Annotated in this window: 117 protein-coding genes and 1 pseudogene (2 of these 118 cut by a window edge); 33 read left to right on the top strand and 85 right to left on the bottom strand. The window is 37.1% G+C overall.

Annotated features, from left to right (window positions below):
• From NP781_RS01860 to NP781_RS01730, 27 genes are all read right to left on the bottom strand, one after another.
• Positions 1-548: the 5' portion of a YggS family pyridoxal phosphate-dependent enzyme gene (locus tag NP781_RS01860; protein ID WP_306829647.1), read on the bottom strand. The gene continues 157 nt to the left of window position 1, outside the view; 548 of the gene's 705 nt are visible here — the first part of the coding sequence; the start codon lies at positions 546-548; its stop codon lies beyond the left edge, outside the window.
• A gap of 118 nt (positions 549-666) precedes the next feature.
• A complete protein-coding gene (locus tag NP781_RS01855) occupies positions 667-909 on the bottom strand; it encodes a PRC-barrel domain-containing protein (RefSeq protein WP_225340754.1) in 243 nt (80 codons plus the stop codon).
• A 131-nt stretch (positions 910-1040) separates the two neighbouring features.
• Positions 1041-1814, bottom strand: a complete 774-nt coding sequence (gene sigG / locus NP781_RS01850; protein WP_004227313.1) for an RNA polymerase sporulation sigma factor SigG — start codon at positions 1812-1814, stop codon at positions 1041-1043.
• A gap of 114 nt (positions 1815-1928) precedes the next feature.
• Positions 1929-2636, bottom strand: coding sequence for an RNA polymerase sporulation sigma factor SigE (gene sigE, locus NP781_RS01845; protein ID WP_009373518.1), 708 nt, complete (start codon positions 2634-2636; stop codon positions 1929-1931).
• A gap of 13 nt (positions 2637-2649) precedes the next feature.
• Entirely contained in the window at positions 2650-3483 is an 834-nt protein-coding gene (locus NP781_RS01840) for a sigma-E processing peptidase SpoIIGA (protein ID WP_221679751.1), read from the bottom strand.
• A gap of 182 nt (positions 3484-3665) precedes the next feature.
• Positions 3666-4823: a cell division protein FtsZ gene (gene ftsZ / locus NP781_RS01835; RefSeq protein ID WP_221679749.1), complete on the bottom strand. Its 1158-nt coding sequence runs from the start codon at positions 4821-4823 to the stop codon at positions 3666-3668.
• Positions 4824-4876: 53 nt separating this feature from the next.
• Positions 4877-6160, bottom strand: coding sequence for a cell division protein FtsA (ftsA, locus tag NP781_RS01830; RefSeq protein WP_221679748.1), 1284 nt, complete (start codon positions 6158-6160; stop codon positions 4877-4879).
• Between the two features lie 95 nt (positions 6161-6255).
• Positions 6256-6627 (bottom strand): small basic family protein, encoded by a 372-nt coding sequence (locus NP781_RS01825; protein ID WP_004224852.1) that lies wholly within the window; start codon positions 6625-6627, stop codon positions 6256-6258.
• 3 nt (positions 6628-6630) lie between these two features.
• Positions 6631-7350: a DUF881 domain-containing protein gene (locus NP781_RS01820; RefSeq protein WP_004224851.1), complete on the bottom strand. Its 720-nt coding sequence runs from the start codon at positions 7348-7350 to the stop codon at positions 6631-6633.
• Between the two features lie 123 nt (positions 7351-7473).
• Positions 7474-8202: a DUF881 domain-containing protein gene (locus tag NP781_RS01815; RefSeq protein ID WP_221679746.1), complete on the bottom strand. Its 729-nt coding sequence runs from the start codon at positions 8200-8202 to the stop codon at positions 7474-7476.
• A complete protein-coding gene (locus NP781_RS01810; RefSeq protein ID WP_257521276.1) occupies positions 8180-9013 on the bottom strand; it encodes a cell division protein FtsQ/DivIB in 834 nt (277 codons plus the stop codon). Before NP781_RS01810 ends, NP781_RS01815 begins: the two co-directional genes overlap by 23 nt.
• Before the next feature lie 21 nt (positions 9014-9034).
• On the bottom strand, positions 9035-10114 hold the full coding sequence (gene ftsW / locus NP781_RS01805) for a putative lipid II flippase FtsW (RefSeq protein WP_257521275.1): 1080 nt from the start codon (positions 10112-10114) through the stop codon (positions 9035-9037).
• A 40-nt stretch (positions 10115-10154) separates the two neighbouring features.
• Positions 10155-11504, bottom strand: coding sequence for a UDP-N-acetylmuramoyl-L-alanine--D-glutamate ligase (murD, locus tag NP781_RS01800; RefSeq protein WP_257521274.1), 1350 nt, complete (start codon positions 11502-11504; stop codon positions 10155-10157).
• The gene (gene mraY, locus NP781_RS01795) at positions 11504-12475 is read right to left on the bottom strand and encodes a phospho-N-acetylmuramoyl-pentapeptide-transferase (protein WP_221679737.1); all 972 of its coding nucleotides are present in this window, start codon (positions 12473-12475) and stop codon (positions 11504-11506) included. Before mraY ends, murD begins: the two co-directional genes overlap by 1 nt.
• Before the next feature lie 125 nt (positions 12476-12600).
• Positions 12601-14517 (bottom strand): stage V sporulation protein D, encoded by a 1917-nt coding sequence (locus NP781_RS01790; RefSeq protein WP_221679735.1) that lies wholly within the window; start codon positions 14515-14517, stop codon positions 12601-12603.
• A gap of 57 nt (positions 14518-14574) precedes the next feature.
• Entirely contained in the window at positions 14575-16797 is a 2223-nt protein-coding gene (locus NP781_RS01785; RefSeq protein ID WP_221679732.1) for a penicillin-binding protein, read from the bottom strand.
• Positions 16794-17165 (bottom strand): cell division protein FtsL, encoded by a 372-nt coding sequence (ftsL, locus tag NP781_RS01780; RefSeq protein ID WP_004224836.1) that lies wholly within the window; start codon positions 17163-17165, stop codon positions 16794-16796. The genes NP781_RS01785 and ftsL overlap by 4 nt, the downstream gene beginning before the upstream one ends.
• A complete protein-coding gene (rsmH, locus tag NP781_RS01775; RefSeq protein WP_257521273.1) occupies positions 17166-18116 on the bottom strand; it encodes a 16S rRNA (cytosine(1402)-N(4))-methyltransferase RsmH in 951 nt (316 codons plus the stop codon).
• A gap of 62 nt (positions 18117-18178) precedes the next feature.
• Positions 18179-18610, bottom strand: a complete 432-nt coding sequence (gene mraZ, locus NP781_RS01770) for a division/cell wall cluster transcriptional repressor MraZ (RefSeq protein ID WP_048394670.1) — start codon at positions 18608-18610, stop codon at positions 18179-18181.
• Positions 18611-18864: 254 nt separating this feature from the next.
• Positions 18865-20481 carry a bacillithiol biosynthesis cysteine-adding enzyme BshC gene (bshC, locus tag NP781_RS01765; RefSeq protein ID WP_257521272.1) on the bottom strand — a complete coding sequence of 539 codons (1617 nt, stop codon included), beginning with the start codon at positions 20479-20481 and terminating at the stop codon, positions 18865-18867.
• A gap of 395 nt (positions 20482-20876) precedes the next feature.
• Complete coding sequence (locus NP781_RS01760; protein ID WP_221679721.1) at positions 20877-21272, bottom strand: DUF3397 domain-containing protein; 396 nt, start codon at positions 21270-21272, stop codon at positions 20877-20879.
• On the bottom strand, positions 21269-22171 hold the full coding sequence (locus NP781_RS01755) for a ketopantoate reductase family protein (RefSeq protein ID WP_221679719.1): 903 nt from the start codon (positions 22169-22171) through the stop codon (positions 21269-21271). The genes NP781_RS01760 and NP781_RS01755 overlap by 4 nt, the downstream gene beginning before the upstream one ends.
• 120 nt (positions 22172-22291) lie before the next feature.
• Positions 22292-22417 carry a hypothetical protein gene (locus tag NP781_RS01750; protein ID WP_255600467.1) on the bottom strand — a complete coding sequence of 42 codons (126 nt, stop codon included), beginning with the start codon at positions 22415-22417 and terminating at the stop codon, positions 22292-22294.
• Positions 22418-22548: 131 nt separating this feature from the next.
• Positions 22549-22926 carry a transcriptional regulator gene (locus NP781_RS01745; RefSeq protein ID WP_004224822.1) on the bottom strand — a complete coding sequence of 126 codons (378 nt, stop codon included), beginning with the start codon at positions 22924-22926 and terminating at the stop codon, positions 22549-22551.
• 111 nt (positions 22927-23037) lie between these two features.
• Complete coding sequence (locus NP781_RS01740; protein ID WP_221679716.1) at positions 23038-23805, bottom strand: enoyl-CoA hydratase/isomerase family protein; 768 nt, start codon at positions 23803-23805, stop codon at positions 23038-23040.
• A gap of 162 nt (positions 23806-23967) precedes the next feature.
• Positions 23968-24141, bottom strand: coding sequence for a 50S ribosomal protein L32 (rpmF, locus tag NP781_RS01735; protein WP_004224819.1), 174 nt, complete (start codon positions 24139-24141; stop codon positions 23968-23970).
• A gap of 24 nt (positions 24142-24165) precedes the next feature.
• Positions 24166-24699 (bottom strand): YceD family protein, encoded by a 534-nt coding sequence (locus NP781_RS01730; RefSeq protein ID WP_004224818.1) that lies wholly within the window; start codon positions 24697-24699, stop codon positions 24166-24168.
• 166 nt (positions 24700-24865) lie between these two features.
• Between NP781_RS01730 and NP781_RS01725 the strand changes: the two genes are divergently transcribed.
• Complete coding sequence (locus NP781_RS01725; RefSeq protein ID WP_257521271.1) at positions 24866-26077, top strand: nucleotidyltransferase; 1212 nt, start codon at positions 24866-24868, stop codon at positions 26075-26077.
• Between the two features lie 44 nt (positions 26078-26121).
• Here the strand turns inward: NP781_RS01725 and NP781_RS01720 are convergent.
• Positions 26122-27166 (bottom strand): annotated as a pseudogene (locus tag NP781_RS01720) (SepM family pheromone-processing serine protease).
• A 119-nt stretch (positions 27167-27285) separates the two neighbouring features.
• Here NP781_RS01720 and NP781_RS01715 point away from each other — a divergent pair.
• Complete coding sequence (locus tag NP781_RS01715) at positions 27286-28185, top strand: hypothetical protein (protein WP_255600463.1); 900 nt, start codon at positions 27286-27288, stop codon at positions 28183-28185.
• Positions 28186-28243: 58 nt separating this feature from the next.
• Here the strand turns inward: NP781_RS01715 and coaD are convergent, their stop codons facing one another.
• The 3 genes from coaD to NP781_RS01700 form a co-directional block, all read right to left on the bottom strand.
• The gene (gene coaD, locus NP781_RS01710; RefSeq protein ID WP_004224812.1) at positions 28244-28735 is read right to left on the bottom strand and encodes a pantetheine-phosphate adenylyltransferase; all 492 of its coding nucleotides are present in this window, start codon (positions 28733-28735) and stop codon (positions 28244-28246) included.
• Position 28736: 1 nt separating this feature from the next.
• Entirely contained in the window at positions 28737-29303 is a 567-nt protein-coding gene (gene rsmD, locus NP781_RS01705) for a 16S rRNA (guanine(966)-N(2))-methyltransferase RsmD (protein WP_221679710.1), read from the bottom strand.
• A 71-nt stretch (positions 29304-29374) separates the two neighbouring features.
• Entirely contained in the window at positions 29375-30796 is a 1422-nt protein-coding gene (locus tag NP781_RS01700) for an RNA polymerase II (RefSeq protein WP_257521270.1), read from the bottom strand.
• A gap of 56 nt (positions 30797-30852) precedes the next feature.
• Here NP781_RS01700 and NP781_RS01695 point away from each other — a divergent pair, with 56 nt between their 5' ends.
• Positions 30853-31242, top strand: a complete 390-nt coding sequence (locus NP781_RS01695) for a DUF7147 family protein (protein ID WP_036077099.1) — start codon at positions 30853-30855, stop codon at positions 31240-31242.
• A 2-nt stretch (positions 31243-31244) separates the two neighbouring features.
• Here NP781_RS01695 and NP781_RS01690 read toward each other — a convergent pair whose 3' ends face one another.
• The gene (locus tag NP781_RS01690) at positions 31245-31517 is read right to left on the bottom strand and encodes a YlbG family protein (RefSeq protein WP_004224806.1); all 273 of its coding nucleotides are present in this window, start codon (positions 31515-31517) and stop codon (positions 31245-31247) included.
• 377 nt (positions 31518-31894) lie between these two features.
• On the opposite strand from NP781_RS01690, the gene NP781_RS01685 reads away from it, so the two are divergent.
• Positions 31895-32806 (top strand): glycerophosphodiester phosphodiesterase family protein, encoded by a 912-nt coding sequence (locus NP781_RS01685; RefSeq protein WP_221679704.1) that lies wholly within the window; start codon positions 31895-31897, stop codon positions 32804-32806.
• Positions 32807-32896: 90 nt separating this feature from the next.
• On the opposite strand, the gene NP781_RS01680 is transcribed toward NP781_RS01685, so the two are convergent.
• Complete coding sequence (locus tag NP781_RS01680) at positions 32897-33949, bottom strand: tartrate dehydrogenase (RefSeq protein WP_257521269.1); 1053 nt, start codon at positions 33947-33949, stop codon at positions 32897-32899.
• A gap of 109 nt (positions 33950-34058) precedes the next feature.
• Positions 34059-34505 (bottom strand): YlbF/YmcA family competence regulator, encoded by a 447-nt coding sequence (locus NP781_RS01675; RefSeq protein ID WP_004224800.1) that lies wholly within the window; start codon positions 34503-34505, stop codon positions 34059-34061.
• 87 nt (positions 34506-34592) lie between these two features.
• Here NP781_RS01675 and NP781_RS01670 point away from each other — a divergent pair, with 87 nt between their 5' ends.
• Positions 34593-35093 carry a PaaI family thioesterase gene (locus NP781_RS01670; RefSeq protein WP_221679699.1) on the top strand — a complete coding sequence of 167 codons (501 nt, stop codon included), beginning with the start codon at positions 34593-34595 and terminating at the stop codon, positions 35091-35093.
• Here the strand turns inward: NP781_RS01670 and NP781_RS01665 are convergent.
• Together NP781_RS01665 and NP781_RS01660 are read right to left on the bottom strand one after the other, a co-directional pair.
• A complete protein-coding gene (locus NP781_RS01665) occupies positions 35074-36546 on the bottom strand; it encodes a UDP-N-acetylmuramoyl-L-alanyl-D-glutamate--2,6-diaminopimelate ligase (protein WP_257521268.1) in 1473 nt (490 codons plus the stop codon). The two genes, NP781_RS01670 and NP781_RS01665, sit on opposite strands and share 20 nt — an antisense overlap.
• 151 nt (positions 36547-36697) lie before the next feature.
• Positions 36698-37852 carry a CAP domain-containing protein gene (locus NP781_RS01660; protein WP_257521267.1) on the bottom strand — a complete coding sequence of 385 codons (1155 nt, stop codon included), beginning with the start codon at positions 37850-37852 and terminating at the stop codon, positions 36698-36700.
• 147 nt (positions 37853-37999) lie between these two features.
• Here NP781_RS01660 and NP781_RS01655 point away from each other — a divergent pair, with 147 nt between their 5' ends.
• On the top strand, positions 38000-38401 hold the full coding sequence (locus NP781_RS01655; RefSeq protein ID WP_004224795.1) for a YugN family protein: 402 nt from the start codon (positions 38000-38002) through the stop codon (positions 38399-38401).
• 146 nt (positions 38402-38547) lie between these two features.
• Complete coding sequence (gene ytvI / locus NP781_RS01650; protein WP_257521266.1) at positions 38548-39609, top strand: sporulation integral membrane protein YtvI; 1062 nt, start codon at positions 38548-38550, stop codon at positions 39607-39609.
• A gap of 14 nt (positions 39610-39623) precedes the next feature.
• Here ytvI and NP781_RS01645 read toward each other — a convergent pair whose 3' ends face one another.
• The 7 genes from NP781_RS01645 to cyoE form a co-directional block, all read right to left on the bottom strand.
• Positions 39624-40085: a DUF420 domain-containing protein gene (locus NP781_RS01645; protein WP_016992774.1), complete on the bottom strand. Its 462-nt coding sequence runs from the start codon at positions 40083-40085 to the stop codon at positions 39624-39626.
• Positions 40086-40125: 40 nt separating this feature from the next.
• A complete protein-coding gene (ctaG, locus tag NP781_RS01640; RefSeq protein ID WP_004224790.1) occupies positions 40126-41049 on the bottom strand; it encodes a cytochrome c oxidase assembly factor CtaG in 924 nt (307 codons plus the stop codon).
• Between the two features lie 180 nt (positions 41050-41229).
• Positions 41230-41574, bottom strand: coding sequence for a cytochrome C oxidase subunit IV family protein (locus NP781_RS01635; protein WP_004224789.1), 345 nt, complete (start codon positions 41572-41574; stop codon positions 41230-41232).
• Positions 41574-42200: a cytochrome c oxidase subunit 3 gene (locus tag NP781_RS01630; protein WP_257521265.1), complete on the bottom strand. Its 627-nt coding sequence runs from the start codon at positions 42198-42200 to the stop codon at positions 41574-41576. The genes NP781_RS01635 and NP781_RS01630 overlap by 1 nt, the downstream gene beginning before the upstream one ends.
• Positions 42200-44083, bottom strand: coding sequence for a cytochrome c oxidase subunit I (ctaD, locus tag NP781_RS01625; protein WP_004224787.1), 1884 nt, complete (start codon positions 44081-44083; stop codon positions 42200-42202). Before ctaD ends, NP781_RS01630 begins: the two co-directional genes overlap by 1 nt.
• Positions 44084-44123: 40 nt before the next feature.
• The gene (gene coxB, locus NP781_RS01620; RefSeq protein WP_016992772.1) at positions 44124-45212 is read right to left on the bottom strand and encodes a cytochrome c oxidase subunit II; all 1089 of its coding nucleotides are present in this window, start codon (positions 45210-45212) and stop codon (positions 44124-44126) included.
• A gap of 99 nt (positions 45213-45311) precedes the next feature.
• Positions 45312-46229 (bottom strand): heme o synthase, encoded by a 918-nt coding sequence (gene cyoE, locus NP781_RS01615; RefSeq protein WP_004224785.1) that lies wholly within the window; start codon positions 46227-46229, stop codon positions 45312-45314.
• A 336-nt stretch (positions 46230-46565) separates the two neighbouring features.
• Here cyoE and NP781_RS01610 point away from each other — a divergent pair, with 336 nt between their 5' ends.
• Positions 46566-47489, top strand: coding sequence for a COX15/CtaA family protein (locus tag NP781_RS01610; protein WP_004224784.1), 924 nt, complete (start codon positions 46566-46568; stop codon positions 47487-47489).
• A 50-nt stretch (positions 47490-47539) separates the two neighbouring features.
• Here NP781_RS01610 and NP781_RS01605 read toward each other — a convergent pair whose 3' ends face one another.
• From NP781_RS01605 to NP781_RS01575, 7 genes are all read right to left on the bottom strand, one after another.
• Positions 47540-47728 (bottom strand): hypothetical protein, encoded by a 189-nt coding sequence (locus NP781_RS01605; RefSeq protein WP_004224783.1) that lies wholly within the window; start codon positions 47726-47728, stop codon positions 47540-47542.
• Positions 47721-47921 carry a hypothetical protein gene (locus NP781_RS01600; RefSeq protein WP_255600451.1) on the bottom strand — a complete coding sequence of 67 codons (201 nt, stop codon included), beginning with the start codon at positions 47919-47921 and terminating at the stop codon, positions 47721-47723. The genes NP781_RS01605 and NP781_RS01600 overlap by 8 nt, the downstream gene beginning before the upstream one ends.
• Complete coding sequence (locus NP781_RS01595; protein ID WP_255600449.1) at positions 47918-48115, bottom strand: hypothetical protein; 198 nt, start codon at positions 48113-48115, stop codon at positions 47918-47920. Before NP781_RS01595 ends, NP781_RS01600 begins: the two co-directional genes overlap by 4 nt.
• Before the next feature lie 19 nt (positions 48116-48134).
• On the bottom strand, positions 48135-48341 hold the full coding sequence (locus NP781_RS01590) for a hypothetical protein (RefSeq protein ID WP_257521264.1): 207 nt from the start codon (positions 48339-48341) through the stop codon (positions 48135-48137).
• A gap of 134 nt (positions 48342-48475) precedes the next feature.
• Positions 48476-51910, bottom strand: coding sequence for a pyruvate carboxylase (pyc, locus tag NP781_RS01585; RefSeq protein ID WP_257521263.1), 3435 nt, complete (start codon positions 51908-51910; stop codon positions 48476-48478).
• 12 nt (positions 51911-51922) lie between these two features.
• Positions 51923-53104 carry an FtsW/RodA/SpoVE family cell cycle protein gene (locus tag NP781_RS01580; RefSeq protein WP_004224780.1) on the bottom strand — a complete coding sequence of 394 codons (1182 nt, stop codon included), beginning with the start codon at positions 53102-53104 and terminating at the stop codon, positions 51923-51925.
• A gap of 60 nt (positions 53105-53164) precedes the next feature.
• Positions 53165-53446, bottom strand: coding sequence for an Fpa/YlaN family protein (locus NP781_RS01575; protein ID WP_004224778.1), 282 nt, complete (start codon positions 53444-53446; stop codon positions 53165-53167).
• A 182-nt stretch (positions 53447-53628) separates the two neighbouring features.
• Here NP781_RS01575 and NP781_RS01570 point away from each other — a divergent pair, with 182 nt between their 5' ends.
• Together NP781_RS01570 and NP781_RS01565 are read left to right on the top strand one after the other, a co-directional pair.
• Positions 53629-54129 (top strand): molybdopterin-binding protein, encoded by a 501-nt coding sequence (locus NP781_RS01570; protein WP_036077076.1) that lies wholly within the window; start codon positions 53629-53631, stop codon positions 54127-54129.
• 11 nt (positions 54130-54140) lie between these two features.
• Positions 54141-54344, top strand: coding sequence for a YlaI family protein (locus NP781_RS01565; protein WP_048394712.1), 204 nt, complete (start codon positions 54141-54143; stop codon positions 54342-54344).
• Positions 54345-54398: 54 nt separating this feature from the next.
• Here NP781_RS01565 and NP781_RS01560 read toward each other — a convergent pair whose 3' ends face one another.
• The 5 genes from NP781_RS01560 to typA all read right to left on the bottom strand — a co-directional run bounded on the left by NP781_RS01560 (position 54399) and on the right by typA (position 59438).
• Positions 54399-55193 (bottom strand): ABC transporter permease, encoded by a 795-nt coding sequence (locus tag NP781_RS01560; RefSeq protein WP_221679684.1) that lies wholly within the window; start codon positions 55191-55193, stop codon positions 54399-54401.
• A complete protein-coding gene (locus NP781_RS01555) occupies positions 55186-55953 on the bottom strand; it encodes an ABC transporter ATP-binding protein (RefSeq protein WP_221679682.1) in 768 nt (255 codons plus the stop codon). The genes NP781_RS01560 and NP781_RS01555 overlap by 8 nt, the downstream gene beginning before the upstream one ends.
• A gap of 1 nt (position 55954) precedes the next feature.
• Complete coding sequence (locus NP781_RS01550; RefSeq protein WP_257521262.1) at positions 55955-56947, bottom strand: ABC transporter substrate-binding protein; 993 nt, start codon at positions 56945-56947, stop codon at positions 55955-55957.
• A 217-nt stretch (positions 56948-57164) separates the two neighbouring features.
• A complete protein-coding gene (locus NP781_RS01545; RefSeq protein ID WP_004224772.1) occupies positions 57165-57563 on the bottom strand; it encodes a YlaH-like family protein in 399 nt (132 codons plus the stop codon).
• A 30-nt stretch (positions 57564-57593) separates the two neighbouring features.
• Positions 57594-59438 carry a translational GTPase TypA gene (gene typA / locus NP781_RS01540; RefSeq protein ID WP_221679680.1) on the bottom strand — a complete coding sequence of 615 codons (1845 nt, stop codon included), beginning with the start codon at positions 59436-59438 and terminating at the stop codon, positions 57594-57596.
• A gap of 138 nt (positions 59439-59576) precedes the next feature.
• Between typA and NP781_RS01535 the strand changes: the two genes are divergently transcribed.
• Positions 59577-59762, top strand: a complete 186-nt coding sequence (locus tag NP781_RS01535; protein WP_004224770.1) for a DUF5325 family protein — start codon at positions 59577-59579, stop codon at positions 59760-59762.
• Between the two features lie 42 nt (positions 59763-59804).
• Here the strand turns inward: NP781_RS01535 and NP781_RS01530 are convergent, their stop codons facing one another.
• Positions 59805-60599, bottom strand: coding sequence for an inositol monophosphatase family protein (locus tag NP781_RS01530; protein ID WP_221679679.1), 795 nt, complete (start codon positions 60597-60599; stop codon positions 59805-59807).
• A gap of 212 nt (positions 60600-60811) precedes the next feature.
• Positions 60812-61009 (bottom strand): hypothetical protein, encoded by a 198-nt coding sequence (locus NP781_RS01525; protein ID WP_026023402.1) that lies wholly within the window; start codon positions 61007-61009, stop codon positions 60812-60814.
• 126 nt (positions 61010-61135) lie between these two features.
• On the opposite strand from NP781_RS01525, the gene NP781_RS01520 reads away from it, so the two are divergent.
• On the top strand, positions 61136-61762 hold the full coding sequence (locus tag NP781_RS01520) for a YktB family protein (protein WP_221679677.1): 627 nt from the start codon (positions 61136-61138) through the stop codon (positions 61760-61762).
• A gap of 102 nt (positions 61763-61864) precedes the next feature.
• On the opposite strand, the gene NP781_RS01515 is transcribed toward NP781_RS01520, so the two are convergent.
• Both NP781_RS01515 and NP781_RS01510 read right to left on the bottom strand, forming a co-directional pair.
• Positions 61865-62152 (bottom strand): UPF0223 family protein, encoded by a 288-nt coding sequence (locus tag NP781_RS01515; protein ID WP_257521261.1) that lies wholly within the window; start codon positions 62150-62152, stop codon positions 61865-61867.
• 20 nt (positions 62153-62172) lie between these two features.
• Complete coding sequence (locus NP781_RS01510) at positions 62173-63132, bottom strand: NAD(P)H-dependent flavin oxidoreductase (RefSeq protein ID WP_221679673.1); 960 nt, start codon at positions 63130-63132, stop codon at positions 62173-62175.
• Between the two features lie 145 nt (positions 63133-63277).
• Between NP781_RS01510 and NP781_RS01505 the strand changes: the two genes are divergently transcribed.
• Complete coding sequence (locus NP781_RS01505) at positions 63278-64747, top strand: aminotransferase class I/II-fold pyridoxal phosphate-dependent enzyme (protein ID WP_004224764.1); 1470 nt, start codon at positions 63278-63280, stop codon at positions 64745-64747.
• Positions 64748-64983: 236 nt separating this feature from the next.
• On the opposite strand, the gene NP781_RS01500 is transcribed toward NP781_RS01505, so the two are convergent.
• Both NP781_RS01500 and NP781_RS01495 read right to left on the bottom strand, forming a co-directional pair.
• Positions 64984-65661 carry an LrgB family protein gene (locus NP781_RS01500; RefSeq protein WP_257521260.1) on the bottom strand — a complete coding sequence of 226 codons (678 nt, stop codon included), beginning with the start codon at positions 65659-65661 and terminating at the stop codon, positions 64984-64986.
• A complete protein-coding gene (locus NP781_RS01495; RefSeq protein ID WP_257521259.1) occupies positions 65654-66100 on the bottom strand; it encodes a CidA/LrgA family protein in 447 nt (148 codons plus the stop codon). The genes NP781_RS01500 and NP781_RS01495 overlap by 8 nt, the downstream gene beginning before the upstream one ends.
• A 290-nt stretch (positions 66101-66390) precedes the next feature.
• Between NP781_RS01495 and NP781_RS01490 the strand changes: the two genes are divergently transcribed.
• The 5 genes from NP781_RS01490 to NP781_RS01470 all read left to right on the top strand — a co-directional run bounded on the left by NP781_RS01490 (position 66391) and on the right by NP781_RS01470 (position 71980).
• The gene (locus NP781_RS01490; protein ID WP_255600437.1) at positions 66391-68049 is read left to right on the top strand and encodes an ATP-binding protein; all 1659 of its coding nucleotides are present in this window, start codon (positions 66391-66393) and stop codon (positions 68047-68049) included.
• Positions 68036-68725, top strand: a complete 690-nt coding sequence (locus NP781_RS01485; RefSeq protein WP_257521258.1) for a response regulator — start codon at positions 68036-68038, stop codon at positions 68723-68725. The genes NP781_RS01490 and NP781_RS01485 overlap by 14 nt, the downstream gene beginning before the upstream one ends.
• 125 nt (positions 68726-68850) lie before the next feature.
• The gene (locus tag NP781_RS01480; protein WP_257521257.1) at positions 68851-69870 is read left to right on the top strand and encodes a Bug family tripartite tricarboxylate transporter substrate binding protein; all 1020 of its coding nucleotides are present in this window, start codon (positions 68851-68853) and stop codon (positions 69868-69870) included.
• Between the two features lie 91 nt (positions 69871-69961).
• A complete protein-coding gene (locus tag NP781_RS01475; protein ID WP_257521256.1) occupies positions 69962-70438 on the top strand; it encodes a tripartite tricarboxylate transporter TctB family protein in 477 nt (158 codons plus the stop codon).
• A 15-nt stretch (positions 70439-70453) separates the two neighbouring features.
• Positions 70454-71980: a tripartite tricarboxylate transporter permease gene (locus NP781_RS01470; protein WP_221679665.1), complete on the top strand. Its 1527-nt coding sequence runs from the start codon at positions 70454-70456 to the stop codon at positions 71978-71980.
• Positions 71981-72032: 52 nt separating this feature from the next.
• Here NP781_RS01470 and NP781_RS01465 read toward each other — a convergent pair whose 3' ends face one another.
• The 5 genes from NP781_RS01465 to pdhA all read right to left on the bottom strand — a co-directional run bounded on the left by NP781_RS01465 (position 72033) and on the right by pdhA (position 78002).
• Complete coding sequence (locus tag NP781_RS01465) at positions 72033-72815, bottom strand: SDR family NAD(P)-dependent oxidoreductase (protein ID WP_221679664.1); 783 nt, start codon at positions 72813-72815, stop codon at positions 72033-72035.
• Positions 72816-73087: 272 nt separating this feature from the next.
• Positions 73088-74503 (bottom strand): dihydrolipoyl dehydrogenase, encoded by a 1416-nt coding sequence (lpdA, locus tag NP781_RS01460; RefSeq protein ID WP_221679661.1) that lies wholly within the window; start codon positions 74501-74503, stop codon positions 73088-73090.
• A gap of 5 nt (positions 74504-74508) precedes the next feature.
• A complete protein-coding gene (locus NP781_RS01455; RefSeq protein ID WP_257521255.1) occupies positions 74509-75858 on the bottom strand; it encodes a dihydrolipoamide acetyltransferase family protein in 1350 nt (449 codons plus the stop codon).
• A gap of 47 nt (positions 75859-75905) precedes the next feature.
• Positions 75906-76883 carry an alpha-ketoacid dehydrogenase subunit beta gene (locus tag NP781_RS01450; protein ID WP_004224734.1) on the bottom strand — a complete coding sequence of 326 codons (978 nt, stop codon included), beginning with the start codon at positions 76881-76883 and terminating at the stop codon, positions 75906-75908.
• Between the two features lie 3 nt (positions 76884-76886).
• On the bottom strand, positions 76887-78002 hold the full coding sequence (pdhA, locus tag NP781_RS01445; RefSeq protein ID WP_004224731.1) for a pyruvate dehydrogenase (acetyl-transferring) E1 component subunit alpha: 1116 nt from the start codon (positions 78000-78002) through the stop codon (positions 76887-76889).
• Between the two features lie 394 nt (positions 78003-78396).
• Here pdhA and def point away from each other — a divergent pair, with 394 nt between their 5' ends.
• Positions 78397-78954: a peptide deformylase gene (gene def, locus NP781_RS01440; protein ID WP_221679657.1), complete on the top strand. Its 558-nt coding sequence runs from the start codon at positions 78397-78399 to the stop codon at positions 78952-78954.
• Between the two features lie 41 nt (positions 78955-78995).
• Here def and phnX read toward each other — a convergent pair whose 3' ends face one another.
• From phnX to NP781_RS01415, 5 genes are read right to left on the bottom strand one after another with little or no spacing between them, the layout of a single operon-like run.
• Complete coding sequence (gene phnX, locus NP781_RS01435) at positions 78996-79808, bottom strand: phosphonoacetaldehyde hydrolase (RefSeq protein ID WP_257521254.1); 813 nt, start codon at positions 79806-79808, stop codon at positions 78996-78998.
• Positions 79798-80898: a 2-aminoethylphosphonate--pyruvate transaminase gene (phnW, locus tag NP781_RS01430; protein ID WP_221679654.1), complete on the bottom strand. Its 1101-nt coding sequence runs from the start codon at positions 80896-80898 to the stop codon at positions 79798-79800. Before phnW ends, phnX begins: the two co-directional genes overlap by 11 nt.
• A gap of 13 nt (positions 80899-80911) precedes the next feature.
• A complete protein-coding gene (locus NP781_RS01425; protein WP_221679652.1) occupies positions 80912-81898 on the bottom strand; it encodes an extracellular solute-binding protein in 987 nt (328 codons plus the stop codon).
• Positions 81895-83526 (bottom strand): ABC transporter permease subunit, encoded by a 1632-nt coding sequence (locus NP781_RS01420; protein ID WP_257521253.1) that lies wholly within the window; start codon positions 83524-83526, stop codon positions 81895-81897. Before NP781_RS01420 ends, NP781_RS01425 begins: the two co-directional genes overlap by 4 nt.
• Positions 83519-84271 carry an ABC transporter ATP-binding protein gene (locus tag NP781_RS01415; RefSeq protein ID WP_221679646.1) on the bottom strand — a complete coding sequence of 251 codons (753 nt, stop codon included), beginning with the start codon at positions 84269-84271 and terminating at the stop codon, positions 83519-83521. The genes NP781_RS01420 and NP781_RS01415 overlap by 8 nt, the downstream gene beginning before the upstream one ends.
• A gap of 145 nt (positions 84272-84416) precedes the next feature.
• On the opposite strand from NP781_RS01415, the gene NP781_RS01410 reads away from it, so the two are divergent.
• Positions 84417-85178: a DeoR/GlpR family DNA-binding transcription regulator gene (locus tag NP781_RS01410; RefSeq protein WP_257521252.1), complete on the top strand. Its 762-nt coding sequence runs from the start codon at positions 84417-84419 to the stop codon at positions 85176-85178.
• 54 nt (positions 85179-85232) lie between these two features.
• Here NP781_RS01410 and NP781_RS01405 read toward each other — a convergent pair whose 3' ends face one another.
• The gene (locus tag NP781_RS01405) at positions 85233-86003 is read right to left on the bottom strand and encodes a Cof-type HAD-IIB family hydrolase (RefSeq protein ID WP_257521251.1); all 771 of its coding nucleotides are present in this window, start codon (positions 86001-86003) and stop codon (positions 85233-85235) included.
• 436 nt (positions 86004-86439) lie between these two features.
• Between NP781_RS01405 and NP781_RS01400 the strand changes: the two genes are divergently transcribed.
• The 3 genes from NP781_RS01400 to NP781_RS01390 all read left to right on the top strand — a co-directional run bounded on the left by NP781_RS01400 (position 86440) and on the right by NP781_RS01390 (position 89405).
• Positions 86440-86649 (top strand): DNA-dependent RNA polymerase subunit epsilon, encoded by a 210-nt coding sequence (locus NP781_RS01400; RefSeq protein ID WP_004224712.1) that lies wholly within the window; start codon positions 86440-86442, stop codon positions 86647-86649.
• 5 nt (positions 86650-86654) lie between these two features.
• Positions 86655-88322 carry a ribonuclease J1 gene (gene rnjA / locus NP781_RS01395; RefSeq protein WP_036077035.1) on the top strand — a complete coding sequence of 556 codons (1668 nt, stop codon included), beginning with the start codon at positions 86655-86657 and terminating at the stop codon, positions 88320-88322.
• A gap of 288 nt (positions 88323-88610) precedes the next feature.
• A complete protein-coding gene (locus NP781_RS01390; RefSeq protein ID WP_257521250.1) occupies positions 88611-89405 on the top strand; it encodes a protein kinase domain-containing protein in 795 nt (264 codons plus the stop codon).
• Between the two features lie 40 nt (positions 89406-89445).
• Here NP781_RS01390 and NP781_RS01385 read toward each other — a convergent pair whose 3' ends face one another.
• Positions 89446-90279 carry a TetR/AcrR family transcriptional regulator gene (locus tag NP781_RS01385; protein ID WP_257521249.1) on the bottom strand — a complete coding sequence of 278 codons (834 nt, stop codon included), beginning with the start codon at positions 90277-90279 and terminating at the stop codon, positions 89446-89448.
• 99 nt (positions 90280-90378) lie between these two features.
• Between NP781_RS01385 and NP781_RS01380 the strand changes: the two genes are divergently transcribed.
• Entirely contained in the window at positions 90379-93468 is a 3090-nt protein-coding gene (locus NP781_RS01380) for an efflux RND transporter permease subunit (RefSeq protein ID WP_221679636.1), read from the top strand.
• Between the two features lie 59 nt (positions 93469-93527).
• On the opposite strand, the gene NP781_RS01375 is transcribed toward NP781_RS01380, so the two are convergent.
• The gene (locus NP781_RS01375) at positions 93528-95096 is read right to left on the bottom strand and encodes a glycoside hydrolase family 10-like protein (RefSeq protein ID WP_257521248.1); all 1569 of its coding nucleotides are present in this window, start codon (positions 95094-95096) and stop codon (positions 93528-93530) included.
• A 507-nt stretch (positions 95097-95603) separates the two neighbouring features.
• Between NP781_RS01375 and NP781_RS01370 the strand changes: the two genes are divergently transcribed.
• Positions 95604-96857 (top strand): MFS transporter, encoded by a 1254-nt coding sequence (locus NP781_RS01370; RefSeq protein ID WP_221679633.1) that lies wholly within the window; start codon positions 95604-95606, stop codon positions 96855-96857.
• 182 nt (positions 96858-97039) lie between these two features.
• Here NP781_RS01370 and mprF read toward each other — a convergent pair whose 3' ends face one another.
• The 3 genes from mprF to NP781_RS01355 form a co-directional block, all read right to left on the bottom strand.
• Positions 97040-99565: a bifunctional lysylphosphatidylglycerol flippase/synthetase MprF gene (gene mprF, locus NP781_RS01365; RefSeq protein ID WP_221679632.1), complete on the bottom strand. Its 2526-nt coding sequence runs from the start codon at positions 99563-99565 to the stop codon at positions 97040-97042.
• Positions 99566-99997: 432 nt separating this feature from the next.
• Positions 99998-100705, bottom strand: a complete 708-nt coding sequence (locus tag NP781_RS01360) for a response regulator (protein WP_257521247.1) — start codon at positions 100703-100705, stop codon at positions 99998-100000.
• Complete coding sequence (locus NP781_RS01355; RefSeq protein WP_257521246.1) at positions 100706-102307, bottom strand: ATP-binding protein; 1602 nt, start codon at positions 102305-102307, stop codon at positions 100706-100708. It abuts the gene before it with no gap.
• Positions 102308-102702: 395 nt separating this feature from the next.
• Here NP781_RS01355 and NP781_RS01350 point away from each other — a divergent pair, with 395 nt between their 5' ends.
• From NP781_RS01350 to NP781_RS01340, 3 genes are all read left to right on the top strand, one after another.
• Positions 102703-103965: a dicarboxylate/amino acid:cation symporter gene (locus tag NP781_RS01350; protein ID WP_257521245.1), complete on the top strand. Its 1263-nt coding sequence runs from the start codon at positions 102703-102705 to the stop codon at positions 103963-103965.
• Positions 103966-104141: 176 nt separating this feature from the next.
• Positions 104142-104345: a hypothetical protein gene (locus NP781_RS01345; RefSeq protein WP_221679630.1), complete on the top strand. Its 204-nt coding sequence runs from the start codon at positions 104142-104144 to the stop codon at positions 104343-104345.
• A gap of 114 nt (positions 104346-104459) precedes the next feature.
• Positions 104460-105002, top strand: a complete 543-nt coding sequence (locus NP781_RS01340) for a GNAT family N-acetyltransferase (RefSeq protein WP_257521244.1) — start codon at positions 104460-104462, stop codon at positions 105000-105002.
• Positions 105003-105039: 37 nt separating this feature from the next.
• On the opposite strand, the gene NP781_RS01335 is transcribed toward NP781_RS01340, so the two are convergent.
• From NP781_RS01335 to NP781_RS01300, 8 genes are all read right to left on the bottom strand, one after another.
• A complete protein-coding gene (locus NP781_RS01335) occupies positions 105040-106020 on the bottom strand; it encodes a S66 family peptidase (RefSeq protein WP_257521243.1) in 981 nt (326 codons plus the stop codon).
• The gene (locus NP781_RS01330; RefSeq protein ID WP_257521242.1) at positions 106017-106532 is read right to left on the bottom strand and encodes a GNAT family N-acetyltransferase; all 516 of its coding nucleotides are present in this window, start codon (positions 106530-106532) and stop codon (positions 106017-106019) included. Before NP781_RS01330 ends, NP781_RS01335 begins: the two co-directional genes overlap by 4 nt.
• Positions 106533-106550: 18 nt before the next feature.
• Positions 106551-107516 (bottom strand): S66 family peptidase, encoded by a 966-nt coding sequence (locus NP781_RS01325; protein ID WP_221679625.1) that lies wholly within the window; start codon positions 107514-107516, stop codon positions 106551-106553.
• A 16-nt stretch (positions 107517-107532) separates the two neighbouring features.
• A complete protein-coding gene (locus tag NP781_RS01320; protein ID WP_257521241.1) occupies positions 107533-108636 on the bottom strand; it encodes a GNAT family N-acetyltransferase in 1104 nt (367 codons plus the stop codon).
• Positions 108637-108768: 132 nt separating this feature from the next.
• Positions 108769-109248, bottom strand: a complete 480-nt coding sequence (locus tag NP781_RS01315; protein ID WP_257521240.1) for a hypothetical protein — start codon at positions 109246-109248, stop codon at positions 108769-108771.
• Between the two features lie 6 nt (positions 109249-109254).
• Entirely contained in the window at positions 109255-109917 is a 663-nt protein-coding gene (locus NP781_RS01310; protein ID WP_004224679.1) for a potassium channel family protein, read from the bottom strand.
• Positions 109918-110058: 141 nt separating this feature from the next.
• Positions 110059-110514 carry a TlpA family protein disulfide reductase gene (locus NP781_RS01305; protein ID WP_004224678.1) on the bottom strand — a complete coding sequence of 152 codons (456 nt, stop codon included), beginning with the start codon at positions 110512-110514 and terminating at the stop codon, positions 110059-110061.
• 147 nt (positions 110515-110661) lie between these two features.
• Complete coding sequence (locus NP781_RS01300; RefSeq protein ID WP_004224676.1) at positions 110662-111204, bottom strand: peroxiredoxin; 543 nt, start codon at positions 111202-111204, stop codon at positions 110662-110664.
• A gap of 406 nt (positions 111205-111610) precedes the next feature.
• Between NP781_RS01300 and NP781_RS01295 the strand changes: the two genes are divergently transcribed.
• The 5 genes in view from NP781_RS01295 to NP781_RS01275 are tightly spaced (at most 17 nt apart) and all read left to right on the top strand, a layout consistent with a single transcriptional unit that may run on beyond the window.
• Entirely contained in the window at positions 111611-112153 is a 543-nt protein-coding gene (locus tag NP781_RS01295; RefSeq protein ID WP_004224674.1) for a helix-turn-helix domain-containing protein, read from the top strand.
• A gap of 17 nt (positions 112154-112170) precedes the next feature.
• Complete coding sequence (locus NP781_RS01290) at positions 112171-113277, top strand: ABC transporter ATP-binding protein (RefSeq protein WP_004224673.1); 1107 nt, start codon at positions 112171-112173, stop codon at positions 113275-113277.
• A complete protein-coding gene (locus tag NP781_RS01285; RefSeq protein WP_257521239.1) occupies positions 113267-114076 on the top strand; it encodes an ABC transporter permease in 810 nt (269 codons plus the stop codon). Before NP781_RS01290 ends, NP781_RS01285 begins: the two co-directional genes overlap by 11 nt.
• Entirely contained in the window at positions 114073-114870 is a 798-nt protein-coding gene (locus NP781_RS01280; protein WP_257521238.1) for an ABC transporter permease, read from the top strand. Before NP781_RS01285 ends, NP781_RS01280 begins: the two co-directional genes overlap by 4 nt.
• On the top strand, positions 114867-115343 hold the 5' end (the start) of the coding sequence (locus NP781_RS01275) for an ABC transporter substrate-binding protein (RefSeq protein WP_221679615.1). The gene runs 597 nt beyond the window's last position; only the first 477 of its 1074 coding nucleotides appear in the window; the start codon lies at positions 114867-114869; the stop codon falls past the right edge of the window. The genes NP781_RS01280 and NP781_RS01275 overlap by 4 nt, the downstream gene beginning before the upstream one ends.

The following is a 115343-nucleotide window of genomic DNA, read 5'->3' as shown; positions in this document are numbered from 1 at the left end:
ATTTGCTGTTGACATTGTTTTAATTGCTTGAAAACAGAGCGAATAATTGCTTCGTTTTCGGTGTTTGGTGCCATAGTCATTAAACCTACAACTTGAATCTTCGTAAAACCTTTTAATGCTTCTACAAAAGGCAAGACTTCTTCGATGGTTAAACCATGTTTTGATTCTTCACCAGAAACATTTACTTGTACAAAACATTTAACAGGTTGTTCTGCTCTTTTTTCAATTTCTTCTGCTAAACTCAAACGATCTAAGGAGTGTAAATAATCAATGCTGTTAATCACTTGTTTTACTTTACGTGTTTGAAGCGACCCAATGTAATGCCAATGAACATCAGCATGAATCTCAGTAATTTTACGATGTAAGCCCTCAGGTCTGTTTTCTCCTAAATGAGTGAGCCCTGCTTCAATTGCTTCTTGTGTTCTTTCAACAGAAACTTCCTTCGTCACGGCAATTATTTGGACTTTTTCGCCCTCACGATTCCCTTTTTTTTCTGCTGCTGTTATTAAATCATTTAGTTTGTTTAAATTTGTTAAGATTTTTGTCACTGTTTTTCCCAACTTTACAACAATAGTTTCTTTTATTGTAACAAGCAATGCTTGATTTATCAATGAATAGCCTGACCTATGTCAGCATACAATTTCACAATTTTAATGAGCTGATGTCTTAAGAAAGGGCTTTGACTAAAATGACATCCTTACCAACAACAAGCACATCCTTCATATACACTTTTCTCACAGACTCTTCACCTTTAAAAAAACCAAGATATTTGCGAGGCTCTGCAATCAAAAATGCTGTCACATAGCCTGTTTCTTTTGATACTTCAGCATCTATTACAAAGCCTATAAATCGTCCATTTCCTGCTTCTATGACTTCTTTTTGTTGTAACATCGAAAAACGCAATGACATACCTCCTCTATTGTTTACTTTCGTATAATCATTTCTACTACCATCAAACTTTGCTGTTACTTTATATTTATGTATCATTTGTTCATTGAATGAAGATAAAATGCGCACCGAATTATACGATGCGCATTTTTTTATTTGTAATCTTTTTGCATTGTTTCAATTGCATTTTTTTCAAGACGTGAAATTTGTGCTTGAGAAATCCCAAGTTCTTTGGCAATTTCAGTTTGGGTCTCTCCATAATAAAATCGTTTGGCAACGATCATTTGCTGACGTTCATCTAGCTTTTGCAAGCTTTCCTTTACCGACACATAGGCAACCCATTGATCCTCTGATACATCATCATCACGTAATTGGTCCATCATATAAACAGCATCTCCGCCATCTGAATAAATGGGTTCCTGTAACGAAACTGGATCTTGAATGGCATCCAAAGCAAATAAAACGTCTTCCTTTTTCATGTCAATCATCTCAGCAATTTCTTCAATCGTTGGTTCTCGCAAATTATCGGTTATCCATTGTTCTTTTGCCTGCATTGCCTTATAAGCTATATCTCTTAGAGAGCGAGATACACGTAATGCATGATGATCACGCAGATGGCGACGAATTTCACCAATAATCATTGGTACAGCATATGTCGAAAATCGTACATTATGCTTTAAATCAAAATGATCAATGGCTTTCATGAGGCCAATACAGCCTACTTGAAATAAATCATCTGCCTGTTCACCTCTATAGGCAAATCTACCGACAATACTAAGCACTAACCTTAAATTGCACATCACAAGCTCTTCTCTAATCTCTGTTTCTCCAGCTTGTAATCGGATGAAGAGTTCCTTCATTTCCTCGTGCTTTAGAATTGGCAAAGTCGATGTATCTAAGCCGCAAAGATCTACTTTTGTTCGCATATTCGATTCCTCCGGATGTTATTCTCTGACTAAACCGTGACATCAGTTTGTCCGAGAGAAACAAGAATATGCACAAAAGCTGCGACCAATTTTAGGTAGGATAAATTTCCCTTTCTAAGAAATTGGTTGATTTAAATTTTCACGTAAATCTTGAATAATTTTCTTTTCTAAACGGGAAATATATGATTGCGATATGCCTAAATGATCTGCAACTTCTTTTTGTGTCATTTCAACTTTTCCATTGAGACCAAAGCGACATTCCATAATATAACGTTCACGCGCACCTAGTAAATTAATAGCGTGGAACATATGCTGACGTTCAATTTTTTTCTCCACATTATCTAAAATAATGTGCTCTTCTGTTCCTAAAATATCTGACAGTAATAATTCATTTCCATCTGCATCAGAATTTAGTGGCTCATCTAAGGATACTTCACCCTTCATACGACTTGTTTTTCGTAAATGCATTAAAATTTCATTTTCAATACAGCGTGATGCGTATGTTGCAAGCTTAATATTTTTATCCGTATTGAACGTCTCAATTGCCTTTATTAAACCAATGGAGCCAATACTGATTAAGTCTTCGATTGGCGTTCCAGTATTATCAAAACGTCTAGCAATATAAACAACAAGACGTAAATTACGTTCAATTAGTGTGTCTCTAGCTCGTAAATCACCATTCATAAAGGATGCAATGACTGTAACTTCTTCTTCTCGACTTAATGGCACTGGCAATGAATCATTTCCCCCTATATAGTACGTTTCACGACTCCGAAACTTACTCCATAATTTTTTCAAGCTAGCAAGTAGCCTAAGAAGCAATAGTTCTCCCCCTCTATGAGTTATTTGAAAGCGCTGAAAAATGTAAAATTGCTGCTGTGCTATGTGGAAAATTTTTAGCTTTTTTTGTTAATACGATATATTCATTCATTTTCACTTGCGAAGGCTCCCCCTTTATATGCCACTCATCAAAGCGAAAACCAAGGACAACGGTTTGCTGTTGTACTGTATTGACATGAATAAATCGTATATAACGCTGATAATCTTCTGAAAACATAGATACATTGTACGGATCTGTTTCTTGCCATTCCATTAATGCTTCCCGGAACGCTGAAGGTAAATGTGGTCTCAAAGCAGTATAGGAAACAAAATGAACCGGCTTTCCTGATAATGGCTCAATAGCTTGATTTCCAGTATCTACAAAGGCAGAAAGTGGTATCTTTGCCCCAAAGATTGTTAAAGTTGTATCAAATACAAATTGACCACTTAAGCGTTCTAACTTTACAAAACCCCATTGCTTATAAAATGCAATAAGATTTAAAACTGCAAGCAAAAAGCAAATCATAATGAAATGGGTGGCAGAAAGATTTTTTAAAAAAGGTTGTAGTGCTGTTAACAATCCGCCAATAACGATCGTTGCTGTTAACACAATAGGTCCTTGCTTCTGAAAGCTTCGAATCTTAAAGTGAAACGCTATACCAATTAACAATATAAAACTAAGAATTGTCGTCCACAGCATTTGACCGCCAATGACAGCTACAAAACTACTACAAATAGAACTCATTAATAATCTTGAATTTTTTACAAGGACTCCTGTTACTCTTGCCGTAAACGTGAGTATCGCTAGATTAAAAAGCGTATTAATGAGCACCAGCCATTCTCCATACATAACAGCCGCCTCCTACTTACAAAGTTAGCACGTTACTCCCACAAATATTGTCAAACAATCGCATCATTTCCTAAAAATGTTTTGACAAAAAACATGGTTTCCTTACACATTTGAACATTATGGCAGTCAATATAAAAAGCTCGTATTTTACATATGTAAAATACGAGCTTTTTAGAAGTTAATTAACCACGATTTTTGCGGTTACGTAAAAATGCCGGAACCTCAAGCATGTCATCCTGTGCATAATTTTGCTGATTTTGACGTGGCTGCTCATGTTGAACATGCATTTCTTGTCGTTGTTCACGAATAGGTGCTTGTTGCTGTGGAGCAGATTGTCTGTTCATATTCAGTGTCTGTTTTGCTGTAGGTCGTTGTTGTTGTAAAGCTTCCTCGGTGAAGCCTGTCGCAATAACTGTAACAATGATTTCATCTTTAAGATTTTCATTAATTACAGAACCGAAAATCATATTTACCTCTTCATCTGATGCAGAAGCTACGATATCTGCTGCTTCTTGTACTTCAAATAAGCTAAGATTTGAACCACCTGTAATGTTCATAAGGACACCTTTAGCACCATCAATGGATGATTCAAGCAATGGACTTGAAATAGCTTTCTTTGCAGCCTCAGAAGCTCTGTTTTCACCTGTTGCAATACCAATTCCCATTAAAGCTGAACCTTTGTTGGACATAATCGTTTTCACGTCTGCAAAGTCTAAGTTAATAAGACCAGGCGTAGCAATTAAATCTGAAATACCTTGTACACCTTGACGTAATACATTATCGGCTTCTCTAAAGGCTTCTAACATTGGTGTTGATTTATCAACTATTTGTAGTAGCTTGTCGTTTGGTATTACAATCAGTGTATCTACTGCTTCTTTCATACCGCCAATGCCACCGATTGCTTGGGTTTGACGTTTACGACCTTCAAAAGTAAATGGACGTGTGACAACACCTACTGTTAGGGCTCCCAATTCACGCGCAATTTGTGCAATCACTGGAGCTGCACCAGTACCCGTTCCGCCGCCCATACCAGCAGTCACGAATACCATATCGGCGCCTCGTAAAACCTCTTCTAGCTGTTCTCTGCTCTCTTCAGCAGCTTTTTTTCCTACTTCTGGATTTGCACCTGCACCTAATCCACGCGTTAATTTAGCCCCAATTTGTAGCCTTACTTCCGCTTTGGATAGATTTAATGCCTGTGCGTCCGTGTTAACTGCGATAAAGTCAACACCCTGTACACCATGTTCTATCATTCGATTGACAGCGTTGTTACCGCCGCCACCAACACCTATGACCTTTATTACTGCAAGTTCATCAACACTTGTATCAAATTCTAACATCTCTTTTTCCTCCCACGGTAACTCGACTCTGTATCATTCATTACGCATTCTAGTTAATCAAAAAACTTATCAAATAATTTTTTTGCTCTCCCAATTACGCTTTCTTTTGGTTCTGAAGGTGCAGAATACTCTTGCTTTTTGCTTATAGCTGGTTGAGCCCCTACAACTGCATATTCAACAGGCTGCGTATTCGTACTTTTACCGTAAAAATCATCTTCTAAATGGGCGTAACGAATAAGTCCAACTGCCGTCGCAAATGAAGGCTCTCTAACACCGATATAATCAGGTGTATAGATTCTAACACGCGTTTGTAGAATTTGACGTGCTAATTGGGCAATCCCCTCAAGCTTTGCAACACCACCAGTTAAAACTACACCGCCTGGTAAATCTCTAACACCTAAACGTGCTAATTCATCTATAACTAACTCTAGTAATTCTTCTAATCTAGCACCAATAATCTCCGATATAAATCGTTGGCTGTACTGATCAGTAGAATCTGTACCCACGACAGGCACTTCAAAGAGTTCGTCATCTGATGCGTCATCATAAAAGGCATGTCCAAACTGGTGTTTAATTTGTTCTGCTTGTTCTGTTGGTGTTTTTAAAACGATTGAAATATCTTTCGTTATATGATCACCACCAACTGGTATGACACCCGTATGCGTTAATAATCCCTCTTCAAAAACTGCAATTGTTGTAGATCCGCCACCTAAGTCAATAAAGGCAGTTCCTTGGTTTTTTTCATCTTCTGTTAATGCAAAGTAGCCTGATGCTAATGGCTGCAAATATATTTCTCGTATACTTAAACCCGCTCGCTCAACACAGCGAAGAACATTGTGTAAAAGCGTTTTGGATGTCGTTATCATTGTTGCATCCATTTCAAGACGGATGCCAATCATACCACGAGGATCTTTAATTTCATCAAGGTTGTCCACAATAAACTGTCTTGGAATGATGTTAACTAATTCACGTTCAGGAGGTATTGACATGACTTGTGCAGATTCTACCACTCTGTCTAAATCATCATCTGTAATTTCTCTATTTTCACTATTTACAGCGACAACACCTTTAACTAGCTGTAACATCGTCTGGTTAGCTGGAACGCCTAAAACGACTTCATGGATTTGATAACCAGTCATTCGTTCGGCCTGTTCTATTGCTTTTCGAATAGATTGTACTGTTGCATCAATATCAACAATTGCACCTTTTCGAACTCCATTCGACTTTACATTTCCGACGCCAATTACATGTAATTGCCCGTCACTCATTTCACCTATTAATACCTTGACAGAGGAGGACCCAATATCAAGGGAAATGTATAAATCTTGCTGATTCAATTCGCTGCACCTCCTTGAAAAATGCTCTTGTTTTCATTCTATTGTAAATTTGGCATAATGTCTAAGCAAATCGAGTATTTTGGTCAATTTTTCTCTCATTCTATGGAAGTTTTTTTCCGCTTGTGACGTTTCTCATCTAACCGAGTTAGTAATATACGCCTAATAATTGCTATATTTTGGAATAAACGTACTCCAAAAGCGAAAATCGCTGCTAAATACAAATCTATCCCCAAATTCACTCCTATAAAAGCTAATCCTGCTGCTAGAACTATATTAAAAAAGAATCCTGATACAAAAACTTTATCATCGTAAACTTGCTGTAATTGAGCACGAATACCTCCAAATAATGTATCTAAAGCTGCTAAAACAGCTATTGACAGATAATTTTCATACATAGAGGGGATTTGTATATTTGTTAACAAGCCAAGGGCAAGTCCAAATATCAAACCTAAAAATGGTAGCCACATATATTAATCTCCTTTTTTTACCTCTGCTAAATAATCATTTGTCAACGGCTGATCAAATGCTGGAAGTTGTAACTGTTCAATTGGTTCTTCAATTACTAAATTAAAATTGTCTAAATAAAATGAGTCTATAAATGTTGAGGCCTGCAAGGAATTATACATTTTTTGCGCTGCTTTATAATCGCTTGTCCCAACAAATATCTCAAATGAAGGCGAAGACAGTGGTATACTGTTTACTGTCGTCTTACCATTGATATCCCGTATGGCTGTTGTTTGTACTACACGGTTACCATCAATTGAGACATTAGTAGCATTGTTCTTAAAAAGGGTATTCAATAATTGAGTTAACAAATCGGGTGAAATCTCTTTAATTTCATAGCCCATTTCTATCAGTTCAGGTGCAGGTTCAACTCGAAGTACAACACCTGGCCCTATAACTTCTGTTAATCCTGCTTGTAGCTTTAAACGATTTAATGTTTCATTTAAGGCTGCTTGCTGATTTACTTTTTCAGATTGCTCATAGCGATCCACTACTTCATGAAGTGAGCGAATTTCTGCCAGTAGTGCGGAATGTCTTTGTTTTTCTTGTGCCAATTCCTCTCTTATTGCCCAAATATCTCGTGTATCTCGCTCAGCTGGTTTTTGTATGGTATTGTATTGTACCGCTATCATCAAACCGATAATAAATAGCACGATCGTTATTCGGGTGTACATATTTCTTTTCAAAATAGCCCCTCCTAGACGTATCGTATGCCCCTCAGAATACGACTTTGAATTGTATAATTTTCTACAATCGACTATATAACTGGAGGCTAAATTAAACATGAAGTTTAAAGTATAGAACTTGTCCTAACTTTCTATTTTTACTTTTGGCATGGTAAGCTTCTGATTTTCTTCAAGGGACACCACAATATTGTCATTTAATAATTGATCTACAACGCCCCCGTTTAAGTTTAAAGAAGCTATTAATGTATCTGAATCACCAACCGCTTCGATCACAAACGGAGCTGGATGTTGTGTACCATCAATTGTTATTACTGGGCCATTACAGCGAATATAAGAACTCGCTAATACACGTTGTCCATTAATAGCAATAGCTTGCGCGCCTGAAATTTTTAGTTCATTTAACAATTTAAATACATGACTTTCATGAACAATATAGTCATTTGGATTTAAGGATTTTGGATCATAGTCTCCATCTTGAAGGGTTATGCGTATGCCCTTCCCCTCACTCTTTAGTTCACCGAGTAAAAGCCGTAAATCTTCTGCTTGCTCAACAAGCTTCTTATAGTCCTTTTCGTTTGATGCAAAGGATTTTTCATACTTTCGAATTTGTTCTTGTAAATTATTTACTTCTTCCGTGAGTTCTTTATTGCGCTCTTGTTGAGTGATTAACTCCTCACGATAAGAATCTTCTTGCTCAAAAAGCTCAGAATTAATAGTGCCTGCCTCTCGATTATCTTTCGCCTGGTTGTATGAATAGCCGATGATAAATCCTGTTGTTATACAAACAATTAGTAATTCGAATTGTTTTCTAGTAAAAAAACTACCTTTGCTATTCGTCTTCTTGTTGTTCATCTTCTGTCACTTCCTGGTTAACCATTTCACCATCTGCATTTGCTTCCATGTCAATACTAATCTTGTTGTATTCCTCGTTAAAAGGACGATAGTATGAACCAACCTCTAAATCAATCACACCTTTTTCTAAGTTAGCAATTTGTGCGACAATAGAGGGGTAGTAATTTAACTTTTCCGCTAGTGTCTGAATAACAGCACGTACTTCGTAGCCATCATTCATATAAAGCTTGACTGCATTTGGATTTGCTTCATTACTATTCGTGTTAACCTGAGAAATTAAAGCTAATACTTCGGGCTTTAATTGTGCTAGCTGCTCAACAAGCTTATTAATTGTCTTTTCACCGGTTATCCCGATAAAAACAGGTGCATCAATGGGTGTATCATTTCCCTTTTGTTCAAAGCGCTTACCGTTTTCTAGCAAAGGATAATAAGTCCCGTCCCCAGCTAAGTACGCAACTTTTTTCCATTCTTTAATATCAATTGTTACGCCTTGTAACCAGTTACGGTTAACATGTACTTCTTTTACCCATTTATCCTTTAATAAAATCTGCTCAATATCTTCCACTTTGAAACTCCACATTGATTTTCCTGGTGCAAGAGTACTTGCCTCCAAATAATATTGGTCATTCGCTAGCTTAGCACCATTGACTGTGATTTTATTGATGCTACTGTATGGAGATTGAAAATAAAGGAGTACTGCTAACACAATAAAGAAAAGTAATATTAGTACTATAAATTTCCGGTTTGTACGCTTTTTTCGTCGCTTTTTTAGCGTAGGTATGCGTTCTTCTATATCAATTACTTTCTCCACAAAAGTACTCCTCCTTTATATTTATTTCGCTAATTGATAAATAATACCTATTATTAACCACATTGTTACTAAAGATGTTCCACCATAGCTAATAAAAGGTAATGTAACACCCGTTACTGGCACTAAACCTATTACTACAGCTATATTTAGAAAAGCTTGCACCATAAGCATTGTGACTAGCCCAATAATCGCATAATAGGACGTTCGGTTTTTAGCCTGTACAGCAAATCGATAGCCTGCATAGATCGTTAGTATAAAAAGCGCTAAAATAACGAGGCCACCAATCAATCCGACTTCTTCTAAAATAATGGCGTAAATAAAGTCATTTTGAGGCTCTGGTAAATACAGAAACTTTTGTCGGCTTTGTCCAAAGCCATGCCCAAAAATCCCTGCTGGACCGATAGCCATTAAAGATTGCACTGCTTGGAACCCACTAACCAAGGGATCAGCCCATGGATCAAGAAATGCTTCTATACGCTTTAGACGATATGGTGCTGTCGCTATGAGACCTACTAATCCCCCGACACCAGCTAGCATAATCATGGCGTATAGTTTTAGAGGATAGCCAGCGACAAAAAACAATAAAAACACAGATACAACGAGAATAAATACTGAGCCAAAATCCGGCTGCAACATGATAAGAACAACAGGTAGTAACAGGATAAAACCATGTCGCCAGTTAACAACAGGAGTGCCCGTTTTATGTTGGGCTAATATATGGCTCAAGTACACAATGACGGTAATTTTCGTTAGCTCTGCTGGCTGTATTGTTAATGGACCTACACCAATCCAGCTTTGCGAACCATTTCGCACCAATCCTATACCAGGAATCAGTACGAGAACGAGTAAAATTAACGAAAATATATAGGCCATTTTCCAAAAGGACTGCTCTCTCAGAATATTTAATCGAATCGTGATTAAAAATACGACAATGGCTACCACAAAGTATACGCTTTGCTTCATATAAAACGGCATTTTTCCACTATAATGAACGGCACTCCAGTAGGTACCTGCAGAATAGACGAAAATAATGCCGATTATTGATAGCATCAAAGTTGTGACGAGCAATAAGTAGCTTTCTTTACCTCTCAGTAATGCCATCCTTCCAAGTCAAGTATATTCTAAAATAGTTACAGGCTCATTACAGCTTCATTACAGCATCAATAAAAACATCTCCACGTATTTCAAAGCTGTCATATTGATCCCAACTTGCACATGCTGGAGATAGTAAAATAACATCTCCTTCTGCAGACATCGGTGCTGCATATTGAACAGCGTCTTCTACATTTTGAGCAATGACGGTTTGTTGGACACCACACGATTTTGCAAATTCTACAAATCGTAAGCCAGTTTCTCCAAACGCAACAACACCCTTTACATGACTCATACAAGGGCGAAGTTCTTCGAAAGAATGTCCACGATCTAAGCCACCTGCGAGTAAAATGACAGGAGCTTGGAAAGCATCTAAAGCACTCTTTGTCGCTAAACAATTGGTTGCCTTAGAGTCGTTGTAAATCTTTCGACCGTTCCATTCACGTACGAATTGTGTACGGTGTCTAACTCCACCAAATGACGCTAAAACCTCTTCCATCTTCTCTTTGTCACAACCAACTAAAATACAGGCTGCCACGGCTGCTAAGATGTTTTCTAAATTATGCTTACCAGGCAAGGCAATGTTCGCGCGATCCATGTATGGTTCCCCTTGCCAATAAATTGTTGTATCATCTGCACTAATCCCATTTGCAGTACGCCCCTTCGAACTAAATGGAATCTGCTGTGCATGAGATTGTGCTGCATATCCAACCACAATCGGTTGGTCGGCATTATAAATAAAATAATCACTGTCATCTTGATTACGAGTTACGCCAAACTTCGCTTCAGCATAGTTATTAAATGTTCCATGATAATCTAAATGCGCATCATAAAGATTCGTCAAAATAGCAATTTTAGGCTTAAACGTTTTGATCCCCATCAATTGGAATGAAGACAGTTCTGTTACAATGATGTCATCTTGATTCGCTTCTTTTGCGACGCCACAAGCAACTGTTCCAATATTTCCAGCAATTAACGGATTTTTACTTCCTTTACTTAACATGTCGAATATTAAAGTTGTCGTCGTTGTTTTGCCATTTGAGCCTGTTATACCAATAAATGGTGCATCACTAATTAAAAAAGCTAGCTCAATCTCTGTCCAGACTGGAATCTCTCGACTAAGGGCATCAGCCACAATTCGATTGCTATAAGGTATACCTGGATTTTTCACCACTAACTCAAAGCCTTCATCAAGTAAATCTTCAGGATGGCGACCACAAATTACTGTAATCCCCTTCTGTAATAGCCCTTGTGCATCTGGACTTTCATCAAATGGTTTTGAATCATTTACTGTTACAAATGCACCAAGCTCATGTAAAATTTCAGCAGCGGCCACACCACTTTTTGCTAGACCTAACACAAGTACTTTTTTATGTTGTAAATCAGTATAGTTTTTCATTAGAACGCCTCCGATAAGACTGCAATTAATGCTACTGCTAAGGCAGTTGACCAGAAGACAAGCACTACTTTCCATTCTGACCAACCCGATAATTCAAAATGATGATGAATAGGGCTCATTTTAAAAATACGCTTTTTTCGAAGCTTAAAGCTACCTACCTGCAAAATAACGGAAAGTGTTTCGATAACAAACACTAAGCCAACTAGTAAAAGCAAGAATTCTTCTTTTACTAAGACAGATACCATAGCCAATGCTCCACCTAATGCTAATGACCCCGTATCCCCCATAAATACCTTTGCAGGATTTGCATTAAATAATAAAAAGCCTAATAAAGCACCTGTTACAGCAAACGAAAATAGTGCAATATCTGCCTGACTTTGGAATAGCGCAATAACACCAAATGCTGCAAAGGCAATGGAGGCAGTACCCGCCACTAGCCCGTCTAGTCCATCTGTCAAATTCACTGCATTGGAGAAGCCTACTAACCAAAAAATTAAAAAGGCTACATAGAATACGCCAAGATCAATTGTCCACTCCGTAAATGGAATAGCTAACGTTGTATCAAACGATCCTACATGTAGAAGAAAATACGCAAGAATAGCAATAACAATTTGACCAATCAATTTTTGAAGAGAGGTTAAACCTAAATTTCTTTTAAATACAACCTTTAAACCATCATCTAATAAACCTATTAAGCCGAATCCTGCTAATACTAATAAAAGTACTACGGTCTGTGTCGTTAATAAATCTAAAAAGCTACCTACACCAACAGTTGTTAGGACGATGGATATTAAGAAAATGATTCCTCCCATTGTTGGTGTACCAGCTTTTTTCATATGTGATTTTGGTCCCTCTTCTCGAATACTTTGCCCAAACTTTAGACGACGAAGAAGTGGAATACTAATTGGTGCCAGGATAACTGTTACTATAAAAGCAAGAGCTAAAATGGTAAGTGTTGTTGCGAGTTTCATTGAAAAATCTCCTTTAAATCTTGTTTCACTTTCTTCTTTAAGAAAAAAGCATTAACTTTCATTTTATTATTACTACCCTTCATAATAATAGTGGTTCTTTCCCATTTTTTAAAGGTAAAGTTATTTTAGTTCTCCAAATATAAATGAATGGTACCATCTTGTTTGATAACACTATCCACTTCAGGTAATTGATTACCAATTTTAGTCCCTTCTCCATGCCATTCAATACGGAATGGATAAAATTGCTTGGCAATATCATCCTTTGTTTGACCAATAAAATTCGGTACCTTCACAGTAATTGGGTCACCATAACGATAATCCTTTTCCAGTTGTTCCTTCGATTTTTCAATACCTACAAAAGGCGCAACATCCTCAATAATTTGCCCCACTATAGGTGCTGCTACAACACCACCAAACTGGGTTGTCTTTTTCGGATTGTCAACAGCTACATAGACAACAATTTGCGGATTGTCTGCTGGTGCAAAGCCAATAAAAGATACGATGTATTCTCCGCTTTTATAACGGCCATTTTCAACTTTTTGTGCTGTTCCAGTTTTGCCACCAATTCGCAGTCCATCTCGAAAGGCTTGTCGACCTGAACCATTCGCTACTACTGATTCCAAAGCACCTCGAACCTTAGCAGAGGTTTCTTCACGAATTACCTGATTTTTAACAACTGGTTGCGTTTCCTGTATGACTTCTCCTGTATTTGGATTAAATACCTTTTTCACAACATATGGCGTATAAAGCTTGCCTCCATTTATGGCAGCAGCTACTGCTTGAACTTGTTGAATAGGTGTCACGGCTACCCCTTGCCCGAATGAAGTCGTGGCCTGCTCAACAGGACCAAAGGCATCCTTAGAAAATAAAATACCAGATGCTTCACCAGCAATATTAGACCCTGTCTTTTGTCCAAAACCAAAGTCTTTAATATATTGTAGTAGTCGCTCATTGCCTAGACGCTGTCCTAATTCTATAAAGCCTGGGTTACAGGAGTTCTCAACCACCTCTAAAAATGTTTCATGCCCATGTCCTTCACGTTTCCAACAGCGAAGCTTTGCTCCCGCCACCATTGTATAACCTGGATCATAAAAGGTTTCATGCTCCAAATCCACTAGGTTTTCTTCCAACGCAGCACTAAGGGTAATAATTTTAAAAGTAGAACCTGGCTCATACGTCATCCATACAGGTAAATTTCGATTGTAGATGGCTGGCTCTACTAATTGATATTCAGCTGGATGAAAAGTAGGATAAGAGGCTAATGCCAAAATTTCGCCAGTGTTTGGATTCATCGCAATCGCTAGTGCTTGGTCAGCTTCATAGCGCTTCATTGCTTGCGATATTTCACGCTCTACGACTTGCTGTACATCAACGTCAATTGTTAGCTCGATCGTAGCCCCATCCTCTCCTGCTTTCCAAGCACTTGAAACATTAGGCAAATTATTACCTTTTGCATCTGTAAAGAGACGGATCGCAGAAGAATTAGCCTGCAGAAATTTATCATATTCATATTCAATTCCAGCTAATCCTTGGGCATCATACCCCGTAAAACCTAAAAATCGAGATAATAGCGTGCCGTAAGGATAATCCCTAGAATAATCAACACCACTATACAACCCTTCAATTTGCATACCTTGTAATTCTACTGCTTTTTCATAAGATATATTTTTGCCTTCAGGTGCTAGTTTCACTAAGTAAGCTTTTTTTTGCATTTTCTCTAATAGCTTCGCCTTATCCACTTCGAGAACCTGGGCAATTTTTTCAGCAGCTCCTTCAATATCATTACTTTGTGAAGGCATGAAATATAATGTAGGCGCTAGCTTATTAGTTACAATACTCTCTCCATCTCGATCTGTTATATGCCCTCGTTCATTCGCAAAGGGAATTTCCCTGTCCCAGTTCTCCTCTGCCTTGGTAGTCAATTCTTTTTGATCTAACACTTGCAAAAAGAACAACCTAACAACAATTGCCACTGCTACGAACATAAACAACACATATAAAATACGTAAACGCTTTTTAGAATGGATAGAAATCCACTTCATTCGACATCACACCTTGTTTTTTACAACGTATGAAATAAAGTGGACTTCTATTCAGTATTATTCATCCTCTACTTCTTCAACTTCACCCTCAGAGGCAGCTTCAACGTCTTGTACAAAGCTTTCAGCAGGTGTTTTGAGCTTGACAACAATGGGGGAACTATCAGTGATGACGGTTCCAGCTGAAACGCTTTGACTTGCTACAAAACCTTCACCGAATATTTCCATCTCTAGTCCAGTCATAGATTTAAAGACTAGTAAATTACGTAATGACCAATTCGTAAAGTCTGGCAATGTTACCTCGCCATCTGTCTTTAAAAATACAAAACTACCTTTTACCAGTTTTTGAGTGTTCGTTGGATATTGTTCAATAACTTTACCACCACTACCAACAACAATTGGTTGTAAACCATCATTGGCTAATTCTACTTCAACCGCTTCAGCACTTTGACCTGTAAAGTCCTGAATGCTGACTTTGTTAACATGTTGAACATCGTCTGGGTTGATATTAAGGTGCTTTAAGCTATTTAACATAACTGGATTAAAGACTTTTGATACTGGTACCGATCCAAGCTCATTGTTCAGCTTAGGTTTTTTCACTGAGACATATACAATTAGCTGTGGATCATCTACAGGAGCCAAGCCTAAAAATGAATAAAGGTATTGGTTTGAAAGATATCCACCACTAGCTTTTGGAATTTGGGCAGTCCCCGTTTTCCCTGCAACCTCATAATCCTCCAATATAAAATCTTTCGCTGTCCCATGTTTTGATGTTAATGTTGAGGCTAGGATTTCTCGTACTTGTTTCGCTGTATCAGCTTTAATTGGTTGACCTTTCTCAACAGGCTCATGATTTTGAATAATTTTCCCTGTAGAAGAATCAACAATACGGTCGATAACATATGGCTGCATCATCTTGCCATCGTTCGCAATAGCAGTCATTGCCTGGATTAACTGAATAGGTGTAACTGTTGAACCTTGGCCATAAGTTGTTGTTACTCGTTGAATAGGATACTTTGTTAAAATAGTACCCGCTGCTTCATTCGGTAAATCAATTCCCGTTTTGTGCCCAAAACCAAAGCGGTCCAGATAATCAATAAATACGTCATCGCCAATCTTAGTTAATAAATGGGCCATACCAGTATTGGCAGAGCGTTGAAAGCCTTCTAAATAAGTAATTGGACCCCAACCATATCTATTGTGATCTCGAATCGTACGGTCAAATACTGTATATGAACCTGACATAAATGAATCATTCGGTGTCCATTTTCCCGTATCGATAGCTGAAGCAAGCGTGAATGTTTTCATCGTTGAGCCAGGCTCAATTGTCTCCTCAATCACCTCGTTCAGCCACTTCATGTTTTGACTTTCACGTGTTTCTGGGTTAAATGTAGGACGCTGTGACATTGCTAAAATCTTTCCAGTCTTCGGATCTGCTACTACCGCGGTCATGGACTCAGGGTTATATTCCTGTTCAACCTTTGTCATTGCTTCCTCTAAGAAGCTTTGGATTGTTTTATCAAGTGTTAAATAAATGTCGTCCCCATTTTTTGCAGGTGTAATCATTTTCTCACTGTTTGGAAGCAAATAGCGGAAAGCATCTGTCTCATATTCTACTTTGCCATTAACGCCTGTTAATTCTTTATCATACGTATATTCTAGACCCATTTCCCCCTTGGTTGTAACCGTGCCATCTTCATTATCTTTTTTGAGAGCATAGCCAATTAAATGAGAGGCAAATACACCATTTGGATAATACCGTTTTAAGTCACTCACAAAGAGAATTCCTGGTAATTTTTCTTCCTTTATTTTACTCATGACCTCGTGACTAATGCCGCGGCCTGCACTACCAAACTCAACTTGATATAAAGGTTCACCATCACTTCTATATCGATTGTTCAATTTTTTAACAATCTCGTCTTCCTTTTCCTTCATCGCTGGAATATATTTCGCTAGTACTTTTGCCGTTTTCTCCGAATCCACTACATGTCGGGGATTCTTAGGATCTGTTGTAGCCTTTTCACTTACAATGGCAATCATGCGATAACTTAATGTATCTTCTGCAATTACTTGTCCATTTTGATCATAAATCTTTCCACGATTAGCTGTAATTACACTTTCCTTACCATACTTAGCTGCTGCTCTCGCTGCAAGCTCTTGTCCTTCCACTTCACCTGTAGCCTGTAATGTCACCATTCTTGTGAATAATAGAAAAAAGAGCCCTCCATAAAAAATTAATAATAGAAAGGCTCCCCATTGGAATCGAAATCTCTTTTTTTTCATTCTCCCGGCACTACCTTTACATTTTTCTCATTTTGAGTTAAACCGAGTTCTTTGGCTTTTTTCCATATGTTTTCGTATGTAGAAAGTTCACTTACACGAACCGTTAAGTCAACATTCTGTTTCGCAATCTCTTCTGCTTCTGATTCGATTTTTTGAATGTCTATACTTGTTGTTTGAATCGCTGCTTGTTTATTTAATACAAGTATTCCTAGTACAGCAATAATGCCAATTAAAACAATTAGCATTGTTTTTTCAAACTTCTGGTTCGTTTTTTTACGACGTATGATAGTGGGTTGTGGACTAGGTGGTGTTATCGGTTGTTGCACTTGTTGATGTTGGTGCTGTTGCCTTACACGAACTGCTGCCATTTACTCACGCCCTTTGTCGTTAATTTTCTCCACCACTCTAAGCTTCGCTGAACGCGCACGATTATTAACTGCCAATTCTTCATCAGAAGGAATAATAGGCTTTCGTGTAATAAGCTTTAAAGTTGGCTTCATGTCATCAGGAATTACAGGTAGATTTGGTGGTAATTCCGGTAATGATGACGCTTCCTTAAAGATTGTCTTGCATAGGCGGTCCTCCAATGAATGGAACGTAATGACACTAATGCGCCCCCCTACGTTAATCATATCAATCGCATCGACTAATGAATCCTCTGCTGCGCCTAGCTCATCATTAACAGCAATTCTTATTGCTTGGAAAATGCGCTTTGCCGGATGCCCACCTTTTCGGCGTGCCGCTGCTGGAATACCCTCTTTAATTAATTCTACAAGTTGACCAGTTGTTTCAATCGGTGCTGTTTTTCGAGCCTCTTCAATTTTACGGGCCACTTGTTTAGAAAACTTCTCTTCTCCATAACGGAAAAATATACGAACAAGATCTTCGTATGCCCATTGATTAACAACATCTGATGCTGTCAGTGTTGCAGTTTGATCCATACGCATATCAAGTGGTGCATCGTGGTGATAACTAAAGCCTCTCTCAGGTGTATCTAATTGTGGAGAAGATACGCCTAAGTCATATAAAATACCATCAACCTGCTTAATGCCATGAGCTACTAGTTCTTCTTTTAAGTAACGGAAATTCGAATGGATAAATGTAACACGCTCTATATAAGGTGCTAATCTAATTTTCGCATTTTCAATAGCCGTCATATCTTGATCAAAACAAATTAAGCGGCCTTTATCTGATAATTGTTGTACTAGATATTCACTGTGTCCCGCACCACCTAGTGTACAGTCCACATATACACCATCAGGATCTATGTTCAACCCATCAACAGTTTCTTTTAATAACACGGTTGTATGATCGAACATACCACTCGCTCCTCTCAGGCCTTAACCTCATTCAACTATCACGTTGTAATGCCTATTACAAGTTAAAAATCAAAGCCAATCATATTTTCTGCAATTTCATTAAAAGATTGTTCAGACTCACTGAAGTAAGCTTCCCAAGCATCCTTAGCCCAAATCTCGATTCGATTTGAAACCCCCAACACCACACATTCTTTTACTAGATGCGCATGTTGCATAAGAGTAGTTGGGATATTGATACGCCCCTGCTTGTCTATCTCTACCTCTGTTGCTCCAGAAAAGAAAAACCTCGCAAATGCTCGTGTATCTTTTTTGGTCATTGGTAAACCTTTTAATTTCTCTTCGAGTTTTCGCCATTCATTCATAGGATAGCCAAATAGACAGTTATCGAGACCTCTTGTGACAACAAACGTTTCGCCTAAAGCTTCACGAAATTTTGCCGGTACGATTAATCGCCCTTTCGCATCAACGGAGTGTTGATATTCTCCCATGAACATACTACTCACCCCACTTTATTAAATAATGTACCACATCCCCCCATTTTCCTCCACTTTTTTTAAAAAAAACTTGACATTTTATCGCTTAATATGCAATTAGACCTTTAGGAATTTTTTTGACATATGCTAAATGATATAAAAAAAGAGCAACCCCTAGTAGGATAGCTCTTTAAATACTATTTATCTCGACATTATTCATCAAATTCACAGGATATCAAATTACTACTTAGGTAAAAAGTATCTATTTATTAATTTTATAAATAAAGTAAATAGTGGTGTTTACCGATGCTATAATTTTGCTTCAACATTTCAGTAATTAACATAGGTCCAAACTCATTGAAATATTGATATGGATTAAAGGATCTCTCTTGGAAACCATCATTAGGATATAATTCATTTTGCAGTGTCATAAATTTACGAATCGTCGTTTCATGCTTACCTAATACAGTTTGTTCAATTTTTTGCTGTAAATAGTCAAATTGTTTCGCATGATTTTCTTGATTTTTCTCAAGAATCTTATCTAATTGCAGATGCTGTTTCTCTAAATAGGAGGCTAGCTCTTCATATTTTTCTACTAACAACTGCTGCATAGCTTGGATTTGACGTTTGGCTTCACTGTCCTGGACATCTGCAATAAAACGTTCTTTCAGGTGTAATGCTTTCCCTTCCCATACGTCAGTAACAGTTAGTTGATGCTCACGTAATAATTGCTCTACATGACGAGTGACAATAGTAATATGTAGGCGCGGAGCAAAAATCGGCATTTGTAAATCTAACACCGAAAATGCATTTTTCAGTGTCGCCCAATAAGCTAGCTCTCCTGGACCTCCAACAAACGCTAATACTGGTAATGTCATCTCCTGCATCAACGGGCGAGTTACTACGTTATTACTTAAACGTTCTGGATGATTATGCGCCACTTCTAATAGCTCTTCTTGTGTAAATTTAAGGTTTGCCGCTAAATTAACAAACAGATCATTTTTTCTTTCTAAAAGATGTCGCTCCCCATCTTCTACGTAAAATAAATTAGCGGCTTCATATGTTGCTAAAATAGGCTTACCATAGCCAGCACGTTCAAGCTCTTGCTCCTTTTCCGTTACTACTCTAGCAATTTCTTCATTGGATTGAATGATTTGAGCAAAATATTTATGTTCAAATTGACGGAATTGAAAGTTGGCGGCATCGATTAATAATAAACCTTCCTCTTTGAACAATTGATTCATTAGACAGGCAAAGAAATCTGTAAATGTTTCACTATTATTCAATGCGTCAACTAATTGCTTAATCAGCGTTTCTGTATACTCTGTTTCTCCAATATCACGAATAATTGTATTAATTAATTGCGTCATCGACTCTTTGTTTAGGGCTGTTGCAGAAGCCATCGTTTTACGTCTAGATCGCTCTCCATAAGCTCTTTTTTTCAGCAATTCCCCATGAACCGTATAGGTGTGATTAATTTCTTCTAAGTCATGATCTTCTCCAGCGATCCAGAAAACAGGAATAACAGGCTGTTGAAGCTTCGTACTTTGCTCTTTCGCTAATGCAATAACTGAAATAGCTTTATGAACGGAGTAAAGAGGGCCTGTTAAGATACCTGCTTGTTGTCCACCAACTATTACCATAGCTCCTTGCTCTAGTTGTTCTAAATGTTCATTCGCTTTTTTTGATAACCCCAGCGGCTCCATAAATTGACGGATGATTGTTGTTAATTCTTTTTGATCACGGGAATTTCGCCCTAAATGCTCCGCTCTTTTCTCAAAAGCTTGATCATTGTATTCATACTCAAAAAATTGATGAATGGCAGTATTTGGCGACCAGTAATCTGCTAGTACATGATTTTTTATAGGTACTTGGATTGACTCCAGTTTCATTTAACATAAACTCCTCTACTCACTAAATCATTTCCTTACTCATAACAAGAAATTGAATTTCATTCATACTATGCACATGAGGCTTTCAATGTCGCCTTGACATTCAAATTGCTCAAAAAAATCCGCGGCATCCATTAGCGGCTTTGAGGCAACAATGTTGCAGCAGACATTTCGATTTAAAAGCCATCGTTCTCCCTCAAGAAGGATTTTCTATACCTAACTTTGCTTTTGGTACAAAAAACACGTGCTGGTTCACTTCCTATGTCACTGAACTACGCTTCTAGTTACGAAGGTTTATGAATGCAATCAATATTCTCATCCCCATAGAATGATTTTTATAACTATTTTAATGCTATTATTTTAACGCTTAAAGCTTCAACATGAAAAGAAAATGCTTAGACAACCTGTAAATATTCCATAATGGATTGAATAACACCCACGATACATATCACTAGATAAGCTGTACTAAGTATTAAGAATAAAAAACGCCAAATTTTCTTTAATAACGGCTTTACTTCTATTTCCTTTTTAGTCCGCCAATCAATATATGTAAAAATCATGGCCATCATTATCGCGAGTATCACCAAAAGCGCCCCAACATTCACACGCCAAAGCACACCGATAGCTAACGGAACAGAAAAAAACAAGCACAATGTCGTAACATCAGAGGCTGCACCAAAAGCATGTGTGCCACGAATTTTAACTTTCCTGCCAACCAGATAAACAATTATGAAAAGAACAATTGGACAAAAAATAATGATACTAATAACTATATGTAAAAGGTCTTTCAACTTCTTTCACCGCTCTCCTCTATTGCAAGCACTTGATGATATAAAGTACGCAAAGTAGGTAAATTATGACCGTTTGCTAAAGCTTTATTTAGAATGACACCAACAATTGTTTCGATTTCACTTTTTCTCCCCTGCAGACGATCCGCTAGCATAGATGAAGTATTGTTGGCCGTTTTCCTACATAAGTCTATCACATCACTAAAAGATATGGTGAGTTCAATATCTTCAAAAGCTTCCGTAAGCTCTCGATAAATACTTTCTAGCAGTAAAAATGCTTGTTGATTAGCCACTAACTCTCCGTTCTTTACTTGCAAAACAGCTGTCAATGGATTAATTAAGCTATTAAGTACCGCTTTTGCAAAAAGCATTTGCTCTGCATTACTAGCCAATTCAATAGGAAATAAGGAATGTTGTAATTGTAGTAGCTGTTGAAAGGCCCGGTGTTCTCCTCGTTCTATCGCTATTTTACATAGCCCTACTCCTCTATGATGAACCGTTGATTGGTCCAACAATTGAGCTCCAAAGGTCACTGAACCAAAGGCGATATTTTTTTGCGGCAATAGTAGCGCCTCCTCAAAATGCGCTAAGCCGTTTTGCATAAAAAGCAACGGCATATCATTTGAGAATAAGGCTAATTGATTGTAGAGTTTTTGCAAATGTCCGTATTTAACAGCAATCACTAATAAATCTTGCTTTGGAAGATTAGTCAAATCTGTCGTAGCAACAATCCTTTGCACAGTTTTAGTTCCATCAACGTTGATACGTGTTAACTTTTTGGCATTTAGTTCATTTACTTGTTCCTGCCTTCTGGCAACCAACGTTACTGATACACCAGACTCCGCTAAAAAACTTGCTGTTAATTGACCTACCGCCCCTGCCCCAATTATCGCTACTTTCATTGTCTACACCCTTTCCATCTTTACTGATCAATGTTACCTCGACGTCATTACATCAAGATTGTTCCAAAAATCTAGAAACACTCTGTGATACCTCGGAGCTACACGATATTATTCACACCATCAAAGAGGGTGACGCACTTTTGGCACGCCTTCTAAATCAGCAGACTTTAAAACACCCATCTGATGCTTCACCTCTGAATAGCCTATATTCATAAAACTATAAGAATAAGGTGCCTTAGAATACATCTAAGGCACCTTCTACGCAGGTTCTTTTATTATACAGGATAGTCTGATTATTGACGATACACAGAAAGGGTTTTATGTCCATAAAAGAAAAGCAATGTAATTCATGTTCCAAAAGCCACGTAATCATAATTTTAATCTTTCATTAATGAATAACCTTGTTGAAGCCATTTCACTAGCTTCTCATGCTCATTTTGCAATTCACGATGCTTCATTTCAAGCGTTTGATAAGCCTCCGTTAATTCGTCAAAACTTGTCAACGCTAATTTCAAATGACTTCGCATAGATTGTTGGGGCTGATTTCGCACAGCTAATAGTGACTGACTATATTGACCACGCAATGTTTTATTCCAACGGAAACCACACGCTTGTTTTGTACGACCTAGTTCTATGGCCGCCATTTCAAAGGCCTCTAGCTGTGTTTTGCCATTTTGCACATTATGCAATACGATTTCTGCTAGTCTTTCATCATCTTCCTTTGTCCATTGATCTTTTCTTTTTTTCAATTCCATAATCTATCACCCTCGCATTTTTTACTACTATATGCAAAAGCAAGCAAAATAGAATCATTGCATGAAAAAAGACAGTGATGATGTTTTTACTCTCATCACTGTCTTTATACATTACTTATTATTCTTCTTTGTCAAGAAATTATTAACCGCTTGATGATGCGCTTCACTTTCCCACAACTTTGCACAGGTACGAACTTCTTCCATCACACGCTCATACATATTTCGTTCACGCCACTTTCGAAGCTCAATCTCCTTATAAGCTTTATGAACAGAAGGATGAATTTTTCGCATATGTTCAATAAAATCGTTCAAGGCATCTTCTTTTGAGCCTTCAAAAACACGCATAGCCCATCCTATCTCATATAATAATTGTGCAGGGTAAGGCTTCGCATCCACTAGCATCTTCATTGCACGATCATGACGCAAACCTCGTTCAAATAAATATGTACCACCACCCCAGCCACTTGTAATGGCTAGTGTTCCTTGAATAAATCCACATTTCGCATGGCTAGCTACTAAACGAAAATCACAAGCTGTTGCAATCTCACAGCCCCCTCCAACAGCAGTTCCATTTATAAGTGCTATAGTTGGTACAGGAAGCGTAGCAAGGTCATATAATATTTTCCCCATCTTACTTAACATACCAAATGCCTCATCCTCTGTTTCCAGTGAATGAAACTCAGATAAATCCCCTCCTGAGCAAAACGATTTATCGCCAGCACCAGTCACTACTAAGAAACGCACATCTTCATGCCCACGAATATACGTAATGACTTCTTGAAGACCGTTCATCACTTCATCATTGACAGCATTCCGTTTCTCTTCACGGTTAATGGTAAACGTCATAATGCCATCATGATTGCCAATCGTATAAGACATATTACTCCCCCTTTGTCGCAATGAATAAATTGTATCACACAATTATTTCACTATTGTAAAGAACTTCATAATCAACGCAATATTCCGTCTTTTTAAGCAAACAAAAAGGCTAGTAAAGAGCCATGGTCTCTCTACTAGCCTTTTAAGTGAGCAAACACTGTATTATTTGCTTACTACTTCTTTACCTTTGTATTGTCCGCAAGCTTTGCAAACACGGTGTGATAATTTAGCCTCACCACAGTTAGGGCAAGTTACCATACCAGGTACAGATAATTTGAAATGCGTACGACGCTTTCTTTTTGCAGTTTTAGAAGTTCTTCTAAATGGTACAGCCATTGATGGCACCTCCTTACAGATCGTCTATTCGTCTGTTTGATCAAAATACTTAGCTAAAGCAGCTAGTCTTGGATCCACTTTTTGTTCGTCAGCTTTTTTGTGTAGCTCTACGTCTTCATCTGTTGCATAAGACCAATTTTTACCACCATGCACTTGTCCTTCAGAATCTTCCTTGAACACTTGCATTGGTACCTCAAGCAAAACTAATTCCTCAAGAACCGGTTTCATGTCGATGACTTCACCGTCAATATAGTGAATGTCTCCGTCATCGTCTCCTCGTTTATCTTCGTCGATCCAGCTAAAAATTTCAACTGTCTCAACTTCAATTGGAAACTCAACATCCTCCCATGTGCGAGCACATGGTAGTGTTAACGTTGCTGTCACAGTTAACTGACATGTCATTTGCGATGCACCAAAAGTACATAGCCCTTTTACATGAACGGGCGAAATTGCTCGAATATCCTGGTTTCGCTCCATCACTTCGTCCAGTTGGACAAAGGCATCGATTGGCATCCCGTTTTGGCGGTATTTAGATAATTGATGAATTGACCATTTCATTCGTTTAATCACCTCGAGACAACAATGTTGATTATATAATGTGTAAAAATAGATGTCAAGATAATTTCTTGTCACCACTTTAAAACCCACCTATAATTATATACTATGAGAAGTGTATTTACTCCTAACAGTTTAAATAAAGACACAAATTATAAGGGGGAGAAGCATGCAAGCAGTTGGAATTGTTGTTGAATATAATCCTTTTCACAACGGACATGCTTATCATTTAGAACAGGCTAAAAAAGCAGCACAGGCAGATCTCGTAATCGCTGTTATGAGCGGCACATTTTTACAACGTGGAGAACCTGCCATGGTAGATAAATGGACACGTACTAAAATGGCGCTTTCTGGCGGTGTAGATATTGTTATTGAACTGCCTTATGTCTATAGTACAGCACCTGCCACAGATTTCGCAAAAGGAGCCATTTCCTTATTAAATGCTGTTGGTTGCAACTCTTTTGCCTTTGGAAGTGAAGACGGCTCTATACAGCCCTTTCTAAACACTTTCGAGCTGATTGACAGCCACCGTGCAGAATATGACCTGTTCATTAAAGACAGCCTTAAAACAGGTGCCAGCTACCCAAAAAGCCTACATTACGCCTATGAACAGCTTTCTCAGATGTACCCTGCTCCATACATCGATCTTGCACAACCAAATAATATACTGGGCTTTCATTATCTTGAAGCAACGAGGGCACTTAACAGCAACATTAAACCACTAACAATTCCTCGCGTTGCAGCAGGATATCATGATGCTTTAAAGGAAGATGCATCGATCGCCAGTGCCACTGGCATACGTAAAGCCCTTGCCTCTACAAATTCTTTACAAAGTGTACAAAATGTTGTTCCTACTGCTACTTTTGATTATTTAACTGACTGGCATACAAAGTATAACCAATTTGCAAGCTGGGAAACATTTTGGCCGTTATTACAGTTCACCATTATAAGACATACCCCTTCAGAACTTACTCGTTATGCAGAAGTAACAGAGGGCATAGAAAACGCAATTGTAAAAGCAGCCAAAACCAGCTCTACATTTTATAGCTTTATGGAAAAAATAAAATCTAAGCGTTATACTTGGACCCGCCTTCAACGGATGATAACACATATCTATACAGGGTTTACCAAAAAGCAGCTTCAAAGTTTTAACGTGCCCTCCTTTATTCGGCTATTGGGTATGAGTTCGATGGGACAAGCTTATTTAGGTCAGCAAAAAAAGAATATAGAATTACCCTTAATCAGTCGCGTTGCAGCTACAGATGATGCGATGTTAGCTATCGATATACATGCGGCAGAGCTTTATAATTTAAGTATCGAGCAAGGAACAAAGGATCTTACGCTGCCGAAGGATTATCAAACACCACCTATTCGTTACTAAAGACATTAAAAGGGATGCTAAAGTCCTCTTAGCATCCCTTTATATTATTTTGGTTGAAGTTGCTTTAAATAATTGATAGCATCGTCAACGCTCTTCACTGGAACGATTTTCATTTTTGTTTTAATCTCTTTTGCCGTTTTGACAGCCGTTGCATAATTCGATTCTAGCTCTGGATACTTCGCTTTCATTTCTCGAGAGATTTCATCATCTGGTGCAAAAGATTTCCATGCCGTCACGATCAGCGGCAATAACCTTATAGTCTATTCCACCAATTCTGCCAACGGTTCCATCTATTAGCATTTCACCTGTACCAGCAATTGCATAGCCTTTTGTTAAATCTTCATCAAGTAATTGGTCTAATATTTCAAGTGTAAACATCAGTCCAGCAGAAGGCCCCCCGATATCCTCTGTTTTCATCGTCACTTTCGGATTAGTTTCAATCGATTTGCTTTCAGTATAGGAAATACCTAAACCTGCTCTATGTTCTTGGGCATTAGGAATTTCCTTTAGTGTAATAGTCTCCTGATGTTGTTCTTCATTACGTATAAATTGAATGGTTACCTTATCGCCAAGCTGCTTAGGTTTTAATAGATCCACAAGCATTTGCTGGCTAGTTATTCTTTGACCATCAACCTCGACAATTTCATCACCAGCTTTTAAAATACCGTCCGAAGCTCCTCCGTCTAAAACATTTAATATGAATACACCATTAAAAAGAACCTTTGTCTCCAGCCCTGCTCTTTGGAAGGCTACATATTTGGCATTAAATTGTGAATCAGACATTAACTTTAACTGTCGGATATTATATTCCTCATCATCCTCTAAAGGATTTCGTACTTGTTCAATATCCATTAGCTTTTGATATTTTTGGACTTTCGCCCACAAATACGAAAATGGTGTGGCTTGCTGCATAGCAACTGTCATTAAACTTAAAGACCCCTCACTATCTGCCTCTTTACTATCCACAGTAACAAATTTACTGACATCATAGGCACTTCCAGGTTTCATAATATACGCGTCTAGTCGGTATAACATCATAAAACAAATCACGACTATCAACACTGCATAAATACTAATTTTTTTCTTCACTTGAAAACACCTCCTAGGACGCTTGCAAAACCATACGTTCATGTTTTTGCCTTTCTCACATATATTGATTTTAGCATTTGCCTATGTGAATGACAAAAAGTTGAAACGAGATGATTAACATGTTTGCTACAATTCAAATAGTGCTCTGCGTGATTCTAATTCTCTTACTCTTGTTATTCCCACAAACCGCTCACAGTGGTACAGATTTAGGCTTAAATCTTTTCATGGAAGCACTTTTCCCGTACTTATTGCCGTATCTTGTGTTAACACAATGGCTGCTGCGTTTAACAGCCCCTATGCGTACCAAAACAAAAAGGGCTTCTTTATACGTACAAGCCTACGTTATTAGTGCCCTTGGAGGCTATCCAACTGGCGCAACCACTATTGTTTATTTGAAAAATAGTGGTCAATTACACCCTAAAGAGGCAAATTTCTTGCTAGCTGTTTGTCATGCACCTAGTCCACTTTTTGTATTAGGTTTTGTAAGCCTTGATTTACTAAACAGTAATACGTTTGGATGGTTGTTTTTATGTTTACTACATACGTTTAATATTTGTTGCCTAGTAACTGGCTACTTTTTCTTTCGCAAAACTGATTCACCTAATATCTCCGTACACAACACACCACTCTATAGTGCTCCATTTTCGGAAAGTATTAAAGAAACAGCCCCAACTATTCTGCTAGTTGGTACAACCATTATCTTTTTCACAACGATTCAAACCATTGTACAACAAGGCTTAGATCAGCTGATACCAAAGCTTCCCTATACGATTGAGCTTTCCATAGCAGCTGTTCTGGAGGTAACGAACGGTCTTAAAATGACAGTTACAGCATTTCCAGATCTTCCGTATACCCATTTACTTGTTGTGATTTTGTTAACGATGCAAAGTATAAGTATTCACTTACAAATTTTTGTTATCGCCAAATCTGCGAAACTTTCTGTACGACCTTATATTAAATTCCGCCTCCTTAGCATAATCATCGTACCAACTATTTATGCTTTATTTTTTCTAAAATAACACTCGCTCTAAATATCAAAAAGAGGATGTCATCGTTCTCTTGACATCCTCTACATCCTTATTGTGTAAAACCATATTTTTCTTTTAAAGCCTTTACGACACATGTAGGGACTAGCTCGTTAACATCACTACCGTATTTCGCAACCTCTTTTACTATACTAGAACTTAGGAATGAATATTGATTTTTCGTCATGATGAAAAATGTTTCGATTGTTTCATCCAAGAAACGGTTCATAGAAGTAATTTGCATCTCATATTCGAAATCTGAAACTGCTCGTAAGCCACGGACAATTGCCTTCGCCTTTTTTTCCTTAGCATAATCAATCAATAAGCCTGAAGAACTCTCTATACGAACATTAGGTAAGGTTTTTGTCACTTCAGCCATCAAAGCCATACGTTCCTCTACAGAAAACAAAGGATTCTTTGCTGAATTGTTTAATACTGCTACATATACGATATCAAACACGTCGGCCGCACGTTTAATTATATCTAAATGGCCGAATGTTACAGGGTCAAAACTTCCAGGAACTACAGCAATTTTTTCAGACAACTTATTCTCCCTCTTCCTCTGTACAGCGATAAACAGAAATAATTGTTCCGCCATAGGTTTCTTGTCTTGTTAAAACAAACTCCCCAAAATTTTGAGGTAATCCTATCTCTTTTGCATGTTCACATAAAATAATACCATCTTGTTGTATTTTACTGTTATCGACCAAAATCTGTACGAGGTCATAATATTCCTGCTGATGGTAAGGTGGATCTAAAAATACGAGTTTAAATGTAATATCACGCTTTAATAGCGCTTTCACAGCGCGCTTTGCATCGATACGAAAAAGCTCTGTATATTCTTCATAACGGCATTTTTTTATATTTTCTTGTAGCACCTGGAATGCTTTAGGATCTTTCTCAATAAAAATAGCACGTTCTGCTCCTCTACTTAATGATTCAATCCCCAAACCACCGCTTCCAGCAAACAAATCTAGCGCCAAACCTCCTTCAAAAAATGGACCGATTATATTAAAAATGGATTCCTTTACTTTGTCAGTTGTAGGCCTTGTCGTATTTCCCGCTATTGCTTTAAGCGGCATTCCTTTGCGCTCTCCTGCTACAACTCTCATATCAGTATCTCACCGTACTTTCGTCTATATAAAGTATTTTGCAGCGAAAGGTTGGCCCTCCGCTGCAAAAGTTATTGTTGCTCTTGTTTTAATACTTGAATACGCTCATCCTTTTTTTGCAATTCAACTTGGAATAATCGCTGTAACCAAGCTTCTTCTACATAATAATGATCAGCAATCTTTATGATTGGTTCAGAGATTGATGAATACCTACGCTGGTTGAATACATAGAATCCAGGCTCTTTAGGGAAGCGGAATGTACGATGCTCGCTATTAACATAATAGCCATTTTTTCCTTCCTCAGCTGAGTAGCCAAGGTAAGGCAATAATGTATCTGCCGTATACAACACCTGTCCCTCATAAAGAATAACATGAACATCTTCCTTCAATGTATCATCCACATAGACATCACGTGGATCCTCAAATAAAAGTGGATAGGTTCCATTTTGCTGAGCTGCATTTAATGTAAAATAAGATGTCTTGGCATCTAATACCTGTGATAAATACTTGTCCATTGTATCTGGTGAAATTGATTCATCTCCAAGCTTTTTCAATGTTTCCTGCCAAGCTTGTTGTTGAGCATCTGTCATGTAATCATTTAATGTCTTGATGATTTTCTTTGTTTTTTCTCCACCAATTGGATCGCTTATTAAATAGGATGCCACAACCTCAGGCAACCATTCTGGGGAATCTACAAAATTATATTGTGATTTGATTTGTGATAAAATTACTTCTTGCTCTACAGCTTGTGCAGTAAGCGTTGGTAAAAATAACAATCTTTCGTCATGAACTGCTACTGGACTTTTTTCTTGAATAATTGCAATATGCTCATCACTTAGAAGCTGTAAATTTTCTAATGACTTTAGAAAATCATTAGGGACTTTTTGCTGGGCATAAATTGATAACACAGGTGTCTGTTCTTGCGCTTTAAGCTCCCCGGCTTGCCAATATAAATCTTGAACAGTACCGTTTCCTCTAAACATTGTGTAATTGACAAGTACAAGTTGTTGTTGACCTACTAGGGGTAAACCTGTAACCCATTGTCCTTTCACTTTACTGTCTGTAGAAATTGAAACAATCGAATACGATGCTTCACCATTTATTAGTGTAGCAAAAACATTTTGAAGGAGCATCTTATTTTTTAAGCCACCCTCAATTGGAATTATGTATGACACAGATTGTGATTTTGTCTCCCCTTTTGCAAAGTAAGAAACTTCATCTGATAAACGATCACAGCTTTTTTCATTTTCAATAAAGCAACTAGCATTTGTTGCTTTTTCAGGCCATTTAATTTTCACCTTTTGATTTGGTAGGTTTTTAAAATGTTGACGAATATCTAAGCTATTTTCGCGATAGACAATTTCTATTTCCTGAGAATAATGAAAATCTCCTATGCCTGTTTCTAAATCAGATGAATAAGCATGGTATTGGAAAAATACCGTTCCTGTAATGATTAGTGCTAAAATAGAAAAAAAGCTCAATGCAAATTTCATGTGCTTGACCTCCCGCAGCATGATACTATGAATATTGGAAAGGATGTGCAATTATTATGCCACAACAATTTATAGAATTAGGTGAAGGCTATGGTGATGTTTACGAGCTACTCGAAATTATTAAAACCAACCAGGAACGTTTTCATCAAGCCTTTTTACTAACATCTACAAAAGAAGACAAGAAGGTGATTTCTTTAGCTGTCGCCCTTAAACCAGTCGGCGAAAGTAAATTCATGCCTATTTATATTTGTCGAGAAGGCATCCCATACAATGAAGAACAGCCCACACAGCGACAAAAAATGTTTGAAGCACAAATAGAACAACTCGGTCGAAAAGCAGTAGTTGTAGAAATAAAGCACTCATCTATATTTTCGGAATCAAAACTATTTTATCAATACCTAATAGGTATATTAAGACTAAATAACTATATACCTGCATTGACATAAGTTTATAGACCTACTTTATAGTCATATTCCTTTGCTTTATCTGGTTTTGCATTTTCATATTCAGTTTTTACAAAAGGACGATAAGACGCCACAACGTCTTTCACAAATGGAAGGCGTTGTAGTTTTGTTGTCATCATGTCAATATCCTCACGATCGCAGTAAAGCACTACGTATTTTTGCCTTCTAGAAATATAAAGAACATGACCATATTTCCGAAGTGACTTCGCATGTTTTAATTGATGGACGTAAACGATTAGCCCTTGTCGTTCGTTCATAGTGGATTCCCTCATTTCTTACATAAAAGAATACCATAGACCAGAAAATGATAGCAACAGAGTTTAGCTGACAGAACGCTCAATTTTCCGTTATAATGGAAAAGCATGCGACGTTGAACATCGTGAAGATGAATCAGTTGTTTTAATTAAATTCAATTGTAGCATCATTACAGGAACAGAAAAATGCTGAAAGATGGTCATGCCTCAAATGAACCCGATTGTTTTTCAAATAGGATGGCAAAAATCGGCATAAAAAAATCATCATTCATTTATACTAGTAACTAATTTTAATAGTAGTCCCTGTACTTACTACTATTAATTAAACAATGCTTTCACTACAACTTTTTATATGAGGATAATTTTTAAGGAGGACGAATATGGGTAAGAAAACAAAAATTGCGCTTGCAATTGCAGCAGCAAGTGCAGCAGCTTGGGCAGGCAGTAAAGCTATTTCCAAACCACAGCAACGCGAAGGTAAACAAGCATTACAATTTGAACGCCCCATAATTCTTGCACATCGTGGCGGAGCTCTTTTAGCACCAGAACATACAATGGTTGCATTTGAAAAAGCTGTACAGCTAGGTGTTGATGGCTTTGAAATCGACATTCGCCTAACGAAAGATGAGGAAATTATTGTTTTCCATGACGAGACAGTTGAACGTACAACGGATGGCTATGGGCTCATTGCAGATATGACGTTGGCAGAAATCAATGCCTTGAACCATGGCTACCAATTTGAAGATTTAGATGGAAATTTCCCATATCGAGAGGATAAATTGAAAGTCGTAACTTTACGAGAGTTGCTGGAAACCTATCCAAACATGTTAATCAATATTGATATCAAAGATGCTCCAGATACTTATGAAGGGAGTCTGATGCCTTCTAAACTTTGGCGCTTAATCGAAGAACTTCAAGCTGAACATCGTGTTGTTGTGACAAGCTTTTATGGTGAGCAAATAGATCGTTTTAATTTATATGCTCAAAATCAAGTAGCACTTGGTGCAGGTGAATCAGATGTCAGAAAAGCATTTGCTTCCTTCTCAAGTCAGTTTGGACATTTATATCACCCTAAAGTGGATGTTTTTCAAATTCCTCCAAAGTCAGGGGTTATTGCATTAGATTCTCCTAAATTTATTCAGTTTTTAAACAACCTCAATATACCTGTCCACTATTGGACAATCAATGACCTAGATACGATGAAAAAACTACTCAATAATGGGGCAAAGGGCATTATTACCGATCGTCCGGATATTGCTGTTGAGTTATTACAGGTTCAAGAGTCTAAATAAGACAAGGAATGAAAGGGAAGCACACTGAACGGATGTGCTTCCCTTTCATGTAAATGTTAGCCCCATTATTACTTTCCATTACAGGAATACTTATGTTAAATAATCTAAGATTGCATCTGTTACTTCTTTTAGTGTGGCAACTCCACCCAAATCAGGCGTTTTTATACCCCGCGCTATTGTTTGCTCTATAGCATTCAATATCCTTGTTCCCACATCTTGATAACCAAGGAAATCGAGCATCATCTTACCTGTCCAAATTTGTCCTATAGGATTGGCAATTCCTTGACCAGCTATATCTGGTGCAGAACCATGGACAGGCTCAAACATTGATGGATATTGCCCTTCAATGTTTAAATTTGCTGCAGGTGCAATACCGATGCTTCCCATAATTGCACCGCCTAGATCTGTCAAAATATCCCCAAATAAATTCGATGCTACGATAACATCAAAATTTTCTGGCTTCATCACTAAAAATGCCGCTAGTGCATCAATATGATTAGATGCTTGACCTACCTCTTTATATTCTTTTCCTACTTGAGTAAACACTTCATCCCAAAAAGGCATGCTATATGTAATCCCATTTGATTTAGTAGCACTTGTCACATGTCCATTACGTGTTTTGGCTAGTTCAAATGCATAGCGCATCGCCCGTTCTGTACCTTTTCTTGTAAAAACAGCATTTTGGATTGCCACCTCATCTTGACCACTATGTATTCTTCCTCCGCTTTCAGCATACTCCCCTTCGGAATTTTCCCTTACAACTATAAAATCAAAATCATTTGGTTGTCGTAAAGGTGATGGTAATCCTTGAAGTAGCTTTGCAGGTCGTACATTAATAGATTGCTGTAGCTCACGTCGAATTTTAATGAGAAGGCCCCATAATGATACATGATCCGGAACCAATTTAGGCATTCCGACTGCGCCTAAGAATATTTGATCATACTGTTTTAACAGCTCAATACCATTATCAGGCATCATTTTCCCTGTCTCTAAATAGTATTCACAGCCCCATGGAAAGGTTGTCCATTCAAATTGAAAGCGTCCATCTAACAACGCTGCCTGGTCAAGAACTTTTATTGCAGCTGGCACAACCTCTTTTCCTATTCCATCTCCAGGTATTACAGCAATTCGATAAGTTTTCATTAATGTTTCCTCCTTCAATTTAATTATAAAAAAGACTGTAAACTAACTCAGTTATTGCCTTCGAGTTGTCTACAGTCTAGAAGAGATATGCTATATACACACATCCTATTTACGCTGAGCAGGAGCATGAACCGCCCGAGCCACATCCACCACCGCAAGATGAACCAGATGCAAAGAATGGATTACTAACAGGAACTTTTACCGCTTCAGAGACAGTTTTTCCTATTAATAGGCTAATCTCATCAAGTAAATCCTGAAAATCGTTTTCAGCAATTTTCAAGGCTGAAACTTTCTCATTTAAGTCAAGTGCCCTTTTCTGTTGGCGAATCGACTTCATAATTGTATGGTAGTCCGGATGATATTTTCCGAAACGTTGTACATCTTCGTACTGCTCTTTCATGCGATTAAATGCATATATAGCTTCTACAATTTGTGCATCACTATATACAGCTTCATACGCTTGTTGTAGCGCCATCGCAGGTTCTGAGGAAAGAATCATCTCACAAAGCGCTTCCGCCTCATCCAAAATGATTACCCAGTCAGAGGTCATCATCATCTTTAATTCCCCCAATCTCTTTCCCATCATAACAGATTTTATGGTAATTTTACATTAATGATAATTTTCATGAAAGAGGTTTTCAAAATGATGACAACATCTAAGGATCAGGTTGAACAGTTAGTTGCCGAGATTTTACAAAACAGTACCGAGGAAGATGAAGAAGTTTTATTACATCTTTTAAAGGGCCTACGGGAGAAACAGCAGGGCATTCACCGTCGTTATATTAATGCTATTTTACATATGGTAGGTAAATTTGAGACTGAGGTCAGTGAGGTCCGTATCCCTATTACACCGGTCATCCACAATACGATAAAGGTGCCACATGGAGGTATTGTTGCAACGATTGCTGATGCCGCTATGGGAGGGCTTGCTTCGCGCTCTGTGCCTGAGGGCTATAATGTAGTTACTACGAATATGAATGTATCGTATATTGCTACCACCACAAATAAAGAATTGATTGCACGTGGTCGTTTTGTTCATAAGGGACGCCAAACGCTTGTCATGGAATGTGATATTGAAGATGAGACTGGTCGCAGGCTTGCTATTGCTACAGGATCTTTCTTCGTTATTCAGCGTCGTCCGTAATTAAACTCGCAAAATAGTCTTTAACACATTGTTGATCGGAAAAAGGGAACTTTTGATTTTTAATTTGCTGTGTTTGTTCATGCCCTTTTCCGGCAACAAGGACAATGTCACCCTTTTCTGCCTTTGCTAATGCTTGATGGATAGCAAGTTTGCGATCTAAATAAATTTCATAATATTGTTGCTCTGTAAAACCAGCAATAATACTTTCATTAATCACAATAGGATCTTCATCACGTGGATTATCTGTCGTTAAATAAATAACATCAGCGTATTTACTTGCTACTGCCCCCATTGCAAAGCGTTTCGCCTTATCTCGATTTCCTCCACAACTAAAGACAAGGTAAATTGTTTTAGAGCGATCAAAGGTTTGCAATACCGCTTGTAAAGCTTCTGCTGTATGGGCATAATCTACATAAACATCAATTCCTAATGGATTTTCAATCTTCTCCAGCCTGCCCTCTGGTAGCCTTAATGACCACATATGTCCTACTATATCTTCCATAGGTATACCTAAGCGCCATACAGCCATTAAGGAAGCAACAGCATTTTGCACATGGTATTTACCGACAAAAGGAATTTCTACAATATGCTCACTCGCGGAAGTCTGTAAACAAAGTACGGTTTTGCCAACTGATTCACTGACGATTTGGATATGTAAATCATTGTGATTATCAAAACCAAATGAGCAAGATTTTTTCTTATCATAAATGCCAACAGAACGGCAAAAATTATCATCTCCATTTAATACTAGCTTTTTTGATAAATCCGCTAAACGTTTTTTGGCACGTTTATAAGCTTCTAACCCTCCATGATCTTCTAAATGATCTTCTGATAAATTTAAAAATACACCACAGTCAATGTCACAATGATCGAGCCTATGCTGCTGCAACCCCATTGAAGAAGCCTCTAATACAACATGGGTCACACCTTTCCGCACACATTGCTTAAGAATGGGGTGTAATTCTTTAGCTTGCAATGTTGTTAATTGCTCATAAGCCGTTTGTTGTTTCTCACCATTGATGAAAAAGCCAACTGTTCCAATAACTGCTGCATGTTTATGTAGTGCATTTAGAAGCTGACTGACAAAATGGCTCACTGTAGTCTTTCCATTTGTACCTGTAATGGCGATAACAGTTAAAGCTTCTGCTGGAAAAGCAGCAAGCTTCGCACTTGCATACGATAAAAATAATGCTGTATTTGGAACCCATACAAATGGAATTTCTTTATCTATAATTGGCAAAGAGATACTTTCTTCTGAAACGATGGCAGCAGCTCCACGTGCCAATGCCTCTTTGACAAACCGACTTCCCGATGTTTTTTTTCCTTTTCGCACAATAAATATATCACCAGGTTGTACCGCCTGCGCATAGTCCTCTACACCAGTAATTTCTGTCCGTATAGATCCTCCCGTCACGCTACATGGCCAGTCTTTTAATAACTCTGCTAATTGCAAACCTCATTCCCCCTCTCAGTTCTCTATCATATGACGGCGTTTGTAACGGTGTGACGAAAAATGTAGAACCCTAAAAGAAGGAGAAACTCCACATAAAAAATGAAGACAAGCCCGTTTGTTGAAAGCTTGTCTTCATCTGAATATTATTCTGTTATGGTAAGGTTTGATTTGATTTATCTGTAGAATCTTCGCTATCTTGTTTTTCATTTTTCGTCTCTTCATTATCATGTTCTTCTCTATCCAGTTCTTGTGTAGTAGGTTCAAGATATATTTGCGTATAATAATCTACAAAGGCGCCAGAACCAACGTGGGTGTATCGATCATTCAAAAGAACTTTTCTGTGTTCAGGAGAATTTGTCCAGCCATGCATGGCTTCAATCGCATCAAAATAAGCAGTTGCTAGGTTTTCATTCGCTTCACTATACTCGATTTTTTGTGTCTGTAATCTTTTTTTTAGATCGCCATAGGTTGGAGATTCATGCGCTAAAAAATTTTGCACTTTCATGTCCTCACTATGCATTCTTGCTACTTCCTCCAAGGATTCATCCATTTCTAAAGGAAGTAAATCATGATGGACTCTTGTTACATTTAGCAAATCGTCTAATTGTTTAGCGCTAGCCACATCAATTTCTTGCTGTAAGAAAGAGGAAGGAGGAGTACGTCTAACAAGCTCCCCTTGATAGCTCATTTCATATGGCTGATGAAGGACAAGTGTTTCACTGTCTGTATATCGAATCCCTTGCAACTCACTTGTCTCCCTATCTATGTAAAGCTGTGCGTAAAGACCATCAAATTTGATAAGCAGCCTTGTTTGCATATCTTCTTCACTCATCGAAAAAATGAAAATATTTTCGCCTACAGTGGCGGCTACCTCATAATCAATGATCGTCATTCTGTATATTTCATCACGTTTTTGGCCTACTTTAAAAGGAAATGCATCAATTTCTTGTCCTGCTATGTAAATTTGTGTCACAATATTATTATCAATGCCAATCATAAAAAAAGTTGAAACATCTTCATTGTAGACCCACCATTGATAACCAAATGAAGACGGCTCTTTTCTTGCAGGCTCCCCATATTGTTCTAAAACAGTTTGTGTGCCTTTTCCTATCAATGTGGATATACCTGTTTGTGGACGTGTCATTGCGCCTATTGCAGGTTCCTGCTTTAGCTGTGTTTGAGGTATGATATTCGAATTGGTATTTGGGCCTTCTAGTGGCTCATTTTCCTTAGGGGTATTAAAAAACATAAAGCCAATTAATGCAACTGCACCACAAACCATTAAAATGCGGAATAAAGCTTTCATACAGGACTCCTTTTCATCACCATTATTGTAAGTTATTATATCAATTGTAATTGGGTTGACACAATGTTGTCATTGCAACAATGTCGAATATGCTCTATTATAAAAATGAGCGTATACTTTGTACGAGAACCTAAAGGAGGACTATACATGTATTTTGAAAATACTAACCTTGAAAATTTAACAGCTGATCAAGAGCTACTTGTCAGCATTATGAAAAAACATGGTTTAGAATGTGATGGCGGCTGGGATTACGAGCGTATGACATTCGATAAACGATTCGATACTCGTGAAGGTCGTTATTACCTACGCGTATTCGCATATGCTATTTCTGGTGACGTAGGTGCACACGATGCCATCCTTACATTAATGAAACCAGTCCTTGGTAAATATTATTATCCACATGGTGTTGAATATGGCGATGACGAGGTTTATCCAGCACACCTTGTAAAAAAATGTGAAGAAATCTTAAAAAAGGTTAAATTAGAGTTAGATCAATTCTCAATCGAGCCTACAAATAAAAATAACTTTGAACCTGTTAACGCACGCTAATCTTTCGTACATTGAAGTGACGGTAAGTAAGCATAAATAGCTTCATGGTTGTAAAAAGACTGGTGGTCCAGTCTTTTTTTATTTTGAGTAAAAAAAAATTTTTTTCTCATACTACCTATATCTATTACAAGATGTAGGTGAGAAAAATGTTATCATTTTTTAATCGTCCTTTTTTTCGTCATCCCATTATTGTTATCGCAATGGGTATACTGATCCTTTGGTCCATCTCCATATCATTACCAATTTTACTTGCCTACTTAACCGCGTTATTGTTAGAACCAATCATCGTTCGAATGAGTAAACGGTTTAGAAAAAAACGAAAAATCGTTGTCTTCTTCTTTTTTTTGTTTTTTCTAAGTATATCTTTATTATTATGTGCACTTATCCTCTATATAAGCTGGAAACAATTTTCTTCCTTTATTATTGATATACCTGATTATCTTAATCAATTGTCCGCCCTATGGATTCAAATGCAATCGAAGCTCAGCAATTACACCTATCATTTACCTGTAGAGTTAGTTTCACAAATTCAATTTATGATTGCAAAAGCTTTAGCATCCATCGAAAAATTTTCTTTATCCTTAACGAACGTCAATGTTTGGTCAACGTTACTAACATATATTCCCACACGTCTTTTTGATATATTTGTTTATTGGATTGTGTTGTATATGTTGCTTTTAGAATTACCAACAATTAATCGTAAATTATTAACGCCCGTTCCTTTTCATTACCATCAAAAAATAATCTTTATTGGCCAACGTGTTAAGCTAGCATTATTTGGATTTCTGAAAGCTCAATTACTTGTAGGGATAGGGATCTTTGCTATATCATTCGCTGCATTTTATTTTTTAAAAACACCCTTTCCTATACTGTTAGCACTTCTACTTGTTGTTTTAGACTTTATCCCTTTTCTTGATTCATTTATTTTATTAGTCCCATGGGCAATCTATCAGGTCTTTGCTGGCGATTATTTATATGCAGCTGTCTTAATTTTACTAACCATTGGACAATTTCTAGTCCGACGAATGATTGAGCCAAAAATTATTGGTGATAAAATTGGACTTTCTTCCTTGAATACCTTTATTGCCATGTTTATCGGTTTTAAAATCTTTGGATTTATTGGAATATTAGTTGGTCCATTACTGGTTGTCGTAGTCCTTTCACTATTCCAACCAACTATAAAAAATCTCCCTCCTGCACAGAAATAAGGAGGGAGATTTTTTTAAAATCCTAAAATGGCTTTAATTACTGATGTTGTTTCACCAGGCTCAAATAAAATATACAATAATAAATAAACTAATACACCAGTTATGGCAACAAAGAACCAAATAATACTTGTAATTGGCCCAATTCGTCTGTGTAATTTAATGTTCATTTTCAAACCTGAAATAATACTAACGATACCGAACACAGCTCCAGATGTCGCTAAAATAATATGGAAAATCAAGAAGAACGTATAATATGGTTTTAAATCTTCTCCACCGCCAAAAGCTGTATTTCCAATAAAGATTGTACGGGACGCATAGATGATAAAGAAAATAAGTGCCGCAACACCTGCAGCAAGCATCACTTTCTTATGTCCCTCTACATTTCGTTTTATAATTAAGCCCCACCCTATCGCTACTAGTACCGCACTAATAACGATAAACGATGTACTAATAGTAGGCAAAATTTGCAATTCCATTGTCAAAACCCCTTACACAAAGTAAATTTCTATTCTTCAATTAATGTTGCTGTTGACTTTCCCACTTCTTTTGGTGGGCAGCTAAAGCGTCAGCAGTGATTTTATCCGGATCTTTTTGCTCAGATCGATACCATCTTGTGAAGATTGTACCAATTAGTACACCAAAAATAAGCTCTTGTAGGATTTTCATTAACACGCCACCTAATTGCTGATCTGCAACTGGTTTCATGTCTGTAAATAGCTCAGGTCCAGATAAAGATAATCCTGACAATGTAGAGGCTGGTACACAAAGCTCCATCGCCTTTAACCATGCATCACCATTTGTGTATGTCTCATACATTGCATTTGGGGCAAAGATGATTAATCCACAAGCAGGTGTAATTAAAACAGCATTAGCAATAATATACGCCAATTTATGCAAAGGCTTCATTTGATTACTATTTGGCATATTTTGAATTAAAGGCCAGTACATAAACACCGCAGATAGAAATAATACAAATGTATAGGTACCATGTAATGTTTCATTTAATTTAATGTAATCCAATATGGACGGTAAATGATAGAAAGAAAATAGACCAATAAATACAAAGACAGCAACAACTGGTAATGTTAGCACTTTAAACAATGTTCTAACTACTGGTGCCTCAATAGCCACCTTCCAAACCCACCAAGGAATCCCTTTAATTAAGAAAATAGGGACCAGCAATAACAGAATAGCCATTTGCACCATATGCATGGTAAACATAATATGAGCCATTAAATCGATAGGAGATCCTTTGATAATATAGATGGTAATCATTGCTAAAACAAAGTAAATAGCTTCACTTTTTTTCAAAGGTTCGCTTACTTTAAAATCCTTACGCCACTTTGTTGTGACTAAAAAATAGATGATTGTTATAAAAACAAGAACCCCTATTAAATACGGGCTCCACAATGCTTGGAAACCAAATATACTAAGTGGCATATAGAACGCACTCCTTTAAACTTCAGTACTCCTATTATAAAACGCTTACAGCTATACTGCAATGAACGAAAGGTGAACAAATGTTAAGTTTAACAGTGTTTGCCTCTTTTGATACCTAAATAACCTCAAAACATAAGAAAAGCACGTTCGTACAAAATAACGAACGTGCTTTTTTGGTGATTACCACCAAATGATTGTTAAAAATGCTAAGAAGAATGTAAATGCGATTAAAATTCCCATCCACATGAAGAAACCAATAACGCCACCAAAGTGAGTTTTTTTATCTTCTAAGTGCATGAAAGAATACAGTTGAAGTACAACTTGAACGCCAGCCAATAATAATACGAATGGCATAATTAAGTATTTAGAAAAATCAGCTGCAACTACTGCGAATGCGATAAAAGTGAAGAAAATCATAATCGCAAAGTTGATTACTTGTTTACGCATATGAACGGCATTATGATGACGATCATACTCATACTGTGCCTGTGACTTAGCAACTATAGGTGTATCGTGTGAAGACATTATCCGATCACTCCCATCAAGTATACTACTGTAAAGATAAATACCCAAACCACGTCGATAAAGTGCCAATATAAAGCAGCAACGAAGAATTTAGGTGCATTGTACAGGTTTAATCCACGTTTAGCATTACGAATCATTAATGTTGCAATCCATACAAGTCCTAAACATACGTGGAAACCGTGTGTACCAACTAAAGAATAAAACGCTGTTGCAAATGCAGATTGATTAAATGTAAAACCAAGGTGCACATAGTGGTTGAACTCATAGATTTCAAGTGCTAAGAATCCAAGACCTAAAGCTAATGTAATCGCTAACCAAGTTTGCATACCTTTAAAGTTAAAGTTACGCATATGGTAAATTGCATAAACAGATGTTAGTGATGATGTTAATAATAACATCGTCATAGCAAATGCTAATGGTAATTCAAATAAACCTTGAGTTGTGAACTCCATGCCAGCTGGCCCTTTGTTCTTAAGCGCTAAATAAGTAGCGAATAAACTTGCGAAAAGTACAACTTCACAGGCAAGGAAAATCCAGAAACCAACGACTTTATTTTTACCTTCCATCGTAGCTTGTTCAGGATGATCTGGCCAAGTATGAGGAGTAAATTTAGTATTGAAATCCATTATTTATTTCCTCCTTTGCCGTAAAGATGTTCTTCAATTTCAAGAATTTCTTCTTTGTGTAAATGGAAACCATGATCGTCTTTAACAGAACGAGCAATCATTGCACCAAATGTAATAGCTAAACCAATGATTAATACATAGATAGACCACGGCTTATCTGCGTCTGGATTGTAAAGTGCACCAAATGCTGCAATAAACATACCTAATGAAATAACGAATGGAATAGCTGAGTTATTTGGCATATGGATATCACCTAGTGGCTCAGCAAATGTTACTTCTTTATTACCTTCTTGTTTTTCAATCCACCATGGATCTAAACCACGAACAAGTGGAGTTTGACGGAAATTATAGAATGGAATTGGTTGTGGAATTGACCATTCTAAAGTACGTCCATCGCCCCATGGGTCGCGTCCTGCTGGTTTGCCCTTAATAGACATTAAGCAGTTGATTACCATTAAGATAACCCCTACACCCATCATTAATGCACCGATTGTAGAGATATAGTTGAATTGATCCCAACCTTGACCTTCCATGTAAGTGAATACGCGACGTGGCATACCCATCAAACCTAAGAAATGTTGAAGGAAGAATGTTAAATGGAATCCGATAAAGAATACCCAGAAAGTAATTTTACCAAGCGTTTCGTTTAACATACGGTTGAAGAAAATTGGCCAGTAGAAGTGCGCTGAACCAAATAATGCTGTAACGATACCACCAACGATTACGTAGTGGAAGTGAGCAACGATAAAGTAAGAATCATGTAATTGATAGTCAAGAGGTGCAGATGCTTGCATGACCCCTGTAACACCACCCGCAACGAATGACGGGATGAATCCAAGTGCATAAAGCATTGGTGTTGTAACTTTAATTGATCCGCCCCAAATAGTTAGGATCCAGTTGAATACTTTCATACCTGTTGGAACCGCAATTGCCATAGTTGCAACAGCGAAGATTGCGTTTGCTGTTGGCCCAAGACCAACTGTAAACATATGGTGAGCCCAAACCATGAACCCTAAGAAACCAATTAAAATTGTAGCGAATACCATTGAAGAGTATCCGAATAGACGTTTACGAGAGAACGCTGGAATAATCTCAGAGAATAAACCGAATGCTGGTAATACTAAGATATAAACCTCTGGGTGTCCGAAGATCCAGAATAAGTGTTCCCAAATTACTGTGTTACCACCCATTGTATGGTCAAAGAAGTTACCACCGAACATACGGTCAAATAACATCATTAATAAACCAATTGTTAATGGAGGGAATGCGAATAAAATTAAGGCACTTGATACAAGAGCAGTCCAAGTGAATAATGGCATACGCATAAATGTCATACCTGGAGCACGCATTGTAATAATCGTAACGATAAAGTTAAGACCTGAAATTAATGTACCTGCCCCTGAAATTTGTAAACCAAGAACATAGAAATCAATACCATGTCCTGGAGAGTATAAAGATAATGATGCATAAGAAGTCCAGCCCGCATCAGGAGCGCCACCCATAAAGAATGACAGGTGAAGGAATACTGCACCTAGGAAGAATAACCAGAACCCTAATGAGTTAAGGAACGGGAATGCAACGTCACGTGCACCAATTTGTAATGGTACAAGCATGTTCATAAATGCGAATAGTAGTGGCGTAGCAGCTAGGAATAACATTGTTGTTCCGTGCATTGTTAATAATTCATTGAAAAAACCAGCTGATACGAAATCATTATTTGGTTTCATTAATTGAATACGCATTAATAATGCTTCAAAACCAGCGATAGCGAAGAACAATGTACCGGCTAATAAATACATCACTGCTAACTTTTTATGGTCAACAGTAGTGATGTAATCCCAGACAGCTGCTCCAAAGCCCTTTTTCTGTGTGTATGAGCTCACAACTTTTACCTCCCTCAAAATTTGTTACATAGAACGAAAATTATTTTTCTACTGATAAGCCCATGATGTAAGTTGCAAGAGCTTCAATTTCTTCATCAGATAAATTACCGTAGATAGGCGCAGTGCCTTCAGCATTCATCATTAAGTTACCTGGTTTAAATTCCTCAGGGTTTTTAATCCAAGCTTTTAAGCTTTCTTCATTATGCTCTAAGAAACCAGCAACACGGTTACGGTCACCAAACGTAGTTAAGTTTGGACCTGGTGTACCGCCTGCTCCTGAACCAGAGATAGCATGACAGCCTAAGCAGCTATTAGCAAAAGTTGCTTCACCAAGATCAGTGGAAGCTTTGTCAGCAGTTTGTCCTTCAGTTGCTTTCATTGCATCAACCCATGCATCAAATGCATCAGGGCTTAATGTTTTTACTTTAAAGTCCATTAATGCATGTGAAGGTCCACATAATTCAGCACATTTTCCATAAAATACGCCATCTTTAAGATCTTTTGATTCTTTATCGAATACTAAGTAGAATTTGTTTAAGTTTTCCACGTTTGTATCCATTTTACCGCCTACAGCAGGAATCCAGAATGAGTGCTTAACATCGGCAGCTTTTAAATTAAAGTAAACTTTTTCACCTGTTGGTACCACTAGCTCTTGAGCCGTTACGATACCTTGGTTAGGATATTCGAATTCCCACCAGTATAATTTTGCCGTTACATTGATCGTTAGGGCTGTTTTGTTCCCTTCTTCATCTACCTCATCCATTGCAGCAACATCTGCAAATTTATAAGTAGTTGTAACAACTGGTACAGCGATAATTAATAATAAAATAATCGGAATAACTGTCCAAATCACTTCTAAAGTATGACTACCTTCTACTTGCTTAGGTATAACATTTTCACCTACGCGTGCACGACGGTATTTTAGGAATGCAAGTAAATAGATAACGGATACTATTACTACTACTAGCGTCATAATTACAGTAGTTAACAGTAATAAATTTAATTGTTGTTTACCTACTTCTCCAGATGGTTTTAGTGTAGAAAGATAATCTTCACCACAACCTGAAAGGAAAACCATCATCACTGCTAGAAGTGAAAAAAGACGCCATTTTTTAAGCCCTTTCATCATAGCTTAATTAAACCCCTCTTTCTTTGTTGTATTTTCATGTGTACCTAGGACATCAGTTCTGTCTATATGAATTCTTATAAAAAGAAAGAATCCCTAACTTTAGCTAAACACCGCAAATATTATGATGGCTACAAATAGTATGGTCATATGATTCAACGAATAAATAAACATTTTATTTGCCCATTTCATATCATCTTTTGTTGTAAAGCCTTTCAGAGCTAGTATTAACCAACCCAAGTTCAATGCAGTAGCAAGAGTTAAAAAGCCAATTCCAAGCTCTGTTAAAAGGAAAGGTAACGGTAATAATAAAAGAATCCAGAATAACATTGAGTACTTTGTACGTTTAAATCCCTTTATAACAGGTAGCATTGGTATTTTAGCTGCACGATATTCCTCAGTCCGTTTCATAGCAAGCGCATAGAAATGTGGTGGTTGCCATGCAAACATGATAAGGAATAAAGCTAGTGCTCCTGGACCTAAGGCAGGCTCAATCGCCGCGAATCCAATAACAGGAGGAATAGCCCCCGAAATACTACCTACAACCGTGTTACTAACATGCTTCCTCTTTGACCACATTGAATACAGAACGACATAAGCAAATATTCCTACTAGTCCCCACATGCCGGCTGCAAACGATGCCGCAAATAACAAAATTTCACCTACAATTAAAAATGAGAGGGCAATGGTCAACACAAAGTTTGGCTTAAATCTGCCTGTCACTGTCGGTCTTGCCTTTGTTCTTTTCATGATAGGATCTATATCCTGATCAATGAAGTTATTCATTGCACCTGAGCCACCAATGATTAATGCCGCACCCAGCATGGTGTAAAATATGACATCAAGCTCTTGCAAGAAATGTCTACTAGTAAACTGAAAAGCCAGCCACATCCCTGTAAACGTTGTGACAAGATTCGAGTTAACGATTCCAATTTTTATTAGTGCTAAGAAATCTTTTACAACAGATGTTGTTTCAGGACCAGTATTTCTAGTAGCCGCCAGTGTACGACCGTTTGACATAATACCTCTCCTTTCATTTTTGTAAGCATATTCCGCTAACAATAACTATAGCGAAATTTGCGATTGATTTCTAGACATTAAGTGAAATTTAGATGAAGTTGTAAAAATTAGTTTTGTCTAGAAATATAATTAAAAACAACATATCTATAGTAAAACATTTTCTAAAATGAATTGTGAAGGTTAAAGCACGAAATTATGAACAATTTGTGAAATGGAATCGACATCTAGTAGTCCCTTCTCTTTACAAGTTGTTTTTTATACGTATTTTCGATATTATCTAGTAGCAGAAACATTACGTGCTTGTAATGTTGATAGATAAAGTAGGTGACTCATTTTATGCAACACAACAGGTATTTGAAGTGGTTTGCTGTTGCCGCTACAGTAGGGATGCTCCTTATATTACTAGGTGGGGCTCTCGTTACCAAAACAGATAGTGGCCTAGGCTGTGGTCGAAACTGGCCTGATTGTAATGGATCTCTTATTCCAAAGGAGATTACACCAGAAGTCCTTATTGAATTCTCACATCGTCTCGTAACAGGAGTTGTATCTATTTCAATTCTTGTGTTAACCGTTTGGACATGGCGTAAGCTCGGACATATTCGCGAAGTAAAACTATTAGGTTTCCTAGCAATGTTTTTCTTAATCGCGCAAGCTCTTATTGGAGCAGCTCAAGTATTATGGGGGCAAGGTGATTTCATCTTAGCACTTCATTTTGGGATATCTCTGATTTCCTTTGCCGCGGTTCTTCTTCTCTCTATGATTGTATTTGAAGTCGATCGGAAATTTGATGCCGATAACGTATTTATTGGTAAAAAGTTACGTTGGCATACAATTGCTGTCACAATTTATTCTTATTTAGTCGTTTATACAGGGGCGCTAGTTCGTCATACAGATTCGAGCTTAATTTGTCCTGATTGGCCATTTTGCTATAATGAAACACCTTTCGCACCCCCGAATAATATGTATGAATGGGTGCAAATGGGACATCGATTAGCTGTTCTTATTATTTTCATTTGGATTGCATACATAACTTGGCACGCTGTAAAGGAATATAAACATCAACGTGTTATATACTATGGATGGATAATTGCTTTTTCTATAGTAGTTTTACAAGTTATTGCAGGTATGTTAGTAGTCCTTACTAAACTGAATTTAACGGTAGCTTTACTGCATTCATTATTTATTTCCCTTTTATTCGGTTTATTATGCTATATGATCATGCTAGTTGCTAGAAGTAATTATAATGAGAAAAAGAAATAGCCTATTAAAAAGATTCGCCACCAAAGATGTGTCGAATCTTTTTTCTATGACTATTTTTGTTTCTTCATAGCTTCAGTTCCTATAATTCCAACAATTAAGATAATCATGGATACTAGTGCATAATCTTTAAAAAATGTTGTAAAGGGAATGTCGAAATATCGACAAATTAGTGTTACGAGACGGCCTCCTAATAAAATTAAACCAATGACTAACATCCAGTTGAATAGCGCTCTAAGCATTTTTTTGCCCCTCTACTTTCATTGCTGTCCATATAATATTTGTTACTTCGAGACTGTAATCCTCTGCCGCAATAACAAGCGGTCCCCCTATAAGCATGTATTCACCAATCGCTCCTTGAATTACTTTTGCCATTACATTGACAGAGCGAACACTAAATGTCCCCTGTTTTTTCCATCTCCTAAAATATTTCATAATGCCGTCAAAAGTGGGTCTTCCTCTTCATCCGGCAGTTTATAGTAAGGGATGTCTTGTACAGTCCGAGCGTTGAAGTCAATTTCTAATAATGCTGCATTTTCTTTTGGGTGTGTCGTTTGATAAGCAATGCTTGCCTCTATGAAGTTTGCTAATTGTGTGACAGGGTCACTGGCAGAATATGTTTTTGTCAAAATAAAAGTTGTGGATTGCTCAATTAGTGTCTGCGTACTTTGGTTGATTAAATCTTGTCGATCTACAAAGTGATAAGAAATTATTGCCTGTGCTGATAGAAGCACGTTTAGCGATTTGTGCTAAACTCGCCTTTACATAGCCTATATCATCAAGTGGCGTTATCGTAGCTTCAATAATTTGCTGCTTTCTTGCTTCCGGAATAAAGGTATTTTTATTGCTATCCATAGAACCCTCCTGATTGATTAGCCTAACATTTTTTTGATTAAGTAATCAAATTGTATATGATTTATCGCTTAACACAATAAAAAAGGTTATATAGATGCAATAAAAAGCATCTAATAACCTTTTTTCACGACTATCTATTCAATTTCAATTAATAGATCCCCTGTAGAAATCGCATCTCCTGCACTCGCATATACTTCTTTTACAATGCCGTCTTTAGGTGCTTGGACAGTTGTTTCCATTTTCATGGCTTCTGTAATTAACAGATGATCCCCACGTTTAACAGGACTACCTTTAGAAACAACAACTTTTAACACAGTACCTGGCATTGTAGCACCAATTTGGTTTGGATTGCTTGGATCGGCTTTTAACGCTAAATTGCCATCAACCTCAACAGTCATATCTTGAATCACCAATTCACGCGATTGTCCATTGAGCTCAAAGTAAAGGACACGTGTTCCATTGTGTTGTGGTTCCCCGATTGAAACGAGTTTAATAATCAATGTTTTACCTTTTTCAATTTCGACCTCAATAATTTCTCCAAGCTTTAAGCCATATAAGAATGTCGGTGTGTCAAGAACTGAAATATTGCCAAAGGATTCTGCTGTTTTCGCATATTCCTCAAAGACTTTTGGATAAAGTGCATAAGCCAGTACATCTTTTTTCGTAACTGGACGATTTAACTTTTCCTCTAGTACAGCCTCTAATTGATCAAACTGAATAGGCTCTAATAATTCTCCTGGACGAACTGTAATTGCTTCACGATCTTTTAATACTACTTGTTGTAATGTCTCTGGGAACCCGCCATGCGGCTGCCCAAGATAACCTTGGAAGAATTCAATCACAGAATCTGGGAAGTCAATCGTTTTTCCTCTTGTTAAGACCGTATTTTCGTCTAGATCATTTTGCACCATAAATAAAGCCATATCACCTACCACCTTGGAGGATGGTGTCACTTTAACAATATCACCAAATAGTAGATTTACACGGGAATACATGCGTTTCACTTCTTCCCATCGATCACCAAGCCCTACAGCTTTTGCTTGTTGCTGTAAGTTACTATACTGACCACCAGGCATCTCATGTACGTAAATCTCAGAATGTGGGCTGATCATGCCACTTTCAAAATCTTTATAGTATTTACGAACATCTTCCCAGTAGTACGATAATTTTTCTAATGCATCGATATCTGCTCGTACCTCACGTTTGCCGCCCTTCATTGCATAGTACAAGGAGTTTGCACTCGGTTGAGATGTTAGGCCTGCCATAGATCCAAGCGCTGTATCTATGATATCAACACCTGCTTCTATCGCTTTAGCATATAAATAAATTCCATTGCCACTAGTATCATGTGTATGCAAGTGGATTGGCAGACTTGTCGTCTCTTTTAACTCGGAAATTAAACGGTACGCCGCTTCTGGTTTCAATAAACCGGCCATATCTTTAATTGCTAAAATATGGGCTCCAGCTGCTTCAAGCTCTTTGGCCATATCCTTATAGTATTGCACTGAATATTTCGCACGGCTGTCATCGAGGATATCCCCTGTATAACAGATTGCCGCTTCAGCAATTTTTCCAGATTGACGCACAGCATCTATTGCTACTTCCATGCCTTTAATCCAATTCAAGCTATCGAAAATACGGAATACATCAATTCCTGATGAAGCTGATTCAGCGATAAATTCTCGGATTAGATTGTCAGGATAGTTTGTATAACCAACAGCATTAGCTCCACGCAGTAACATCTGGAATAACACGTTCGGCACTTGCTCACGGAGTTTCGCTAGTCGCTCCCATGGATCTTCTTTTAAGAAGCGATACGCTACATCAAATGTTGCCCCGCCCCACATTTCCAGTGAGAATAACTGATGCATCATGCGAGCTGTTGCATCCGCAATTTGATACATATCCTGTGAACGAACACGTGTTGCAAGTAGAGATTGGTGTGCATCACGGAATGTAGTGTCTGTTAGTAGTACGTCTTCCTGTGCTAAAATCCACTGGACTAAGCCATCTGCTCCCTGTGTATCTAAAATCTGCTTCGTACCTGCTGGTGGTAAAATTAAAGGATCAATTTTAGGTTGGTTTGGCTGAACAAAGATAGGTTTTGATTTCTTCTCTACACCAGGGAAGCCATTTAAGGTCACATTCCCTATATAGCTTAACAGCTTTGTTCCACGGTCTTTACGGACAGGGAACTCAAAAAGCTCTGGTGTTGTATCAATAAAGCTAGTATCAAAGGCTCCTGATAAAAACTTCTCATGTGTCACCACATTATTTAAAAACGGAATATTTGTTTTAACGCCACGAATACGGAATTCTTTTAAATTACGATCCATTTTCGCAGCAGCTTCTTTAAAGTTCATACCCGAAGTGGAAATTTTAACCAATAAAGAGTCATAGTATGGTGTTACGACAGCACCTTGGAATCCATTCCCGGCATCTAATCGCACGCCAAAACCACCACTTGAGCGGTAAACCATTAACTTTCCTGTATCTGGCATAAAGTCATTTGCAGGGTCTTCTGTTGTCACACGGGCTTGAATGGCATAGCCAATCATTGGCATGTCTTCTTGCTTTGGCATATGAATTTCTTCACTGTGAAGTTCATAGCCTGCCGCTACCTTGATTTGGGCATGGACGATATCAACACCTGTAATCATTTCTGTAATTGTATGTTCTACTTGAATGCGAGGGTTTACCTCGATGAAATAAAAATCGTCTCCTGCGACTAAAAATTCCACTGTCCCTGCATTTATGTACGAGACATTCTTCATTAATTTCACAGCTGCATCGCAAATACGATTTCTTAACTCTTGTGAAATCGAATGAGATGGCGCAATTTCTACCACTTTTTGATGTCGACGCTGAATTGAGCAATCACGCTCATATAAATGCACAATATTGCCGTGTTTATCGCCAATAATTTGTACTTCAATGTGTTTTGGTTTTATGATTGCTTTTTCTACATATACTTCATCGGAACCAAAAGCAGCCTTTGCCTCAGATTTTGCTCTTTCATAGGAGGAAGCAAGATCCTCTGGCCTATGGACTAGACGCATCCCACGACCACCGCCGCCAAGTGCTGCCTTAATCATAACTGGATAACCATAATTGCTAGCAAACGTCTCTACCTCTGCTAGATCGGCTACTGGGCCATCTGTACCAGGAATAACAGGAATCTCAGCCGCAATGGCTTGAGAACGTGCTTTGACCTTATCTCCAAACATATCTAAATGCTGAGAAGTTGGTCCGATAAAGACAATGCCCTCTTCCTCACAGCGACGTGCAAATTCCACGTTTTCTGATAAAAAACCATACCCTGGATGAATCGCATCAACATCTGCATCTTTTGCGATGGCAATAATACCTTCAATATCTAAATAAGCATCGATTGGTTTCTTGCCAGCTCCCACTAAATAAGCTTCATCTGCTTTAAAGCGATGAAAAGCACCACTATCTTCTCTTGAATAGATGGCAACAGTTTGGATATTCAGCTCCGTACAAGCACGGAAAATACGAATTGCAATTTCTCCTCGATTGGCTACGAGAATTTTGTTGATTGATTCCATAGGTATCCCCCTTTATGATTGTGTTTTTTTCCTCTCTACCTTTTCAAACATAGAAACATTGATTAATATTCCCATCGCTAAAGATAGAATGATTATAGATGTACCGCCATAGCTTATAAAAGGTAACGTTACACCGGTTAACGGGATTAACCCGGTTACACCCCCAAGATTAATAAATGATTGCCAGCCTATCCAGCTCGCAATACCAGCCGCAATCATGCGTGCTAATGGATCTTTAGTTCGCAATGCAATAGAAAAACCTTTATATACAATAAATCCTAAACCACCTAGGACAATTAAAACTCCCCATATTCCTAATTCCTCCATAATAATTGCCATAATAAAATCTGTTTGTGGTTCAGGTAAGTAACCTAATTTTTGAATGGATTGACCTAGACCACGTCCCTCTAAGCCGCCTCCGCCAATGGCATAATAACTATTCACCACTTGGTGACCACTACCATCCTCATATTCAAACGGATTTAAGTAAGACAATATCCGTCCTTTTCGATTTCCTGTTAGTAGCTCTCCCTTAAATAGCCATAGAATACCAAGAATAGCTGTACCAAATGCACCTAATACACCAAAAAATTTCCAAAATGTTTTAAATGGAATACCACTTGAAGCTACAACTGAAACAGCAATACCACATAGAATAATCACTGCTCCTAAGTCTGTTTCAAAGGCTACCCCAGCAACCACTAAAATCCATAGAAAAATTGGATAAAAAATTTCAGTAGGTTGTAGCTTTTCAAACGTATATTTTTGTGCTTTTCGATAAAAAGCAGCTGCAAAATATAAAATTATAAATAGTTTCGCATACTCCGAAGGCTGAAAATTCCCTAATCCTGGAATAGCAATCCAACTTTGAGAGCCTACTTCATCTGCCCCATGACCAAATAATTTTAACCATGTGAATAACACCGCCAATACGACCGTTAGTAACAACATAATATTCTTATTCGCATAATGTTTATATGGAAAAAATGCTGTAATGATAAAGCCAAGAAATGCCACCATTAAATTGGTCACTTGCTTTTGATAAAAATAATCAGGTGCCTGTTTTTTCTGTGCAATAGCAACCATCATACTTGAACTATAAATCATTATTAACCCAAATAAACTTAATAATAGGACCGTAAAAAATAAGGGGTAATCAAAATTTTGTGCATAGCGTTTTAAGTATTGTCTCATCGGAAAACCTCGTTCTAGTAAAAAAACTCAAAGCGCAAAGAAGCGTTTGAGTTTTTCTTTTTATTTGTCTGTATACGCGTCGTGTAGTACAGAAAGTTCCTTCTCGAGTGAATCGAGAATTTCTTTGCCTTTTTCACGTTCAATCAACCCAAGCTTCACAGCAAAATCAATTTCACGTGATAGACCGAACATTTGTGTATCTAATACTTCCTCATATAAAGGGCATTGTGGCATTGTTAAATGATCCATTTGTACTCGAATAAGGCGAGCAATCTTATCTGCATCAGCAACTAATAGCTCCAAAGCCTTCTCTTGAAAAGAAGTTTGTGATTTCGTATCCATGAGGACGCCCCCATTATCTGATATTTCTTCGATTCTATCTTAATAAAGTTTATCTTTTAGTCGATAAAAATGCAAGTGTCTTCATTGGAAAATAGAGAATTCGAATTATATTTCTTTATTATCTCTAGGCATTAGCGTTATACTATGTCATGGATATACAAGATTTGAGGAGGATTTCTATTATGGAAACAATAATTCCTATCACAGGTGCAGTCACATACCAACTAACATTAGATCCTACTGTGTGGATTTTCGATGATCGTAAATTAGATTTAAACACTTACTTCACTACTCAAAATGTTGAGGAAGATGCTGACGTCAAATATATGCGTGAAGTAGGAGCACACTGGTCACGTGAAATTATGGAAGGAGCAACATTCCCGCCTACATTAAAATCAGAAAGGAAATTTGACCGTAAAGGAATGGAGACAGGTACATTTGGTATCGAATTAAGTCATTTCTTGAAGAATGCTGAAATTAAACCAGAAGCGACAAAAATCGTCTTAACTTGCAAAGATGGTCAAGAATATCCTTTTACAATTGAAGAAGCTTATACACTTATTTTAAAATATAGCCAAGACGGTAAGCCTCTTTTAGAAGACGGTCCAATCCATGTATTACTAAGAGACGGTTCAAATATTGACAATCCTATTAAAAACGTATCAGCCATTCGCGCTGAATAGGAGGGAATGCAATGCGCGTTAAATGCGTTATTTGCGATACGATTCATAATTTAGATGATAATCTACCTTTAGCAAAAAAATTGCGTAATCGACCAATTCATACTTATATGTGCGATATTTGTCATGATCGCATTTCAGAAAATACTGTAGCACGAATGGAAACGGGCAATTTCCGTTTTTATCGTACTTCACCCCAGATGGATAAAGAATTTTAACTAAAGAACAGATTAAAAAGAGGTGCCTCTATTTTGAGACACCTCTTTTTTCTACTATCCATTATTTTTAATAATCGCTTTTTCAACTAATTCTACAACTTGATACATTATCGTAGCAAAAAAGGCAATGATCAGAAGTGACATAAGGACCAGGTTAAAATTAAATACTTGGAAGCCATAGATAATTAAATAACCAAGTCCTTTTGAAGCTACTAAAAATTCCCCTACAATAACCCCTACCCATGATAAACCAACATTCACTTTCAAGGTCGAAATGATCGTAGGAAATGAGGCTGGCAAAATGACCTCACGAAAGATTTGCCATCTTGTCGCTCCAAAGGTTTGTAAAACCTTACTATAATTTGGATCGACACCTTTAAATGCAGTATATACAACAATCGTTGTTATAATGATGGATATTAATGCACCCATAGCTATGATAGAAAAGTAACCTGGGCCGAGTGCAACAATCAAAATCGGACCAAGTGCAACTTTTGGCATCGCGTTTAAAATTACTAGATAGGGATCGAGTACTTTTGATAGTAACGGGGACCACCACAAGACAACAGCTATCAATGTTCCTAATAGAGTCCCTGCTAAAAAGCCAATTACGGTCTCCATTAATGTAACACTCACATGCAATGTTAAAGAACCGTCAATGACTTTCTCAATAAATGTATGCCATACATGAGTTGGCGAGCTAAAAATTAACCGATCAATCCATTCTAATCTTGAAAGCAGCTCCCATCCACCAAAGAATAGCAGTAAAATAATAAGCTGATATACTCGAACATAGCGTTTTTCTTTTTTTAACAATTGCTGATATTGCTTAAATAATGTATTATCCAAGGCTCTCCAGCTCCTTCCAAATAGTTTGGAAAATATCTGCATAGGCTGGATGCTGTCTTACATCAAAAGGTGATAGTTCATTAAGGGCTTTAGGTATTTCAAACACCTTGTGAACTGTCCCTGGGTTTGCAGAAAATAGAACTACACGCTCACTCATCGCGATTGCTTCACCAATATCATGTGTCACAAGAATAGCAGTCTTTTTATAAGTTTTTAATGTTTCCACCACTAAATCCTCAAGCTTTAATTTCGACTGATAATCTAATGCAGAAAATGGTTCATCTAATAATAAAATTTTAGGATTCACAGCTAAGGTACGAGCAAGGGCGACACGTTGCCTCATACCTCCTGATAACTCTCGAGGGTAATTGTTCCCCACTTGTGGTAATCCTACTTCCTGTAATAACGCATTGGCCGTTACTTTATGTGTTTTATGACTTTTCTCCATTATTTTCAAGCCAATTGTGACGTTTTCTTCAATGGTCTTCCAAGGAAATAAATAATCCTGCTGAAGCATATAGCCAATGCTTGATTGATTACTTGCTGATAGCTTTTCACCATCTATATAAACATTGCCTTCAGTGGCAGGGAATAATCCTGCAATAATTGATAATAATGTGGTTTTACCGCAGCCACTCGGCCCAATAAACGAAACAAACTCTCCTTCATGAATGGCTAAACTGATATCACGTAATACTTCCTTTGCCTGTGTACTTGAAAAATAACTATGGTGAATATTCTCCAGCTGTAAAAATTCCATATTACTCAGCAGCCTTTTTGGCAAAAGTAGTGTTCACAAGTTTTTCATACTCCACACGTTGAGGAAGTTCACCTGCTTCCTCCATAATTGTTTGCAAGTTATCCCACTCTCCTTCATCAAGGATTGGGTCAGTAGCATAAGAGCCCTGTGCTTTATATCGCTCAATTACCGTTTCAATTATCTCTATATCCACATTTTCAAAATACGGTTGAATAATCTTTGCTACTTCAGCAGCACTCTCATTTTGCACAAAATCCTGTGCTCGTTTCAAAGCATTTGTAAAAGCTTGAACAGTTGAAGCTTCATCCTTTAAATAACTACTTTTGGCCATAAAGGACGTGTAAGGAAGATTACCAGATTCCGTTCCAAACGAAGCTACAATATAACCTTTTTCTTCTTTCTCGAAGACACTCGCAGTAGGTTCAAATAATTGAACATAGTCACCAGTACCTGATGCAAAAGCAGTAGCAATGTTGGCAAAATCAATATTTTGAATGAGCGTTAAATCATTTACAGGGTCGATGCCATGTTTTTTCAGCACGAATTCACCTGCCATTTGTGGCATTCCACCTTTACGTTGCCCCAAAAACGTTGAGCCCTTCAATTGATCCCACGAAAAATTATCTATCTTATCTCTTGCCACTAAAAAGGTACCATCCGTTTGTGTTAACTGTGCAAAATTTTGAATAGGATCATTTGCACCTTGTAATGTGACATAAATAGACGTCTCCGACCCAACTAAAGCTATATCAATTCCATCTGACAGTAACGCCGTCATCGTTTTATCGCCACCTGCAATCGTTTGTAGCTCAACAGAAAGACCTTCCTCCTCGAAGAAACCTTTCTCAAGTGCTACATATTGAGGCGCATAGAAAATTGAACGAGTTACTTCTCCTACTTTGACTTTTTCTAGCTCTGCTTTATTACATGCCGTCAAAGAAAGGAGTAACAAAGCAATGACACCTAATAATAAACCTTTTGTAAGCCAACGCATTCCCTTTCCTCCTTGATGTGTTGAAAATAAGCCTATCGACATTAACTTATTCACATAAGAAGATTTCGGTGCCTATCATTTTTTAATTTGTGTAGAGTGTGGGTGTTTTCTTCAGCTTGACTACAAGTGAAACATACAAAAAAAAACAGCCTTAGCTTTAAAACCGCTAAGACTGTTACTAACAGATAAAAAGTTCTTATTATAAAGTACGTAATTGTTATTGATTGGTAGCTTGTTGCTCTTCTCTTTTTTCACGCCATAGTCTTGTTTTATAGACAATTAGAATTAAGGCCGCTACAATCAGACCTTCAATCATTGGTAAGAATAGGGCGAAGAATGTAAGCATGATACAACCTAAAAATAGGAACGCATAAATAATAATATTTTGAGATAACTTTAATTTCTTGGCAAAGCCTAGCTTATAGACAATGGCAGAAAGTACAAATACAAGAAGAAATACAACATAACCTGCTATTTCATAGCTTGGTAAATTTTCATATAAAAATCTAGTGATACCAGCCATTCTCCCATAAACTCGTGTTGTTTCATCTGTACCTGTCTGTGCAGCAACTTGAATAACATTTAGTTCACCCAATAAAGCGGACTTCAGATCCAAGACTCCTCTTCCTTTCGTGGAAGCAAAAAATTATTGTTCAGCGTTTTTTAGTTTTTTCGCTATTCTTTCACGTTCATTTTTATCTAGAATTTGTTTACGAAGGCGAATAGATTCTGGTGTGATTTCTAAATACTCATCATCATTTAAGAACTCTAATGCTTCTTCTAGTGTTAATAGACGTGGCTTTTTAATAACGTTTGTTGCATCTTTTGTCGCAGAACGAACATTCGTTTTTTGCTTCATTTTTGTTATGTTTACAGTGATATCATTATCACGTGTATTTTCACCAACGATCATACCTTCATAAATTTCAGTACCTGGCTCAACAAATAGTGTACCACGGTCCTCTACTTGCATCATACCATAAGTTGTCGATTTACCAGTTTCCATTGATACAAGAACACCTTGGTGACGTCCACCAATACGGCCTGGAATATATGGTTGGTAACAATCGAATGTATGGTTAATGATACCAAAACCTTTCGTCATAGACATGAATTCTGTTGTATATCCAATTAAACCACGTGCAGGAACAAGGAATGTTAAACGTACTTGGCCATTGCCATTGTTCACCATATCCAACATTTCACCTTTACGCGTACCAATCGATTCAATAACCGAACCTACATTTTCTTCTGGAACATCAATTTGTACACGTTCAAATGGTTCACATTTTACACCATCAATTTCACGAATGATAACTTGAGGTTTTGATACTTGTAGTTCAAAGCCTTCACGGCGCATATTTTCAATAAGAATTGATAAATGTAGCTCACCACGACCAGAAACTGTCCATGCATCTGGTGAATCTGTATCTTCTACACGAAGAGATACGTCCGTTTGAAGTTGTGAACGTAAACGCTCTTCTACTTTACGAGCAGTTACCCATTTCCCTTCACGACCTGCAAACGGTGAATTATTCACTAAGAAAGTCATTTGTAATGTTGGTTCGTCAATACGTAATGGTGTTAAAGCTTCTTGATGTTCCACCGGACATACTGTTTCCCCAACATTGATGTCTTCCATCCCTGAAACAGCAATTAAGTCACCAGCTTTTGCTGATTGGATTTCTTCACGTTTTAAACCAAAGAAACCAAATAGTTTCGTAACACGGAATTGTTTCACAGTCCCATCTAACTTCATTAAAGCAACTTGTTGTCCTACTTCAATTGTTCCGCGGAATACGCGTCCAATCCCGATACGACCAACATAATCATTGTAGTCAAGTAATGCCACTTGGAATTGTAATGGATCTACTGAGTTGTCTACTGGTGCAGGAATTGCTTCAATTACCTTTTCAAATAGACATTGCATATTTTCTTCTTGTTTTGTTGGATCAGCATCAAGAGAAGCTGTACCGTTTACACCTGATGCATACACAACAGGGAAATCTAATTGATCATCATCAGCGCCTAGCTCGATGAATAATTCTAATACTTCATCTACTACTTCTAATGGACGAGCTGAGTCTTTATCAACTTTGTTTACAACTACAATCGGTGTTAACTTTTGTTCCAACGCTTTTTTCAGTACAAAGCGTGTTTGCGGCATACAACCCTCATACGCATCGACAACTAGTAAAACGCCATCTACCATTTTTAAAATACGTTCTACCTCACCACCGAAGTCGGCGTGTCCAGGCGTATCAAGGATGTTAATACGTGTTCCGTTATAGTTTACTGCAGTATTTTTTGCTAAAATTGTAATACCACGTTCGCGTTCAATATCATTAGAGTCCATTGCACGTTCTTCAACATGTTCGTTTGAACGGAATGTACCTGATTGTTTTAATAGTTGGTCGACTAAAGTAGTTTTACCATGGTCAACGTGGGCGATAATTGCGATATTGCGAAGATCTTGACGTAAGTTTGTCATTATTCCACTCCATATTCTTTTTTCGAATGTTTAACTGTGATATTATAGCACAAGAAGGATAGAAATGTCCTTATTAGAATTTCCATCATTCTAAAAAATATATTTGATTGACAAATTTTTTATATAGGAGGCTAGGCTATGAATCGTGCAAAAATCGTAATGGCCATCTATGCATTGGCAGCTGTATTAGCAATGTGCTCTATTGGCTACTCTGTTGCAGCTAGTAATGTATTTGGTGTAATAGCTGGTATTGTGGCTACTTGTGTCATTTTCATGACAGCCTTTAAAATGAAGCGTAAACTACGTGCGCAAGGATTACTTTAAAGAACATAAAAAGGAGCTGTCTAATAAATAGACGGCTCTTTTTTATTCATATGGCACTATATATTTTTTTAATAATTCTTTATGAATAGCGGGATTAGCAATAATAAATGTATCCTGATGAAGGAAATCAAAGCCTTCACCATGTAGATTTGTAGCAACTGCTCCAACTTCCTGAGCAATGATGGTCCCTCCTGCAATATCCCATGGTGCTAAACGCATAGAGACATAGGCATCTAATTTGCCACTTACAACAAATGCAATTTCCATTGCTGCGGAGCCATAGGAGCGTGTACCGCGAACTTTACGAACCATATCAATCACTTTTTCATGGTGAATATGTCGGTTAGGTGCGACCCAATGTGCATTTATGCCAATGACTGACTCCTCCATTGTAACAGACTGTAGTTTACGCAATGGTGAATCATTATACCATGCCCCTTGCCCCTCGATGGCACTAAATAAATCCTCCCGCATAACATCAAATATGTAACCTAGCTTTCCTACGCCATTGACAAAAATACCGATAGAAATCATAAAATGACGATGCTGTTTAACAAAATTCATCGTTCCATCAATTGGATCAATAATCCAAACTACACCGTCTAGTGATTTAACCTGTTCGCCCATTCCTTCTTCCCCTAGAATTTTGTGGGTTGGATCAAAAGCTTTAATTTGCTCAATAAAGAATAACTCCGTCTCTCGATCAATATTGGTAACGAGGTCATTTGCACCTGATTTTGTCTCAATTACTAGATTATACGAAAAAGCCTCCCGAATACGTCGCCCAGCTTCAAAAATAATATCTTTTGCAAATTTATCAATTTGTTGTAAATCCACTCATAACCCACCCTTCGAATATAAGAAAAGGCCTTCTATATTAATCGCTCCCGTATGTTTATGATACCTTTTCCCACTACTTCACAACTTTTGCTATATAAAACCTAGTACTACCTTATGATATAATTTCTATTTTACCCTTTGTCACAATAAAAATCACCTGCTGTCGGAATATTCAGCAAGTGATTTTTTAAATGGGTATTAGATTTTGATTACGCATAGGCGTGCAAACTTTCAAGTTCCATCTGAATTTCTGCCAGACGTTTTTTACTTTTTTCAATTTCGATATCATTTTTTTCATTCATTGCTGCAAAAAGTGAAGCTAATTCATAATCTAATTCTAATTGTAAAATATGCTCATATTGCTTTTCAATGTCAACTTTACGTATAATTTTTACGAACGGTTTCATAAAAAACACTTCCTTTTTTTAATTTTTTTACAAAAACTTTGCTCATTTGATAAAGTTCTTGTTATAAGATTTTTTCCCAAATTCAGCGTAAAATAAACCTTATAAAACGAAAGGAGTAAAATAAAATTGCCAAAAATAAAGTGGACAAACAAAGACTTTAAGGTTTTTACAATAGACGGTTTAGAACAGAGAATGGATGCTTTAAATTTACATGTACGTCCAAAATTCAATCAGCTAGGTGAAGATTTTTCTGCATATTTCTCTAGTCAATTAGGTGAAGAATTCTTCCCGCATGTGGCTAAACATGCTCGAAGAACTGTTAACCCTCCAAAAGATAGCTGGGTTGCCTTCGCACCTTATAAAAGAGGTTATAAATCATTGCCTCACTTTCAGATTGGTCTATGGCACACACATTTATTCATCGTCTTAGCTATTATTTATGAAGCGCCTCAAAAAAATGTTATGGCTGAGCGTTTACTAGCTCATAAATCTTTAATTGAACAGCTTCCAGATGATTTTATCGTGTCAGGAGATCATATGTCCCCTGAGGCAGTTTCTCTCGAAGTGGCAAAAGAAGACAAGCTTGAAGAACTTCTTATTCGCCTACGAGATGTCAAAAAGGGTGAATTCTTAATTGGCCGTCATATTGCAAAAGAACAAGCAACCAAATTAACAGCAAGCGAATTACATCAATTAACAGAGGACACATTTAACAGCTTACTTCCTCTTTACAACATTATTGTTGGAAAATAGGCTAACCTTATAAAGTTTTTTATTGATGTAGTTTATGCATTATGTCGTTTTTTAACACAAAAAATAAAGAGTGGATGTGAGTTGATCTCACATCCACTTTTTTTAACGGCCATTTCTTGGGGAAACTTTTATAATCATTCCATCTTCGGCTTCATTTGTTTGTTTTACAACTGGATAGCTAATGTAGCCACTCGCCTCTTCAAATTCACGAAAAATTGATTTTTCCTCTGCTTGGGAAGGAACAATCTCTTTAAAGCGTCGATATTTAGCTAGCATAACTTCACGCTTGATGCCCTTTTCATAAGCTTTCTCAATTCCCTCAAAGAATTGAATAACATCCACAATCTCCTCTGTGGACCAATCAGTTGAAAACGGATAAGAGTATTCCATTCGACAAAACCACCTTTACGTTATTGCCCCCATTTTAACCGTATACTTTCAGCTTCTGCAACCATTCGCTTAATAAGGTCATCAACGGTTGGAATATCGTGAATCATTCCAGTCACTTGTCCAGCCCAGCCAAAGCCCTGATTCTTATCACCATCGTAAATAAAGCGTTTATTTGCTGAACCACTTATATATTCTTTCAACGCTTCATATGTTGGTGTTTTTTCCTCAATTTCCAAAATCTTTGCAGTAAAGTCATTGCGTAATGCACGAGCTGGTGCACCAATTGAGCGCTTAATAATGGTTGTATCTGCCTCAGTACTTGCAACTAGGGCCTCTTTATAAGCCTGTGAAGCATCAACACACTCTCGTGTTGCTATAAAACGAGTGCCCATTTCAATGCCTTCAGCTCCCAATGCTTGAGCAGCCATCCAGCCGCGCCCATCGCCAATTCCGCCAGAAGCAATGACAGGAATACTTACACTATCAACCACTTGGGGAACAAGAACCATTGTACCGACATCATCACGCCCCAGATGACCGCCACCCTCTTGACCCACAACCATTACAGCATCTGCTCCAAGCTGTTCAGCCTTTTGTGCTTGTCTACGAGCAGCTACAAGTACTAATTTTTTTATAGCTGTGCCTGCCAGCAAATTAAATATAGGCGCTGGATTTCCCCCCGTCATTGTAACAACTGGAACTTCTTCTTCGATTGCAACGCGCACCATATCCTCATAGCCTGTACCATGCATGCCAATCGCAAAATTTACGCCAAATGGTTTATCTGTTAATGTTCGTACCTTATGGATCTCTGCTCGTAATAATTCAGGATCTCGTAAACTCATAGCCGTTATTTGCCCTAAACCACCAGCATTCGACACAGCTGCGGCTAAATCAGCATATGCTAAATAGGCTAATCCCCCTTGAATAATTGGGTATTTAACCTGTAAAAGATCCGTCACACGTGTATTCCAATTCATAGTACCTCCCCTTTCGTTCAATACTATTTTCTCGGTACCCTGAAAAAAATCCTTTTATTTTTTAGGAAAAGCCTATTTTTTCGTGTCGTTAGGTGCTATAATTCATTTGTTTTCTTAGATATTATAAAGTGAGGTGGTACCTGCGTTGTCACAATTAGAGACTCCATTGTTCGACGTATTACTAAAACATCGGAACAGACATCCCATTCAGTTCCATATTCCAGGCCATAAGAAAGGGCAAGGGATGGATCCTGCGTTCCGTGAATTCGTCGGCGACAACGTTTTATCAATTGATTTAATTAATATTGCTCCACTAGACGATTTACATTCACCAAAGGGTGCTATAAAAGAAGCGCAAAACTTAGCAGCTGAAGCCTTTGGTGCTGATCATACATTCTTTTCCGTTCAAGGTACTAGTGGCGCCATCATGACGATGATTCTGACCGTCGTCGGTCCAGGTGATAAAATTCTAGTGCCACGGAATGTTCATAAATCTATTATGTCGGCGATTGTATTCGCTGGTGCCATTCCAATTTTTATTCATCCTGAAGTTGACAGCGAATATGGGATTTCTCATGGCATATCCCCTGAAGCTGTTGAAAAAGCATTAAATGCTTACCCAGATACAAAGGCAGTACTTGTTATTAATCCAACATATTTTGGCTTTACAGCTGATTTAAAGCGTATTGTGGAGATTGCTCATGACCGTAATATTCCTGTAGTAGTAGATGAAGCGCATGGTGTACACATAAAATTCCATGATGACCTTCCATATTCAGCTATGGAAGCAGGTGCTGATATGGCAGCAACAAGCGTTCATAAGCTTGGTGGCTCCATGACACAAACATCTATTTTAAATGTACGTGAGGGTCTTGTTTCTGCAAAACGTGTACAAGCTGTATTTTCTATGTTAACAACTACATCGACATCCTATCCATTACTTGCTTCACTTGACACAGCTCGACGTCAGCTAGCCATTCATGGATACGATTTAATTGACGATGCATTACGTTTAGCAAAGGACGCTCGTAAACGCATCAATCAAATACCACATTTAAAGTGTGCTGGCAAGGAAAAGTTACATTCTTCTGCAACTTATGATATGGATCCATTAAAACTTCTGATTAGTGTGAAAGATTTAGGTATTTCTGGTCATCGAGCTGAGGAATGGTTGCGTTATAATGCCAATATTGAAGTAGAATTGTCTGACCTTTATAATATCTTATGTTTAGTGACTTTAGGAGATACAAAAAAGGAAATCAATCTTTTAATAAATGCTTTAACTCGTATGTCAAAAGCATTTGATTCTGAAGCGGCTATAACAGAGGCTTTAGTAAATGTGCCGGAAATTCCAGCTCTTGCCATGTCTCCGCGTGATGCTTTTTATGCAGATACAGAAGTCGTTCCCCTTGCAGAAGCAGATAACTGTATTTGTGCAGAATTTATTATGGTGTATCCTCCTGGGATTCCTATTTTTATTCCCGGGGAAATAATTACTCAAGAAAATATTCATTATATTCAAATGAATATTGAAGCAGGTTTACCCGTTCAAGGACCAGAGGATACAACATTAAAAACAATTCGTGTTATCAAAGAGCGTAAGCCAATTTTCTAAAAAATATAAGCTAGCTCTTCAATAAGAAGGGCTAGCTTTTATATTTAAAATGTGAGTATATTCTTTTTGTTGAACACAACTAGAAAACATTCTCTTCATTTACAAAATAGCTATAATAGAATAGTGTTTTTAAATTCATTTCATAATGAATAATTGCTTCTAGAAATAACTATTTTTTCACAACAAAGAATTTGTTTCCATTCGTTTTTGAGACAGCTCCTTTTTCCACGATTCTATTATAAAAATAAATACACAAATAAAGGACAGATGAAGGCTCCGATAACAGCCGTTAAGCCCATTGATAATGAACCAACTGATAATTCCTGTTCCCCATATTCTCTTAATTTCACAAGACCTACCCCATGTGAGGCACTTCCTACTGCCACTCCCCTACTCACAGCAGAGTCGATTTTGCCATACTTAATGACTAACGGTCCGATAATGGCCCCTACAAACCCTGCAATCATAACGAAAACAGCAGTTAAAGGAGGAATGCCTCCAATCGTTTCGCTCACCTGCATCCCAACAGGCGTTGTTAACGATTTAGGTAAGGCTGTCAGCATCCAGCTAGGTTCTACACCGATCCATTTTAGTAACACAAAAATTGTCACTAAGCCTGTTATCATGCCGATTAGAAGCCCTGATAAAATTGAATACTTATATTTCATAATAATTGCTCGTTGATTATAGAGAGGATATGCAAGTGCCACAACAGCTGGCCCAAGCATTTTCTGAAGCCACTCCCCACCTTGCATATAAGTTGAATATGGAATATCAAACACAAGTAAAACCACTGCACTGACAATCGTAGTCGTGACCAAGGGAATCATGATAGGATGGGGAAATCGTTGATAGAGCTTTGTAAATAAAATAAACATAATGATGGTGCTAAGGACAACTGTTACTTCAATCAACAGTTAATTCCCCCTTTCCTTCTTCCACAGGAGTCTTCGAGCTTTCTTTTTTGGCCAATTCTCTTTTCTCGATGAGCTGTGTCAGCAGTCCTGTTACATAAATAGAGATTAATGTACTAGCAATAACTGCTAAAATAATGAGCAGACCAGTGATTGACATGAGCTCTGGATAATCAATAACACCTACCGTTGCTGGAATGAAAAACAACGTTAAGATGCCAATTAAAAAACCTGCTCCATCTTGTATATATTCGACCTTAATAATTTTAAAATTGAGTGAAAGTGCTAATAAAAGTAAGCCTATGACGCTTCCTGGAAGAGGTATGTGCAAATAAGAAACAATGCCAACCCCCATGTAATAGAAAATAGTAAGTATACCAATTTGCATAATAATCCGAACAACTCGTAACAATAAAGCAGCTAAATTTTCGTTCAACATTTCGCCACTTTTCACCCCCTATATCGTTCATTCTACATCTGTAGGAATTTTCTGTCTATTGTAATTTTAGAAAAATAATAATCAAATATAGAAATATCCAAACAATTCTATGAAACAGTATTAAAAGTCCTATTCTACAAGAACTTCATGATTTTACTTTTTATGATTATGACTTTTCAACATTTTTATATTGTGTCTATCCACTTCAAATCACTTTTTTAATGATCATCTAGCAAATTTCGAAATTTTTTTATATAATCGAAAATTACAAAAGATTACTAGTATTATCAATGACCAAAATTTCCAAAATAAACACAAAGGTGGGATTCACTATTTTCTTTAAAACATTAACACTCCAAGCCCGCTTTGCCTATTACAGTAGTTTTCTAATTTTTATTATTGTTATTTTAGCAGGCATCCTCTTTTATATGACCATATCTGATGCATTGCAAACACAAATTGGGAACCGGGCACTATATTTGGCGGAAACAACGGCTAGCAGGGGGGATGTAATTGAAGCGTTTCATACAAATAATCCTTCCGAAAGTCTGCAAAAAATTAGCAAAGAGATTTTGCTTGCTGCAAAAGCTACTTATGTTGTAATAGGAGATAAAAATGGCATACGCTACACCCATCCTATCGCTGACCGTATTGGTAAATCAATGGTCGGAGATGATAATGACCGAGCATTAATCAACGGTGAGTCTTATATTTCCATTGCAAATGGTTCAATGGGACAATCCATTCGTGGGAAGGCACCTATCTTAGACTCAAATGGATCGATTATTGGTGTTGTTTCAATTGGTTACTTAACAAGTGAATTAGATCGCTTATATTTTTTATACCTTGATAATATTTTTTATACGATGGTTATTGCACTAGGCATTGGTATTATCGGCTCTATTTTTTTATCCCGAAACATTAAAAAGCAAATTTTTAATCTAGAGCCAAGTGAAATTGCCAGTCTATTAACAGAAAAAAATACTTTAATTGAATCAGTTCGTGAAGCTATTATTACGGTAAATCAGAAAGGTGAAATTACGACCCTAAACAATGCTGCCGCAAAAATCTTACATTTAACGGATTCAGCTTCTATTATTGGCGATAATATCGAGCAGCATATACCAAACACACATCTGCTTAACGTATTAATGAAGGGTGAAAAACAACTTGATAAATTGATGATTGTTAACGGTCATGAAATTATTGTTAACCGTGTACCTATGAAGGTGAATGGTCAAGTTGTCGGCGCAGTTGCAAGTTTCCGATTACAATCAGAAATAGAGCAAATGGCTATCGAATTATCACAAGTAAAACAATATACAGAGGCTTTACGTGCCCAAACACATGAGTTTAATAATGTCCTTTACACAATATCCGGCCTTATTCAATTAAATGCATCTGATGAAGCACTGTCTATTATTCATAAAGAGGCACAAGGACATTCTTCTCTAACCCAATTTATAACAAAGCGTGTAAAAGACCCTTTTTTGAATGGTTTAATTATCGGATTTTTTAATCGTGCACGTGAATTAAAGATCAAGTTGGTTTTTGATGAGGATAGTTATTTAGAAACATTTCCTGAAAGCATCGAAAAAAGCTTAATTATTTCTATAATGGGAAATTTATTAACCAATGCTTTTGAAGAGGTCGAAAAAAACAAAGAGCGACAACCAATTATTAGGCTTTTTATATTTGATAATGGAGAGGAAATTATCTTTGAGGTCGAGGACTCTGGACAAGGTTTAGCACAAGAAAAACTAGACGTGCTATTTTCAGAAAATATTTCTACGAAAGATAGTAAACATCGAGGCTATGGATTAAGGAAAGTCATTTCCAGTATCCATGATTTAAACGGTACTCTTGCTCTTGAAGAAGGAGATTTAGGAGGTGCCCTATTTATCGTATCTATTAGCAAAAGGGGGACTATGATCCATGAACAATATTGAAGTGCTGGTAATTGAAGATGATGTACGTGTAGCAGATGTACATTGTCGTTTTTTAGAAAAAATTGAAGGCTTTACAGTAATTGCACGGGCAAGCACGGGAGAAGAAGCTTTAGATTGGCTTCAATCATTTTCACCACACCTTATATTACTCGATGTCTTTTTGCCAGATATACTGGGAGTAGATTTAATTGATAAAATCCAAGAAGTGAGCCCAACAAGTAGTATTATTTTGATTACCGCAGCTACAGAGGCACATATAGTACAGAAAGCTTATCGGAAAAATGTTACTGATTACATTTTAAAGCCATTTACATTCGAACAGCTAAAAGAGAGTATAGAAAAATTCCGTTACAAGTATCTATTGCTGAAAAATAATGAAAAATTTACACAAGAAAAAATTCAATATCTTTGGCCAAAAGCAGGTTCATCCACCCCTCTAGAAACACTGTTATTATTACCAAAAGGGATAGATCCAACAACTATGAATCATGTTATCAACCATTTAAGTATAATGGAGAATGGTAGTACAGCTGAGCTATTGGGAAAGAATATCGGTGTCAGCCGTTCCACTGCTCGTCGTTATTTAGAATTTTTAGTTACACAAAAGCAGGTCTATACCGAACTGACTTATGGCACAGTTGGGCGTCCTGAGCGACGATACTTTATTTCCACATAAACTTTATGAACAAAATGCTGTTAATTCACATTATTATCACAATATTCCTAAAATTAAGAAGTAAGTTATAGTATGGGTAGCGCTAAATTGATAGCGCTACCATTTTATTTTTAAGGGGGATTTTTATGTGGAGGAACATTTCTAAAATAATGGCAGCAGGCTTATTATTTACTAGTTTAGTTGGCTGTTCAGCATCAACTGGAGAAAAAACAGAGGGAAAGAAGGCCAATGATTATCCGAAAAGTAATATTACCATTGTTGCTCCATCAGGTGCTGGTGGTGGCTGGGATTTAACAGCTCGTGCAGTGGCAAAAACAATGAGTGATACTGGGTTGATTGATAAGGCGATTCAAGTTGAGAATAAGCCAGGTGGTGGTGGTGCTGCCTTCATGGCAACATTTGCTACAAAGGAAGCCAATAATGATTATATGTTAATGGTTAAATCACCACCAATCCTTATAAATCATGAAAAGGCTGAAGGAAATAGTAAATTTGGCTATAAGGATACTACACCTTTAGCTCAATTAACACGGGACTATGGCGCAATCGTTGTTAAAAAGGATTCTCCTTTCCAAACGCTTGAAGATGTTTTAAATGCTATGAAAACTTCACCAAAAGATGTCACATTAGCAGGTGGTTCTGCACCGGGCTCGATGGATCACCTAGTAGGAATTATTCCGGCTTATAAAGTGGGGATTGACTTAAAAACAATTAAATATGTTTCTTATGATGGTGGTGGTGAGGCGGTTACAGCATTATTAGGTGGCAATGCTGATGTTATTGCAACAGATGCCTCCACAATTGCTACTTATGTTAAATCAGGAGATGTTCGTGTATTAGCTGTCAGTTCCTCTGAACGCTTAGAAGGTGAGCTAGCAGAAGTTCCTACATTTAAAGAGGCTGGTATTGATGAGGAATTTACAATTTGGCGTGGTATCTTTGGTCCAAAAAATATGAGTAAAGATGCGATTGCCTATTGGTCTGAAAAATTACATGCAATGTCTGAATCAAAAGAATGGCAAGCTGAGGTGACCCGTAATGGTTGGCAAGCAGAATATCGTAATGCACAAGATTTTACAGCTTATCTAGACAATCAAAATAAAATAATCATTGAACTACTAACAGCTCTTGGTATGCAAAAATAAAGAATCGTTTTAAAAAAAGACACAAGTATTTCCATTAAATATAGAACTACTTGTGTAACTTTATTCTATTTTCAATGGAGGTGTAAAACGGTTGAGCTATACATTTGATAAAACATTTAGCATTATCCTCTTAACACTTAGCATTCTGTTTATTTTTCAAGCAACTCAGATTTCTGATAGTGCATATGGATCTACAGTTGGGCCCAAAATTTTCCCATTAGGTTTAGGTATTATTTTAGGTTTATTAAGTCTTCAATTATTTTATGAATCATGGAAAAAAGCTGTGAGAGAGCGAGTCACAGGAGGACCAACTACTTCTTCTAAAATAGCTTCAACAGAGCTCAAAAAGTTCTTAATTATTTTAGGTAGCGCTCTTGCGTATGTATTTTTCCTTGAAAAAATTGGCTATATGATAACAACATTTTTATTTTTGTGTATTAGTTTCCAAACAATGGAACGTACTAAACTTATTTATTCAATTATTATTGCAGCTGGATTTTCACTAGGTGTCTATTATTTATTTACAAGTTTACTAGGAGGATCATTGCCTAGTTTCCCAATTTTTTAGTACAGGAGTGAACATATGTCGACATTGCAATTTTTAGCTGATGGATTTGCAGTTGCCCTTCAATGGCAAAACCTTTTATTCGCTCTTGTGGGCGTCATAATTGGTACAGCAGTTGGTGTACTTCCAGGTATAGGTCCAATGAGTGGAGTTGCTTTATTAATCCCCGTTACAGCAACTATTACAGCTGGACTACCTACTGAGGCTGCCGCTACCAGCTCAATTATTTTACTTGCAGGTGTATACTATGGGGCTATGTATGGTGGATCAACAACATCCATTCTATTAAACACGCCTGGTGAATCATCATCAGTTGTGACAACATTGGATGGCTATCAAATGGCTAAACAAGGTCGTGCTGGAAGTGCTCTTTCTATCGCGGCCATAGGCTCATTTTGTGCGGGCGTTGTAGCGCTATTAGGTCTGATATTATTAGCCAATCCATTGTCAAAAGTAGCACTTAAATTTGGACCCGCAGAATACTTTTCTTTGATGTTATTAGGACTTGCAGCAGTTAGTGGCCTAGCAGGACGTTCTATTACCAAAGCTTTAATTATGACTGTTTTAGGGCTTATGCTCGGGACAGTTGGTATTGATGCCGTATCAGGTATCGAACGTTTTACATTTGGTCAGCCAATGCTGTTCTCTGGCATTGAATTTTTAACCATCGCTGTTGGTTTATTTGCATTAGGCGAAGTATTTAAAACCATTCTTGAAAAAGAAGAAGAGGATGGTCAATTAGCAAAAATTAATCGCGTATTACCAACAAAGGAAGATTTAAAGGATAGTGCTGTTCCTATTGCTCGCGGCTCATTATTAGGCTTTTTTATTGGCGTATTACCCGGTGCTGGTGCAACACTTGCCTCATTCTTTTCTTATATTACTGAGAAAAAATTTAGTAAAACACCCGAGCAATTCGGAAAAGGTCATATTGCGGGTGTAGCTGGGCCAGAATCGGCTAACAATGCTGCATCAGGCGGTGCAATGATCCCATTACTAACTTTAGGAATTCCTGGCTCAGGTACTACTGCAATTTTAATGGGCGCACTTATTATGTATAATATTCAGCCAGGTCCATTATTATTTGATGAGCACCCTCAAGTTGCTTGGGGATTAATTGCCAGTATGTTTATTGGAAATTTAATGTTATTAGCATTAAATATGCCTTTGGTCCGTATTTTTGCCAAAATCATCGAAACGCCTAAAAAATATTTATTGCCTATTATTATTGCCATTTCAATTTTTGGCGTTTATGCTGTACAATTTGCCACGTTTGATTTATTTTTATTAGTAGCTTGTGGGGTACTTGGTTATCTATTTGCTAAATATGATTATCCAGTAGCTCCATTAGTACTTGCCTTAGTACTAGGGCCGATGATTGAAAATAATATGCGCCGTGCATTAACCATTTCGAATGGAGACTTTTCTATTTTTATAACAAAGCCTTTATCATTACTATTTTTAGTGATTGCCATTTCCTGGTTACTTATACCACTGATTATGAAGATACGTGGTAAAAATGTGGTTATTAATGAAGAAGGATAAATATTCTTAAAAATCCACTATACTTCTATTAGTATAGTGGATTTATACTAGTCTATAATGCGTGACCAGAGCCACCATCAATATTAACAGCTGTTCCTGTAACATAGCTCGCCGCATCAGATACTAGGAAAGTGATAACGTTTGCTGCTTCTTGCGTATCACCTACACGACCAAGCGGAATTACTTGCCCCACTTTACGAGAATATTCTTCCCACGATAAATTAGGTTCTTCCTTTTTCCATTTCTTTTCGATTTGATCACTACGAATAAGTCCTATACAGACAGAATTTACTCGAATATTATCCTTCCCTAAATCCTTGCTCATCGCTTTTGTCAAGGCAAGCCCCGCAGCACGGCTTACAGTAGTTGGAAGTGAGCTTGCAGGTGGCGTTTTAGCCATCACGGCAGTCACATTAACGATTGCACCGCCCCCAGCCTTTCGCATATATGGAGCAGCATATTTAGAACAATGAATAGCTCCAAATACCTTTAAATCTAAATCTGCCTGCCACAGCTCACTACTCACCGATTCAAAGGGATTCGCTGAAGCTGTACCTGCATTATTAATAAGAATATCAACACGTCCATAATGTTCGACAGTACGCTCGATTAGATACTTACAATCTTTTTCTTTTGTAATATCAGTTGGAACAATTAAAACATCTACGCCTGTTTCATTTTTTATGCATCCAGCAGCCACTTGCAGTTGTTTTTCACCACGAGCGCAAAGTACAACCTCTGCACCCTCTTTAACAAGCTGCATGGCTGTATAATAGCCAATTCCTTTACTTGACCCTGTTATAATTGCTACTTTCCCCGTTAAATTAAGCTCCATTAATAAATCCTCCCTTACTTTCTACAATGCTATCATTATAGCATTTATCGACTATTCAGAATAATCAAAGGAGCTTGTAAATGATAGAAATACGATTTGAAAGCTATAATGACGGAATATTTTCTATGAGAAGCTACTTATCATTGTCATTAAAGCCTGTTAGGGGAAAAGATTATATAAAAATTTAATTGTTCATATAAAATAAAACATTGGCTAAAAAAAGAGTGTAGATAAGCGAATGATCCCGCTTTATCTACACTCTTTTATTCAAATTATTTTTTCGCTACAATGTGGATTGGGTTGCCAAGTAATACTTCAGCAGTTTCCATTGTAATTTCACCTAACGTTGGGTGAGCGTGAATTGTTAATGCGATATCCTCAGCAGTCATGCCGCCTTCAATCGCTAAGCCCATTTCAGCGATCATATCAGATGCACCAGCACCTACGATTTGAGCACCAATTAATAAGCCATCCTCTTTACGAGCAACAAGTTTCACGAAACCTTCTGATTGGTTTAATGCAAGTGCACGACCATTTGCTGCGAATGGGAATTTCGCTGCAGTATATTCGATGCCTTCAGCTTTTGCTTGTTCTTCGTTGTAACCAACTGTCGCCATTTCTGGATCTGTGAAACATACAGCTGGAACAGCAAGATAATCAACTACTGATTTTTCACCCGCAATTGCTTCAGCAGCAACTTTACCTTCGTAAGATGCTTTATGTGCAAGTTGTGGACCTGCTACGATATCACCGATTGCATAGATGTTTGGAATATTTGTGCGACATTGTTTGTCAACATTGATTAGACCACGTTCACCGAATTCAACTCCGATTTCAGCAAGTCCCATTTCATCTGTATTTGGACGACGTCCTACAGTAACTAACACGTAATCAGCTTCAACTTTTTTCTCTTCTCCGCCAACTTCATAAGTTACTACTACGCCGTTTTCAGTTTCTTCTACGCCTTTTGCAGATGCGTTAACTTCAATTTCAACGCCTTTCTTTTTAAGGCCTTTTTTCACGATTTGCGTCATTTGTTTTTCGAAGCCAGCTAAAATATCTTTTCCGCCTTCGATAATTGTTACTTGAGAGCCAAGGTTTGCATAAGCGGATCCTAGCTCAGTACCAATATAACCGCCACCGATAACAACTAATTTACTAGGTACTTCTTGTAAAGAAAGTGCACCAGTAGAATTTAATACGCGATCAGTGAATTTGAATGTTGGAATTTCAACTGGACGAGAACCTGTTGCAATAATGACATTGTTAAATGTGTAAGTTTGAGCAGATTCACCATTGATGATACGCACTGAATGAGCGTCAACGAAATAAGCTTCACCTTGTACAATTTCAACTTTGTTACCTTTAAGTAAGCCTTCAACACCGCCAGTTAATTTCTTAACAACGCTGTCTTTAAATGCTTGTGCTTTTGAGAAGTCTAATTTCACATCAGAAGCGATGATTCCCATGTCATCTGAATGTTTAGCTTGCTCAAAACGGTGACCTACTGAAATTAATGCTTTTGATGGGATACAACCTACGTTTAAGCACACTCCACCAAGTACATTTTTTTCAACGATTGTTACTTTTTGGCCAGTTTGAGCTGCACGAATTGCTGCTACATATCCTCCAGGACCTGAACCAATGACAAGAGTATCTGTTTCGATTGGGAAATCTCCTACTACCATTTTTGTTACGCCTCCATTAATAATAATTCTGGCTCACTTAACAAACGCTTTAAGTGATTTAAAGCATTTTGCGCAGTGGCTCCATCGATCATACGATGATCAAAGCTCAATGATAATGCTAACACAGGTGCGGCTACAATTTCACCATTTTTTATTACAGGTTTTTCTGAAATTCGACCAATACCTAGAATTGCTACTTCAGGATGGTTAATAACTGGTGTAAACCATTGTCCTCCTGCAGAACCAATATTCGTAATGGACATGGAAGCACCTTTCATTTCATGTGGTGCTAGCTTTCCTTCACGGGCTTTTGTCGCTAATTCATTAATTTCATTAGACACTGCAAATACAGATTTACGATCTGCATGCTTAATAACTGGTACTAGTAAGCCTCTTTCAGTATCTGCTGCAATACCAATGTTATAGTAATGCTTTTGGATAATTTCTTGTGTTGCATCATCTAAAGAGCGATTAAATTCTGGGAACTCGCGTAAAGTTGAAATAAGTGCTTTCACTACATATGGTAAGTATGTTAATTTAACACCTTTTTCGGCAGCGATATCTTTGAATTTTTTACGATGTGCTACAAGAGCTGTTACATCGACTTCATCCATTAGTGTAACATGAGGAGCCGTTTGTTTCGAGTGTACCATTGCTTTAGCAATCGCTTTTCGAATACCTGACATTTTTTCACGAGTCTCTGGGAAATCCCCCTCAAGAACTACTGGTGCTGCTGGTGTAGACGTTTCTTGTTGAACTGTTTCTTCTGATGTTTCGATATTTGCAGTTTCAGCCTCTACAGTACCGCCACCTTTTAAGAAGTTTTCAATATCTTCTTTAAGGATTCGACCGTTTTTGCCTGTACCCTTCACTTCACGAATATTTACATCGTTATCACGTGCAAATTTACGTACAGAAGGCATCGCGATCACACGTTTTGTTTCATCAACTACTGTCTCCACTTTTTCTGGAGCTCTTTCAGGGGCATTTTCTGGTGCCTTTTCCCCTTTAGCAGGAGCTTTTTCTACGTTCTGACCAGATTCAGCAGTTGCTTGAACTTGTGCTTCTGTTTTTGCTTCGGCATGATCGTCACCTTTTAGCTTTAAGTCTTCATAGCCAGGTGCGTCTAATCGGATTAAAACATCGCCAACTACGGCAACTGTCCCTTCTCCTACTAAAACTTCCTCTACTGTTCCTTCAACTGGTGAAGGGATTTCTACTACTGCTTTATCATTTTGTACTTCACAAAGAATATCGTCTTCTTTTACTGTATCTCCAGCTTTAACGAACCATTTCACAATCTCGCCTTCGTGAATACCCTCGCCAATATCCGGTAATCTGAATTCAAATGCCATGTGTACCCATCCTTTCTATTTACTGTTGTTCAAGTTTAGAAGCTTTATTAGAATGTTAAAACTTTTTTCGCTGTTTCCATTACATCTTTGTAATTTGGTAACCAAACACCTTCAGCTTGTGGGAATGGGTACACAGTATCTGGTGCAGCCACACGAAGAACAGGAGCCTCTAAGCTTAAAATTGCTCGCTCTGTAATTTCTGCTACTACGTTCGCAGCGATACCTGCTTGTTTTTGAGCTTCTTGGACAACGATTGCACGACCTGTTTTTTCAACTGATGCGATAATTGTTTCCACATCGATTGGTTGAATTGTACGTAAGTCAATTACTTCTACAGAATGTCCTTCTTTTTCAAGTTCTTCTGCAGCCTTTAAGCTTTCATGAACCATTAAACCGTAAGCAACAATTGTTAAATCAGTACCTTCACGTTTTACATCTGCTTTTCCTAGTGGGATTTCGTATGCTTCCTCAGGTACTTCTTCACGGAATGAACGGTATAGTTTTAAATGCTCTAAGAAAATAACTGGGTTGTCATTACGAATAGAAGAAATAAGTAAACCTTTTGCATCATATGGTGTTGATGGTACAACAACTGTTAATCCTGGTTGTGCTGTCATTAAGCTTTCTAAGCTATCTGAGTGCATTTCAGGTGTATGCACACCACCACCAAATGGTGAACGGATTGTTACTGGAGCATTGTATACGCCACCACTACGGTAGCTCATACGTGCTAGCTGGCCACTGATTGAATCCATAACTTCATAAACGAAACCGAAGAATTGAATTTCAGGAACTGGACGGAATCCTTGAAGAGAAAGGCCAACTGCTAAGCCACCAATACCTGATTCTGCTAATGGTGTATCAAATACGCGGTCAACCCCAAATTCTTTTTGTAGGCCTTCTGTCGCGCGGAATACCCCACCGTTGACACCTACATCTTCCCCGAATACAAGAACGTTTTCATCATTCTTTAATTCTGTGCGAAGTGCATCTGTAATTGCTTGAATCATCGTCATTTGTGCCATAGGTTATTTCGACTCCTTCTCTTTATAGATTTCATACTGTTCTTTTAGATTAGAAGGCATTTCGCCTTTATACATATTTTCCATTAACTCTGTTACTTTTTGTTTTGGAGCAGCATCTGCTTTTTTGATTGCTTCTTTAATTTCTTCTTTTGCTCGCTCAATTACTGCTTCTTCTTTTTTCTCATCCCATATACCTTTTGCTTCTAGGTATTTACGGAAGCGAACTAGAGGATCTTTTTGAGCCCATTCATTATCTGTATCAGAAGTACGGTAACGAGTTGGGTCATCCCCAGCCATTGTATGAGGACCATAACGGTAACACATTGTTTCAATTAATGTTGGACCTTCACCATTAACCGCGCGCTCACGAGCATCACGAGTTGCTACATAAACTGCAAGCGCATCCATTCCATCTACTAAAATACTTGGTAAGCCTGCTGCTACACCTTTTTGTGCAATTGTTTTAGCAGCTGTTTGCAATTCACGAGGTGTTGAGATTGCATATTGGTTATTTTGTACAATGAAGATTGCTGGAGATTTAAATGCACCTGCAAAGTTAATGCCTTCATAGAAGTCTCCCTGAGAAGAACCACCGTCACCTGTATACGTTACTGCAACAGCTTTTTTCCCGCGTTTTTTAATACCAAGTGCTACCCCAGCAGCTTGAATATATTGTGCACCGATAATAATTTGTGGAGCTAAAACGTTTACACCTTCAGGAACCTGATTCCCCATGAAGTGCCCACGTGAGAATAAAAATGCTTTTTCAAGAGGTAAGCCATGCCATACAATTTGTGGCACATCACGGTAACCTGGTAAAATCCAATCTTCTTGTTCTAATGCAAAGTGAGAAGCAAGTTGTGAAGCTTCTTGACCCGCAGTTGGTGCATAGAAGCCTAAACGTCCTTGACGATTTAATGAGATTGAACGTTGATCTAAAATACGTGTGTAAACCATACGTGTCATTAACTCAACTAGTTCCTCATCTGATAATTTAGGATCTGCCTCTTTATTTATAATTTCGCCTTCTTCATTCAAAATTTGAAACATTTCAAACTTATCTTCGATTTCAGTTAGCGTTTGTTTAGCATCAAAAATATTATTGTTTTTCTTGCTCATTTGTCACATCTCCCTTTCAGCTGTATTAAAATAAATCACCTTTTTAACTAGTACAACTTATTCTTGACACTCAGTATACTGAATAAAATACTGTCGGTCAATCATCTATTACTGCTATATACAAAGATTTTTTCTAGAATAACAATCAAATACCGCTGTCCTATACTGTATTACTATTATTCAATTTCTGTATTACAACACCTTATTCACACCATACAACTCTTGCGTTTTCCAACAGGTTTTCCCCTAGTAGAATACCCCATTCTCGAAAATCTAATAGCATTATAAAAATTTTTTGAGTATATTCAAATAAGGACTTTTTTCATGGGATTGTACGAAAACGTGATGTATACTTATTAGTAAGCACTACAAAGTTGAAAGGAAGATTACTATTATGATTTTAATGGATGATATTATCCGCGAAGGTCATCCGACTTTACGCACAAAAGCAGAGGAAGTTAAATTCCCTTTAACTGATGAAACAAGAAAGCTTGCTGAGGATATGCTTCAATATTTAATCAACAGCCAAGATCCTGAAATGGCAGAAAAATATAATTTGCGTAGTGGCATTGGTTTGGCTGCCAATCAGGTAAATAGCTTACAGCGTATGTTTGCCCTTCATTTAAAAGATGAGGCTGGTGAACAATTAAGCTTTGTAGCCATAAATCCAAAGATCGTTAGCCATTCTGTTGAAAACACATACCTATCATCAGGAGAAGGATGTCTTTCTGTTGACCGTAATATTCCTGGGTATGTACCTCGTCATGCACGAATCACAGTAAAATTTAAAACCATTGATGGTGAAGAGAAAAAAATGCGCCTTAAGGGCTTGCCAGCTATTGCCTTTCAACATGAATTAGATCATCTAAATGGCGTTATGTTTTATGACCGTATTAATGAAAAGAATCCATTTGCGGAAATACCAGATTCAATCCCATATGAGCGCGACTAAAAACAACCTCGGCAGTTTATTACTTCTGCCGAGGTTAATTTTTATTTATATTCTAATTGTCTATCCACATTTAACCGAGCATTGATCGTTTCAATTAATGCTGGCAACTCCGCCATTGTTTCAATTGTATAATGAGCACCAGATTCTTTAAAAACACATTTTGTTTTCGCTATGATTTGTTGCTGTTCTTCTAAAGATAGGGCATTGAATTCTTCTTCGGATAGTCCCATTTCTGAGCTTCCAATAATAACGCCAACAGCCCAAACACCTGCATTCAAGGCTTCCTTTATATCTGATGTTGTATCGCCAACCTTCACAACTTGCTTCGTCGCTTGCGAACCTAATGCCTCCATATTTTTAAAAATCATATATGGATATGGTCGCCCTTTATCACCTACCTGTGTAGGTGTTACAAGAAAATCAGGTTGATAGCCCTTGTCAGCTGCATGCTTTGTCACTACTTCCATCATTGCATCTGTATAGCCAGTTGTAGAGCCTATTCGAATACCTGCACCTCTTAATTGCTGTACTGTTGTTTTCACGTGCTGGATAGGATCTGTATAGGTCGCCAAAGACTCCATTAATTTTGTTTCAAAATGATTATATAATACATGTACATCCTTTTCAGTAAAGGATTGTCCATGTACACGATGCCATTCTGCTTTAATTCTTGGCATTTCTAGCATGGTGCGGATATGATCAATTTTCAGCATCCCCATTGGTTTACGAGCCTCTTCCAGTGTAACTATCACACCAGCATCTTCAAAAATTGTTAAAAAAGCATTAACAGGGGCAAAACAACCAAAGTCAACTGCTGTGCCTGCCCAGTCCAAAATAACCGTCTCAATTTTCATTGTTTTTCACCACCATATAATTTTCAATGATTTCACATAATGCAAGCATATCTTCCTCATGAATATCACCAATATTGCCAATACGGAATGTATCGACATCCGTCAGCTTACCTGGATAGATAACGAAACCTGCCTTTTTTATTTCTTGATAAAAATGCTCAAAAGAAAACTCTTTATACGGGAATAAAAATGTTGTGATAATTGGTGATTGAAGCTCCTCCGAAATATACGCTTTAAATCCCAGCACTGACAAGCGAGAGCGAAGTAGTTGATTATTATACGCATAGCGTTTGTAGCGGGCATGAATTCCGCCTTCTTCATTCAACTCTTCAAGCGCCTTCGCAAAAGCTGCAACTACATGAGTAGGCGATGTGAAACGCCATTTCCCATCTTGCTTCATTACTTCCCACTGACTATGCAAATCTAATGCTACACTTCGAGCTTGTCCCTTACATTTTTCCAATGCTCTTGTATTCGCGATAACAAAACCAAAGCCTGGGACACCCTGAATACATTTATTGGCACTACTAATACAAAAATCAATATGCAAGCTTGATAAATCCATTGGCACGCCTCCAAAGCTACTCATGGCATCCACAATAAACGTTTTGTTGAACGAATGAACAACTTCCCCAATTTCTTTAATAGGATTTAAAATACCAGTAGTCGTCTCACAATGTACGATAGCTACATGAGTAATACTTCTATCTCTTTCAAGGAAGGATTGTACTTCTAACAAGGATGGCTGTTCATCATAAGGAGCACTATAAACAACATGCTGTAACTTTAAGGCTTTGGCCATTTCAACAATTCTTTCACCATAAGCACCATTTGTTAGTATCAGCACCTTATCATTTTCACCAATTGCAGTTGTTAGTACAGACTCCACTACAAAGCTTCCACTTCCTTGCATTAGTACCGTAGTGTAATCAGCTTCATCAACTTTTGCTAATTTTAAGAGTTGCTTTCGAATCACTTGTGTCACATTTTTATAATCGTCATCCCATGTACAACGATCTTTTAACATTTCTCGTTTCACCGCTTCAGTTGTTGTCAATGGACCTGGCGTCAATAATTTATAGTTACTCATCTGCTATAACTCCTTATCTCTGTGCTTCTTTAAAGAAGGCTTGGTGTTTTTCTAATAAATCTACGGTTAAGGTTGTATCCCATTTTTTCAAATAGGCAGGAACGTGCTCGTCCTTTACTTGTTCTCCTTCATATAGGGCTACAGGGTATTGCTCTAGAAGACCATCACGAGCCTCTGTGGCAATTACCTTTGCAATTTCTTTCGCTAATGCTTCCTCACCTTCTTTATCTACAACAGCTACAGATTCTGTTAAAGTGAAGTTTCCTTCTGTCGGGTCAATATAATCAATCGGCAACCCTTCGTTTTTGGCATCAATAGCTTGGATACGTAAACCAAAGCCAGCAGCAACTTCTCCTGTTTTCACCTTTTTAATAGGGCCAGAGCCTGAACTCTCAATATGTGGTCCTGCATTTTTAATTAGCTCTGCTAAAATTTTTTTCCCTTCTTTTTCACCATATTCCTTTATAATAGCTTGTACGAGAAGCCACCCTGTTGAGGAGTCCATAATGTTTGGGAATGACACTAAATCCTTATAAGCAGGGTCTGTCAAATCTTTAATTGATTTCGGGATAGGTAGCTCCTTTTGTTGTAATACCTCTGTATTAATAAAGATAGAGCCTACATTGCCTAAAATCGGTAATGCATACGTAACACCCCCATCAAGAGGCTTTGAGTCTGAAGAAATATCCACAAACATGGATTTTGAGGTTTGTGCACTTTCTATAAAATAAGAAGCCATTGTCACAACATCTGCTTCAATATCTGTCCCTTCCGCCATCATTTTGCCACCTAACTCAGAAGTACCATACGACTGGATTAAATACTTACCTTTATAGCCCTTGTCATCCAATGTAGTTTCCATCACTTCAATAGCTTCATCATCAGCATTTGAATAAATGATGACTTGCTCTTTGGAATCTGCTGCTACCCCTCCACATGCAGCTAAAACGACTGCTGCTGCACTTACTGTCCCTAACATCATGCCTGTTGACTTCTTCATTTTGTAATCTCCTCCGTTTTTTCTTTATGTGCTGCTATATAATCACAACCTAATTTCACAATGAGGTTTGTACATAAAATGAATATCGATAAAACAAAAATATCGGTGTACTTTGCGAAATGCTGTAGCTCTTTTATCCTTGTCGATACAAGCATTGTCTTTGTGCTGACAAGAAAAATAACACCGCTGACCGTAACCATCGCATTTAAAAAATAGTAGCTAAACATTTGATAAATCGTTGGCCTAATATTCGGTAAAATAATTCGTATCACGGTTTTTAACCACGAATCCTTTAACAACTCAGCTGTCACTTCCCACGTAGGATCCATTTTTTGCAACGAATTTTTCGCCATTAAATAAGGTGTCGTAAAAAAATGGACTATATTACATGCGATAATGATAAGAAAAGTACCCTTTAAAGAACTTCCATTAAAGAAAAATAAGTAGGATAATCCAAGCACCATTCCTGGAACTGTATTTGTCATCATAGAAGTTACATCTAAGCTTTTTCTTCCCTTTAATGGTGTCCTTGTATTAAGAAGCGCTGACATAAATGTTATGCCCACACCGAATATGGCTGTTAGAACCGCTACGATGAGAGAATTGATGTAAACCTTCGTTAAATCTTTCTCTGCAAGTACATTTTGAACGTGCTCTAATGTAAAGCTGAAATCGTACGGATAGCCTTTGGTAAAAGGCACAATAAACATGGTTGAAAAAATAATACATACAGCTGTTACACAGAGAATTGAATAAATTGTAAATAGCGCATCTCGTAAACGATGCTTTACAAGTTCACTTTGCCCAACCTGTTTATATTGAAAATTGAAGCGCTCTAAAACCGTTAGCATGACAACACCTAATACAGCAGGTACTAGCATTAACACCGAAATGACTGCTCCACGTTCAAAATGTACAATGGAACCTAACATAGCTTGGTAGAGCTCAGTAGCTATCACCCTGTAATTTCCACCAACCGATGCAGGGATTCCAAAGTCTGTGAAGCTTAAAACAAATGTTAAAATAAATGCCCCGCCAATTGTTCCAAGCATAGGACGGTATACGGTATGATAAAAACGACGCAGGGGCTGATCATGCATTAATATTGAAACAAGTAAAAACCGTTTATCGATATATTGCATGGAATTTTGCATTAATATAAAAGCAACTGGTAATGTGTATAAGACGTAACCGATCACCAAGCCGTTATACCCATAGATTGTAAAAAGAGGCTGCCCTACTAATTTTGTTAGAATTCCTTGATTACCAAATGTATATATCAATACAAAGCCATAGGTGATGGTTGGCAGTAGCATCGGCAACGTAATTCCAATTTGAACTAATTTTTTTGTATGGCGATGCATCGTAGTAAAATGAACAGCATAGGCCAACCAAAAGGCTAAAATGGTTGTAATCACTGATGCAACAAAAGAAACTTTAAAACTATTCGTAAAAGCTTCACGAATTTCGATATTCCGTAAAGCTTCTATATAATTTTGAGTGGTCACGACATTGCCTATTTTGAATGACTGCCAAAGCATATAAAGCAATGGCACAATTAAAAAGAATAGAAAAAATAGTAGAATCGGTAGAAAAATTAATTTCATTACTTTATTCGTTTTAAGCATAGGTTTCTCCAAACAATTGATAGATGTTATGTCGCTTAATATGAAGCTGCCTTAAGATAAAGTCCTCTACAAATTGATTTTTTGGCGCTGTTACAATTTCATGAGGTGTGCCAAATTGAGCAACTGTACCTTCATTAATAATGATGACTTTATCTGACAAGGTAAGGGCTTCTTCTGGATCATGTGTCACGATAATCGTCGTCAAATTAAATTCACTGGCGATGGATTTAATACGTTCCTTTATAGATTCCTTTATAACGCCATCTAGTGCACTTAGTGGTTCGTCTAATAATAGAATTTTAGGTTGCATCACGAGTGTTCTTGCTATGGAAACGCGTTGTTTTTGCCCACCAGACAATTCATGAATATTCTTATGCAAATGAGGAGCTAGCTCTAAAAAATCAATGTATTCTTGTATCTCCTCTTTGGACATTTTCACGTTTTTATTTTTTAATCCATAAATAATATTGTCGTATGCATTTAAATGAGGAAATAATGCAAAATCCTGAAACACTATATTAAATCCTCTTTCTTGCATTGATTGCTTGGAAATATCTTGTCCATTGTAGACAAGCTGACCAGCAGTTGGATCTACAAGTCCTAAAATGATATTAAGCAAAGTAGTTTTACCGCAGCCACTCGGCCCTAGCAACGAAATAATCTCACCTGATTCAATGGTTACGTTGATATCTACTAAAACTTTTTTATTTTTATAGCTTTTTGAGATATTTTTTAGCTCTAACAAATTGGTCACCTCACTCAGTTCTTAGCTTCAGTATAGAGACCATTTGTAAAGGATAATGCTTATTTGTGTAAATGTTGAGTAAATTCTGACCAACTGTTGACAAAGTTATGATTATTTTGAGTAAATATCTAGTAGAGGTGATGAAATGTACATGATAGAAAGGCAACAACTAATTTTGCAGTTTATACGTCAACATAAGGTAGTAAAATTAGTAACACTTACAAAAGAGTTTAACGTTTCGATGGAAACGATCCGTCGCGATGTACAACAGTTGATGCAAGACAAAAAAATTGAAAAATTTTATGGGGGCGTTAAATATATTGAGCCAGTAGAAGGACTAATTGATCAGCGACTTCACGAACAGTTAACAGAGAAAATTGCCATTGCCAAAGCATGTGCTTCGCTCGTTCAAGATGGGGAATGTATTTTCATTGATAGCGGAACAACTACCTATCAAATGACACCCTTTTTATTGGACAAGGAAAAACTAACAGTGGTGACAAATTCACTACCTGTAGCATTTGATCTAATCGGCTCTAACATTGAGGTTATACTGCTTGGGGGTAAAGTACGCCATTCTGAAAAATCAGTGACATCAAATGAATTTTTATTTCGCTTCGAGCATCTTAATATCAATAAAGCTTTTATTTGCGCTAGTGGGGTTTCAATTGAAAAAGGCATATCCGATTTTAGCTTGGATGAAGCGATTACTAGAAAGCAAATTATTTCCATCGCTCAAAAAGTCTACGTAGCTACAGATTCCTCAAAATTTAATAAAGATGTAGCGATTCAAGTTTGTCCAGTGAATGACGTAGATGTCATTATCACAGATGACGCACTATCCAAAAAGACGATTCAACATTTTTCAGAAAAAGGTGTTCAAATAAAAACCGTCAATATGGCATAGACCATTAATCAAAAAACAACTAGTTGGAAATTTCCAACTAGTTGTTTTTCATTTTTATATAATAGATAGCTTACGCATTATTTTTGAGAGACCATCCTCGTCTACATGGTCTGCAATATGATGAGCGACTGCCTTCACTCGCTCATGGCCATTCCCCATAGCAACACTTGTCCCAACTGCCTGTAGCATTTCGATATCATTTATGCCATCGCCAAAAGCAAAGGCATCTTGTAAAGTGATGCCCATTTTTTCAAGCACCTTTTCAATACCAGCAGCCTTCGAACCTCCTTTTGGCAAAATATCGCAAGAATAACGATGCCAACGTACAAATTGAACATTTGGGAAGGTTTCATTATATAAAGGCTCATCTTTTTCTTCCATAAAAATAAGTGTTTGATATACATTGTTCTGCATATAATAAGATGAGTTTAATTCTGGATACGGATATTTAAGAGTATCTAAGCTTTCAGCTACCATACGATGATCGCCAACTGAGGCAATCATCCGTTTATCATCTAAAAACACTACAGGTTCGTTACGCGCCTCACCAAAGGCAATAATTTTAGTAAGTTCATCTTTCGCAATCCCATTTGTATAGATAACCTCACCTTTATAGACGACATATTGACCATTGAAGGTAACATAGGTATCAATCTCTAATTCTTCTAGTAATGACTCAATCATAAATGGTGCTCGACCAGTAGCAATTGCCAATTCATAACCATTACGTCGTGCTGCCAAAAGTGCCTCTTTGGCAGATGAAGGTAACTTTTTTTCACTGTTATAGAGAGTACCATCAACATCAAAAAATAAAATTTTGTTCATTCTATTAACCCTTTCCATAAATATTATCCTTTCAAGCTAAATGACTTTACATAGACAATAATTTTAATTATAATGATCCTAAGGAGTGATGTGCCATGCTTAAGAAACTCAAACGGAAATTGTTGAAGCAACTTCGTGGCGTACTCGGAAAAAAATCAATTGCCTAACATTTGCCCTTCATTATTTGAAGGGCTTTTCTTTATTTTAGAGGAAGTGCGTGATAATATAAAGGAAATGCATTTATTTGGCTATACGCAACCACTGTCTCACTACTTCCTATACAATTTTATAACATAGTGCACATCTGAAGCATTGAGATACAAGTATTACAAACGTACATTTCTTCAATAAAAGAAATTCGTTGTTTTCTTGTAGCACGTGTGTGGTAGTAGTCAAAGGTGCAAGAAAATTGTACGCAATTAAAGGAGAGCAAACTATGATTTACAAAGTTTATTATCAAGAAAATGCAAATGAGATTCCAGTTCGCGAAAATACTAAAAGTCTATACCTAGAAGCTACTTCAGAACGTGAAGTACGTGAAAAGCTAAAAGACCGAAACTACAACATCGAGTTCATTCAACTGCTTGAGGGTAACTACTTAGAGTACGAACAAGCAAGCCCGAACTTCGTCTTGGAGGAAATTTAACAAACATGAAGTTTGTTAAAAATGACCAAGCAGCTGTTTTCGCGCTCGGCGGACTGGGCGAAATCGGCAAAAACACTTATGGCGTTCAATTTCAAGATGAAATTATCTTAATTGACGCCGGTATTAAATTTCCAGAAGACGACTTACTCGGCATTGACTATGTTATTCCTGATTACACGTACTTAGTACGTAATGTCGATAAAATCAAAGGACTGTTTATTACCCATGGACATGAGGATCATATCGGGGGTATTCCATACCTTTTACGTCAAGTAAATATCCCTGTCTATGGCGGTAAGCTCGCACTTGGCTTATTACGTAATAAATTAGAAGAACATGGCTTGCTACGTACAACAAAACTCATTGAAATTAAGGAAGAGGATGTTATTAAATTCAGAAAAACATCTGTTAGCTTCTTTAGAACAACACATAGTATTCCTGATGCTTATGGAATTGTTGTTAAAACACCACCTGGTAATATTGTTCACACAGGTGACTTTAAATTTGACTTTACACCAGTGGGTGAACCAGCCAACCTAACAAAGATGGCTGAAATTGGACGTGATGGCGTGCTTTGCTTACTATCTGATAGTACTAACGCTGAAAAGCCTAATTTCACAATGTCAGAGCGCACAGTTGGAAAAAGTATCGATGAGATTTTCCGTAAGGTGGATAGCCGTATTATTTTTGCTACCTTCGCATCAAATATTCACCGTTTACAGCAAGCCACAGACGCAGCCGTGAAATACGGAAGAAAGATTGCTGTCTTTGGTCGCTCAATGGACAATGCTATTACGATTGGTCGTGAGCTAGGTTACATTACGGCTCCAAAGGATACATTTATTGATGCTCAAAGCATCAATCGACTTCCTGCAAACGAAGTTATGATTTTATGTACAGGCTCTCAAGGTGAACCAATGGCTGCCTTATCACGTATTGCCAATGGGACACACCGTCAGATTCAAATTCAGCCTGGCGATACAGTTATCTTCTCTTCTTCACCAGTACCAGGTAATACTGTAAGTGTTAATAAAATCATTAACTTATTGTTCCGTGCAGGTGCAGAAGTCATTCATGGCGCATTAAACAATATTCATACATCTGGTCACGGATCTCAAGAAGAACAAAAACTGATGCTTCGCTTAATGAAACCCAAATTCTTTATGCCTATCCATGGTGAATTCCGTATGTTAAAAATGCATACACATCTAGCAGAAGATTGTGATGTTCCATTAGACAATACATTTGTTATGGAAAATGGTGATGTACTTGCATTAAGTGCTAATGAAGCACATGTAGCTGGCCGTATTCCTTCAGGAGATGTTTACATTGATGGCAATGGTATTGGCGATATCGGTAATATCGTGTTGCGTGATCGCCGCATCCTTTCTGAAGAAGGTTTAGTGATTGTAGTTGTCAGCGTGGATATGGAAAAACAAAAAATTGTTTCTGGTCCTGACATCATCTCGCGTGGATTTGTCTATATGCGTGAATCAGGCACGATGATAAACGAGGCACAAAAAATGCTGAACCGTCATCTGAATGAAACAATTCAAAGCAAAACTCCTCAATGGACAGAATTGAAAAATGAAATTACAGACGTTTTGGGACCTTATCTATTCGAAAAAACAAAACGTCGTCCAATGATCTTACCGATTATTATGGAGGTTTAACCTCGTAAAAAGAAACTATGTAAAATTTACATAGTTTCTTTTTTATTTTTGAAACCTCCTTTTTATTTTTGCGTATATAGTAATAACAACATCAAAAAGGAGCGTTTTTATGCTAGATAAAATTCTTCATTCCTTATTCAATAGTAAATCCAAACGCCATTATTCTTCCTCAAGTAGCCGTAGTAGATATTCAAAACGACATAATTATTATGGTCATAAGCATTATAAGCGTAGCTCTCGTAAAAGCTCACGCAGTTTTTTCAGCTCTATGAGTTTTTTTAGTAGCTAATGTGGTGGAAACGACTTTCAGAAAAAAGTTTTGACCAGGCTGTAGAACTTTACATAGCCGAACATCCCGATTTTTCTTTTAAAAAATTTCTTGGCTATGGCTCATATGGTCGTACGTATTTAATTGAAGATTGCTCTTCAGCAAGTCTATTTGTTTTAAAATGCTTGCGACCCAAACATCGTCATCACCAGAAAACTATTCACAAATTTCAACAAGAAATTCACATACTCCAGCAACTTTCACTACCCTATGTTCCTACCATCCATTCAGTAGGAACAATTTCAAACAGCCCATTTTTTATCATGGACTATGTCAATGGGCAAACTTTTGAGCAGCTTATTTTTCAGAATGGTGCCAAATTTACAATCGCTCAATCCCTTGCTATTACAAAGCAATTATTAGAACAAATAGTACAGTTACACAATCATGGTATTATACATCGCGATTTACGTATTCCGAATATATTGTTAGTGGGTCAACAATTGCATATTATTGACTTTGGTCTAGCTACCACTTATCAAAAGCAAATCGATATCTCTACGATCGAAAATCCAAAACGTGCTGAAAATCATATTAGTGATCTTTATTTTGTCGGACATTTTTTATTATTTTTACTATACTCAGACTACAAGCCAAGCAAGAAAAAAGAGAAAGCTTGGCAGCAGGAATTAAAATTACCAATCGAAGTCCATGATTTTCTTGAGCACTTATTATGGATTCAAGAACCCTTCGCAAGTGCTTTAGAGGCCTTGCAATCTATGCCCCCATTCATAGATAAAACTATTAAAAAATAGAATTGTTCACCGCCAAGTGTGAACAATTCTATCCTAGGGTTCAAATATTAAAGTATTTTGCAGTTACATATGCAATCCAATGATACGCTGGGTCTAAACGTAAATTTTCAATTAGCCCTTTAATAATTGCTTTACCATAAGTAGGATTTTCTATTTCTTGCTTTAACAACTCAATGGATTCTTTTTCTATAGAATCCTCAGTATGATTTATATTTTGCTCCAATAATTGTAGTAAAGCATCTTTTGGCACGTCTTGCTCACACGGCTTTGCAATAAACGGCACAAGATCTGCTGTAATAAATGGAATGGTTGTATGATGGGCAATAATATCTGTTTTTTCTGCTAAAGATTTAGCTAATTGCTCTAAATCAAGTGGCATATCTGAAAAAATAAAAAGCTCAGCATAGCTCTTCATAAATCCTTTTATGCAATACATTACATCATATTTCGTTTCTTGTAATTGATCCTGATAAAGCTGCTCCAGCATATAGAGAATTGATTTCGACATTTCTGCTTCATACGCTGTTATTTTATGAAAGAGCTCTTTTTTTGTTAAAAAGACCTTTTCATTAAAGAATACACGTGCGGATGCAGAATGGTCTTTGAATGCTTGAAAAATGCTTTTATAAAATTCAACCAAAACAGTTTCTTTGTTATACGCTCCTCTGACTACTCGGTCAACATCTGTGATAAACTGCTGTAAATAGTAATCAACCATAGATATAACAAGCTCATCTTTGGTTTTGAAGGATAAATAAAATGCACCTTTAGAAATCCCACAGCGTTCTGTAATTTGTTGTACTGACGTAGCTTCAAAACCCTGTTCAGAAAACAGTTCTAACGCTTTCTCCATAATTAATTTCTTTTTTAACATATTTTTAACTCTCTCCTAATGCATTTCGTTGACAAATGACCGATTAGTCATTATTATAAATAATTGAATTTAGATAGTCAATAAAGGGTAGGTGTGAAGGTGAAAGGTTTAGTTAATTTCGTATTAAAGAACAAATTGGCAGTGTGGTTATTAACAATTATCATCACTGTCTCTGGTATTTATTCGGGTACAAGGATGAAAATGGAATCGATACCAGATATTTCGATCCCGTATTTAATTGTCATGGGTGTATATCCTGGCGCAACGCCTGAACAAGTCATGAATGATCTGTCCATTCCGTTCGAAAAATCCATAGAAAGTTTAGAAGATGTGAAGGCTGTTTACTCAACATCCTCTTCCAACGTAGCACAAGTTCAAGTGGAATACGACTATGGAATTGATATGGATGAGAAAAAACGACAATTAGAAGCAGCTTTAGATAATCTTAAACTACCTGAAGGTGCTCAAGAGCCTACTATTATGGCAATCAGCATGAACATGATGCCTGTAGTCGCTTTATCTGTAAGTAGCTCTAAGGAAGATATTGTTGATTTAACTTCAACAGTTGAAGATGTTTTACTGCCTAAAATCGAAAAAATTGATGGTGTGGCATCCGCTACCATCACAGGTCAGCATATTGAACAAGTATCGTTTAAATATGATGAAGAAAAAATGGCAGCACTTGGTTTAACAGAGGATACTGTTAAACAAATGATTCAGGCAAGTGATATGTCACTGTCACTTGGTTTATATCAATTTACTGTCGGGGAACAAGCAGTTTCAGTAGACGGTAAGGTAAAATCAGTGGATGAACTAAAAGACTTATTAATTCCAGTTACACCTTCAGCTACAAATCCTTCACCTTTCGTTCGTCTAGGTGATATTGCAAAAATTGAAGTAGAAGGTAAAGTGCAATCTGTTTCACGTACAAATGGTCAAGATGCCATTGCTATTCAAATCGTAAAAGGCCAAGATGCTAATACGGTGACAGTTGTTAATGCCGTAAAAGACCTTATGAAGGATGAGGAAAAACGATTAGACGGCTTAAACGTAGAGATCTCTCTTGATCAAGGTGCCCCAATTGAAGATTCTGTATTTACAATGATCGAAAAAGCAGTCTTTGGTGGCGCAATTGCCGTATTAATCATTTTACTATTCTTACGTGATTTCAAATCAACGATTATCTCAATTATTTCTATCCCAGTTTCTATCTTCATGGCATTACTCCTACTAAACTGGATGGATATCACATTAAACATCATGACCCTCGGCGCGATTACCGTCGCAATCGGTCGTGTTATCGATGACTCAATCGTAGTTGTAGAAAATATTTACCGACGAATTCACTTAAAACAAGAAAAACTTACAGGTCGTGCCCTAATTCGTGAAGCAACAATTGAAATGTTCAAACCAATTCTTTCTTCAACATTGGTAACGGTCGCTGTATTCGCTCCTCTTATTTTCGTAGGTGGTATGGTAGGCGAATTATTCATGCCATTTGCCCTTACAATGACATTTGCATTAGGTGCATCATTATTAGTTGCGATCACAATCGTACCTGCTTTATCTCATTTCTTATTCCGTAAAAAGTTATACGGTGAGAAAACTGAAAGCCAACATAAAGAAGTTGGTAAACTTGCTATCTGGTACAAAGGTGTCTTAGAAAAAGTATTAAATCACAAAATTATTACATCTGTCCTTGCGATTCTTTTACTTGTTGGTTCTCTTGCATTAACACCACTTATTGGTTTTAGTTTTATGGGCTCACAAGAAGAAAAAGTTATGTACTTAACGTATACGCCTGCAACGGGAGAACTGGCTGACGAAACGGCAGCTAATGTTGAAAAAGTAGAAAAAGAATTAATGAAACGTAAAGATGTTGATATTTTACAAGTTTCCATTACAGATGCGAAGAATGTCGATCCATCAGCAATGATGATGGGTGGAGGTGCTGGCGGTGCCTTAATGTATCTTATCTTTGATCCGGATATGGAAGACTTCCCTAAAGCTCGTGAAGAGGTAGAAGACTATGTATTTAACATCGGGCAATCAGGAGAATGGAAGTCTCAAAACTTCACTTCTATGTCGATGTCATCAAACGAAGTCAGCTATACACTGTATAGTGATGATTTAGATAAACTTCGAGATGCTGTGAAACAAGTAGAGGGTGCTCTAAAAGAAGTGGATGGCTTAGAAGATATTAAATCTGATAATGAAGATCCATATGTAGAGAATGTGCTAAAAGTTGAACAAAAAAATGTCCTTCAATACGGGTTAACAACAGCTCAAATTGTGATGGCATTAAATTCAAATACATCACAAGAAGTATTAACTACCGTGAAAAACGATGGTAAAGATATCGATGTTATCGTTCAACGCGATGCTAAAGCAGCTGCGACTACACTTGATGATGTCTTAGCCACTGAAATTAAAACAGCATTGGGTACAACAATGACAATCGGAGAATTAGTAGATGTTGAGGAAGGTACAACACTTAACTCATTATCTCGTTCAAAAGGTGAATATTTCGCAACAGTATCTGGTACGATTATTGGTGACGATATTTCAAAAGCCACTACTGCTGCTGATAAAAAAATTGATAAATTAGATTTACAAAAAGGTGTAACACTTGGTGTTGCTGGTGTTGCTGCAGATATGCAAGAAACATTCACTAAGCTTGGTATTGCGATGTTAGCAGCCATTGCCATTGTTTACTTCATTCTAGTGGTAACATTCGGAGAAGGTTTAGCTCCATTCGCTATTCTTTTCTCACTACCATTCGCAGTAATTGGTGCATTCATTGGATTATTCGTTACAGGGCAAACTATTTCTGTATCTGTCATGATGGGTCTATTGATGTTGATTGGTATCGTCGTAACAAATGCCATCGTATTAGTTGACCGTATCATTCATATGGAACATGATGGTCTTGCCATGCGTGAGGCGATCCTTGAAGCAGGAGCAACACGTTTACGTCCTATCCTGATGACAGCCATCGCTACAATTGGTGCTATGATACCAATGGCGCTTGGTACTGGCGGTAGTGGATTAATTTCCAAAGACTTAGCTATTACTGTAATTGGCGGTTTATTATCTTCTACCCTATTAACACTCGTTGTTGTACCAATTGTTTATGAAATGCTATCTAAAATGTTAAAGAAAAACCGTAAAGATATTGAAGAAAATTAATAAAAAAACAACCACTCATGCAATCTTTGCATGAGTGGTTGTTTTGTTTTCTAAGCTTTTTATTGATTTTCTATTACTACAAAAACTTCCTTGCTTTCCACACCTGTATTTGATACGGCCTTAATGCCATATGTATAGCTATGCTTAGCAAGAGCTGACTTGTCCACAAATTTAGTGAGGCCATCCATATTATAAACAACATCCACTATATTTCGAGGGTCATCATAAGAGCCTTCTTTGTTTCCTGAAAAACGATAAATGACATACTTGCGTGGTTGTCTTTCATTTTCGTCTATAATCTCTATCTTGCGACCTGCCGCTTCCTTTGTCACTTGCACAAAAGTCGGCACGTTCGGCACTGTGTCATCATCCCAAGTTGTTTCTGGTGTCAGTGCTGTGTAATTATATAATTGTTGACTAACAATCGTTGCATAGCCTAGTTTATTGTTTTGAAAGCTTCTTAAGGAGAAATGCATTTGCCCCTCAGCCGCTACCTTTTCCGAACGATTCGCTAGTATTTGACTTGGTAGCTCCATTTTATTTTTCCATGCTGCATCACTATCATTGCCAACTTTGTAATCAGCAAGCCCAATGTAAAGATGCACAGGGTGTGTTGTTGCGTAGGTTTGCACTTCATGGCTCCACCAATCTAGCAGCGTTCCATATTTCGCAACAGTTAATGTTCTTGACCAATAAATTTGTGGTGTAATGTAATCAATTGTGCCATTTTGAATCCATGTTCTGACGTCTGCATATAAATCATCGTAATTATTAACACCAGCCCTTGTATCGCTGCCTGTTTTATCTAGCGATTTATTGCGCCATACACCAAATGGTGAAATACCAAATTGAACATATGGCTTTGTGTCTTTAATGGCCGTGTAAAGATTTTCTACAAGACGGTTGACATTATCTCGTCGCCAATCCTCCACCTTTTTAAAGGAAGCACCATAATTTTTAAAAGTTGCTTGATCTGGAAAAACTTCATTAGCAATTTTATATGGATAAAAATAATCATCCATATGCACTGCGTCAATATCATAATTGGCTACCAGCTCTCTTACTACTTCAACTAAATAGTCTTGTACTTCTGGTAAACCAGGATTTAAATAATATTGCTTACCGTATTTGATAACCCAGTTTGGATGTGTTCTAGCCACATTATCAGCAGCAAGGTCTGTCAGTTTTTGTCCAGACATTGTTACACGATACGGATTCATCCATGCATGCAGCTCCATACCCCGTTTATGACTTTCCTCTATCATGATCGCAAGAGGATCGTAGCCTGGATTTGTGCCTTGCTTTTTGCCTGTTATGTAAGATGACCATGGCACTAGATCAGAGACATACATTGCATCATTTGTTGGTCTTACTTGATAAATAACAGTATTGAATTTATTGGCTTTTAATTGATCCAAAGTTTGGCGTGTCCAAGCCGTGTACTGCTCCTTCGTCATACCTGCTTTCATATCAAGATTAAGAACGGTTGAAATCCAGACAGCCCTCATCTCCCTTTTTGGCTGTGTCGTGCTTGCCATGGCAGGCTTTGTTGGGATGGTCGATAGGCATAACACAAAAATCATCGCGACTAAAGTTAGGATCTTCCATTTACTATTTTTCTTTCTCATATTTCCTCCATTTGCTATTTTTCTATTTTAGTATATGACAAGTACTCGCTATATGCACGTCTCTGAAGCAACTTTATCGCGATCAATGCAATAGATAATAAGTTTCACGTCTAACAAACGTTCCCGTTAGTTTCAAAATATGAATACTAACCCTAAAAAACTACTGACAAGGCGATAAGATGAATAGTACTTTTCCTTTAGATTGATTTTACAATTTCCATATTTTTAAATTCAACCTAATTTTTGCTTAATTCATTCTTTACGCATAGATGAACTTTATGCTACAATCAACACAACTTATATAGAACGGAGGGTATTCCAAATGACAGCTTCAATTAGACTACGATTTCACCTTACTAATTAAATATGTATATACTTTGCCTGCTGTGCAAGGGAAATGGAATTAGGTCTAGTCTGTTTTAGGAATACTGGAAAAGAGGGGACTTCTACTCCCTCTTTTTTTGTGTTGTCTTTTACTTTCCACACAGGCACTTCTGTTAGAAAGGGATGACGAAATTGGAACATTGGAAACGTAATACAATACTTTTTTTAAGTAGTCAAACGATTTCACTTTTTGGCTCTGCTCTTGTGCAATATGCCATTACATGGTACATCACACTTACAACACAATCAGGCAGCATGATGACCATCGCGATCATTTGCGGCTTTTTACCAACCTTCTTTTTAGCACCTATTGCTGGTGTGTGGGCAGATCGCTATAACCGTAAATGGCTTATTATTTTAGCAGATGGAATGATTGCCTTATCTACCCTAATTTTAGCTATTTTATTTTTAATCGGCTATGATGAGCTCTGGCTACTATTTGTTATATCAGCCGTACGTGCAGTTGGTGCAGGTATTCAAACACCAGCAGTAGGCGCAATTTTGCCACAATTTGTGCCTGAAGAGCATTTAATGAAGGTCAATGGTGTAAATAGCAGTATTCAAGCTTTCATCATGATTCTTGCACCTATGGCAAGTGGTGCATTATTAACGATGGCTTCTATTGAATCCATTTTCTTTATTGATGTGACAACAGCGGCTATTGCCATCGCTATCTTCTTATTATTTCTGCATATCCCTGCACATGCAAAAGCTAATCAGCCACAAACAACAGGCTATTTTAGTGATATGAAACAAGGCTTCATCTATATTAAAGAGCATGCTTTCTTGAAACAATTATTCTTGTTCTTTGCCTTTTTCATGCTGCTTGCTGCACCTGCTGCCTTTTTAACGCCTTTACAAGTTACACGAACTTTTGGCAATGATGTATGGCGTTTGACTGCCATCGAAATGGCCTTTGCCATTGGGATGTTAATCGGTGGTATCGCAATCGCAACATGGGGTGGCTTTAAAAATAAAGTGCATACGATGACATTATCTGCTTTATTATTTGGTCTTTGTACCATGGCTCTAGGAGTCATACCTGTTTTTTGGCTGTATCTCATGATCATGACAGTTACTGGAATAGCTATGCCAATCTTTAACACACCCGCAACGGTGTTATTACAAGAAAAAGTGGATAGTGATTATATGGGAAGAGTATTTGGCATTCTTAGTATGATATCTACCTCTATGATGCCTTTAGGAATGCTAATTTTTGGGCCAATAGCTGATATTATTGCTATTGAGTGGCTACTCATCGGTACAGGATTATTACTCTTCATCCAAGGATTTTTCCTTCTGGGCAGTAAAGTCTTATTAAAAGCTGGTAAACCTACTGCTGAGCCTATGGATGTTGAAACGCTAGAAAAAAAGTGAAGACTTCGTATAAGAGATGATTGCTGTTGATCAAAAATAATTAAAATTTAGCTTTTATATTTTAGACGCTAAAAAGCCCTGCTTTATGCAGGGCTTTTTAGTCTCTATCCATTTCTAGAGAATAATTCTTTTGTGCTTTACTTGCTTCAATACCGCGCTAAAAATTATAAAGTTTACATGACTTACTTTTTCCTCTTTTGCCCGATTAATAACGTGATTTGTGCCATCGTGAATGGTAATGAAGATTTTTTCCGATAGGCTACATATTTGGGTACCCAAAAATCTGCATATTTTAACTTGAAGTTTTTTAACCCTTTAAAATGATAAAAATGCTGTCCGTGTAGAAAGATTTGTGCAGCTATTTTTTCACTTAAAAAGGAATATCTAGACTGTCCGACATTGGATAAAGGCGACATCCCCATATTAAAGACACGATAGCCTTCTGATTTTGCCCATTCAAATAGTGATAAGAAAATGAAATCCATTGTTCCAGATGGTGATCCTGGCTTAAAACGCATCAGATCTACTGAAATCCTTTCTCCTTGATCATACATAGGCATAATACTAGCAAAGCCGAACGTTCCTTGCGTGCCACGTAAAACAGCAATATTGGAAGTGCTTAAATAGTGTTCATCAAAAAAACCAAGCGAAAAACCTTTCTCCGCCCTTCCCTGCAACCATTTTGTTGATACCTCTTTCAATTCCTTCATGACTTCCTGAGAATACGGAGGACTCAGTATTTCCACAATATAATTTTCTCTTTCAAACTTATTTTTTATTGATCGACTGCCCTTCATTTCTTTACCCGTGAATGTAAATTTCTCTAAATCTACAAAGGCTTCCTCGCCAAGCTTAAAGAAACTATATCCATACTCGTGTAATGCAGAGAAAATTTTATTGTTAATTTCATAAAAGACAGGAGTGTAGCCATGCCGATCAGCCAATTCCAAAAATTCCTGGATAGCAGATAAAAAATCAGATTCATTACCAACTGGATCTCCAAGAACGATAATCTTATCTGCATAAATTTGATAAGAGAATAAAACAGTTCCTTTTTCATTCCAATGTACAAATTTATCATGCAAAAAAATCAAATGGGAATACTCCGTTCCTTCATAGGACTTCAAATGATCTTTAATAGCTTCCTCCTGCTCTTTAGATAAAAGCTTTACCATTTTCTTAGGTGTACGTATAAAATAGCCTATATAAAAAATAACAATGGCGATCAGAATACCGATAATCGCACTATTAAAGAGGTCCTGATAATCAGTTATCATATAGTCTTGTAGGGCACTAGGAAAATGAATTTTAGCAGAGGGTAAATTGACATAGCCAATTACCACATACATAGCTGTAATAATTGTTACTACAGCAAGATCAATTATGACAATCCCCCACGTCAAAACATAACTTTCTCGATAAAACTGCTTTTTGGACACCATTAATAACACTGCGACAATGACTAAAAAAATGGCTTCCTCATAATCAAAACCCTTAAAAATTGAAAATAGCGCTGAACTACTTAGCACAACAATCGCGAGCTGGTATGCCCTTTTTACTTTGTATTTGATTCCCCTACATAATCCTAACAATATAAAGCCCGCTGCCACGGTCAATTGATGGGATACATTCATAATGGGTGAGGATAAAAATTCCTGAGCAATTTTTAGACGACTTAGCACCCCTGGCAAAGCTGCAGATAGTAATAAAATAATGCCAGAAATAAACACCAAAATTGTTAATAGCATATGGCTTAGTTTCTGAAAAATAATATTTGGTAAGTCATCCCATGATTGATTCCATCGCATCCAATATTCTTTAATAAATAAGAGAGCGGAAACAAAAAATGGTAAAACAAAATACCCAACACGGTACAGAATTAATAGAAACAACACTTTTTCATCAGCAATTCCTATACTTTGTGTTCCCCACAAAAAAACGAGATCAAAGGAGCCAACTCCGCCAGGTATCATGCTGACTATTCCTGCACTAGAAGCAATTAAAAATATAGGAATTAATGTGGATAATTCTATTGGAATCTTTAAAATAAGCGTTAAAGCCCAGATTACGAAAAATACAGCAAGCCACTCAGCTATTGAAGTAACCATCAATTGAAGTGATATTTTTGGTTTTAAAGAGCTTTCCTTTTTATATCGAATCATATACATCGCCCAAAAAGCTGGTACATATAGGCTGACAAGAACAACTGCAATCGATAACCACCGTTCTTCTTTTAGCAACGAGAAATCCCAAAAGAATATATACATAATCCACGTTAACAAAGAAATCCCTGTTAAATAGAACAGGGTGACCGAAGCAATATTTCTTAACATACCTTCCTTATCGTCTTTATATTTGGAATAAAAATAATCACGTAAGAATATACCAACTAACCCTCCAAAGCCAATAAGGTTTGAAAAAGTATTTACGATAAATGAATGATTGAGCAAATTACGTTTATTGATGTTGATACCTAATATATTTGCTAAAATAACATCATAAAAAATCATTGGTGTAATTGCGAAAAAGGTGATTAGGAAAATCAATAAAAGCTCCCATAGCTGAAGCTCGTTCACTTCTTCTTTTAGTAAATGAACATCTATTCCACTCACTGACTGTTGGATTTCATAAATAGCTACCACCAAAAGTAATATTGGAAATAGAATCTTTAAAAATTTCAATAATGTCTCTTTTCGGACGTTAAACATATGCCTAACCTACTTCCCATGAGCTAACTTAATACTTCTATTACCTAAATCAATTTATTTTTTAGGTAACTGACTATTTCCATATTGTAATGTATCTTTGCTATATGTATTGTCAAAGTAAAGTACTACTATTCATACTAATCAACAAACAATCGAACAATTTTCCTCACCTGCCTATTCCTATCCCATCACCCCAAAAAGACATTTTCATTTCCCTTATATATTAGAGAAATAAAAATGTCCATATTCAATAAAAATAATCATTTTAAAGCATACCTCAATAAGGAAGCTCCTCTCTACGCCATGATATTCAAATTTACCTACTGCCTTTTATGTATCGGGATTTGGAGCTTCTTGCATTCTCGTAAATAAAGCTTTTAGAACGCCCCCTAAACTTTACTATTTCGGCTAAAAATTTTAGGTAACTAATCATTAAATATAATAACGATGAATAGGACGTCCTACGTTTCCATATTGTATATCTACTTTTAATAGTTTCTGCTTTTCTAAAAAGTCTAGATAGCGTCTAGCTGTAACACGTGCTGTACCTATATAAGCTGATACCTCCTCAGCTGATACTGCCTCGCCACTTTTTTTTATATATGCAAGTACCTTATCTAAGGTAGCTCGATTAAACCCTTTTGGGAGTTCTTCTATAAGAATGGCATCCATTCCTGTTGTTTCTACTACAATTTGTTCAGGAAGACGCTGTTGCATTAAATGATCGACATCATGCTGAGTTAAATCTTGCATGCCGCTTATTTTCCTTCTATAGCTTTGATAATTTTTTAAAGTCTGCTCAATCCGCTCAAACGTAAAGGGCTTCATTATATAATCATAGACACCTAAGTGTAATATTCGCTGCACAGTGGGCATATCATTCGCAGCTGTTACAGCAATAACATCAACATGAAGATGCTCTTCTCGTATTTTCCCTAACGTAATAATGCCATCCTGCTCTGGCATAAAAATGTCCATAAAGACAAGCTCTGGGGTTAATTGTTTAATTTTTTGAATTCCCTCAATTCCATTGCTAGCATAGCCAACTAATGAAAAACCTTTGATTTCCTCAATAAATTGTCTGTTCACTTCTCGTACCATTGGATCATCTTCAATCAATAAGACATTTATTACATCCATCTATACTTCTCCTAACTCAAATAAAATTAAGAAACTTGTCCCTTTCATAAATTCACTTGTTACTTCAATATCTCCATTGCCTTTTCTTACAATTTCATAGACTAAATGCAAGCCAATGCCCCGATTTTCACTAGCCTTGGACGAAAATCCATTTTCAAACATACGCTCCTGCACCTCTTTGGTCATGCCAATTCCATTATCGGTAACTGCAATCGCTAAGACGCCATCATGCTCGTCTACAGAGATGGCTACATATTTATCTTCCTTCGAAAGGACATTTAAAGCCTCAAAAGCATTTTCAATTAAATTGCCAAACAACACAACAAAATCATGATGATCTAATAGAGGTGGAAAGCGTTTAAAATGACTTTTCCGATCAATCTCAACCTCGATGCCCAGTTCTTTTCCATAGCTTACTTTACTTAATAACAAACCTGAAATATTTTCATTATGAAAGCGTTCATTTAAAAACTTCGTCAATGAGGCTTCATTTTCAGTAGTGACAGTAACATATTCAAGTGCCTGCTTTGTATGTCCTAATTGCAGTAGTCCTGCAATTGTATGAATCTTATTTTTATGCTCATGGGTTTGCACACGTAATGCTTGAACAAAGGCCTTTACACCTGTTACTTCCTCCGCAAGCTTTTTCACAGCTGTTAAATCTTTAAACATAGCAACTGCACCAACTAGCTCTCCATTCACAATAATAGGTACACGATTACTTAAGATACTATGATGATTAATGTAAAGCTCTTGATCATAAACAGGTGTTGCTGTTTCAACAATTTCAGGCAGACGGGTATCAGGCAAAACGTCATAAATCTTTTGTCCAATACAGTCCTCTATTTTCCTAGTAACACCTAAAATATCGGCCGCTTTTTCATTAAAAATGGTGATATTCATTTCCTTATCAACCGCTATTATTCCCTCATGCATAGCATTAAAGGTTTCTGTTCTTTCCACATACATTTTTGCAATTTCATGAGGTTCAAGCCCAAACATTTGTTTTTTTATATGTCGTCCAAGTGTATAGGCACCGAAAATACTGAAAATCAGCGATATAACAATAGTTATCATAATTTCTCGCTCATAACTTTGTAACATTTCCATAAAATCTGGTAATGAATAGCCAACTACTACAATGCCCACTTGTTCTCTTTTATCATTAATAATTGGCACGAAAGCTCTTATCATAACACCCGATTCTCCACGTGCCTTTGATACATAATAATGTTCACTAAATGCGGCGTTTAAATCCTGCGACTCACTGCGTTTTCCTATTTCCTTACTTACTGGGTGTGATAGTTTAATACGTTCCATATTCATTACAACAATATACTCGGCCTTATGAATCACTCTAATGCCATCTACAATTTTATTAATACTTTTTGCAGATTCTTTAATATTGTCATTTTCCAAATGCACACTAAGCTCTGGTACATTTGATACAGTTCTTGCCACAAGCATTGCCCGCTGTCCAAAATCTCTTTCCTGTTCAGATAATAGGTTACCGAGTAAAAAAATACCACCTAGTAAAAAGGAGAGTGCAATGATTAAAAATGTCACTAACAGTATTTTGCCGTTCACAGGCATTTTCATCATTAAAAAATTCCGTCCTTTCAAATTTGCATTCTCATAATCACTGGCACACATATTTAGTTTTAAGATTATCTGCAAAAAAATCTTTTGACAACACCTTTAGTCTATATAAGTAGCAGAAAATATTGAATTTAATGAACAATATTATAAATTGATAATTTAAAAAGAACTTAATTATCACTCTATGTTTTTGTATTATAACAATAATTAATGAACTATAGCGTACCATAACAGGGAGAGTTATTGATATTACTATATTTATATGTAATTGTAAGTAAATGTACTTAATGAACGATATGTTTCTTATTTTCTAAATCTCTTTTTTTAAGAAATATTCGCTATGATACTTTTAGTGAAAGCGATATCAAAGAGAAAATTTAGAAAAGAGGTAGCAAAAAATGAAGTTACTGAAAAATTTGACTGTTCAGGTTATAGTGGCTATCATTCTTGGGATTATTGTTGGAGCCATTTTTCCCGAGTTCGGTGCCAGCTTGAAAATCTTAGCAGACCTATTCATCAAATTAATTAAAATGTTAATTGCCCCTATAATTTTCCTAACAGTCGTTATTGGAATCGGCAGTATGGGAGATATGAAAAAGGTCGGGAAAATCGGAGGAAAGGCATTGCTTTACTTCGAAATAGTTTCCACAATTGCATTAGCAATCGGAATTGCTGTTGCTTTAATCGTAAGTCCTGGTACAGGCTTGGATACATCAGGTGCATCTGATGCTGATATTTCAAAATATACAACTGCTGCAGCTGAATCTGAGCAGGGCTTGGGTGCCTTCATTTATAGTATTATTCCAGAAAATGTAGTTGGTGCATTGGCAACAGGTCAATTATTACCAGTCCTATTCTCTGCTGTTTTATTTGGCTTAGCAGCTGCCTCAATAGGCGCACCCGCAAAACCAGTCATCACATTCTTTGAGCAAGTAGCAGAGATATTCTTCAAGATTGTAAGTATGGTTATGAAAATATCACCAATCGGAGCTTTTGGTGCAATGGCCTATACAATTGGGAATTTTGGTTTAAAATCTTTAGGTAATCTAGGTTTATTAATGGCTGCTGTATATATAACAATGTTTTTATTTGTTGTCTTTATTTTAGGTGCCATTGCAAAGTTCTTTGGATTCAACATCTTTAAATTTATCGCTTATATCAAAGATGAGATTTTCTTAGTAATTGGGACTTCCTCTTCTGAATCAGCTCTGCCATCTATGATGCGAAAGCTTGAGAACTATGGTTGCTCGAAGCAGGTTGTAGGTTTAGTCATTCCTACTGGGTACTCCTTCAATCTAGATGGGACTTCCATCTACCTGTCCATGGCTGCATTGTTTATCGCACAAGCATATGGAATGGAGCTAACTTGGATTCAAATCATTACACTGCTCGGAATTTTAATGATTACTTCTAAAGGTGCAGCAGGTGTAACAGGCTCAGGTTTTATTACATTAGCAGCAACTTTGGCTGCCTTCCCAATGATACCAGTGGAAGGAATAGCACTGTTAATCGGTGTAGATCGCTTTATGTCTGAGGCTCGTGCTGTAACTAATTTAATTGGTAATGGTGTAGCTTGTGTTGTCGTGTCAAAATCTGAAAAAGAGTTTGATATAGCTATGGAAGAACGTGCACTTCAGGGAAAGACCACTATTTCTTCCTAAGAAAAATGGTAGGAATGATAGCCATCTCTGTTTCACTACACTCTTTATCATTCAAGTAAAAGCTATGTACTTATGGTTTGGCGCTGACAACAAACAATTAGCTTACACTATCACTCAAAATAAAATGTTTACACTCTAGTAAAAAAGTGAAAGTTAATAGTAAGAGGTGATAGTGAATGAATGATAAAAAACAGGCAAAAACACGTAATACGAATAACCCTGATGTATTGGATACAGATAAAGAAAGCATTTTTGATAAACACGAGGACATGAAAACAGTAGATCCAATACCTGTCGAAGAATTGAATGAAAAAGTAAAAGATGAAAAACATAAAACCAAAACTAAGGATTCCTCAGCAACAGATAAGCGCTATCCATAATGTGAAGGTGAAATTTTTAATAATAGTGCTACACAAATGAATAAATAAAAAAGTCGACCTAATTCATTATTATGGGTCGATTTTTTATATACTATTTGTTAAAGGAGGTAAATCATGAGTAACATACCAATTATGAAAACGGAGAGGTTACTATTAAGACCTATTACACATAAGGATTTAGAAGCAATGTTTCACTACTCTTCCCGTGAAAATGTGGCGCGTTATGTGACATGGCAAGCACACACTAGCTTAGAGAACACAAAGGCTTTTATGGCATTAATATTTGATGGTTATCAGCAAGGCAATCTGATGTTATGGGGTATTGAATATGCAGGCACAATTATTGGAACGATTGATTTTGTGAAGATTAATGATACCCATAAATACGCGGAAATTGGCTATGTTCTTTCTGAGGATTTTTGGAATAAGGGGTTCACAACAGAAGCAACTAAAAAGCTCATTGACTTCGGTTTTAATGAATTAGATTTAGTACGTATCCAAGCACGATGCTTTGAAGAAAATATTGGGTCCCAAAAGGTTATGGAGAAGTCAGGTATGCAGTTTGAAGGGCTATTACGGAAAAGTATGCTTGTTAAGGGACAATACCAAAATGTAAAAATGTACGCTATCACTGATGATGATTATAGGAACCTCTAGAAAATAAAGCCTTGCTACGATTTGCAAGGCTTTATCATTACAACCATCTTTCCAAACAGTATATCTTCTTAGCTGTGGCATCTATCCTTACTCGTTTGCCTATCGCAATTGGATGCATAGGATGTGTATGACAAATATCCACCTCTGCTAATATAGGAATCATTATTCCATCCAATTGTTCAAGTAGAATATCATATGGCTGTCGACCCGTTCCTAAATCATCGTAGCATTCATGTTTCCCCAAAATAATCCCACTAACTTTGTCAAAGACACCATGCAATTTTAGCATTGCAAAATTCTTTTCAACAACAGCAGCATTTTTTAAGCAGTCCTCCACTAATAAAATATCACCTTCCACAATTTTAGGGAAATACGGCGTACCAATAAATCCATACATGGCATTGGCATTCCCACCAATTAACCTTCCTTCAGCAACCCCACCCTGAATCGCTAACCATTCATTCTTTTGGAGTTTTTTATCCACTGTCTTCTCAAGCCAATTAACAGGTTCATCCGACCAATAAGAAGGCATTGGAATTTCGTAAGGTAATGCTTGGGGTTTAAAGAAATAATGCTCAAAAAATTTGAAGGTATCATTTACTAATGGTTCAAACTCACCAAAGGATGGTACAAGGGCTGGACCATAAAAAGTTGAGATACCCGTCTTTGCATAAAGTGCCAGTAGAACGGCCGTTGCATCCGAATAACCTACGACCATTTTGGGATGTTGACGAAAAGCCTCATAATCAATATAAGGTAGCATGCTATTGGCATTGGTGCCTCCTATTGTAGACATAATCATATCCACATTTGGATTGCGTAATAACTCATTCAATTCTTCTGCTCTTTCTTTTGGCGAACCTGAACGATAATAATCGGATTTACCAGTTAGAGAACCTGTCACGATTCGAAAATTTTTATTCTCGAGAAATGCTTTAGCACGTTCATATCGTTCCAAAGCCGTCACCGTTGCTGGGGAGGACGGTGAATAAATGCCGATGTTTACTTTTGTAGTCATACGTTAGTTCCTTTCCCAATCAATAGTTTTGACATATAGTATTCATTAATATATTGTCCATCTACATACAGAGAAGCCCGCTTCGTTCCCTCAATATCAAAGCCCATTTTCTTATACAAAGCAACACCAGCCTCATTATTTTCCATGACGGTTAATTCTAGACGATGTACACCATTCTCCATTGCCCAATTTTCTACGTGTTGAAATAAAGCCGTTCCAATTTTTCTTCCTCTATAGTCACTATGTATGCCTATGACAAGATAAGCACGGTGAGCAATTCTTTTCGGCTCATTGCCTTGTACAATTAAGTACGCCACAACCTGCTCATCCATTTCAGCTACGAACAAAGCTGAGTGGTGACTATGATATAGCTTGTCTATATACTCCCCAAATGGCTTAGGTGCTAAATTGCGCTCACCTGGTCCAAATAACATAGAATTTGATGCCTCTGCATTTGTCATAACAGCTATAATTCGTTCACTGTCATGTCGGGTTGCTTCTCGTATGATCATGTTGAACACGCTCTCCTTCTAAAATATAGTCACCTGAATCCTCAATTCTTTTGTATTTATATGGACATTGCCACCGATAGGGAATGTAAAAATCGGCTGTGTATGACCAAAATCCACATCATATAATACAGGGATAGCTTTTAATAGTGGATGCTTGTCTAAAATAAAATGTAATTGTTCTTCTGTCATCGCAGAAGCTCGTTGAAATCGACCTATTGCCAATCCTTTAATTGTAGTCGTTGCTTGCAATAGTGACGTGAGATCACGTGCAAAAATGGCAGGATTCACAAGCTCATCATCCTCTAAAAATAAAATACAATTCGATAAATCAGGCATGTAAGCTGTTCCTTGCAATAAATTTAACGTACATAAATTACCACCATAAAGCTGCCCACTCACTGCGCCTTCCGAATAGACCTTCCAGCTGGCTGCCTCAAAATGACGATTTTCCTGATCAATATACCATGCATCATCACTCCAAATACTAGACGCAACTAGAGAAAATGGATTCTTCTCCATTAAACATTTTTGAAAATAGGAAAGCTGATATTTTTGTGCTTGCACCATACGAAAGCTAGAAAAATGTGGCCCTGAATAAGTGATAAAATCGCATTTTGTAGTAATAGCTGTAGCTAGGGCCGTGATATCACTAAACCCACAAAGTATCTTCGGATTTTCAGCAATCATTTGATAATCTAAATAAGGTAAAACTTCATTACAGTTGTATCCACCAATCACCGTTAGTATCGCCTTCACTTGTGGATCCCGAAAAGCTTCATGTATATCCGCAACACGGTGCATGATGGAGGAAGAGTGCTGCAAATCACATTCAAAAATGTGGGCACCAAATGATACGTGAAACCCTAATCTTTCCAATATGATCTTCGTTTGTTCAACCATCTCTACTTTTAAAACTTGGGCACTTCTACTTGGAGCAATAACACGAATCTCATCACCCAGTGTTAGTTTTGCTGGAATTCTCATACTTTCTTCATCCCTTCTAATAGCTTTGAATTTTAGCTACTAACCTTTCATTCCTAAAATGAAGTGTCTCAGTATCTATGAGTGTGTATTCTTGTAATGTGGGATGATTTTCTATCCAGCGATCAAATGCATACCTTCTCTCCTGATCATTATAATGAGGACAATAGGTACCTGGTAATAGCCCTAAGCCATTCCATTCCTCGAAATCATCATAAGTATTTTCACTAAAGCATTTTTCAAACCAGCACATTGCCCCAGCACTGATGCCAGCTAATATAATCCCTTTTTGATAAGCTTCCTTTAACAATTCATCAAAACCATATTCTCGCCACTTTTCAAGAAGATAACCTGTATTCCCACCACCCACATAGATAATATGCTGCGCTAATAATTTTTCTCGAATGCTTCTATCACGCATATCTTTTTGCAAAATATGGGTTGCTTCACAATGATGGAATGCTGCATAAAACTTCTCGATATACCCTTGTGCATCATTACTTGCTGTGGGAATAAAACAAATTTTAACTCGTTCATTTTTCTGAGTTTGTCGTAAAATGTACTCATCGATAAATGAAGGGGTCTGCTGAGAAAACCCACCGCCTGATAGGGCAATGATTTGTCTTATCGGTTCGTTATTTTTACTTAATTCATAGACAGCTTGTTCCTGCCCAAATCTTTCTAACATCTGTACATTCTTCATTCCTAATTTTTCAAGCAAGCGACATGATGCCTTGTTAGCTGTTTGTGTTTCTGCCACAATAGATTCTATATTCAGATAATTCAAACCATCCTGAATTACCTGCGTTAGCACTTCAAAAGCTAACCCCCTCCCCCAAAACTGAGGTAAAAATTGATAGGAAAGCTCATACAACTCCTTATCATGGTATTCATCGATCGAGACAAGACCTATAAATTCACCTGTCTCCTTTAAAGTAATATATAAATATGTATTAGGAAATGGCGCTTCTAGCATGCCTTTAAAAGATGCTTCTATATAGCTGTTTGATGGAACACCCCCGAGATAAGTTCGAACTTGTTTATTAGAGTAGAGTTTTTGTATATCTGTAAAATGCTCTGGTTGTAATTGTTCGATTATACAATTAGTTGACATGATTTTCATTACATCTAGCCCCCTTCTTTATGTCAAAGTTTAATCTAACTCTCTCAATGAAATCAAATATTTTTCCAATTTTTTCTTAAAAATAGAATAAAAAAGTAGTGACCAGCATGAATTGCTGTATCACTACCTGCATTATTGGTCGTATTGTTCAAGTAATCGTTGCGTGTTGGTTGATTGTTCGAGTACCTTTTTCTCTTTTGCCCAATAAATCAAATATTGTGCATCACCCATACGAAAAACCATTTGCTGCAACTCTTCATCAAGTTCAGAACTAATAGCCACTTTTAATATTTCTACCTCATAAAGAGGCTTATCCTTCATTTTATAAATGATATGATATACAGGCTTTTCTTCAAAAATCGTTCTTTCCTTTTTGGAAAGCTTCCTTACATGACTTAATGGATATTTCTCAATAAAGTCTTGTGCTTCTTCGCCTGTAGCACGAAATAGTGATTGATCTCCTTTGAATAATTCAATGTGGTCAATTTCTGTGGCATGATCTAGAACAAGAGAAATTGCTTCATCTTCACTTTTTTCTCTGTTTTGCATAATAAAAGCACCAACTAATAAAATACCAGCGAATATAACAAGTCTCCATCTGCGTTTCGTCATTTGCTCTTACCCGTTCAAGGCCTTTTTAACAAAGCGATTTATATCAACATCAGCACCTATAACAAGCATAATATCTCCTAATAAAATCTTGTCACTGGCCTGTGGAGATACGATAATATCAGCCCCACGCTTTATTCCTACAATGTTGATGCCATATTTAGCGCGAATATCTAAATCCATAATGGAATAGCCAGCAATCGCATCATTAGCCTTTAATTCCATAATGGAGTGTTCATCTGATAGCTCTAAATAATCTAGAACAGTATTCGACAACATATTATTAGCAATACGAATACCCATATCTCGCTCAGGATGGACGACAAAATCTGCGCCAATTTTACGTAAAACCTTTTCATGGTAATCGTTTTGAGCCTTTACTGTAATTTGCTCAACACCAATTTCCTTCAAAATGATCGTTGTTAATATACTTGCTTGTATATCTTCCCCAATTGCTACAATCACGTGCTCAAAATTACGAATACCTAATGAATTCAACACCGATTCATCGGTTGAATCTGCAATAACAGCTTGTGTAGCAATGGAAGCAAACTCATCTACACGCTCTGAAGAATGATCAATTGCCATTACCTGTGCGCCCTGACTCATTAATTCACGAACAATACTGCCTCCAAAACGTCCAAGCCCTATGACTGCAAACTCTTTTTTCATCATAACAATCCCTCCGAAAACTACTATACCACCATTGTAGCCTATTCTCTGCTATATGTATTGTCAAAACAAGAGCCAATTTGTCAATGGTGGACAACAAAAAAGACGAGGATCTCAATCCCCGTCTTCACCATATCATTATTATTCAGCGTTACGCATCTCATCTAAAACGCGGTTTACACGCTTTTCTAGCATTTTCATACCACTACCACCAGCTTGCATATGACGCAGCTGTCCATCTTTATCGAACACAAAATATGCTGGAACATATTGGTTTTCAAAAGCATCTGTTAGCTTCATTTCACTGTCTACAAAGATTGGTTGCACAATATCATGCTCTGCTGCTACTGCTTTAATTGTATCTAAATCAGTATCTGCCTCAGAACGTGGCATATGTACTGCTACAACGTTTAATTCATCTTTATATTGATCGCGGAAATTGTTCACATCTGGCATTGCTTCTTTACATAAATGACAGCTTACTGACCAGAAGTGGATTAATGTTGGTTTTTTGCCTACTAATTCTGCTTTAGTTACTTCACCATTTAACCAAGTCGTTGCGCCAACTAATTCAGGCATTTGTTCACGAAGTTTCATAAAAATCCTCCTCTAAAAGATCGTTTGTCTTCAAATATTTAGATAACGGGGTAAAAAAACTCTTTCCCAAAACAAAAATTCATTTAAAAGTCCCCACAAGCTTGTCGTGGGGACTTTTAATTTTTCGCATAATCGACTCTATTTAGATTATAGAGTTGCTTGGCCTGGACGCCAGTTAGCTGGGCAAAGACCACCAGTTTGTAGTGCTTGAAGTACACGTAGTGTTTCATCAACATCACGGCCGATGTTGTTATCAAATACTGTTTGGTATTTTAATTCGCCTTCTGGGTTGATGATGAATAAACCACGTAATGCGATACCTTCTTCTTCAATTAATACACCATATTCTTTAGATACTTGATGGTTTGTATCAGCAGCTAATGGGTATTTTAATTCACCAAGACCATTTTGCGTACGGTCTGTGTTAATCCATGCTAAGTGTGTATGGATTGTGTCAGTAGAAACACCGATTACTTCTGCATCTAAGTCTTCGAACTCGTCATAACGATCGCTCATTGCAGTGATTTCAGTTGGACATACAAATGTAAAGTCCATTGGATAGAAGAAAAGAACTGTCCATTTATCTTGTGCTTTAATATCTTCTAATGATACTTTACCAAATGATTTGTCTGAAAGTACTGCTTCCATTGTAAAGTCAGGTGCTTGTTTACCTACCATGCGTTCTGCCATAATAAATCCCTCCAAATAAATATGTAGTTTATATATTCCATTCGCACTAGCGAACTCGTCTTCTACGATAGCAGAGTAACCGCAGTTTTTCAAACAAGTAAACTCCGCCCGTTTGGATGATTGAAATGGATTGACAAAAATTCGTCAAATCCACAACTGGAATTATAGTTATTGTCTATCTACAAGCTATTTTTGACAATAATATTCTACACTATTCAAAATTTTTCTCACTTTCATTTATACCCCATTTTTTAACTTTTTATAGCTATTTTTTTCACGAAAAACGATTGCAAATTTTTTTTTATTATGTATAATTGTAATGGTTTTAGTAAACTAAAAGTTTCGTTAAAGTAAACTTCATATTTCAAAAGTTTATCATTGCTAAACTTCTCTTAGGAGGGAAAAGATGCAAATAGGAGCAAAAATTAAAGCGCTTCGTTTAAAAAAGGGTCTTACCCAAGAGGAACTTGGAGAACGTACAGATTTAAGCAAAGGTTATATTTCCCAATTAGAACGGGATCTAAACTCACCTTCAATTGAAACATTATTTTCAATATTAGAAGTATTAGGGTCAAGACCCAAAGACTTTTTTGATGATGAATCACCTGAACAGAAGGTTGTTTATACAGAGGAAGATCAATCTACCTATACAGATGAAGAAAAAAAATATGAAATTCAATGGCTGATTCCTACTTCGAATGAAAAAGAGATGGAACCCATTTTCTTAACCTTTGCGGCAGATGGCGAGTTCAAACAGTTTGAGCCTTCGCTTTCTGAAACATTTATTTATGTAGTTAAAGGGCGTATTCGTCTCGTTTTAGGGAATGAACAGTATATCGCAAGTGAAGGTAACGCACTTTATTATGACGCGACAGACCATCATCAGATTTTTAATGCACATGATGATGAAACAAAAATTTTACTTGTCGCAACAGATTCTTATTTATAGCTTAAGGAGGCGCATCCATGACAACCAATTCAATTATCCGCTTTGAAAATGTTTCAAAGTCATATAGCGACGGCACCGTCGTTTTAAAAAATATCAATTTGGAGCTTGAAAAAGGGAAATTTTATACACTCCTTGGTCCATCAGGTTGTGGTAAAACAACCATTTTACGAATTATTGCAGGATTTACGGAACCTACAACTGGAAATGTATTTTTCCATGATAAAAAGATTAATGCAGTTCCTGCCAATGAACGTCAAGTTAATACTGTTTTTCAGGATTATGCGCTGTTCCCTCATTTAAATGTGTTTGAAAATGTCGCATTTGGCCTACGTATTAAAAAGCTTCCTGAAAAGGACATAAAAGAGCGTGTAGCTGAAGCCTTAAAGTTTGTCAATTTGGCAGGGTATGGTAACCGCGAAATATCTGAAATGTCTGGTGGACAACGACAACGTGTCGCGATTGCACGTGCCATTGTCAATGACCCTGAAGTAATTTTACTGGATGAACCACTTTCAGCTTTAGACTTAAAGCTACGTACAGAAATGCAATATGAGCTACGTGAATTACAACAACGTCTTGGCAAAACATTTGTCTTTGTTACACATGATCAAGAAGAAGCACTTGCCATGAGTGATGAAATTTTTGTCTTAAGTGAAGGCCAAATTCAGCAATCAGGTACACCAGTGGATATTTATGATGAACCGATTAACCGCTTTGTTGCTGATTTTATTGGTGAATCCAATATTGTACCTGGCGTGATGATTGAGGATTTCAAGGTTGAATTTGCTGGCAATGTTTTTGAATGTGTTGACCAAGGGATGAAGCCAAATGAAAAAATAGATATTGTCATTCGACCAGAAGATTTAGAAATGACAACAATTGATAAAGGCAAACTTGTGGTAAAAGTGGATACACAATTATTCCGAGGGGTACATTATGAATTATCCACATATGATAAAGATGGTAATGAGTGGCTAGTCCATTCATTGAAGAAAGCAGAAGTAGGGACTGAGATTGGCTTAGACTTTGATCCTGAGGCGATTCACGTAATGCGCTTAAACGAAACAGAGGAAGAGTTTGATAAACGATTAGAATCGTATGGAGACGATGAAGATGCAAACTAAAACATCGAAACCAGCGTTATTTCCATATGTGTTATGGATTGCCTTGTTCGTTATCGCGCCAATTGCACTCGTTGTTTATTATTCCCTGCTTGATTTACATGGCAACTTTACGCTCGATAACTACAAAGCGTTCTTTTCTTCGGTTTACTTAAAGATGACTTTGAGCTCGTTTTGGTATGCATTTTTAATTACATTCTTTACACTATTAATTTCATACCCAACTGCTTATTTTTTAACGAAGACAAAGCATAAACAACTTTGGCTTCTACTTATTATTATTCCTTCATGGATTAATCTTTTGTTAAAAACATATGCCTTTATCGGCATCTTTGGGTTATACGGGCCTATTAATGCATTTATCGAAGTATTTGGCTTTGATCCAAAGCAAATGCTCTTTACCGATATTAGCTTTGTCTTTGTGTCGGTCTATATCTTTATTCCATTTATGATTTTACCGATCTTCAATTCTTTAGATCGTTTAAACCCAACACTCATTTATGCAGCACGTGATTTAGGTGCTTCGGCTTTTACAACCTTCCGTCGTGTTGTTTTACCATTGACAATGGATGGCGTTAAATCTGGTATTCAAGTCGTCTTTATCCCTGCCCTATCCCTGTTCATGATTACTCGCTTAATTGCAGGGAACCGTGTCATTACTCTAGGCACAGCGATTGAACAGCAATTCCTTGTGACACAAAATTGGGGTATGGGTTCCACTATTGCTGTATTCTTAATTTTATTCATGGTGATTATCATGCTAATTACGGGACAAAAGGATAAAGGAGGTCGCGTACGATGAACAAACTATCTGCTTCAGCCAAAGTCTATTTAACAATTGTTTTTATCGTTCTCTATGCTCCAATTTTCTATTTAATCTTTTACTCGTTTAATAGTGGCGGCTCCATGAATAATTTTGAATCCTTTACTTTGGAGCATTATCAAGCTGTTTTTGAAGATTCGCGTCTTCTTGTTATATTAATAAATACGGTCATCGTGGCATTACTTTCTGCTCTCATTTCTACTATTATTGGTACGCTAGGAGCAATTGGAATTGTGACGGTAAAGGATTCTAAAATGCGTAATACTTTACTATCCTTAAACAATGTCTTAATCGTCAGCCCAGACGTTATTATCGGGGCTAGTTTCTTAATTTTATTTACAATGGTAGGCATTAAACTGGGCTTTGCATCTGTTTTATTAGCGCATGTCGCATTTAGTGTACCGATTGTTGTATTAATGGTTTTACCAAAGCTACTAGAAATGAATAACTCATTAATCGATGCAGCATTAGATTTAGGAGCAACGAAAAAGGACGTTATGATGCGTGTCATTCTTCCTTATATTCAGCCAGGTATTTTTGCAGGCTTCTTCCTTGCCCTTACGTATTCATTAGATGATTTTGCCGTGACATTCTTTGTAACAGGTAATGGCTTTAGTACTTTATCCGTAGAAATTTATTCAATGGCCCGTGCAGGAATTTCTCTAACGGTGAATGCAATTTCTGGTTTAGTATTCTTTATTACTGTTTTAGTTGTTGTTGGTTATTATTTCATTACTAGTCGTACGAGTAAAAGAATGGAGGGGCAACGATGAAGTCATTAATTCAAGCTACCATCGCCATCCTTGTCGTTTCAGCCCTTTTATTCTACGCGGCTGATGCCTTAAGTGCTGGTGGCGGTAAAAGTGGAAAAGACACGTTAACCATCTTTAACTGGGGAGAATATATTGATCCTGATTTGTTAAAAGAATTTGAAAAAGAAACAGGCATTCATGTTATCTATGAAACATTCGATTCCAATGAAGCTATGATGACAAAGATTCAACAAGGCGGAACAGCTTACGATATTGCTGTCCCTTCTGAATATATGATTGAGAAGATGAAGGAAGAAAAATTATTGATTCCTTTAGATAAGAAGAAAATCCCTAATTTAAAAAATATTGATCCTTACTTTTTAGATTTACCATTCGATGATAACAATAAATATTCTGTCCCTTATTTTTGGGGAACAGTAGGTATTGTCTACAATCCAAGCCTTGTTGGAGACTTAGACTTCTCCTCTTGGGAC

The organism is Lysinibacillus sp. FN11 (assembly GCF_024628845.1).
Lineage (GTDB): Bacteria > Bacillota > Bacilli > Bacillales_A > Planococcaceae > Lysinibacillus > Lysinibacillus capsici.
The sequence above is the reverse complement of the archived record's forward strand: the minus strand, read 5'-3'. Positions and strand labels throughout refer to the sequence as shown.

Excerpts from the sequence above, each read along its gene's own strand:
- NP781_RS01855 (WP_225340754.1), bottom strand. The coding sequence starts at position 909 with ATGTCATTGCGTTTTTCGATGTTACAACAAAAAGAAGTCATAGAAGCA.
- sigG (WP_004227313.1), bottom strand. The coding sequence starts at position 1,814 with ATGCGAACAAAAGTAGATCTTTGCGGCTTAGATACATCGACTTTGCCA.
- NP781_RS01840 (WP_221679751.1), bottom strand. The coding sequence starts at position 3,483 with ATGTATGGAGAATGGCTGGTGCTCATTAATACGCTTTTTAATCTAGCG.
- ftsZ (WP_221679749.1), bottom strand. The coding sequence starts at position 4,823 with ATGTTAGAATTTGATACAAGTGTTGATGAACTTGCAGTAATAAAGGTC.
- NP781_RS01825 (WP_004224852.1), bottom strand. The coding sequence starts at position 6,627 with ATGTGGCTACCATTTTTAGGTTTGATATTTGGACTTGCCCTTGGCTTG.
- NP781_RS01815 (WP_221679746.1), bottom strand. The coding sequence starts at position 8,202 with ATGAACAACAAGAAGACGAATAGCAAAGGTAGTTTTTTTACTAGAAAA.
- ftsW (WP_257521275.1), bottom strand. The coding sequence starts at position 10,114 with ATGGCATTACTGAGAGGTAAAGAAAGCTACTTATTGCTCGTCACAACT.
- murD (WP_257521274.1), bottom strand. The coding sequence starts at position 11,504 with ATGAAAAACTATACTGATTTACAACATAAAAAAGTACTTGTGTTAGGT.
- mraY (WP_221679737.1), bottom strand. The coding sequence starts at position 12,475 with ATGAAACTCGCAACAACACTTACCATTTTAGCTCTTGCTTTTATAGTA.
- NP781_RS01790 (WP_221679735.1), bottom strand. The coding sequence starts at position 14,517 with ATGAAGTGGATTTCTATCCATTCTAAAAAGCGTTTACGTATTTTATAT.
- NP781_RS01785 (WP_221679732.1), bottom strand. The coding sequence starts at position 16,797 with ATGAAAAAAAAGAGATTTCGATTCCAATGGGGAGCCTTTCTATTATTA.
- ftsL (WP_004224836.1), bottom strand. The coding sequence starts at position 17,165 with ATGGCAGCAGTTCGTGTAAGGCAACAGCACCAACATCAACAAGTGCAA.
- rsmH (WP_257521273.1), bottom strand. The coding sequence starts at position 18,116 with ATGTTCGATCATACAACCGTGTTATTAAAAGAAACTGTTGATGGGTTG.
- mraZ (WP_048394670.1), bottom strand. The coding sequence starts at position 18,610 with ATGTTCATGGGAGAATATCAACACTCCGTTGATGCGAAAGGGCGATTA.
- bshC (WP_257521272.1), bottom strand. The coding sequence starts at position 20,481 with ATGAAACTGGAGTCAATCCAAGTACCTATAAAAAATCATGTACTAGCA.
- NP781_RS01755 (WP_221679719.1), bottom strand. The coding sequence starts at position 22,171 with ATGAAAGTAGCGATAATTGGGGCAGGGGCGGTAGGTCAATTAACAGCA.
- NP781_RS01750 (WP_255600467.1), bottom strand. The coding sequence starts at position 22,417 with ATGTATTCTAAGGCACCTTATTCTTATAGTTTTATGAATATAGGCTAT.
- NP781_RS01745 (WP_004224822.1), bottom strand. The coding sequence starts at position 22,926 with ATGGAATTGAAAAAAAGAAAAGATCAATGGACAAAGGAAGATGATGAA.
- NP781_RS01740 (WP_221679716.1), bottom strand. The coding sequence starts at position 23,805 with ATGTCTTATACGATTGGCAATCATGATGGCATTATGACGTTTACCATT.
- rpmF (WP_004224819.1), bottom strand. The coding sequence starts at position 24,141 with ATGGCTGTACCATTTAGAAGAACTTCTAAAACTGCAAAAAGAAAGCGT.
- NP781_RS01730 (WP_004224818.1), bottom strand. The coding sequence starts at position 24,699 with ATGAAATGGTCAATTCATCAATTATCTAAATACCGCCAAAACGGGATG.
- NP781_RS01725 (WP_257521271.1), top strand. The coding sequence starts at position 24,866 with ATGCAAGCAGTTGGAATTGTTGTTGAATATAATCCTTTTCACAACGGA.
- NP781_RS01715 (WP_255600463.1), top strand. The coding sequence starts at position 27,286 with ATGTTTGCTACAATTCAAATAGTGCTCTGCGTGATTCTAATTCTCTTA.
- rsmD (WP_221679710.1), bottom strand. The coding sequence starts at position 29,303 with ATGAGAGTTGTAGCAGGAGAGCGCAAAGGAATGCCGCTTAAAGCAATA.
- NP781_RS01700 (WP_257521270.1), bottom strand. The coding sequence starts at position 30,796 with ATGAAATTTGCATTGAGCTTTTTTTCTATTTTAGCACTAATCATTACA.
- NP781_RS01695 (WP_036077099.1), top strand. The coding sequence starts at position 30,853 with ATGCCACAACAATTTATAGAATTAGGTGAAGGCTATGGTGATGTTTAC.
- NP781_RS01690 (WP_004224806.1), bottom strand. The coding sequence starts at position 31,517 with ATGAACGAACGACAAGGGCTAATCGTTTACGTCCATCAATTAAAACAT.
- NP781_RS01685 (WP_221679704.1), top strand. The coding sequence starts at position 31,895 with ATGGGTAAGAAAACAAAAATTGCGCTTGCAATTGCAGCAGCAAGTGCA.
- NP781_RS01680 (WP_257521269.1), bottom strand. The coding sequence starts at position 33,949 with ATGAAAACTTATCGAATTGCTGTAATACCTGGAGATGGAATAGGAAAA.
- NP781_RS01675 (WP_004224800.1), bottom strand. The coding sequence starts at position 34,505 with ATGATGATGACCTCTGACTGGGTAATCATTTTGGATGAGGCGGAAGCG.
- NP781_RS01670 (WP_221679699.1), top strand. The coding sequence starts at position 34,593 with ATGATGACAACATCTAAGGATCAGGTTGAACAGTTAGTTGCCGAGATT.
- NP781_RS01660 (WP_257521267.1), bottom strand. The coding sequence starts at position 37,852 with ATGAAAGCTTTATTCCGCATTTTAATGGTTTGTGGTGCAGTTGCATTA.
- NP781_RS01655 (WP_004224795.1), top strand. The coding sequence starts at position 38,000 with ATGTATTTTGAAAATACTAACCTTGAAAATTTAACAGCTGATCAAGAG.
- ytvI (WP_257521266.1), top strand. The coding sequence starts at position 38,548 with ATGTTATCATTTTTTAATCGTCCTTTTTTTCGTCATCCCATTATTGTT.
- NP781_RS01645 (WP_016992774.1), bottom strand. The coding sequence starts at position 40,085 with ATGGAATTGCAAATTTTGCCTACTATTAGTACATCGTTTATCGTTATT.
- ctaG (WP_004224790.1), bottom strand. The coding sequence starts at position 41,049 with ATGCCACTTAGTATATTTGGTTTCCAAGCATTGTGGAGCCCGTATTTA.
- NP781_RS01635 (WP_004224789.1), bottom strand. The coding sequence starts at position 41,574 with ATGTCTTCACACGATACACCTATAGTTGCTAAGTCACAGGCACAGTAT.
- NP781_RS01630 (WP_257521265.1), bottom strand. The coding sequence starts at position 42,200 with ATGGATTTCAATACTAAATTTACTCCTCATACTTGGCCAGATCATCCT.
- coxB (WP_016992772.1), bottom strand. The coding sequence starts at position 45,212 with ATGATGAAAGGGCTTAAAAAATGGCGTCTTTTTTCACTTCTAGCAGTG.
- cyoE (WP_004224785.1), bottom strand. The coding sequence starts at position 46,229 with ATGTCAAACGGTCGTACACTGGCGGCTACTAGAAATACTGGTCCTGAA.
- NP781_RS01610 (WP_004224784.1), top strand. The coding sequence starts at position 46,566 with ATGCAACACAACAGGTATTTGAAGTGGTTTGCTGTTGCCGCTACAGTA.
- NP781_RS01605 (WP_004224783.1), bottom strand. The coding sequence starts at position 47,728 with ATGCTTAGAGCGCTATTCAACTGGATGTTAGTCATTGGTTTAATTTTA.
- NP781_RS01600 (WP_255600451.1), bottom strand. The coding sequence starts at position 47,921 with ATGAAATATTTTAGGAGATGGAAAAAACAGGGGACATTTAGTGTTCGC.
- NP781_RS01590 (WP_257521264.1), bottom strand. The coding sequence starts at position 48,341 with ATGGATAGCAATAAAAATACCTTTATTCCGGAAGCAAGAAAGCAGCAA.
- pyc (WP_257521263.1), bottom strand. The coding sequence starts at position 51,910 with ATGGAATCAATCAACAAAATTCTCGTAGCCAATCGAGGAGAAATTGCA.
- NP781_RS01580 (WP_004224780.1), bottom strand. The coding sequence starts at position 53,104 with ATGAGACAATACTTAAAACGCTATGCACAAAATTTTGATTACCCCTTA.
- NP781_RS01575 (WP_004224778.1), bottom strand. The coding sequence starts at position 53,446 with ATGGATACGAAATCACAAACTTCTTTTCAAGAGAAGGCTTTGGAGCTA.
- NP781_RS01570 (WP_036077076.1), top strand. The coding sequence starts at position 53,629 with ATGGAAACAATAATTCCTATCACAGGTGCAGTCACATACCAACTAACA.
- NP781_RS01565 (WP_048394712.1), top strand. The coding sequence starts at position 54,141 with ATGCGCGTTAAATGCGTTATTTGCGATACGATTCATAATTTAGATGAT.
- NP781_RS01555 (WP_221679682.1), bottom strand. The coding sequence starts at position 55,953 with ATGGAATTTTTACAGCTGGAGAATATTCACCATAGTTATTTTTCAAGT.
- NP781_RS01550 (WP_257521262.1), bottom strand. The coding sequence starts at position 56,947 with ATGCGTTGGCTTACAAAAGGTTTATTATTAGGTGTCATTGCTTTGTTA.
- typA (WP_221679680.1), bottom strand. The coding sequence starts at position 59,438 with ATGACAAACTTACGTCAAGATCTTCGCAATATCGCAATTATCGCCCAC.
- NP781_RS01535 (WP_004224770.1), top strand. The coding sequence starts at position 59,577 with ATGAATCGTGCAAAAATCGTAATGGCCATCTATGCATTGGCAGCTGTA.
- NP781_RS01525 (WP_026023402.1), bottom strand. The coding sequence starts at position 61,009 with ATGAAACCGTTCGTAAAAATTATACGTAAAGTTGACATTGAAAAGCAA.
- NP781_RS01515 (WP_257521261.1), bottom strand. The coding sequence starts at position 62,152 with ATGGAATACTCTTATCCGTTTTCAACTGATTGGTCCACAGAGGAGATT.
- NP781_RS01510 (WP_221679673.1), bottom strand. The coding sequence starts at position 63,132 with ATGAATTGGAATACACGTGTGACGGATCTTTTACAGGTTAAATACCCA.
- NP781_RS01495 (WP_257521259.1), bottom strand. The coding sequence starts at position 66,100 with ATGTTGAACGAAAATTTAGCTGCTTTATTGTTACGAGTTGTTCGGATT.
- NP781_RS01490 (WP_255600437.1), top strand. The coding sequence starts at position 66,391 with ATGACCAAAATTTCCAAAATAAACACAAAGGTGGGATTCACTATTTTC.
- NP781_RS01485 (WP_257521258.1), top strand. The coding sequence starts at position 68,036 with ATGAACAATATTGAAGTGCTGGTAATTGAAGATGATGTACGTGTAGCA.
- NP781_RS01480 (WP_257521257.1), top strand. The coding sequence starts at position 68,851 with ATGTGGAGGAACATTTCTAAAATAATGGCAGCAGGCTTATTATTTACT.
- NP781_RS01470 (WP_221679665.1), top strand. The coding sequence starts at position 70,454 with ATGTCGACATTGCAATTTTTAGCTGATGGATTTGCAGTTGCCCTTCAA.
- NP781_RS01465 (WP_221679664.1), bottom strand. The coding sequence starts at position 72,815 with ATGGAGCTTAATTTAACGGGGAAAGTAGCAATTATAACAGGGTCAAGT.
- lpdA (WP_221679661.1), bottom strand. The coding sequence starts at position 74,503 with ATGGTAGTAGGAGATTTCCCAATCGAAACAGATACTCTTGTCATTGGT.
- NP781_RS01455 (WP_257521255.1), bottom strand. The coding sequence starts at position 75,858 with ATGGCATTTGAATTCAGATTACCGGATATTGGCGAGGGTATTCACGAA.
- NP781_RS01450 (WP_004224734.1), bottom strand. The coding sequence starts at position 76,883 with ATGGCACAAATGACGATGATTCAAGCAATTACAGATGCACTTCGCACA.
- pdhA (WP_004224731.1), bottom strand. The coding sequence starts at position 78,002 with ATGAGCAAGAAAAACAATAATATTTTTGATGCTAAACAAACGCTAACT.
- def (WP_221679657.1), top strand. The coding sequence starts at position 78,397 with ATGATTTTAATGGATGATATTATCCGCGAAGGTCATCCGACTTTACGC.
- phnX (WP_257521254.1), bottom strand. The coding sequence starts at position 79,808 with ATGAAAATTGAGACGGTTATTTTGGACTGGGCAGGCACAGCAGTTGAC.
- phnW (WP_221679654.1), bottom strand. The coding sequence starts at position 80,898 with ATGAGTAACTATAAATTATTGACGCCAGGTCCATTGACAACAACTGAA.
- NP781_RS01425 (WP_221679652.1), bottom strand. The coding sequence starts at position 81,898 with ATGAAGAAGTCAACAGGCATGATGTTAGGGACAGTAAGTGCAGCAGCA.
- NP781_RS01420 (WP_257521253.1), bottom strand. The coding sequence starts at position 83,526 with ATGCTTAAAACGAATAAAGTAATGAAATTAATTTTTCTACCGATTCTA.
- NP781_RS01410 (WP_257521252.1), top strand. The coding sequence starts at position 84,417 with ATGTACATGATAGAAAGGCAACAACTAATTTTGCAGTTTATACGTCAA.
- NP781_RS01405 (WP_257521251.1), bottom strand. The coding sequence starts at position 86,003 with ATGAACAAAATTTTATTTTTTGATGTTGATGGTACTCTCTATAACAGT.
- NP781_RS01400 (WP_004224712.1), top strand. The coding sequence starts at position 86,440 with ATGATTTACAAAGTTTATTATCAAGAAAATGCAAATGAGATTCCAGTT.
- rnjA (WP_036077035.1), top strand. The coding sequence starts at position 86,655 with ATGAAGTTTGTTAAAAATGACCAAGCAGCTGTTTTCGCGCTCGGCGGA.
- NP781_RS01390 (WP_257521250.1), top strand. The coding sequence starts at position 88,611 with ATGTGGTGGAAACGACTTTCAGAAAAAAGTTTTGACCAGGCTGTAGAA.
- NP781_RS01385 (WP_257521249.1), bottom strand. The coding sequence starts at position 90,279 with ATGTTAAAAAAGAAATTAATTATGGAGAAAGCGTTAGAACTGTTTTCT.
- NP781_RS01375 (WP_257521248.1), bottom strand. The coding sequence starts at position 95,096 with ATGAGAAAGAAAAATAGTAAATGGAAGATCCTAACTTTAGTCGCGATG.
- NP781_RS01370 (WP_221679633.1), top strand. The coding sequence starts at position 95,604 with ATGACGAAATTGGAACATTGGAAACGTAATACAATACTTTTTTTAAGT.
- mprF (WP_221679632.1), bottom strand. The coding sequence starts at position 99,565 with ATGTTTAACGTCCGAAAAGAGACATTATTGAAATTTTTAAAGATTCTA.
- NP781_RS01360 (WP_257521247.1), bottom strand. The coding sequence starts at position 100,705 with ATGGATGTAATAAATGTCTTATTGATTGAAGATGATCCAATGGTACGA.
- NP781_RS01355 (WP_257521246.1), bottom strand. The coding sequence starts at position 102,307 with ATGATGAAAATGCCTGTGAACGGCAAAATACTGTTAGTGACATTTTTA.
- NP781_RS01350 (WP_257521245.1), top strand. The coding sequence starts at position 102,703 with ATGAAGTTACTGAAAAATTTGACTGTTCAGGTTATAGTGGCTATCATT.
- NP781_RS01345 (WP_221679630.1), top strand. The coding sequence starts at position 104,142 with ATGAATGATAAAAAACAGGCAAAAACACGTAATACGAATAACCCTGAT.
- NP781_RS01340 (WP_257521244.1), top strand. The coding sequence starts at position 104,460 with ATGAGTAACATACCAATTATGAAAACGGAGAGGTTACTATTAAGACCT.
- NP781_RS01335 (WP_257521243.1), bottom strand. The coding sequence starts at position 106,020 with ATGACTACAAAAGTAAACATCGGCATTTATTCACCGTCCTCCCCAGCA.
- NP781_RS01330 (WP_257521242.1), bottom strand. The coding sequence starts at position 106,532 with ATGATCATACGAGAAGCAACCCGACATGACAGTGAACGAATTATAGCT.
- NP781_RS01325 (WP_221679625.1), bottom strand. The coding sequence starts at position 107,516 with ATGAGAATTCCAGCAAAACTAACACTGGGTGATGAGATTCGTGTTATT.
- NP781_RS01320 (WP_257521241.1), bottom strand. The coding sequence starts at position 108,636 with ATGAAAATCATGTCAACTAATTGTATAATCGAACAATTACAACCAGAG.
- NP781_RS01315 (WP_257521240.1), bottom strand. The coding sequence starts at position 109,248 with ATGACGAAACGCAGATGGAGACTTGTTATATTCGCTGGTATTTTATTA.
- NP781_RS01310 (WP_004224679.1), bottom strand. The coding sequence starts at position 109,917 with ATGAAAAAAGAGTTTGCAGTCATAGGGCTTGGACGTTTTGGAGGCAGT.
- NP781_RS01305 (WP_004224678.1), bottom strand. The coding sequence starts at position 110,514 with ATGAAACTTCGTGAACAAATGCCTGAATTAGTTGGCGCAACGACTTGG.
- NP781_RS01300 (WP_004224676.1), bottom strand. The coding sequence starts at position 111,204 with ATGGCAGAACGCATGGTAGGTAAACAAGCACCTGACTTTACAATGGAA.
- NP781_RS01295 (WP_004224674.1), top strand. The coding sequence starts at position 111,611 with ATGCAAATAGGAGCAAAAATTAAAGCGCTTCGTTTAAAAAAGGGTCTT.
- NP781_RS01290 (WP_004224673.1), top strand. The coding sequence starts at position 112,171 with ATGACAACCAATTCAATTATCCGCTTTGAAAATGTTTCAAAGTCATAT.
- NP781_RS01285 (WP_257521239.1), top strand. The coding sequence starts at position 113,267 with ATGCAAACTAAAACATCGAAACCAGCGTTATTTCCATATGTGTTATGG.
- NP781_RS01280 (WP_257521238.1), top strand. The coding sequence starts at position 114,073 with ATGAACAAACTATCTGCTTCAGCCAAAGTCTATTTAACAATTGTTTTT.